Annotated in this window: 85 protein-coding genes and 7 pseudogenes; 75 read left to right on the top strand and 17 right to left on the bottom strand. The window is 60.5% G+C overall.

Translation table 11 applies throughout. The features are described 5' to 3' along the window. Window positions 1-1,073 precede the first annotated feature (1,073 nt). The 14 genes and pseudogenes from AC0L21_RS28860 to AC0L21_RS28795 all read left to right on the top strand — a co-directional run bounded on the left by AC0L21_RS28860 (window position 1,074) and on the right by AC0L21_RS28795 (window position 19,316). Window positions 1,074-2,237, top strand: a complete 1,164-nt coding sequence (locus AC0L21_RS28860) for a hypothetical protein (protein WP_473265045.1) — start codon at window positions 1,074-1,076, stop codon at window positions 2,235-2,237. Beyond that, the gene (gene istA, locus AC0L21_RS28855) at window positions 2,215-3,516 is read left to right on the top strand and encodes an IS21 family transposase (protein WP_247337632.1); all 1,302 of its coding nucleotides are present in this window, start codon (window positions 2,215-2,217) and stop codon (window positions 3,514-3,516) included. Before AC0L21_RS28860 ends, istA begins: the two co-directional genes overlap by 23 nt. Before the next feature lie 20 nt (window positions 3,517-3,536). Continuing rightward, the gene (gene istB / locus AC0L21_RS28850; RefSeq protein WP_247337631.1) at window positions 3,537-4,376 is read left to right on the top strand and encodes an IS21-like element helper ATPase IstB; all 840 of its coding nucleotides are present in this window, start codon (window positions 3,537-3,539) and stop codon (window positions 4,374-4,376) included. 273 nt (window positions 4,377-4,649) lie between these two features. Beyond that, window positions 4,650-4,832 (top strand): hypothetical protein, encoded by a 183-nt coding sequence (locus AC0L21_RS28845; protein WP_438746007.1) that lies wholly within the window; start codon window positions 4,650-4,652, stop codon window positions 4,830-4,832. Between the two features lie 496 nt (window positions 4,833-5,328). Beyond that, window positions 5,329-5,982: pseudogene (locus AC0L21_RS28840) on the top strand (ArdC family protein); the annotation flags it as partial. A 116-nt stretch (window positions 5,983-6,098) separates the two neighbouring features. After that, the gene (locus tag AC0L21_RS28835) at window positions 6,099-7,310 is read left to right on the top strand and encodes a tyrosine-type recombinase/integrase (RefSeq protein WP_473265044.1); all 1,212 of its coding nucleotides are present in this window, start codon (window positions 6,099-6,101) and stop codon (window positions 7,308-7,310) included. Then, on the top strand, window positions 7,307-8,248 hold the full coding sequence (locus AC0L21_RS28830) for a tyrosine-type recombinase/integrase (RefSeq protein ID WP_247297731.1): 942 nt from the start codon (window positions 7,307-7,309) through the stop codon (window positions 8,246-8,248). The genes AC0L21_RS28835 and AC0L21_RS28830 overlap by 4 nt, the downstream gene beginning before the upstream one ends. Next, on the top strand, window positions 8,245-9,237 hold the full coding sequence (locus AC0L21_RS28825) for a tyrosine-type recombinase/integrase (protein WP_247297730.1): 993 nt from the start codon (window positions 8,245-8,247) through the stop codon (window positions 9,235-9,237). Before AC0L21_RS28830 ends, AC0L21_RS28825 begins: the two co-directional genes overlap by 4 nt. Before the next feature lie 110 nt (window positions 9,238-9,347). Continuing rightward, window positions 9,348-9,656: pseudogene (locus tag AC0L21_RS28820) on the top strand (zincin-like metallopeptidase domain-containing protein); the annotation flags it as partial. A gap of 108 nt (window positions 9,657-9,764) precedes the next feature. Next, window positions 9,765-11,881: pseudogene (locus AC0L21_RS28815) on the top strand (ParB/RepB/Spo0J family partition protein). Window positions 11,882-12,066: 185 nt separating this feature from the next. Further along, the gene (locus AC0L21_RS28810) at window positions 12,067-16,386 is read left to right on the top strand and encodes a strawberry notch-like NTP hydrolase domain-containing protein (RefSeq protein ID WP_473265043.1); all 4,320 of its coding nucleotides are present in this window, start codon (window positions 12,067-12,069) and stop codon (window positions 16,384-16,386) included. Further along, window positions 16,386-17,447, top strand: a complete 1,062-nt coding sequence (locus AC0L21_RS28805) for a DUF7146 domain-containing protein (RefSeq protein WP_473265042.1) — start codon at window positions 16,386-16,388, stop codon at window positions 17,445-17,447. Before AC0L21_RS28810 ends, AC0L21_RS28805 begins: the two co-directional genes overlap by 1 nt. Window positions 17,448-17,775: 328 nt before the next feature. After that, complete coding sequence (locus AC0L21_RS28800) at window positions 17,776-18,699, top strand: DUF2493 domain-containing protein (RefSeq protein ID WP_473265041.1); 924 nt, start codon at window positions 17,776-17,778, stop codon at window positions 18,697-18,699. Between the two features lie 134 nt (window positions 18,700-18,833). Beyond that, a complete protein-coding gene (locus AC0L21_RS28795; protein WP_473265040.1) occupies window positions 18,834-19,316 on the top strand; it encodes a hypothetical protein in 483 nt (160 codons plus the stop codon). A gap of 664 nt (window positions 19,317-19,980) precedes the next feature. On the opposite strand, the gene ltrA is transcribed toward AC0L21_RS28795, so the two are convergent. Continuing rightward, window positions 19,981-21,507 (bottom strand): group II intron reverse transcriptase/maturase, encoded by a 1,527-nt coding sequence (gene ltrA, locus AC0L21_RS28790; RefSeq protein ID WP_354141944.1) that lies wholly within the window; start codon window positions 21,505-21,507, stop codon window positions 19,981-19,983. A 625-nt stretch (window positions 21,508-22,132) separates the two neighbouring features. Here ltrA and AC0L21_RS28785 point away from each other — a divergent pair. Further along, window positions 22,133-22,288 (top strand): annotated as a pseudogene (locus AC0L21_RS28785) (DUF736 family protein); the annotation flags it as partial. Window positions 22,289-22,425: 137 nt separating this feature from the next. On the opposite strand, the gene AC0L21_RS28780 reads toward AC0L21_RS28785, so the two are convergent. Continuing rightward, the gene (locus tag AC0L21_RS28780) at window positions 22,426-22,728 is read right to left on the bottom strand and encodes a DUF736 domain-containing protein (RefSeq protein ID WP_473265039.1); all 303 of its coding nucleotides are present in this window, start codon (window positions 22,726-22,728) and stop codon (window positions 22,426-22,428) included. Between the two features lie 447 nt (window positions 22,729-23,175). On the opposite strand from AC0L21_RS28780, the gene AC0L21_RS28775 reads away from it, so the two are divergent. The 5 genes and pseudogenes from AC0L21_RS28775 to AC0L21_RS28755 form a co-directional block, all read left to right on the top strand. After that, window positions 23,176-24,345: a tyrosine-type recombinase/integrase gene (locus AC0L21_RS28775; protein WP_473265038.1), complete on the top strand. Its 1,170-nt coding sequence runs from the start codon at window positions 23,176-23,178 to the stop codon at window positions 24,343-24,345. After that, window positions 24,339-25,253, top strand: coding sequence for a tyrosine-type recombinase/integrase (locus AC0L21_RS28770; RefSeq protein WP_473265037.1), 915 nt, complete (start codon window positions 24,339-24,341; stop codon window positions 25,251-25,253). The genes AC0L21_RS28775 and AC0L21_RS28770 overlap by 7 nt, the downstream gene beginning before the upstream one ends. Beyond that, window positions 25,250-26,257 (top strand): tyrosine-type recombinase/integrase, encoded by a 1,008-nt coding sequence (locus tag AC0L21_RS28765; protein ID WP_473265035.1) that lies wholly within the window; start codon window positions 25,250-25,252, stop codon window positions 26,255-26,257. Before AC0L21_RS28770 ends, AC0L21_RS28765 begins: the two co-directional genes overlap by 4 nt. Window positions 26,258-26,739: 482 nt before the next feature. Beyond that, window positions 26,740-27,036 (top strand): DUF736 domain-containing protein, encoded by a 297-nt coding sequence (locus AC0L21_RS28760; RefSeq protein ID WP_473265034.1) that lies wholly within the window; start codon window positions 26,740-26,742, stop codon window positions 27,034-27,036. A gap of 165 nt (window positions 27,037-27,201) precedes the next feature. Beyond that, window positions 27,202-27,375: pseudogene (locus AC0L21_RS28755) on the top strand (DUF736 domain-containing protein); the annotation flags it as partial. A gap of 165 nt (window positions 27,376-27,540) precedes the next feature. Here the strand turns inward: AC0L21_RS28755 and AC0L21_RS28750 are convergent. Next, window positions 27,541-27,822 (bottom strand): helix-turn-helix domain-containing protein, encoded by a 282-nt coding sequence (locus AC0L21_RS28750; protein ID WP_438746019.1) that lies wholly within the window; start codon window positions 27,820-27,822, stop codon window positions 27,541-27,543. Between the two features lie 107 nt (window positions 27,823-27,929). Between AC0L21_RS28750 and AC0L21_RS28745 the strand changes: the two genes are divergently transcribed. The 5 genes from AC0L21_RS28745 to AC0L21_RS28725 all read left to right on the top strand — a co-directional run bounded on the left by AC0L21_RS28745 (window position 27,930) and on the right by AC0L21_RS28725 (window position 30,438). Beyond that, on the top strand, window positions 27,930-28,208 hold the full coding sequence (locus AC0L21_RS28745; protein ID WP_148778166.1) for a DNA -binding domain-containing protein: 279 nt from the start codon (window positions 27,930-27,932) through the stop codon (window positions 28,206-28,208). Window positions 28,209-28,366: 158 nt separating this feature from the next. Further along, the gene (locus tag AC0L21_RS28740) at window positions 28,367-28,549 is read left to right on the top strand and encodes a transcriptional regulator domain-containing protein (protein WP_317245281.1); all 183 of its coding nucleotides are present in this window, start codon (window positions 28,367-28,369) and stop codon (window positions 28,547-28,549) included. 58 nt (window positions 28,550-28,607) lie between these two features. Further along, entirely contained in the window at window positions 28,608-29,129 is a 522-nt protein-coding gene (locus AC0L21_RS28735; protein ID WP_473265050.1) for a DUF2285 domain-containing protein, read from the top strand. A gap of 124 nt (window positions 29,130-29,253) precedes the next feature. Further along, window positions 29,254-29,532 carry a helix-turn-helix transcriptional regulator gene (locus AC0L21_RS28730; RefSeq protein ID WP_007605953.1) on the top strand — a complete coding sequence of 93 codons (279 nt, stop codon included), beginning with the start codon at window positions 29,254-29,256 and terminating at the stop codon, window positions 29,530-29,532. Window positions 29,533-29,535: 3 nt separating this feature from the next. Continuing rightward, window positions 29,536-30,438: a replication initiator protein A gene (locus AC0L21_RS28725; RefSeq protein WP_473265033.1), complete on the top strand. Its 903-nt coding sequence runs from the start codon at window positions 29,536-29,538 to the stop codon at window positions 30,436-30,438. Between the two features lie 587 nt (window positions 30,439-31,025). Here the strand turns inward: AC0L21_RS28725 and AC0L21_RS28720 are convergent. Further along, window positions 31,026-32,066 (bottom strand): IS110 family RNA-guided transposase, encoded by a 1,041-nt coding sequence (locus tag AC0L21_RS28720; protein ID WP_473265032.1) that lies wholly within the window; start codon window positions 32,064-32,066, stop codon window positions 31,026-31,028. A gap of 323 nt (window positions 32,067-32,389) precedes the next feature. On the opposite strand from AC0L21_RS28720, the gene AC0L21_RS28715 reads away from it, so the two are divergent. The 4 genes from AC0L21_RS28715 (at window position 32,390) to AC0L21_RS28700 (ending at window position 36,229) form a co-directional block, all read left to right on the top strand. Beyond that, window positions 32,390-32,854, top strand: coding sequence for a DUF2840 domain-containing protein (locus AC0L21_RS28715; RefSeq protein WP_317245277.1), 465 nt, complete (start codon window positions 32,390-32,392; stop codon window positions 32,852-32,854). Further along, window positions 32,854-33,360, top strand: a complete 507-nt coding sequence (locus AC0L21_RS28710) for a S26 family signal peptidase (RefSeq protein WP_473265031.1) — start codon at window positions 32,854-32,856, stop codon at window positions 33,358-33,360. Before AC0L21_RS28715 ends, AC0L21_RS28710 begins: the two co-directional genes overlap by 1 nt. A gap of 3 nt (window positions 33,361-33,363) precedes the next feature. Continuing rightward, window positions 33,364-34,260, top strand: a complete 897-nt coding sequence (locus AC0L21_RS28705) for a lytic transglycosylase domain-containing protein (RefSeq protein WP_473265030.1) — start codon at window positions 33,364-33,366, stop codon at window positions 34,258-34,260. A gap of 241 nt (window positions 34,261-34,501) precedes the next feature. Further along, on the top strand, window positions 34,502-36,229 hold the full coding sequence (locus tag AC0L21_RS28700; RefSeq protein WP_473265029.1) for a relaxase/mobilization nuclease domain-containing protein: 1,728 nt from the start codon (window positions 34,502-34,504) through the stop codon (window positions 36,227-36,229). Window positions 36,230-36,717: 488 nt separating this feature from the next. On the opposite strand, the gene AC0L21_RS28695 is transcribed toward AC0L21_RS28700, so the two are convergent. Beyond that, the gene (locus AC0L21_RS28695; protein WP_473265028.1) at window positions 36,718-37,473 is read right to left on the bottom strand and encodes a polysaccharide deacetylase family protein; all 756 of its coding nucleotides are present in this window, start codon (window positions 37,471-37,473) and stop codon (window positions 36,718-36,720) included. Window positions 37,474-38,090: 617 nt separating this feature from the next. Here AC0L21_RS28695 and AC0L21_RS28690 point away from each other — a divergent pair. The 15 genes from AC0L21_RS28690 (at window position 38,091) to AC0L21_RS28620 (ending at window position 52,647) form a co-directional block, all read left to right on the top strand. Next, the gene (locus AC0L21_RS28690; protein ID WP_473265027.1) at window positions 38,091-40,067 is read left to right on the top strand and encodes a conjugal transfer protein TraG; all 1,977 of its coding nucleotides are present in this window, start codon (window positions 38,091-38,093) and stop codon (window positions 40,065-40,067) included. Between the two features lie 9 nt (window positions 40,068-40,076). Further along, window positions 40,077-40,499 carry a CopG family transcriptional regulator gene (locus AC0L21_RS28685; RefSeq protein ID WP_473265026.1) on the top strand — a complete coding sequence of 141 codons (423 nt, stop codon included), beginning with the start codon at window positions 40,077-40,079 and terminating at the stop codon, window positions 40,497-40,499. Window positions 40,500-40,890: 391 nt separating this feature from the next. After that, window positions 40,891-41,553, top strand: coding sequence for a ribbon-helix-helix domain-containing protein (locus AC0L21_RS28680; RefSeq protein ID WP_473265024.1), 663 nt, complete (start codon window positions 40,891-40,893; stop codon window positions 41,551-41,553). Window positions 41,554-41,656: 103 nt separating this feature from the next. Then, window positions 41,657-42,952: an MFS transporter gene (locus AC0L21_RS28675; protein ID WP_473265023.1), complete on the top strand. Its 1,296-nt coding sequence runs from the start codon at window positions 41,657-41,659 to the stop codon at window positions 42,950-42,952. A gap of 247 nt (window positions 42,953-43,199) precedes the next feature. Then, window positions 43,200-44,120: a P-type conjugative transfer ATPase TrbB gene (gene trbB, locus AC0L21_RS28670; protein WP_473265022.1), complete on the top strand. Its 921-nt coding sequence runs from the start codon at window positions 43,200-43,202 to the stop codon at window positions 44,118-44,120. After that, entirely contained in the window at window positions 44,117-44,443 is a 327-nt protein-coding gene (locus AC0L21_RS28665) for a TrbC/VirB2 family type IV secretion system protein (RefSeq protein ID WP_473265021.1), read from the top strand. The genes trbB and AC0L21_RS28665 overlap by 4 nt, the downstream gene beginning before the upstream one ends. After that, the gene (locus tag AC0L21_RS28660; protein WP_007600323.1) at window positions 44,443-44,706 is read left to right on the top strand and encodes a VirB3 family type IV secretion system protein; all 264 of its coding nucleotides are present in this window, start codon (window positions 44,443-44,445) and stop codon (window positions 44,704-44,706) included. Before AC0L21_RS28665 ends, AC0L21_RS28660 begins: the two co-directional genes overlap by 1 nt. A 10-nt stretch (window positions 44,707-44,716) precedes the next feature. Next, a complete protein-coding gene (trbE, locus tag AC0L21_RS28655) occupies window positions 44,717-47,158 on the top strand; it encodes a conjugal transfer protein TrbE (protein ID WP_473265020.1) in 2,442 nt (813 codons plus the stop codon). Then, window positions 47,155-47,889, top strand: coding sequence for a P-type conjugative transfer protein TrbJ (trbJ, locus tag AC0L21_RS28650; RefSeq protein ID WP_473265019.1), 735 nt, complete (start codon window positions 47,155-47,157; stop codon window positions 47,887-47,889). Before trbE ends, trbJ begins: the two co-directional genes overlap by 4 nt. Next, window positions 47,889-48,260, top strand: coding sequence for a putative entry exclusion protein TrbK-alt (gene trbK-alt / locus AC0L21_RS28645; RefSeq protein ID WP_473265018.1), 372 nt, complete (start codon window positions 47,889-47,891; stop codon window positions 48,258-48,260). The genes trbJ and trbK-alt overlap by 1 nt, the downstream gene beginning before the upstream one ends. A 3-nt stretch (window positions 48,261-48,263) precedes the next feature. After that, window positions 48,264-49,499 (top strand): P-type conjugative transfer protein TrbL, encoded by a 1,236-nt coding sequence (gene trbL, locus AC0L21_RS28640; protein ID WP_473265017.1) that lies wholly within the window; start codon window positions 48,264-48,266, stop codon window positions 49,497-49,499. Window positions 49,500-49,549: 50 nt separating this feature from the next. Further along, entirely contained in the window at window positions 49,550-50,230 is a 681-nt protein-coding gene (gene trbF, locus AC0L21_RS28635) for a conjugal transfer protein TrbF (RefSeq protein WP_438746043.1), read from the top strand. A gap of 2 nt (window positions 50,231-50,232) precedes the next feature. Beyond that, window positions 50,233-51,207, top strand: coding sequence for a P-type conjugative transfer protein TrbG (gene trbG, locus AC0L21_RS28630; protein WP_473265016.1), 975 nt, complete (start codon window positions 50,233-50,235; stop codon window positions 51,205-51,207). After that, on the top strand, window positions 51,204-52,409 hold the full coding sequence (locus AC0L21_RS28625; RefSeq protein WP_473265015.1) for a TraB/TrbI/VirB10 family type IV secretion system protein: 1,206 nt from the start codon (window positions 51,204-51,206) through the stop codon (window positions 52,407-52,409). The genes trbG and AC0L21_RS28625 overlap by 4 nt, the downstream gene beginning before the upstream one ends. Window positions 52,410-52,413: 4 nt before the next feature. Then, entirely contained in the window at window positions 52,414-52,647 is a 234-nt protein-coding gene (locus AC0L21_RS28620) for a DUF2274 domain-containing protein (protein WP_473265014.1), read from the top strand. Here AC0L21_RS28620 and AC0L21_RS28615 read toward each other — a convergent pair. The 4 genes from AC0L21_RS28615 to AC0L21_RS28600 all read right to left on the bottom strand — a co-directional run bounded on the left by AC0L21_RS28615 (window position 52,629) and on the right by AC0L21_RS28600 (window position 55,430). Next, complete coding sequence (locus AC0L21_RS28615; RefSeq protein WP_473265013.1) at window positions 52,629-53,573, bottom strand: LysR family transcriptional regulator; 945 nt, start codon at window positions 53,571-53,573, stop codon at window positions 52,629-52,631. The genes AC0L21_RS28620 and AC0L21_RS28615 overlap by 19 nt on opposite strands. A 71-nt stretch (window positions 53,574-53,644) precedes the next feature. After that, the gene (locus AC0L21_RS28610; protein WP_473265012.1) at window positions 53,645-54,277 is read right to left on the bottom strand and encodes an acyl-homoserine-lactone synthase; all 633 of its coding nucleotides are present in this window, start codon (window positions 54,275-54,277) and stop codon (window positions 53,645-53,647) included. Window positions 54,278-54,371: 94 nt separating this feature from the next. Continuing rightward, on the bottom strand, window positions 54,372-55,094 hold the full coding sequence (locus tag AC0L21_RS28605; RefSeq protein WP_473265011.1) for a helix-turn-helix transcriptional regulator: 723 nt from the start codon (window positions 55,092-55,094) through the stop codon (window positions 54,372-54,374). A gap of 42 nt (window positions 55,095-55,136) precedes the next feature. Further along, on the bottom strand, window positions 55,137-55,430 hold the full coding sequence (locus tag AC0L21_RS28600) for a hypothetical protein (protein WP_473265010.1): 294 nt from the start codon (window positions 55,428-55,430) through the stop codon (window positions 55,137-55,139). A 173-nt stretch (window positions 55,431-55,603) separates the two neighbouring features. On the opposite strand from AC0L21_RS28600, the gene AC0L21_RS28595 reads away from it, so the two are divergent. The 3 genes from AC0L21_RS28595 to AC0L21_RS28585 all read left to right on the top strand — a co-directional run bounded on the left by AC0L21_RS28595 (window position 55,604) and on the right by AC0L21_RS28585 (window position 58,053). Continuing rightward, a complete protein-coding gene (locus AC0L21_RS28595; protein ID WP_473265009.1) occupies window positions 55,604-56,062 on the top strand; it encodes an IS66 family transposase in 459 nt (152 codons plus the stop codon). Between the two features lie 258 nt (window positions 56,063-56,320). Next, a complete protein-coding gene (gene ald / locus AC0L21_RS28590) occupies window positions 56,321-57,433 on the top strand; it encodes an alanine dehydrogenase (RefSeq protein ID WP_473265008.1) in 1,113 nt (370 codons plus the stop codon). Window positions 57,434-57,729: 296 nt separating this feature from the next. Further along, window positions 57,730-58,053 (top strand): hypothetical protein, encoded by a 324-nt coding sequence (locus AC0L21_RS28585; RefSeq protein WP_473265007.1) that lies wholly within the window; start codon window positions 57,730-57,732, stop codon window positions 58,051-58,053. A gap of 143 nt (window positions 58,054-58,196) precedes the next feature. Here the strand turns inward: AC0L21_RS28585 and AC0L21_RS28580 are convergent, their stop codons facing one another. Both AC0L21_RS28580 and AC0L21_RS28575 read right to left on the bottom strand, forming a co-directional pair. Beyond that, complete coding sequence (locus AC0L21_RS28580) at window positions 58,197-59,876, bottom strand: MFS transporter (RefSeq protein WP_473265006.1); 1,680 nt, start codon at window positions 59,874-59,876, stop codon at window positions 58,197-58,199. Between the two features lie 634 nt (window positions 59,877-60,510). Then, window positions 60,511-60,987, bottom strand: coding sequence for an Lrp/AsnC family transcriptional regulator (locus AC0L21_RS28575; RefSeq protein WP_231144083.1), 477 nt, complete (start codon window positions 60,985-60,987; stop codon window positions 60,511-60,513). A gap of 192 nt (window positions 60,988-61,179) precedes the next feature. On the opposite strand from AC0L21_RS28575, the gene AC0L21_RS28570 reads away from it, so the two are divergent. The 7 genes from AC0L21_RS28570 to AC0L21_RS28540 all read left to right on the top strand — a co-directional run bounded on the left by AC0L21_RS28570 (window position 61,180) and on the right by AC0L21_RS28540 (window position 67,465). Continuing rightward, on the top strand, window positions 61,180-62,655 hold the full coding sequence (locus AC0L21_RS28570; RefSeq protein ID WP_473265049.1) for an NAD-dependent succinate-semialdehyde dehydrogenase: 1,476 nt from the start codon (window positions 61,180-61,182) through the stop codon (window positions 62,653-62,655). Between the two features lie 10 nt (window positions 62,656-62,665). Then, on the top strand, window positions 62,666-64,066 hold the full coding sequence (locus AC0L21_RS28565; RefSeq protein WP_473265005.1) for an aminotransferase: 1,401 nt from the start codon (window positions 62,666-62,668) through the stop codon (window positions 64,064-64,066). 982 nt (window positions 64,067-65,048) lie between these two features. Continuing rightward, window positions 65,049-65,315 carry a transposase gene (locus AC0L21_RS28560; protein WP_473265004.1) on the top strand — a complete coding sequence of 89 codons (267 nt, stop codon included), beginning with the start codon at window positions 65,049-65,051 and terminating at the stop codon, window positions 65,313-65,315. A gap of 230 nt (window positions 65,316-65,545) precedes the next feature. After that, window positions 65,546-65,797: an IS66 family insertion sequence element accessory protein TnpB gene (tnpB, locus tag AC0L21_RS28555; protein ID WP_473265003.1), complete on the top strand. Its 252-nt coding sequence runs from the start codon at window positions 65,546-65,548 to the stop codon at window positions 65,795-65,797. A gap of 85 nt (window positions 65,798-65,882) precedes the next feature. Further along, window positions 65,883-67,004, top strand: a complete 1,122-nt coding sequence (tnpC, locus tag AC0L21_RS28550) for an IS66 family transposase (protein ID WP_473265002.1) — start codon at window positions 65,883-65,885, stop codon at window positions 67,002-67,004. Then, window positions 66,988-67,134, top strand: coding sequence for an IS66 family transposase (locus AC0L21_RS28545; protein ID WP_473265048.1), 147 nt, complete (start codon window positions 66,988-66,990; stop codon window positions 67,132-67,134). The genes tnpC (AC0L21_RS28550) and AC0L21_RS28545 overlap by 17 nt, the downstream gene beginning before the upstream one ends. A gap of 25 nt (window positions 67,135-67,159) precedes the next feature. Then, window positions 67,160-67,465, top strand: coding sequence for a transposase domain-containing protein (locus AC0L21_RS28540; protein WP_473265047.1), 306 nt, complete (start codon window positions 67,160-67,162; stop codon window positions 67,463-67,465). 286 nt (window positions 67,466-67,751) lie between these two features. Here AC0L21_RS28540 and AC0L21_RS28535 read toward each other — a convergent pair whose 3' ends face one another. Further along, window positions 67,752-68,147 carry an aspartate/glutamate racemase family protein gene (locus AC0L21_RS28535; RefSeq protein ID WP_473265001.1) on the bottom strand — a complete coding sequence of 132 codons (396 nt, stop codon included), beginning with the start codon at window positions 68,145-68,147 and terminating at the stop codon, window positions 67,752-67,754. Window positions 68,148-68,910: 763 nt separating this feature from the next. Between AC0L21_RS28535 and AC0L21_RS28530 the strand changes: the two genes are divergently transcribed. Then, window positions 68,911-69,972, top strand: a complete 1,062-nt coding sequence (locus tag AC0L21_RS28530) for an alpha/beta hydrolase family protein (RefSeq protein WP_473265000.1) — start codon at window positions 68,911-68,913, stop codon at window positions 69,970-69,972. A 412-nt stretch (window positions 69,973-70,384) separates the two neighbouring features. Here AC0L21_RS28530 and AC0L21_RS28525 read toward each other — a convergent pair whose 3' ends face one another. Continuing rightward, the gene (locus AC0L21_RS28525) at window positions 70,385-70,867 is read right to left on the bottom strand and encodes a MarR family winged helix-turn-helix transcriptional regulator (protein ID WP_473264999.1); all 483 of its coding nucleotides are present in this window, start codon (window positions 70,865-70,867) and stop codon (window positions 70,385-70,387) included. A 468-nt stretch (window positions 70,868-71,335) separates the two neighbouring features. Here AC0L21_RS28525 and AC0L21_RS28520 point away from each other — a divergent pair, with 468 nt between their 5' ends. From AC0L21_RS28520 to AC0L21_RS28500, 5 genes are all read left to right on the top strand, one after another. Continuing rightward, a complete protein-coding gene (locus tag AC0L21_RS28520; RefSeq protein WP_473264998.1) occupies window positions 71,336-72,871 on the top strand; it encodes a porin in 1,536 nt (511 codons plus the stop codon). Between the two features lie 655 nt (window positions 72,872-73,526). Continuing rightward, window positions 73,527-73,949, top strand: coding sequence for an IS66-like element accessory protein TnpA (tnpA, locus tag AC0L21_RS28515; RefSeq protein WP_473264997.1), 423 nt, complete (start codon window positions 73,527-73,529; stop codon window positions 73,947-73,949). Further along, window positions 73,943-74,296 carry an IS66 family insertion sequence element accessory protein TnpB gene (gene tnpB / locus AC0L21_RS28510; RefSeq protein WP_473264996.1) on the top strand — a complete coding sequence of 118 codons (354 nt, stop codon included), beginning with the start codon at window positions 73,943-73,945 and terminating at the stop codon, window positions 74,294-74,296. Before tnpA ends, tnpB (AC0L21_RS28510) begins: the two co-directional genes overlap by 7 nt. A gap of 51 nt (window positions 74,297-74,347) precedes the next feature. Continuing rightward, window positions 74,348-75,913: an IS66 family transposase gene (gene tnpC / locus AC0L21_RS28505; RefSeq protein ID WP_473264995.1), complete on the top strand. Its 1,566-nt coding sequence runs from the start codon at window positions 74,348-74,350 to the stop codon at window positions 75,911-75,913. Then, a complete protein-coding gene (locus AC0L21_RS28500) occupies window positions 75,910-76,512 on the top strand; it encodes a plasmid pRiA4b ORF-3 family protein (RefSeq protein ID WP_473264994.1) in 603 nt (200 codons plus the stop codon). The genes tnpC (AC0L21_RS28505) and AC0L21_RS28500 overlap by 4 nt, the downstream gene beginning before the upstream one ends. A 541-nt stretch (window positions 76,513-77,053) precedes the next feature. Here the strand turns inward: AC0L21_RS28500 and istB (AC0L21_RS28495) are convergent. The 4 genes and pseudogenes from istB (AC0L21_RS28495) to AC0L21_RS28480 all read right to left on the bottom strand — a co-directional run bounded on the left by istB (AC0L21_RS28495) (window position 77,054) and on the right by AC0L21_RS28480 (window position 81,144). After that, window positions 77,054-77,805 (bottom strand): annotated as a pseudogene (istB, locus tag AC0L21_RS28495) (IS21-like element helper ATPase IstB). Between the two features lie 14 nt (window positions 77,806-77,819). Next, window positions 77,820-78,011, bottom strand: coding sequence for a hypothetical protein (locus tag AC0L21_RS28490; protein ID WP_473264993.1), 192 nt, complete (start codon window positions 78,009-78,011; stop codon window positions 77,820-77,822). Window positions 78,012-78,504: 493 nt separating this feature from the next. After that, entirely contained in the window at window positions 78,505-79,674 is a 1,170-nt protein-coding gene (locus tag AC0L21_RS28485) for a M24 family metallopeptidase (protein WP_473264992.1), read from the bottom strand. Between the two features lie 177 nt (window positions 79,675-79,851). Further along, the gene (locus AC0L21_RS28480; protein ID WP_473264991.1) at window positions 79,852-81,144 is read right to left on the bottom strand and encodes a M20 family metallopeptidase; all 1,293 of its coding nucleotides are present in this window, start codon (window positions 81,142-81,144) and stop codon (window positions 79,852-79,854) included. Window positions 81,145-82,158: 1,014 nt separating this feature from the next. On the opposite strand from AC0L21_RS28480, the gene AC0L21_RS28475 reads away from it, so the two are divergent. The 15 genes and pseudogenes from AC0L21_RS28475 to AC0L21_RS28405 all read left to right on the top strand — a co-directional run bounded on the left by AC0L21_RS28475 (window position 82,159) and on the right by AC0L21_RS28405 (window position 100,029). Next, window positions 82,159-83,040 (top strand): ABC transporter permease, encoded by an 882-nt coding sequence (locus AC0L21_RS28475; RefSeq protein ID WP_473264990.1) that lies wholly within the window; start codon window positions 82,159-82,161, stop codon window positions 83,038-83,040. Further along, window positions 83,030-83,830, top strand: a complete 801-nt coding sequence (locus tag AC0L21_RS28470) for an ABC transporter permease (RefSeq protein ID WP_473264989.1) — start codon at window positions 83,030-83,032, stop codon at window positions 83,828-83,830. Before AC0L21_RS28475 ends, AC0L21_RS28470 begins: the two co-directional genes overlap by 11 nt. Before the next feature lie 8 nt (window positions 83,831-83,838). Continuing rightward, window positions 83,839-84,930, top strand: a complete 1,092-nt coding sequence (locus tag AC0L21_RS28465; protein WP_473264988.1) for an ABC transporter ATP-binding protein — start codon at window positions 83,839-83,841, stop codon at window positions 84,928-84,930. A gap of 63 nt (window positions 84,931-84,993) precedes the next feature. Further along, window positions 84,994-86,043 carry an extracellular solute-binding protein gene (locus AC0L21_RS28460; protein WP_473264987.1) on the top strand — a complete coding sequence of 350 codons (1,050 nt, stop codon included), beginning with the start codon at window positions 84,994-84,996 and terminating at the stop codon, window positions 86,041-86,043. A 440-nt stretch (window positions 86,044-86,483) separates the two neighbouring features. Beyond that, a pseudogene (locus AC0L21_RS28455) lies at window positions 86,484-87,676 on the top strand (amidase); the annotation flags it as partial. A gap of 399 nt (window positions 87,677-88,075) precedes the next feature. Then, entirely contained in the window at window positions 88,076-88,993 is a 918-nt protein-coding gene (locus AC0L21_RS28450) for a reverse transcriptase domain-containing protein (RefSeq protein WP_473264986.1), read from the top strand. A 1,807-nt stretch (window positions 88,994-90,800) separates the two neighbouring features. Next, on the top strand, window positions 90,801-90,974 hold the full coding sequence (locus AC0L21_RS28445) for an IS66 family transposase zinc-finger binding domain-containing protein (RefSeq protein WP_473264985.1): 174 nt from the start codon (window positions 90,801-90,803) through the stop codon (window positions 90,972-90,974). Beyond that, window positions 90,971-91,210, top strand: coding sequence for an IS66 family transposase (locus tag AC0L21_RS28440; RefSeq protein WP_473264984.1), 240 nt, complete (start codon window positions 90,971-90,973; stop codon window positions 91,208-91,210). The genes AC0L21_RS28445 and AC0L21_RS28440 overlap by 4 nt, the downstream gene beginning before the upstream one ends. Window positions 91,211-91,652: 442 nt before the next feature. Continuing rightward, on the top strand, window positions 91,653-91,811 hold the full coding sequence (locus AC0L21_RS28435; protein WP_473265046.1) for an IS66 family transposase: 159 nt from the start codon (window positions 91,653-91,655) through the stop codon (window positions 91,809-91,811). Between the two features lie 383 nt (window positions 91,812-92,194). Further along, window positions 92,195-93,853 (top strand): ABC transporter substrate-binding protein, encoded by a 1,659-nt coding sequence (locus tag AC0L21_RS28430; RefSeq protein WP_473264983.1) that lies wholly within the window; start codon window positions 92,195-92,197, stop codon window positions 93,851-93,853. Further along, window positions 93,853-94,854 carry an ABC transporter permease gene (locus tag AC0L21_RS28425; RefSeq protein ID WP_473264982.1) on the top strand — a complete coding sequence of 334 codons (1,002 nt, stop codon included), beginning with the start codon at window positions 93,853-93,855 and terminating at the stop codon, window positions 94,852-94,854. The genes AC0L21_RS28430 and AC0L21_RS28425 overlap by 1 nt, the downstream gene beginning before the upstream one ends. 47 nt (window positions 94,855-94,901) lie before the next feature. After that, window positions 94,902-95,786: an ABC transporter permease gene (locus tag AC0L21_RS28420; RefSeq protein ID WP_473264981.1), complete on the top strand. Its 885-nt coding sequence runs from the start codon at window positions 94,902-94,904 to the stop codon at window positions 95,784-95,786. After that, complete coding sequence (locus AC0L21_RS28415; protein ID WP_473264980.1) at window positions 95,783-96,796, top strand: ABC transporter ATP-binding protein; 1,014 nt, start codon at window positions 95,783-95,785, stop codon at window positions 96,794-96,796. The genes AC0L21_RS28420 and AC0L21_RS28415 overlap by 4 nt, the downstream gene beginning before the upstream one ends. Then, window positions 96,789-97,790 carry an ABC transporter ATP-binding protein gene (locus tag AC0L21_RS28410; protein WP_473264979.1) on the top strand — a complete coding sequence of 334 codons (1,002 nt, stop codon included), beginning with the start codon at window positions 96,789-96,791 and terminating at the stop codon, window positions 97,788-97,790. Before AC0L21_RS28415 ends, AC0L21_RS28410 begins: the two co-directional genes overlap by 8 nt. Window positions 97,791-97,872: 82 nt before the next feature. Beyond that, entirely contained in the window at window positions 97,873-100,029 is a 2,157-nt protein-coding gene (locus tag AC0L21_RS28405) for a prolyl oligopeptidase family serine peptidase (protein ID WP_473264978.1), read from the top strand. Window positions 100,030-100,556: the final 527 nt, after the last annotated feature.

Here is a 100,556-nt window from a genome sequence, read left to right as displayed (position 1 = left end):
CCCTGCAATCTCAAATGCCGCCGCAACCGGAAAACTGACTCCTGCTCAATCGCTTAGAGCCTTGTTCACGGACGACTGGGCAGGATTCCAAGTACCCGTCTCGCAAGTCCCATTCGTTGCAACCGATCACTCATGCCTCTCACCCCCGAAGAGCTTTCCCGTCAGAGCCAATTGAAATCTGCGCTTCAGGCCGAGAGGAACGCCCACAAGCTGGAAAATCTCGCGGCCGGACTTGTGGGCCGGCTGCTGGGCATTTCGATTGCGGTGGCCAAGTCAGGTTTTCAACACGGTGGCGACGCGGGTGCGGTCGGCCAGCAGGATCGCCGGTTCCGCCTGGAGTGCAAGAAATATGGCGACGACACCAGCCTGAGCGATCGCGAACTCCTCGGCGAAATCGACCATGCGCTGGCACGCGACGAGGCGCTGGAAGCATGGGTCCTGATTGCCACGCGCAGCGTTCCCGAGCAGCTCGCCCAGGACCTGGTGCAAAAGGGCGAACGGCTCGGCATTCCCGTTGTCGTCATCGGCTGGAAGGAACATGAGCCTGCGCCGCTCGCTGCCTTGTGCGCATTTGGCCCCGATCTCGTGCAAGCCGAGTTCTCGCAAGACGCTGGCAATCATGCACGCAGCTTACAACCTGCCATGGGCGAGGCAATCGCCAACCTGCGGCGCAATCTGCAGGTTTGGTGCCTTGGCTTCGAAAGCCTGCGATCCGAATCGCACCGCAAACTGCAGGGCATCTGGACCTCGCATCGCCTTTCGAATGCCGAACTGGGGCAGGATGCGGCGGGAGGGGCTCAGTCCAAGAGGGTGCGGCGCCAACGGGTTCATGCTGCGCTGGATGCCTGGTGGAGGGGTGCTGCCGTTAACGACGCGCCGGCGGCGATCGTCGGGTGGCACGGTGTCGGGAAGACCTGGGCCGCGCTCGATTGGCTGACTGACCGGATGCGCGAACAGCCGATTATCCTCACCGTTCCCTCTTCCGCGCTCGCCGGTCTGACCGGGATCCCATCAGGCGTTTTTTGGCCGAGCGGCTCTGTGAGCTTACCGGCACACGCGATCCCGAGCATTGGTTGCGTCGGCTTGCCGCCGAGATCTTCGGTCACGTGCTTGCTGCCAACAAAATCGCGGAACCGGACCCGGGCTCGACACTCACGGTCGACCGGACGGAGAAGAGATTCACACCGTTCTTCGTTTCCGTGCAGCTGAGACCAGATCCCCAAGACCGAAATAGCCCTGCAGCGATCCGCGCTGCGCTCGATGCCGATGCGCGCATCAAGGCTCACCAACGTGCGGTAGAGACCGCAACAGCCCGCATCGAGGAAGCAAGGCAATCAGGAGCGAGCCTCTATCTCACCAATGTTGATGCCGTCGATCTGGTTCCTGTGATCCAGCATGCATCCAACATGATCGATCGCTGGCTGGAAGGCTCGCACGACATCAGTACGGATTTCCGTAGACGCGTGCGCCTTGCGGAGACTGCGTTCCTTGCGCTGTGTGAGGCGCTGCTCATTCAAGAGCCCACGCGCGGTGCCGCGCTGTGGCGCGCACTGCACAGGACCGTGACAACACGCTACATTGGTCCGGCCGGTGTAGACGAGTTGCTGCATATCGTGTTTCGCGTTCCCGATTCGGCGCCCGTCGCCGCGCTTCGGGATGAACTTGTTAGCCTACCATTCTGCCACTCGGATCAAGATCTCTTCGATGTCGCCTTGGCGGCGGCGTACAATGGCAAGGCTGCCTGGATCGCCGATCTTGCGGCTGCGGATCGTGCCTCGTCGCTGACTTGGCGGCAGCGACGTGGTGCCCTCCTGGACGGGCTAGGCATCGGTTATGCGCTACCTGTCCCGAACGCCTGGCCCGAAGGCGAGATGCGCACGGATAGTGCCGGTCTGCGCGCTAAGGCCGCGCGGCTGCGCTGGCGTGAAGCCTGCGCCCATCATTGGTGGCAGACCTATATCGCAGCTCAGGATGCGGTAGAGGCTTATGCCTCTTGGGTCCTGTTTCTGCGCTCGGCGGACGCGCGCGCCTGGACCTGGATGCGCGATGATCTGCAAGGACAAGCCAATAGTGACGGCTTCTTTGCCCTTAAATTCGCACATGTGCAGCTCAACCGAGCGGAACTAAAGCGAGCGATGTGTCGCGCGCCGTGGAAAACTGCCCCCTCTGCGTCACGAGGAATTGCCCCTCCTCGAATAGCTGAGGAGAGAGTGAATGAAGCGGGAACGAATCACTGAAGGCTCGCCGTGGAATGATCCACGGGGGCAGGTGATGAAGACGCCGGATGACGTGGCGGAGATGATGCGCCTGAGGGCGTGCGGATGGGGTGTGAAGCGGATTGCGCGGCAGCTGGGCTGCAGCCATCACACTGTGAAAGACTACGTTGCGGCGGGCGGTGTGAAGCCGTTCAAGTCGCCTGAGCGGAAGAAGCAGCTCGACGGCCTTGAGGGCTGGCTGCGCGAGAGGCTCATTCGGCATCGCGGCAATGCCGATGTGGTGCGCCAAGACCTGTTGGCCGAGAAAGGCGTGGCAGTCAGCCGGCGGACGCTGCAACGCGCCGTGCAGCCCTATCGCCAGGCGCTGAAGGCGGAGGCGCTGGCGACGACGCGGTTTGAGACGCCACCGGGTCGGCAGCTGCAGATCGACTTCGGGGAGCGCCTGGTCGAGATCGGAGGGGCGAAAGTCAAGGCATTCGTGTTCGTGGCGACGCTCGGGCACTCGCGACGGCTCCATGTGCGTGCGTTCCGGGCCGAGAGGCAGGAGCATTGGTTCGCCGGGCTCGAGAGCACATTCACGACCTTCAGCGGTGTGCCGGAGGAAGTGCTGATGGACAATCCACGCGCGCTTGTCGTGCGCCACGACGCGGTGAGCCGGTCGGTTCAGTTCAACGACAAGCTTATAGCCTTCGCAAAGCATTGGGGCTTCCGTCCTCGCGCCTGCGCGCCATATCGGGCGCGCACGAAGGGCAAGACGGAGAACGGCGTCGGCTACGTGAAGAAGAATGCGATCGCCGGTCATTCCTTCTCAAGTTGGGAAGCATTCGAGGCGCATCTCGACAGATGGGAGCGTGAGGTTGCGAACGTTCGTATCCACGGCACGACCGGCGAGGCGCCGATCATCCGCTTCGCGCGTGAGGAGATACATCGGTTGAAGCCGCTCGGGGGGCAGCCGTCGTTCGGATCGTTGCGTGAACTGACCCGCGTCGTCGGCAATGATTGCGCCGTCGAAATCGACACGAACAGCTACTCGGTGCCCTGGCGCCTTATTGGCGAGCGCGTGGCGGTAACGATCGCGGCCGGCGAAGTCCGGATCCGCCATGGATTGCACCAGGTAGCAGTGCACAAGCAGTCCGAGGGACGCCGGCTGCGGATCGTCGACGCCGCCCATCTCGATGGTGTCGCTGGGCGCAATGGCGCGGTCCGCCAGGAGATCGCGGCAGTGCTGGATCCGTCTCCACCGCCGTCGTTGTTACGCTCTCTTGCCGAATACGAAGCGGTGGTCGGAGGAGGCTTCTGATGGCGTGGGGAAAGAAGATAATGGAAGAAACGATCGATCCGCTCGATGCCATGCTGGCGCGATTGCAGCTCTCCTGCATCCGCGATCAGCTCGACAGCCTGCTCGACGAGGCGGCGCGCGCGAACCTGTCGGCGCGTGAGACGCTGATCCTGCTGTGCGAGCGCGAGATCGCACGCAAGGATCATCGCCGCATCGAGATGGCGCTGAAGCTCGCACACTTCCCAGCCGTCAAGGAACTGGCGGGCTTCGACTTCGAGGCGCAGCCGTCGATCGATCCCAAACAGATCCGTGACCTTGCCGCGTCACGTTGGATCGCCAACGGAGAGAACGTGCTGTTGCTCGGGCCACCCGGAGTCGGCAAGACGCACTTGTCGATCTCGCTGGGGCGAGAGGCGATCCTGGCCGGGTACACGGTGCAGTTCACCACGGCGACGACGCTGGTCGCAGGCCTTGCCAAGGCCCATGGCGAACGGCGTCTGGACGAGAAACTGCTCGCGCTATCGAAGCCAAAGCTGCTGATCGTCGACGAGCTCGGCTACCTGCCGCTGGAACCTGACGCGGCACATCTGTTCTTCCAACTGGTCAGCCGGCGCTACGAAACTGGCGCCATGCTGATCACCTCGAACCGCAGTGTTGCCGAATGGGGCACCGTGTTCGCTGATCCCGTGGTCGCCACCGCGATCCTCGACCGGCTCTTGCACCACAGCCACGTGCTGACGATCCGCGGCGACAGCTACCGGCTCCGAGCCAAGCGCAAGAGCGGCCTCATCAAGACGCCGACCGCCGGTGACGGCCCTCCGGTCGGCTCCGCCTCCCTCCGGCCCGTCACCGGCGGAAACAACCTTCAACCGAAATCATAATCCCGATGGTGGGGGGCAGTTCTTCATGACGCAAAGGGGGCAGTTCCGGATGGCGTTTGACAGCGATGGACAAGACTCTGGAGAGACGTGACAAGACGTTTCTCAATCACGACATCGTGGAAGGCATCGGGCCTTGGGCGAAAGCGGCCAGCCCCATCCAATCAATCCACAAGTGTGATAGCCAATCACCGCCTTTGGCAATCGAGTCTCGCGCGGTTTGGGCGCCTCAGGCTACCCATCATTCCCAATCACACACTGCACAACGGGAATGAAATGATTGCAGCCACCCGCGAATTGCCGGCATCTGGTTACGCGCTTGAAGTCGACGGCCGGCTCAAGACCGAATTTACAACCAGAGACGGCGCCAGGGCAGGTGGCGAAGAACTGAAGAGGCGTTTTCCCATGCTTCGGATCAGGATCTATGACGCGCAGACGCATGCGCGCGAGGAAATCTAGGTTCTCCGACTCAAGCTTTGGGGGAGTTCTTCCGCTCGCGCGCGTGCGGCTCCGCCGCATCGGGCTTTCGTGAACCGAGCCGCGTTGCGTCTCAGCCATCCGGCTTTAATCCCTCGCGCAAAGGGATACGGAGCTCCTCGCCGGGGGCACTCGGAAAAGGGGCTCGCCTGCGGCGATCGCTATCACTGCCCCGTTCCCGGGTGCCCTCTTAACCGGTCTCGTCGCTGCACTCGGACCCGCGTGCCCCTTTGGGTCGCTATGCTCACGCTCTCCGGGTGCCATTTTCCTTGAGGCGATGCGCCCCTGGCGCACGCCTGGTCGGGCCTGCGGCCCTAGGTAGCTCAACGGAATTCCATGAACACCCGATGGAAGGCGGGCTGCGTCGCAGATTTCGCATTCTCTCAGGTAGAGGCGAGAGTCAGAGTGTCGCGCAGGTTTGCCGAGACGGGTTACAGGCTGCGAGAGAGGCTCGCGGCGCCCGTCGCGGAGATCCGCGATGTCCAGACATCATCCTCGGGCGCGCACCGGTGAGGACCGGGCAAACCTTTATGACGAAATCACCTACAAGATCATCGTCGAACTGGAGGCTGGCCGAGTGCCGTGGGTGCAGCCTTGGGGCACCGCGGCGGCGAAGGGGCCACTGGCCTTGCCGAAGAGCGCCGCGTCCGGCCGCCAATACAGCGGCATAAACATCTTAATTTTATGGGGTGCCGTGACCGAACACGGTTTTACTGGGCAGAGCTGGCTTACCTTCCGCCAAGCGCTGTCGCTCGGTGGCTATGTCCGCAAGGGCGAGCGCGGCACGACATTCGTCTATGCCGACCGCTTTGTGCCGGTCGACGAAAAGCGCCGCGCACACGAGACCGGCAAAGAGGCACAAGCTGTACCATTTTTGAAGCGCTTCACCGTTTTCAATCTCGATCAATGCGACGGGCTGGCTTCGGACATCGTAACCGCTGCGCCACCACCGCCGCCCAGCATGATCGAGCCGACGGTCGATGCTCTGATCAAGGCGACCGGCATCGACTTCCGGATCAGCGGCAACCGCGCCTTCTATGCGCCGGCGGAAGATTATGTGCAGGTGCCCCCACCGCAAGCCTATTTCGAACCGATCAATTGGCATCGAACGGCCCTGCACGAGCTGGCACATAATGCCGCGATCCAGATTATGCCGCATCTGCTCGGCTGGGCCCGGTTGGCGGCATGATCCCGCCAATCCCATTCGGCATAATCTTCGTCGCTCCAACAACAAGGAGCACGAAGATCATGTCTCAATATTTGCAGACCTGCATCGAGCCGCATCTTGGCTCGTTCGCAGCGAGTTTTGCGGCGGAGAATTACAGCGCCGGCACGGTCAAGACCTACCTATCGATCCTACGAAAGGTGGGTCACGCGATGGATGTCCAGGGCATCGGTCCTTCAGCGTTGACGCTCGATATGGCCGAGCATCTGGGACGCAAGGTGCCGCGTAAGAAAACCGGCACGATATGGCCGTATAGGTTGGCCCGCCGGTTCGCGCAGCATCTCCTCGATATCGGCGTGACGCATCCAGTGCCGTTGAGCGAGGCGCAGCAAGCGCGTGCGGCCCTACTGGCGGACTTCGAGACCTATTTGGTCAAGCATCGCGGCCTTAGCCCGCGGACGATCTATCACAGGCTGCGGTTCGCCAACCGGTTCCTCGATCATCGCTTTGGCGATGCGATGGTTGATCCGGGGCGGTTGCGGCCCGCCGACGTGATCAGCTTCCTTGAGCACGTAATGGCAAGTGCGCGGCGCGACAAGACGGTAGCGACGCATGTTCGTATCTTCCTGCAATATCTGTTCGGCAGTGGCGCGACAGCGACCAATCTAGCTCTGAGTCTGCCTAGAACGGCGAAACGCTGGGGAGCACGACTGCCGCGCCATCTGGTGCCCGAGGGCGTTGAGGCGGTGCTCGCCTGCGTGCGCCACAACCCGCGGCACGGGGCTCGGGACTATGCGATGCTGCTCATCATGGCCCGGCTTGGCTTGCGTGCTGCCGAGGTCATCGCGATCCGGTTGGACGACGTCGACTGGCGCGCGGGCGAACTCTTGGTTCGTGGCAAGGGCAAACTCCACGATCGCGTGCCGATCAGCTCGGAGGTTGGCGATGCGCTGAGCCGCTATCTGCGCGAGGAGCGCGGCCCCACGTCCTGCCGCATGATGTTCGTTACCCATCGCGCGCCACATCGTCCGTTCAATGACGGCCAAATCGTCAACGCCGTCCTAAAGGATGCCCTGAAGGCGACCGGCCAGAAACCGGTGACGCCCTATGTGGGATCGCACCTGCTGCGTCATAGCCTTGCGGTCCAGTTGGTGAACTCGGGTGCATCGCTCGACGAGGTGGGCGACGTGCTGCGGCATCGCTCACGCACATCGACCATGATATATGCCCGTCTCGACATAGATGGGCTGCGATCGATAGCAATGCCCTGGCCCGTAGTGGGAGGCGCGCAATGAGCCTCACCTCCCAACTCGATCGCTATCTGGCCGTGCGGCGCAGCCTCGGCTACGACCTGAGCACCAGCGAGCGCATCCTCCGCCGCTTCACGCGGTTTGCCGACCGCGAGCGTGCGACGCATATCGACACGGCGCTGTTCCTGCGCTGGCATGCTACGCTCGACGAGGCCAACGGCAGGACGCGAGCGGCGCGGCTTACCGTCGTGCGCCTCTTCGCGCAGTGGCTAAGTAGCTTCGATCTGGCGCATGAAGCCCCGCCCCGGGGATTGTTGCCGAATACCGTGATGCGCTCCCGACCGTATATCTACAGCGACGCGGAAGTCGCTTCGATCATCGCGGCCGCAATGGCACTTCCGTCGATTTGCGGATTGCGCGGGCTGACCTGCTCGACGCTGTTCGCACTCATCGCGATCACGGGCCTGCGCGTCAGCGAGGCGCTCGCGCTCGATGGAGACGACCTCGATGCCGATAATGGTGCGTTACGCGTCCGACAAGGTAAGAACGGTAAGGAGCGACTGCTGCCGCTCGACCCCAGCGCCGTCGAGCGACTGCTAGACTATCGCGTCAAACGCGACCGGTTGATCGGTCATCCGGCGAAGCCGATGTTCATAACTGACAAGGCGACTCGGCTCACCGACTGTGGGGCCCGCTACAACTTTGCGCAAGCATGCCAGCAGATCGGATTGCGATCCGAGCAGCAGTACCAGCGGCACGGCCGGGGACCGCGCATCCACGACCTGCGCCACACCTTCGCCGTGCGTACGATGATCAACTGGTACCGGACTGGCAAGGACCCGGCGCGCGAGATGATCCGGCTGACGACCTATCTGGGTCATAGCAACCCTTCTGGAACATATTGGTATCTGGAGGCGGTCCCGGAGCTGCTCGATCTAGCGATGGGCCGCGCCACCGCGAGCGGCGGGGAGATGGCACAATGAGCACCATCGCCTTACCTGCGCTGATCCAGCGCTTCTTCACCGAGCGGCTTTGCACGCAACTGGAGGCGAGCCGACATACGGTCGCTGGCTATCGCGATACGTTCCGGCTACTGCTCAGGTACGCGAGCACTCGCCGCAACAAGCCGCCAGTCAACCTGACGGTCGAAGATATCGACGCCGATCTGGTCGCGGACTTCCTCGCCCATACCGAGACCACGCGGGGCAATAGCGCCCGCAGCCGCAACACCCGGCTCGCGGCGATCCGATCGTTCTTCCGCTTCGTCGCGATGACCGATCCGACCTGGCTACTACACTGCCAGCGTATCCTGGCCATGCCCAACAAGCGCTATGTGAAGCGTGCAGTTACGTTCCTCGATGCCGAAGAGATGGCGGCGTTGCTGGCGGCTCCGGATCGCACCACATGGGCGGGCCGGCGCGATCATGCTCTGCTGTTGCTCGCAATCCAGACAGGCCTGCGAGCTTCCGAACTGGTCGGCCTTACCCGGGGCGATGTCGCGCTTGGAACCGGCGCTCACATCCGTTGCATGGGCAAGGGCCGCAAGGAGCGCGCCACCCCACTTCGCCGCGAGACAGCCAAGCTGCTGGCGACGTGGATCGGCAACGACAAAGACCAGAGCAAGCCGCTGTTCCCGTCGATCCGGGGCGAACGGCTGAGCCGTGACGCTCTTGAGCATCTGGTCCGCAAGCACTGCCTCACGGCGTCGCGCGCGTGCCCGAGCATCGGCACCAAGCGGGTCACACCGCATACGCTGCGCCACAGCACGGCGATGGACCTGCTCCATCATGGCGTCGATCCTGCGGTGATCGCGCTCTGGCTTGGTCACGAGAACGTCGAGACCACCCAGATCTACATCCACGCCGATATGCGGATGAAGGAAAAGGCGCTCGCTCTCGTCGCCGCACCATCCGCGCCGCCGGGTCGGTTCCGGCCGGACGACAAACTGCTCGCGTTCCTTGAAGGGCTCTGATTATGCCGAACAGCCGCATGGCCAACACCGGGATATCCAGCCTCCAACAGAGGCCATGCGGCATAATCTGGATCGCGGCATTATGCACGTTATGCCGATATCGGCATAAGGCGCATGCCAGCGGCCATCCGTCACGCCTCAACCGCGACTTGTCGGGCAGCTTTGGTACCAAGAAGTATGCCTTTGAGGAGTTGGTTGCTGAAATCTCCTCTGCGTTCGGTTGCGCGTCGCTTGGTATCGTGCCCACGGTGCGGCACGCCGATTATATTGGCTCCTGGTTGGAGGTCCTGCGAGAGGATAATCGTGCGATCGTGCGAGCTGCTTCGCAGGCCAGCAAGGTTGCGGACTATCTCCTTGGCTTCCTGCCGGAAGTGGTTGTCGACATCACCACGGAGAGAGCGAATCAGGAAGCGGCGTGAGGTTCTCCTCCGTCAACCGCGAGCACGAGAGTGAGAGGGCAGCGGCGGTTTTCGCGACGGGTTGGAGGCCGAGAGAGAGGCTCCCGGCCGCCGTCGTGGAGAATCGATATGACCAAGGCTGTCCAAAAGATCACGCTTTCGCCCTCACGCGATATTCCGTTCAACAAGCTGGTGCTGAGCCAGTCCAATGTCCGGCATGTGAAGGCGGGCATTTCCATCGAGCAGCTCGCTGAAAGCATCGCGCAGCGTACGCTGCTGCAAAGTCTCAACGTGCGGGCGGTTGTGGATGCCGAAGGCAATGAGACCGGCATGTTCGAGGTGCCGGCAGGCGGCAGGCGTTATCGGGCGCTGGACCTTCTCGTAAAGCAGAAGCGGATGGCAAAGACCCAGGCCGTTCCTTGTGTCGTGCGCAGGGGGGCATCGCTGAAGACGATTCGCTTGCCGAGAATGACGAGCGGGTAGGGCTTCATCCGCTCGATCAGTTCCGAGCCTTCAAGACCTTGAGTGGCGCCGGCCTATCCGAGGAGGATATCGCTGCCCGACATTTCGTGACACCGGCCGTCGTGAAGCAACGACTTCGGCTGGCGTCGGTGTCGCCAAAACTCCACGACGTCTATGCCGAAGACGGCATGACACTCGAGCAACTCACGGCTTTCTCTGTCACAGCCGACCACGCCAGGCAGGAGCAGCTCTGGGAGAACGTCAGCCGATCCGGCTATGATGAGCCCTATCAGATCCGGCGAATGCTCACGGAACATACCGTGCGCGCGTCCGATCGCCGCGTTCAGTTCATTGGGCTCGACGCTTACGCGCAGGCTGGTGGCGGCGTTTTGCGGGATCTGTTCGAGCACGATGATGGCGGCTGGCTCCAGGATATCGCCTTGCTCGACCGTCTCGTGACAGAAAAGCTCAAGGCCGAAGCCGAGACGATTGCGGCCGAAGGGTGGAAGTGGATTTCGGTCGCCGTCGAGTTCCCCTACGGCCACACGGAGGGCCTACGCGAAATCGAGGGCAAACTGGTGGACCTTTCCCAGGAGGAACAGGCCACCATCGACGCGCTCAACGCCGAGCAAGCCAGGCTTGAATCCGATTATCAGGATGCCGACGAGTTGCCCGATGAGGTCGATCAGCGTCTCGGCGAAATCGAGACGGCACTGATGGCGTTCGAAGACCGGCCGATGATTTACGATCCGGCCGAGATCGCCCGCGCCGGTGTCTTCATCAGCATCGATTCCGAAGGGCGCCTCTCGGTGGATCGGGGTTACGTCCGGCCGGGGGACGATTTGTCGGCAAACGATCCTGAGGTCGGACATGCCGACGACACCCAGTCGATCGAGGGGAAGGCGGCTGGTACTTCCGTCCAACGCACGGTCATCGCGGTCGCGGGTGGCGCTGCTGACGCGGAAGAAGATGATGAGGACACGACGAAACCTCTGCCGGATCGGCTCATCACCGAGCTGACGGCGCATCGCACGCTGGCGTTGCGGGATGCGCTGGCGGAAAATCCTGCGATTGCGTTCCAGGCGGTGCTGCACAACTTCGTGCTGACGGCCTTTTACCGGTTCGCGTCGTCTGGAAGCTGCCTTGAGATCGGCCTTCGGACGCCGGCCTTTCCGGCTCAAGCGCCTGGCTTGAGGGAAAGCGCGTCCGCGAATGCCGTTGAGGCGCGGCATGAGTCCTGGAAAGCAAGATTGCCGGACAGCGAGAACGATCTTTGGAATGCGCTCACGGCCCTCGATGGCGGTGCGCAGGCATCCCTGTTCGCGCACTGCGCCTCGTTTGCGGTCAACGCCGTCTATGAGCCGGCTAACCGCTACAATCAGGGTCGCGTCTCCGCCCACGGCGTCGGCTCCCGGCTCGGCCAGGCTGATGTGCTGGCACGCGCTGTCGACCTCGACATGGTTCGTGCGGGCTGGAAGCCCTCCGTCGACAACTATCTCGGTCGGGTCACCAAGCCTCGCATTTTGGAGGCAGTGCGGGAAGCCAAGGGTGAATCGTCCGCACAATTGATCGACCACCTGAAGAAGGCGGACATGGCCAAGGAGGCTGAGCGTCTGCTCGATGGTTCGGGCTGGTTGCCGGAGCCGCTGCGTCTCGTCGATCCCAATGCGGCGTCAGTGGAGCAGGAGAGTGAAGCGGGCCCGCTGCCCGAATTCCTCGGCGAGGACGAGGATCAGGACAACGCGAGCGACGATGATCCGCAACAGCTCGATGCGGCTGAGTGACATCTAGAACGGGATGGCTGTGGCCGTCCGACAATTGCTTGGGGACTGGTGTGCCGCGCCGGTCCCCATTTTTATGGGCGAGGACTGAAAGGGAGAGCCGGGCCGGCAAGGGTTTGAGCCGTCGGGTTTTAAGGAGAGCGCCGGATGGTTCGACCCGTTTCCTGCTCTCCGAAAGAAATCCTGTCATGACCCAATCTCTCGCCGGCGGCGCTGCCGCCGCGCCGCTCTCGATGCGCGCCGCTGCAACTCTCACCTCCGCCGCCGTCAAGGCCGCGCGACAGCTCGTGATTGATCTCGAGCGCGGCCGTCGCATTGATGCCGCTGTGCTGCGTAACGCCATGGAAGCTGCCTTCGGCGCTTCCGACGCCACTGGCGTCTGGAACTGGAAGACCGCCTATGATGTCTGCGAGGCGGCAACCGTTCTGTTCCTTCGCAAGTTCGGCCCGGCTATCCGGACCAAGGCTGGCTCAACGGCCGCGATGCTGCCGATGCTCGCGAAAATCGCGCGCTGTCTGCCGACCCAAACACGGCGCTCCGAGGACAGCCAGGCCTTTCAACAATTCTCGACGCCGATCCCACTTGGGCTTGCCGCATGCACCGCGGCCGGCATCACGCCGTCCGACTGGGTTCTGGAGCCGTCCGCGGGGACCGGCTTGCTCGCCATCTTTGCCGAACTCGCCGGCGGCGGCTTGGTATTGAACGAGCTGGCCGAGAGCCGCGCAGAATTGCTCGACCAATTGTTTTCCAACGTCAAGGTTACGCGGTTAGACGCCGCCCAGATCGATGATCATCTCGACGCCGCTGTCGTCCCGAGCGTCGTCTTGATGAACCCGCCGTTCTCGGCATTGGTGAGTGTCGATCGACGAATGGCGGACGCGGCTTTCCGGCACGCCACTTCGGCCTTGGCGCGTCTTTGCGACGGTGGGCGTCTGGTTGCCATTACCGGCGCGAGCCTTGCGCCGGATAATCCGGCGTGGCGAGATGCTTTCGTTCGCCTCCAGCAACGCGGGCGGGTCGTGTTTTCTGCCGCAATCCATGGCGTGGTCTACGCGAAACACGGAACGCAGACCGGCACACGGCTGCTGGTGATCGACAAGCAGCCCGCCGCAGAGCCGAAATTCTTTCCAGCCTCGCCCGGCATGCCGGGCGATGTCGCTACCTTGCTTGACTGGGTGACCCAGCATGTGCCTCCGAGGCTGCCTGTTGCCACCCCCGTCATGGTCGATGCGATCAGGCGCCCCGCGACGCCGCGGCCGGTCGGCGCCTTTGCGCCACCGCCTTCCACTTCGCAAGATGGTGGGGCAGAGGGCGTCGAACTCACCTACGAGACGGTCGAGTGGACGCCTCCGGAAGGCGCCCGGCTCACCGACGCGCTTTATGAGGAATACGCGCTGCAGGCGATCCGCATTCCGGACGCGCATGCGCACCCCACCAAACTCGTGCAGTCCGCCGCGATGGCCTCGGTCGCGCCGCCGAGGCCGTCTTACCGGCCCCATCTGCCGGCCAATCTCGTGGCGAATGGCACTCTGTCGGACGCCCAGCTTGAGAGCGTCATCTATGCCGGCGAGGCGCACTCCGAGTTTCTTGCGGGCTCCTGGACGGTGGATGCGACCTTTGATGTTGTGGCGGCCGCGCGCGACGATGCAGAAAATGCCGTCCGCTTTCGCCGCGGCTGGTTCTTGGGTGACGGCACCGGTGCGGGCAAGGGGCCGCAGGTCGCCGGCATCCTTGTCGACAATTGGCTCAAGGGCCACCGCCGCGCGGTCTGGATCAGCAAATCCGACAAGCTGATCGAAGATGCGCAGCGCGACTGGTCCGCGCTCGACATGGAGCGGCTGCTCGTGACGCCGCTATCGCGGTTTCGTCAGGGCATGCCGATCCGGCTTTCTGAAGGCGTCCTATTCACCACCTACGCTACGCTGCGCACCGACGAGCGCGGCGACAAGCTTTCGCGCGTGCGGCAGATCGCCGAATGGTTGGGCTCCGACTTCGAGGGAGTGATCGTCTTCGACGAGAGCCACGCGATGCAGAACGCGGCAGGCCAGAAGGGCGAGCGCGGAGACCAGGCGGCCTCCCAGCAGGGGCGTGCGGGCCTACGGCTCCAGCACGCCTTGCCGAATGCCCGCGTCGTCTATGTCTCCGCAACCGGCGCGACCACCGTGCACAACCTCGCCTACGCCCAGCGGTTGGGCTTGTGGGGCGGCGACGACTTCCCGTTTGCGACCCGCGCCGAGTTCGTCGAGGCGATCGAGGAGGGTGGCGTGGCGGCGATGGAGGTGCTGGCGCGCGACCTCAAGGCGCTCGGCCTCTATGCCGCCCGCTCGCTCTCTTACGAGGGCGTCGCGTACGAGCTCGTCGAGCACCAGCTCACGCCCGAGCAGATTCGGATCTACGACGCGTACGCCGGCGCGTTCAGCGTCATCCATAACAACCTCGACGCGGCAATGCGGGCCGTCAACATCACGGGCGAGACCGGTACGCTGAACGGCCAGGCCAAATCGGCCGCGCGATCGGCTTTCGAGAGCGCCAAACAGCGCTTCTTTGGTCACCTCCTGACCTCAATGAAGACGCCGTCGCTGATCCGCTCGATCGAGTGCGATCTCGACGCCGGCCATGCCGCCGTCATCCAGATTGTCTCGACCGGCGAAGCGCTGATGGAGCGTCGGCTCGCCGAGATGCCGACCGAGGAGTGGGGCGACGTTCGGGTTGATATTACCCCACGCGAGTATGTCCTCGACTATCTCGCCCATTCCTTCCCGGTCCAGCTCTACGAGCCGTTCACGGATTCGGAGGGCAATCTCTGCTCCCGGCCTGTCTATCGCGACGGCCAACCGATCGAGAGCCGGGACGCCGTCGCTCGCCGCGACCGCCTCATCGAGAAGCTCGCCTCGTTGCCGCCGGTACCGGGTGCGCTGGACCAGGTCGTCCAGCGCTTCGGCACCGATATGGTCGCGGAGGTGACCGGCCGCTCGCGCCGCATCATTCGCAGGGGCGACCGGCTGGTCGTCGAAAACCGGGCCGGTTCGGCCAACCTCACCGAGACCTCGGCCTTCATGGATGACATCAAGCGGATCCTCGTGTTCTCCGACGCCGGTGGCACGGGGAGGAGCTACCATGCCGAGCTGTCGGCGCGGAATCGTCGCCTCCGCGTCCATTACCTGCTCGAGCCCGGCTGGAAGGCCGACGCCGCGATCCAGGGCCTCGGCCGCACCAACCGGACCAACCAGGCGCAGCCGCCGCTGTTTCGTCCCATTGCCACAGATGTGAAGGCCGAAAAGCGTTTTCTCAGCACCATTGCGCGCCGGCTCGACACGTTGGGCGCGATCACGCGCGGCCAGCGCCAGACCGGGGGGCAGGGCCTGTTTCGGCCCGAGGACAATCTCGAAAGCCAGTACGGCCGCGACGCGTTGCGCCAGCTCTACACGCTGCTGGCGCGCGGCAAGGTCGAGGGCTGCTCGCTGGAGAGGTTTGAGGATGCAACCGGGCTGACGCTGACCGATGCCAATGGGCTCAGGGACGACCTGCCGCCGATCACGACCTTCTTGAACAGGTTGCTTGCGCTCGCGATCGAGCTTCAGAACATCCTGTTCACCGTCTTCGAGCAGCTCTTGACGGCTCGGATCGAAGGCGCAGTTGCCTCGGGCAGCTATGACCTCGGGCTGGAAACGCTCCGCGCCGAGAGCTTTGTTATCACCGACCGGCGCACGATTTACGTTCATCCCAGCACTGGCGCCGAAACCCGGCTTCTCACGGTCACCCAGCGCGGGCGCAATCGTCCTGTGAGCCTGGATGACGCTCTCGGTCGTCTTTCCGATCTTCGTGCTGTCCTGCTGATCAATGAGCGCTCGGGACGAGCCGCCGTGCAGCTGCCGGCTCCGAGCTTCATGCTTGACGACGGCGAGATCGAGCGGCGCGTCCGCCTGATCCGGCCGATGGAGCAGCACAGCGTCTGCTTGAACATGATGGCAGAGAGCCATTGGGTCGAAGCGGATCGTGAACGTTTTGCGGCAGCCTGGCTGGCGGAGCTTGCGGACGTCCCCGAGTTCACGGAAAGCACGATCCACGTCGTGGCCGGCTTGCTGCTCCCTATCTGGAAGCGGCTGCCGAACGAATCGACCCGGGTCTATCGGCTGCAGACAGACGCGGGCGAGCGGATCATCGGCCGCAAGGTCTCGGCGACTTGGGTCGCGAACGTCCTTGCGGCAGACGCGCCGGCGTTGACGCCGGACGCAGCCTTTGCCGCGCTCGTGGAAGGGCGGACCGTCCTTGAGCTTGCGGAGGGACTCCAGCTTCGCCGAGTCCGGGTGATGGGCGCACACCGTATCGAGCTGTCGGGCTTCAACGACACGATGCGTGATCGCTTGCGGGCCTACGGCCTCTTTGGGGAGATCATCTCTTGGAAGCTGCGCATGTTCGTACCGACGGACGCAAGCGGCGTCGAGATCCTGGCGAAGGTGCTCGACAGCTATCCGGTTGCGCGCGTCAGCGAGCGGGAGGCCGCGTGATGTCCCGCGATGCTTCCGAACTGGCAGGCCGCCTCGCGCGCGAGGCCGAGGCGGTGTGCCGACACTATCTCTCCAATGGCAAGCGGGCGGGACGTTACTGGGTTGTCGGCGACGTCCACAACACCCCGGGCCGCTCACTATTTGTGCGGCTCCAGGAATCGCCAAGGGGGCCGGCGGGCAAGTGGACCGATGCCGCAACCGGCGAACATGGTGATCTCCTCGACGTCATCCGCGAAAGTCGGGCCTTGCGAGACTTTCGAGAGGTCGTCGAGGAGGCGAGGCGCTTTCTCAAGCTTCCTCGTTCTGAGAAGCAACCGGCCTCGAAACCGGTTCGTTCGCCAGCGCCGACCGGATCACAAGAGGCGGCTCGTCGGCTCTTTGCGATGTCCAGCCCGGTTGAAGGGACGGTAGCGGAGAGGTACTTACAGCGTCGCGGAATAGCCCGCATCCACCATGGTGGCAGTCTGCGCTCCCACCCACGCTGCTACTATCGGCCCGACGACAATTTGCCGACTGAAACCTGGCCGGCAATGATCGCCGGCGTCACGAATCTCGATGGTCGGATCACCGGCGTGCACCGGACCTGGCTCGATCCGGACGGCTTTGATCGCGTGCGGCTCGGCAAGGCTCCGATCGATACTCCACGGCGCGCGATGGGCGATCTGCTCGGCAACGCCGTTCGGTTCGGCGTGGTGGATGACGTGCTCGCTGCCGGCGAGGGTATCGAGACCATGCTTTCGCTACGCTACCTGCTGCCGACTATGCCGATGGCGGCCGCGCTTTCGGCTAATCACCTCTCCGCCATGACGCTGGCGTCTAGCCTGCGCCGGCTCTACATTGCGCGGGATGCCGATGCCGCCGGTGGTGCGGTGGTGGCAACTCTCAGCCAGCGCGCAGCAGACGCCGGCGTTGAAGTGGTCGTGCTGTCGCCCCGGCTGGGCGACTTCAACGAAGATCTGCATGTCTTCGGTCTCGAAGCACTCCGAGCAGCGCTGCGGTTTCAGCTTGCGCCAGAGGATGTCGTTCGCTTCCTGCATTCGTCGATCGTGGCCGCGGAATAGCTCCCGGTCTTTGATCGACGTTGATGGGCCGGTCATAGGCGAGGCCAATACCGAAAGAGGACGCGATCTCGGCCTTCTAGAGGGCGATCGGACGGCAGCCGGCCCGGGCCGGCAAGGCTGCGCCCGGCTATTTTCCGCCGCGCGCCAGCGATGTGAAGACACATCATGCAGTTGGCCGCGCGCTTTGCATCGCGAAGCAAAATAGCCGGCCTCCGCCATCCTCCGCTGCCGCTTCGGCCCTGTCGGGTTCTGGCCCGGTCCGCCCGCCGTCAGAGGATCGCCACGAAGACCGCGATGGTCGCGGCCGATCCGGCAAAGGACCTCTTCCATGACCGACGATGACGACATCGAACCGCCGCATGCCTCTTCCCCGACCGACCACATCGTCACTGAATTACAGCTCTTCGGCTATCGCCCCTTCGACGACCAGCCCGATCCAAGACCGCTTCCCGACCGCAAGATGATCGTCGGCGCCGTAGTGGATATCTTTGACGCCTTTGTTGCGACCCTGAACGACACGCGGCTTGAGCCGGACCTTGACGATCTGCTCTGGTCGACCGTCAACCTGTTCCATCGTGCCGTCGACCGGGTCGAACGCCAGCTCGACGACAACGAGCAGGCGCAGCGCAAGAGTCAGCGCGAGCAGAACGGCTCGGAGGTGCGATCGGTGGAACTCGAGCGCCTGACGGCCGAAGGCATCACGCTGATCGAGCGGCGCAACTGCCTGGAGCTCTTCCGTGACCAGGCCATCGAGCGATTTGAGGTCCACACCGGTTCAGCTTGGCGTCCTCGGTCGGGATCATTGGTCAATCACCGAACCCTCACCGCGGCAATGATCGACTCCCGCGACTTCATCGCAGCAAAACGCCGTGCCGAAACCGAGATCATGTTGCCGCCAGGGCCGAAAATCGCACTCACCGGTGGGCTCGACTTCAATGACCACCACCTCATCTGGGATCGCCTCGACAAGGTTCATGCCAAGCACCCCGACATGGTTCTCCTCCATGGCGGCTCCCCGAAAGGCGCCGAACTGATCGCCTTCAAATGGGCCACCAATCGCAAGGTGCCACAGATCGCCTTCAAGCCCGATTGGACCAAGCACGCCAAGGCAGCGCCATTCAAGCGCAACGACGCGATGCTTGAACTCCTGCCGATCGGCGTTATGCATTTCCCGGGCACTGGAATCCAGGACAACCTCGCCGACAAGGCGAAGCGGCTCGGCATTCCCGTCCGGAAGTTCGGCGGCGCATGAGCGCCGTCGCCTCGAAGATTCCAAGGCGGAGTTGCACGCCGCAACTCCGCCTCGTTTCGTTTTTACATCCAAAACTGCGCCGTGGTGGTGGTGGAAGGCGCGATTGATAAATCCATGCACATGGAGCCACCACCATGCTCGCGCTTGGGCTTGTTCTCAACACATTTGGCATCGGATTGTTCTGCTGGCTGTTCTTTGCGCTGGCGATTTATGCCTTGCCGTTCTTTGTCGCACTCAGTGCCGGGATGTTTGCGTTTCGCGATGGCGCCGGCGTCTTCGGCGCACTGCTTATCGGAATTGCTTCTGGTGCGCTGACGCTTGCCGCTGGTCAGGTCGCCGTCGCTGTCAGTCGGTCCTTGACATTGCGCGTCGCGATCGCAGCCACATTCGCGATCCCAGCGGCAATCGCTGGCCATCATGTGGTGTTTGCCCTCTCGCAGGTCGGCGTGCCTTCGCTGGCTTGGCGCGAGGCCTTCGCTTGCGGAGGTGCGGTTTGCATCGGCTGCACGGCATGGGCGCGCTTGACCATTTTCGCGGAGACCCGCCCCTTGGAGTCGGGCGGGGTAGTGGAGAATATGCCTCAACCCGCTCTTACAGCCGCCACGCACGAACGATAAGGCTTCGTCGCCATCATCGAGCAAGACCGCACAGCGCGCCACGTTGAACGAGGGGTCGTCGAGCTTGAGCGAGAAGTAACAGCGCTTCTCCTCGGAGCACTTTAACAAGCCCTACCGATCTCTGTCTGGCCCACATAGCTGCGGTGGAGCGGCGCGCCACGCTCGATCATTCCTTCCGGGACGATACCGCCCTTTGCGGCAGATTGTTTCTCTTTCTGCGCCGAACCGTACCAACCCCTTGTTCAGCGCAACCGAGATTCGCCAGTCTTCTCGCTAAGATTGCGGTTCAGCACGCGGAGCACGTGGCCTCTTTGATGGCTTGATCTGGCCGAAGACCGGCTGCGCCTCGATCGTCTGAGCCGCAACGCCGTTGACGCGACTTTCTTCCCCTGGGCTTCGCCCATTCCGCGCGAGACAAGAAAGTCGCCACAACGACGTCCTCCGCTGCGCTGCGGCCCGCGAGCGGGTGCGTCGCCGATCGTCTTCGGCCTCTAGATCGCCATCGAGGCCGCGGTGGTCGCGGGCTCGAAACACAACAGGTAGAGTAGGGGCACAGCGCCTGTCCGTCTTGCGACGGATGGTTTCTGCGCCCCTCTCGCCGAACCGGGCGTGCAAGTTTCCAAGCAACCGGCTCTCCATGCGCGGCTTACGCCGCGTGTGGTCCTCACGCGTCCATGAGGGTGTTGAACGACGCCCAGAAGCGATCGGCTCCTTTGCGGAACTTCTCGCCAGGATCGTTCCATCCGTTCGGTATGCGTATGCCCCGGTGCGGGAAGTGGAGTGATCCGCCTTCCCGGAAGAACCGCAGCGATTTCGGTCCGTCGACCCATCGCCAGCGGCTGTCGGGCGCTGTTGCCTGGAAGCGGCGACGCAGTTCTTGCCACGTCGTCTTAGGATGCTTCCGGTGCAGCCATCGCCCGATGCGCTCCCACAGCCACCAATCCAGACTGGCGAAGTCCCGCGTGGCCCACGTGGCGTAGCGGTAGTAGTTTCGCCATCCGGTGATGACCGGGTTGAGATCGTCGATGAGATCGGCAAGGGCTTGGCCTGTCGGCGTCGCCCTCACCCTGACCTTGATCTTGTGGCGCAGGTCTTTCAGCTTGCTCTTCGGAATGAAGAGATTACCGACCATACGACCGGTGCGGCGTGCCTTGGTCTGCACCACTCGATAGCCGAGGAAGTCGAAGCCTTCCCCGACGCCAGTGATCCTGGTCTTTTCCATCGACAGTTCCATGCGCAATTCCGTTTTGAGGAACTGCGCCAACGCAAACTTTTCGGCTTCTGCTTCCTCGCGGGTCCCGTCCGTCAGCACGACGAAGTCGTCGGCGTAACGTACGGCGTAGAATGTAGGCCTGTTTCTCCGGCGATCGTAAAGCCGCCGGTCGGCTGCATTCTGCGGTCGTTCGCGAGGGCGCATCGACCACCGTCCGTATCTCTCGTCGATGGCCGCCAGATAGACGTTGGCCAGCAATGGCGAGATGATGCCGCCCTGCGGGGTGCCCGTAACAGGGTGGCGGACGGTGCCCTCGATCATGACACCGGCTTTTAGGAAGGCGAGCACGAGCCTGAGGACCTTGCGATCCCCGATGCGTCGGCGCACACGCTCCATCAGCACATGATGATCGACGGCATCGAAGCAGCCCTTGATGTCACCCTCGATCACGAAGCGGTACTCGGAAGTGCCGCTGGGTGTGGGGTGCAGTCGGCGCTGGATTTTCGCCAGCGCATCATGGGTGCTCCGGCCGGGCCGGAAGCCATAGGAGGTCGGATAGAAGTCCGCCTCGAAGATCGGCTCCAGCACGAGCTTCAAAGCCATTTGCACCAGTCGGTCTTTGAGCGTCGGAATGCCGAGCGGACGCACCTTGCCGGGCTTACCCGGTTTGGGGATCAGCCTTTGCCGAACAGGCTCGGGCCGATAGGTGCCGCTGCGTAGTTCACCGCGGATATCCTCGATGAACCGTACTGCGCCGCCCAGCTGCTCTTCGACCGTCTTGCGCGTGACGCCATCGGTACCCGGTGTGCGGCTGCCTTTGTTACGGGTCAACCGACGCCAGCTTTCCAAGAGCGTCCTGCGGTCGCATACGATGTTGAACAGATCCGCGAACACCTTTTCGGCATTCGCGACACTCCACCTGTGAAGCTTGCGCTGCATGTCGAGGACGAACGCGGTATTCACCGCGCCGGGCCTCATCGGCCCGCCTCCTGCCGGCTTGCTTCACCCACTGTCTCCCTTCGCCATGTGGACGGCTTTCCCGCCCTCCGACTACTACGAAGACTCCGTCCCCTGCCGCGCCGATCATCGGTCGCCTCGATCATCTCGCGCCATCCGGCTCGAGAGAACACGGCAAGGTTCCCAAGTTCACCTGATGTCCCTTCACCTGCCTTAGGGACCGACTCTACCCCGTGAGGATTCCGGCCAACGGTCACCGCAAGCTGGGCCGCTGGCTGACGTGCGCGATCACGCACGTCCCTGATCCCCGTCCACTCAGCGGGGATCGGCACTCCTCCGGTCTTTCGACCGATCCGCCCACTTCCGGTTCGGCGGATTCCATGTTGCAACGAGGCTTCAAACATCGGTTCGATAACTCTTTCCGTAGCAGGTACGCTCGCCGGACCAGCCTCGGACGGAAGTCCCGGGTCGTCCGACTTTGACGGGTTCTGCTCATTTATGGCTCGCCGGAGGCACTCGGCTTACCTCACCCGTCTGCTTCAACCCCCGTGCTTGCGGCACGTGGGCTGCGGGGTCTCCCACCCCGCAGGGGCAACAAGTGCGCGTGACGGACTCCACCCGTCACTCTTGGCGCACGAGAAGAGACATGGCTAACATCGGTTCTTTCAAGAAGGTCGGCAACGATTTCCAGGGCGAGATCATCACCCTGAGCTTGCAGGCCAAGGGCGTCCGCATCGTCGCCGAGACCAACCGCTCCAACGACAGCGCTCCCAGCCACCGCATCTATGTAGGCCGGGCGGATTATGCGTAGCGCGGGATTATGCGGAGTCGTTGGCTGGTAGCCGTGGTTTTCCCGGGCTTTTGTGGCTGCGCCGCTCCGCATAATGACGGGGCGCTGTCCGCGGCGTCCCGCGATGTTGCGAGACGCCGCGGTGTCGGTCAGCGCGACCAGATCAGCGCACACTCGCCATCGTCGCCTTCGAAGAGATTGGCGTAGATGGGCGCAGTGAAGGACGGATCGTCGAGCTTGACCGAGTGGTAGGAGCGGTTGTCCTTCGAGGCCCGGCGCCAGGCGGCACCGATCTCGACGCCTGAGACGATCACGCGCAGGTCTGGCGCCTTATCGCTGGTGGAGGAGGGATCGCTGGGGACGAGGCGCGCCTTGGCATCGATCGCGAGCGTCTTGATGGTGCCGGTGTAGGTGCCATCGTTGCTGCGGGTGAACGAACCGATCTGGGACATGGTGGATCTCCTGTGCTGTGTTCAAGCCCGCGACCATCGCGGCCTTGTGGCGATCGAAAGCCCCGGGACGGCCGACCCGCACCGTCAGGCCGCAGCGCATGCGAAGGACCGCGTGCGGCGATCTTGTTGCTGCGCGAGGAGCGGCGCAGCCGCGGGGAAGAAGATCGCCGGCACGCTGTTGCGGGGAACAGGCCGGGTCGCAGACCGCATCTCGGGGCAGATCCGCCCAGCAAGGCCCGTCGGTCGCAGGGCATCACGGCACGCCCGGAGAACCATCCGGCTCCAGTCGGACACGCATGGCACGAGTACGCCCGACACAACCGCTGACTGACGTTCCGAACGGCAACGACCTCGAGCATAGTCCTGCCTCCACATGCAGAAGGGGGCGACATGCCGACAGGTGTTTATGTCCGTAAGAACGCAGTCTGGGACCGATTGAAGGCGGGAATGGCCGCAGACCACGCGGTCGACTTTGCTCAATGGCTCCGTGGGCGCCGATATACGCCACTTACCATCGTCGAGAGGATGCGGCTGCTTGCGAGTTGGACGCACTGGGCGCGCGGGGAAGGCTACACGCTGGCTGCAATCCGTGAGGCGCACGCGGCCTCGTTCTCCTTGATCGAAGCGGGACATCGGCCGCGCTTCCGCGGCGACCTCAACAAGGACGCGGTCGAGTGCGCCAAGCTGTTCATCGCCTACCTTGAGGATCAGGGCGTGATGACGCGATTGCCGACGAAATCGGCGGCGCCAGTGGTGACGGAGTTTGCGGCTTGGGCCCGCGAGCAGCGCGGCCTGGCTGAAACGACGCTCGCCGCGTATCTTGGGACGATTACTCCCTTCGTCGATGCGCTGGGGGATATCCCGACGGCCTACGACGCCGTGACGATCCGGGCATACATGATCGAACGTGCGAAAGCCGTATCGATCGAGCGCATGAAGGGCATATCGGTCGGCATTCGCGCGTTCCTGCGCTTCCTGATCGCAAAAGGACGATGTCCGCCCGGCCTCGATCACGCCATGCCGAATGTTGCGGGATGGCGGTTGGCATCGATCCCGCGCTTCCTGCCTGATGCCGATATCGCGCGGATCATCCGTGCGTGCGACGGGGAGCGTCGCCTGCGCGACCGGGCCATCATCCTGCTGTTGGTCCGGCTCGGGCTTCGGGCGAGCGAGGTGGCGCGGCTCAGCTTCGACGATATCGACTGGCGGCAGGGGAGCATCCGCCTGTGCGGCAAAGGCCGGCGCGAGGAACTGCTGCCGCTCACCCAGGAGATCGGCGACGCGCTGCTCGCCTATATCGAGCGTGGCCGGCCGGCACTGGCGACACCATCCCTGTTCATCACCGAATATGCGCCGCTGCGGCCAATCGACCGCATCGCGGTCAAATGTATGGTCAAGCGCGCGCTCAAGCGCGCGGGCGTCGAGAGCCGTTACAAGGGTGCGCATATCCTGCGCCACTCGGCGGCCACGGCGATGCTCCGCCACGGCGTCAGCCTGCCGGGCGTAAGCATGGTGCTGCGCCACCGGTCGCAGGCGATGACGGCGCATTACGCCAAGGTCGATATCGCGCTGCTGTCGGCCATCGCGCAGCCTTGGCCGGGGAGGTCGCCATGCTGATCGATGATGTTGATCGCTACATCGAGCTGCGCCGCTCGCTCGGCTTCAAGCTTGCAAAGACGGCCCGACACCTCACCGCGTTCGCGCGTTATGCGGTCGACCGGGGCGATACTCATGTTCGCCGCGAGACCGCGACCGCCTGGACGGCGGCCGTCTCGTCGACGCCGCGCAGTCACCAGCGGCGGCTTCAGGAGATCGCGCTCTTCGCGCGCTTCCTCTACGCGGAGGATCGCGAGCATGAAGTGCCGCATCATCCTCGCAGCCCTGCAACACGTCCCGCGCCCTATATCTACACGCCAGATGAACTGGCGCGCATGCTCGACGCTGCGGGCAATCTGCGGCGCCAGAAGCCCAGTCCGCTCAGGCGCCACATCTATGTGATGCTGATCGGGCTGCTGGCGTCGACGGGGCTGCGGATCTCCGAGGCTCTGAACCTGAGGTTAGACGATCTGCTGCCCGACGGCGTGCTGCACATCCGCCTGACTAAGTTCAACAAGAGCCGGCTCGTGCCAATGCACCCCAGCGTGGTCGACGCGCTGCAGGCCTATCTTGCGATACGGCGGCGGTTCGCCGGGATGGACGACCATGTGTTCCTGTCCGTGGATGCTAAGCCGATGTCGCTTCGGACCGCCCAAAGCAACTTCAATGTGATCCTGCGCAAGGCTGAAGTCGGTCAGAATCGGTCGCGACGTCCGCGTATCCATGATCTGCGCCACACCTTCGCGACGCGCGTGCTGGAGCAATGCGCGACATGTCGTGATGACGTTGCGCGCGACTTCGTCGCTCTCGCCACTTATCTCGGTCATGCAGACATCCGGCATACCTACTGGTATCTGGAAGCCACCCCGGACCTCATGGCCGATATAGCGGGTGCTGCCGAGGCGCTGATCGCCGGGGAGGTCGTATGACGCCGATCGCCCCGCTCATCACCAGCTTCATGCGCGAGCACATGCCGCAGCAGCGCGGCTACAGTCCGCACTCCTGCGAGACCTATGCGTACAGCTTCCAGCTGTTGTTCGCCTTCGCCGCGCAGCGCCTGCACACGCGCCCTTCTCTGCTCCAGTTCGAGCAGATCGATGCAGACATGGTGGTCGCGTTCTTGCATCACATCGAACATGACCGCGGCAACGGTCCTGCGACCCGCAACCTGCGGCTCGCCGCGATCAAGTCGTTCATGCGCTACGTCGAACTGCGGCATCCCGGCGCCTTGGAGCAGATCGCCCAGATCGACGCGATCCCGAGCAAGCGTCATGACCAGAAGCTCATACGCCATCTGACCATGGACGAGATCCGCGCCGTGCTCAATGCGCCCGACGCGACGACACGCTTGGGGCTGCGGGATCGCGCGATGTTGCACTTGTGCTTCGCAGGCGGCCTGCGCGTCTCCGAGTTGATCGGCCTCACCCTGGAGAACGTCACGCTGCAACCGAGGCCGAGCATTCTGGTGTTCGGCAAGGGCCGGCGCGAACGTAGCCTTCCACTTTGGAAGGAAACCGCGCGCGACCTGCGCGCCTGGCTATCAGTGCGAGGAAAGCCGCCGGCAACAGAGCTGTTCGTCAACGCACAAGGGATGGCGATGACCCGCGCCGGCTTTGAGTATATCCTCGAAAAGCACGCAAAGGCCGCCGCGGCTCGATGCCCGACCCTGAGCGGCCGCACGCTATCGCCACACCTTCTGCGGCACAGTTGTGCCGTCCTGATGCTGCAGGCCACACGCGACATCCGCAAGGTCGCACTCTGGCTTGGCCACGCCGATATCCGCACCACGGAGATTTATCTGCGCATGGATCCCTCTGAAAAGCTGGAGGCGGTGGAAGCGGTCATTCCGCCGGCGCTGCGCCGTGGACGGTTCAAGGCACCAGATGCGCTGATTGCCTCGCTGTTGGAGAAAGCACCTCTGCCTTCAGGGTGAGAGACGTCGGGCAGCCGGTCGTTACGACGAAATACCTTTGATGCGTTGTGACGTCGCGGCATCACCGCGCCGTCCCGCACGAGCAATCGAGCGCTTCTCCATTGGATTGGGATCGGCGAAGCAAAGCGCTGTGGCTCGATCGCGCTTGCCGTGATGGTGTCGCCGTCGCGGCGGTGGTGAGGCCTTTGAGCCGTTATTCCCCTGTCGGGCTGTTTGGCCCACGTCCATACCGGCCTTTTGCTGGCGGATCACGCGCCACAATACGCTCGCTATGCTCGCCGTCCTTTACCCGCAAGGGCTTGCTCGCGATCTTCTTCCCCTGCCGCCAAGCGGCGGCATTCCTCGCGAGGCAACAAGATCGCTCAGCCGCCATCCTCCGCTGCGCTGCGGGCCAGAGGCTGCAGGTCGGTCGTTGCGGCGCTCAAAGATCGCCATCAAGGCCGCGATGGTCGCGGGCTTGGAAACAGCAACAGGAGATTACCATGGCTCAGATTGGCACCTTCACCCGCGCCGAAGACGGCTCATATAACGGCACCATCAAGACGCTCTCGCTCAACTTCAAGGCGCGCTTCCTTCCGGCCGAACCCTCTGAGAACGAGAAGGCTCCGAACTTGCGCGTGGTGGTCGGTAATGTCGAGATAGGTGCCGCGTGGCAGCGGACCTCCAAGGACAACACCGTCTATCACTCGGTCAAGCTCGACGACCCGTCCTTCCCGGCGCCCATCTACGCCAATCTCGTCGCGGTCGATGACGGCTATGCGCTGGTCTGGTCGCGCTGACCCACACCGCTGCGGCGTCTCGCCTCGTGCGAGGCGCCGTAGCTTCTCTCCTCGGGATTATGCGGAGCGACGCAGCGGCAAAAGCCCTGGAAAACCGCAGCTACCAGCCAACGACTTCGCATAATCCCGCGCTACGCATAATCCGCCTTATGCGGTGCACCGCATAAGGCGGAGATCGGGGCAGCCTGGTCGAAGCGCTCCGAAGAGGGACGCGACTACCTCTCGCTCAAGCTCGACGACCCCTCGTTCAACGCGCCGATCTACGCGAACCTGTTCGATGAGGAAGGCGGCGAAGGCTACACCTTGCTCTGGTCGCGGCCGCGCAAGAACGGAGAGTGAGGCTCATTACCGCCAAGCCCCTCCCGACGACCTCGGGCGGGGCTCCCTCTTGGAGAAAAGCCGACGAGCAAAGCTGCAGCTGGACCGGCTTGGTCGCGTCGATTTTCAAGTTTAAGACACGCACTTACGTGGCGCTTGTCCGCATGGCTTGCACTCGCCCAAATGCTATTGGTTCTTGGAACGCAGACGCGCTGACTTGCGACCTTTAGGCAATGTCTTGGGTGTGGCCGCTCCCCTGGGTGGCTGAACAAAGAATTCAGATAAATGAACGCCTAGCGTCTCGGCGAGCCGGTCGAGAAGATCAATTGTCGGATTCTCGGATTGCCGCTCAAGGCCGCTCATATATGAGCGGTCGATCCCGGCATCGTAGGCCAGTTGCTCTTGCGGAATACCGCGATCCACGCGGATCCGGCGCACATTCCAGGCAACGAGCGCACGAGCTTTCATGCGCTCAAACAGCCATTAGGCAGACCATCAAACCACTGGCTATAACCGAACTATTTTGGTAAGTTTCGCTTACAATGCAGATTAGCGAAGTGCGCGCATAAGCCTACATGACGAAGCCACCGTTAGATCCCGATGTCGCGGATGTCGCGCCGCATGAGCCGGTGCTGACGACCTATGACGAGCAGCATCTGGTAACGTATTGGCGACTTCTTGATGCCGAAGCCGATGGCGCGGATTGGAAAGAAGTGACCAGGATCGTGTTGCACATCGATCCCGATCGTGAACCGGATCGCGCTCGCAATGCGTTTGATAGTCATCTGGCCCGCGCAAAATGGATGGCAGACCACGGCTACCGTGACTTGCTTCGCGGCGGCGCGCCTAAATAGCAAAATCTGTCATGAAGAATTCGCACTTGAGAACAGATTTCCCCGCTGACGCGTGATCGCCTGCAGGCATCACACAATGCATAATTGGTGACTTCCCCGACAATCCCAAGCTTCATAGACATTGCGCCGCAATCGAGTTACGGCAGGAGATAACAGCAATGTCTGAGTTCGACTGGCGCTCACCGGAGGCGTATCAGCACGCTATCAAGTCGGGCGAGATGGCGGATTTCGCCTGGGAGTCACTGCGGCGCAGCCCGAACTATCGAGCTTCCTATCGTGAAAATCGATCCCAGATGACCTCCGAGTTCCGAAGGAGATGGGGCGTCTGCTTTCGCCCATGACCCGCAGGGGTCCTTTCACCAACAGACTATCTTCTGGGCACCTGAGGCGTTGCCGACGGTGGTGCCGGTCGTTCGCAGCGCGTCCGGCTCAAAAACGGTCGGCGCGGGGCTACAGCTTGCCGACCTTTCATCGGGCGCCATCAGACAGGCATCTGACGGCTGGCATGCCGTATTGCGCATTCAAGGGGCACAACATCATCTCTGGCTGAAAGAGGCGCCGCAGTTTGGTGTCTCTTATGCGGCCGAACTGCCGCTCGATGCGGACTTTGAGATCCGCGCCCACGCCTCACATCGGCTGTGGCGCACAATCAACGGCCGCCCGCCGGGACCTCCCTTTCATCAGATTTCGGCGCAGCGGCGCGAACGACTCGTCTTGGTGCTGCGTGCGCTCGATGGACACATGGAGGGTGCTTCCTATCGCGTCATCGCCGAGGTGCTGTTCGGCCGAAAACGCATCCCCGAGCGCGCCTGGAAAACCCACGAATTGCGCAGCCGGACCATCCGCCTGGTGCAGGCTGGTTTGGCTCTGATGCGCGGCGGCTATCGCGCATTGCTACGTCCTCCATCTCGCAAGGAGTAGAGCAGGGGTGCCGAAAATCATCGTTCGATCTTCGGCATCCCCCTTGGCACGCTGACTGCGCCATCGTGACCGTCGACGCGCGGGCCGAGCCGGCCGCGCTCCAGACGACCACGGAGCCTCGCAAATGCCCGATCCGAACGCCGGCCTGCCGCCGCGATACCTGCGCACGCCCGAGGCGGCGCGCTTTCTCGGACTCTCCGGCCGAACCCTGGAAAAGCACCGCACCTATGGGACAGGCCCGACCTACCGCAAGCTCGGCGGTCGCGTTGTGTATGCGATCGAGGACCTGAAGGCGTGGGTTGACCGTGGCGCCAAAACGTCCACCAGCGATCCCGGCACAGGCACGGTCCTGCCCGCGAAACGGCACACACCCATTCCGTATGCCGGCAAGGAGCGGCGCTGACCCATGCCGGACAGCAACTCCACTGCAAGCAGCAGGCGGCGATCAGAGCGCGACCAACTCGATCTGTTTCGCGCCCTCCCGGGCGATCTGGCGCCACGGGACGCACAAGACTTGATGGCGTATCCGTTCTTTTCGCTGGCAAAATCAAAGCGCAATGTTCCCATCGATTTCCGCGCAGGGACCATCGCCATTCGTGTCGAACCCGTGCCGGAACATGGCATGGCGACGATCTGGGACGCGGACGTTCTGATCTGGGCTGCCTCGCAGATTGTCGAAGCCCGTGATGCCGGCCTGAAAACGTCTCGCCTGATGGCAGCGACCCCTTACGAGATCCTGACCTTCGTCGGCCGCGGCAGCAGCGTGCGCGACTACGACCGCCTGAAGGCTGCGCTCGACCGGCTGCAATCGACCACTGTGATGACATCGATCCGGCAGCCGAGCGAACGGCGGCGGCATCGCTTCTCCTGGATCAACGAATGGAAAGAGACAGCCGATCTGCACGGGCATGCCCGTGGAATCGAGCTGATCCTGCCCGATTGGTTCTACACTGGCGTTCTCGATGAAGCGCTCGTGCTGACGATTGACCGCGCGTATTTCGATCTAACCGGGGGGCTGGAGCGTTGGCTCTATCGGCTGGTGCGCAAGCATGGCGGTCGTCAGGGCGGTGGCTGGAGCTTCGACGTCGTACATCTCCACGCCAAATCCGGCAGCTTATCGCCAATCAAGCACTTCGCTTACGACCTGCGCCAGATCGTCCGTCGGCAGACGCTGCCGGGTTACAAACTTATCATCACGCAGGACCCAAACGGCGCCGAGCGACTGAATTTCGCACCAGTCCCCATCGGCCCGTTGAGCAAGCGACTGCGCAAGCGCAGCGTCGTCCTTCCTGCTGGGGATAAGCTGTGAATTCACTCGTGCTATCAGGGACCAGAACCCTCGTGCCATCGGGGACGCGATGCTCGTGCTATCGGGGACCGGAAACAAAGCTAAGGTTCTGCGGCTCCAAGACTTCCTGCTCCCGTAACTTTCCTAACATACTGACACTAACTTCCAGTTGTGAATCAGTACGTTGTGAACAAGTCGGCGGCGCGTGCAGCGAGGATGCCTCAGGCCTCGACTCTCTCACGCGCAAAGCTTCGCTGCAATACGATTGTTATCTCCAGTCTGCGCGCGCGAACGCGATCGCGCGCAAATCTTCGCGATCGCTGGCGTCGACATCATTGCCAGGTGCGCGTCACGTCCTTTTGCAGCCACTCGCTCGTCGAGGAGAACTCGCTAACATCCGTGGTTGGCACGATGGCCACCACAAGCCGGAATCTGAGGAAAGGGCGGTCAGGCTAACCAGCGCCGTGCTTGATGGCTTCAAACCTCGTCATGAAGCCGCCGGCAAGAAAAGTTGCGATCTCACCCAGATCCCCGTCTCCTCGGGAGACGCCGCTCCGCCGTGGCGGAAGGAAAAGGCGCGCGTGGAAGCGGCCGGGTCGCGGAGGCCCTTACACCCGGCCGCGCTTGCCGCCGGCGCCAAACCGGAAGGTGGTGCCATCGATCCAGATCTTGTGCAGCAGCACGGCGAGCGCCCGCGCCACCGCGGTTGCCGCGCGCTTCAGACCCTTCTTCCTGGCCAGCCGCAGGCCCCAGAGCCGCAGCTTGAAGGTCTTCGGAATGCGCGTCAGGATTGCGATCGCAGCCTCGTACAGCATCGCCCGCGTCAGCTCGTCGCCGCATTTGGAGATGCTGCCGATCCGGTCGGTCTGGCCGGATTGATAGCGCCGCGGCGTCAGTCCGAAATGGGCGCCGACATTGGTCGACTTTTTGAATCGCGACGGATCGTCGACGGTGGCGCGGAATGTCAGCGCCACCAGCGCGCCGACGCCCGGCACCGTCATCATCCGCCGCACCACCTCGTCACCGCGTGCGGCCGCCAGCACCAGGCGGTGCAGTTTTGCCAACTGCAGCCGCATGGCGTTGCGGGCGTCCAGCAGCGGCACGACGATCGCTTCCAATTCCTTCTTCCCGGCCAGGAGATCGCGCACCCGCGCCTCAAAACGGCCGACCGAGATCTCGCCAACCTTGAGGCCGAACGGGCGCAACAGGCCGCGGATCATGTTCTCCATGTCCAGCACCTTGCCGAGCAAAGCCTTGCGCCCGACCAGCAGCGCCCGCAACGTCTGTGCGCTCTCCGACTTGACGTGAACCGCGCGGAACCAGCCGGTCCGCATCATCTGCGCAATGCCCCTGGCGTCGTTGCGGTCGGTCTTGTTCAGCATCGCGTTCAGCGCCGCCTTGGCGTGCCGGGTCTCGATGCAGATCACGGGCAGGCCCTTGTCGGACAGCGCCGTGAACAGCCAGGCACTGTACGAGAACGCTTCCAGCCCGACGCGCTTCAGCTGGATTCCCCATTCCGCCAGGAACAGCTCGATCGCGTCCGGATCGGTCGCGAGTTTCGCCTCCCGGACCACCTTGCCGTCGCCGTCCACCACGCAAATGTTCGTCGCCTCCAGCGACACATCAAGCCCTGCATAGACGTCCGTCATGCGCCTCCACCGTCGATCGCCGGCACGCACCGCGCGTTCCGTTCGCGAATCGCTGTGAAGCATTTTCGCAGCACCACGGCCGGCGAAGGGGCACCGGTCAGTACCCCGGCTAACGTACTCTCCTTCGGATTCCTTCTAACGAATTGGAGCCACTCGGCTGTGATTCTCGGCAGCAGCAGGAACGCTGCAGCGCTTCGACAACGCCGATCATCGGCGCATCATCACAACCGTTCTGCCGAAACCAAGGCTCTGACGTCGATGCGCTGGCGACAGCGCACCCGTTGGCATGTCCAAAATTTCACTCAGAACTATGGAGTAGCCGGGTGAGCGACCTCACGACTGTTGAGCTCTTGTGGCTCGAAAAGCGGATCGAGAACCGAATCAGGTTCGGCAAGCCTGTATCGGAGAAGATCATTGACCAGCACCGGCGCATTCTCTCGTTCGTTCCCGGCAGCATCTTTGCGTTCGTGCGCTGGACCTCCAATGACTTCGGGACCATCCTGTCTCGAATCGACATTCTGCGCGCGATTACACCGGGGCAGCGGTATTCGACCGTGCCTTGGGTCAGCCCTGGCGGCGAAAGCCTGCTGCGACTGGCGGGCTGGCGAAAGGTCGAGCGCGTTCTCCAGTTGATCGATGCCGTGGAGTCACTCGGCATCGATCCTGCCGATGCGGCCCCCGAATACTGGCATCACGTCCACAACCGCCTTTCCGTCAACGAAACGCCACGACCTTACACGCGTGCGCGCCACCAGGCGTGGCTCCGCCGGCGCAGGATGGTGCTCTGATGGGACGGCTAAGGATCATCCTTGCGATATGTGGGGCCACAACGCTCGCGCTTTGGCCGGTCACCGACACCTCACTGTCGTACATCTGGAACGCTTCCGAAAGTGTGCCGATCGGCCTCTATCGTTTGCAAGGGACCGCACGATTGCACATTACTGAGCTCGTGGCCGTTCGGCCACCAGAGCCGCTTGCGAGCTTCCTCGACTTCAACGGCTATTTGCCGAGCGGTCTTCCGATGCTCAAGCGCGTGCTGGCGTTGCCCGGACAAACCGTCTGCAGAACGGGACTCACAATCGTCGTCGACGGCATCGAATTGGGCCAGGCACGCGAGCGCGACCGCCGTGGCAGGCCATTGCCGGCTTGGCGGGGCTGCCGAGTCGTCGCTGAGGACCAAGTGTTTCTGATGAACTGGCAGTCGGACGGGTCCTTGGACGGCAGATATTTCGGACCACTCCCGAGATCGGCCGTCATAGGGCAAGCGGTACCGGTGTGGACCAGGGAGGACTGATAAGTGGCGGCATTGCTCCAATGGCTTGCGGTCTCTCTAGTCGGCCGATCCCACTGTCATTCCTCCATCCCGGCCGAATTGTCGGCAATCGGCGCGCGTCGCGGCCGTCTCGCGCCGTCTCAGTGCCGGCCGGGAAGAGCTCTGTCCTTGGCGGCTTTCCGCACATTGCTATCTCCAGCCGCTGCATGCTTTTTGGGAAGTCTGCTGACGTTCGGAGCGCCATCGGCCGGCAGAGCGGAGGTTGGACCGCGCGCACAAGCTGCGCGCCCCTCAAACCTGCTTCCAGGCGGTGCATACACCGCGTTCGTGACCGAAGCCTCGCATCGGTTCGCGGTCCCGGAGCGTTGGATCCGTACTGTCATGCAGGCCGAAACCGGCGGTAATGCGCACTCCATATCACCTCGCGGAGCGCTCGGGTTGATGCAAATCATGCCCGCGACCTGGGTTGAGCTGAGCGTTCGTTACGATCTCGGTATCGATCCGTTTGATCCTCACGACAATATTATGGCTGGGGCAGCATACCTTCGCGAGATGCTCGATCGTTTCGGATCGGAGGGGTTTCTTGCAGCCTACAATGCGGGACCGAGACGGTACGAGGAGCATCTGGCCACCGGTCGAGCGCTTCCGGATGAAACACAGATCTACATCGCTCGACTTGCACCATTGATCGGTATTGAGCAGCGCAACAGTAGTGGTTCGGGTGCCAGACGCTTCGCCACGTGGCAGCAAGCGCCAGTCCTTGTTGAGCGGTCCGAGAGCTTATTCCCTGACGGCAACTCGGCATCTGGCGTCCGCACAATGAATTCGTCGAAAGCAGCGGCTAAGGCGGGTACGACTGCACTCGTCCCTCGTGCGACGGGGCTGTTTGTGCGGCGATCAGACGAGGTGCGGTCCCGATGATCCCAATCGCATTTCCTCGCATGTTGTCGAAGCCAGTCGCAACGTTGAGAGTGGTCGGCAGAGAGCCGGGAGTGGGCGACCGGGGAGGGCAGGATAAAAGCCGCAAGGTGCGGCCGGTCGGTTGTGGGCGAAATTGCATCGATTTCAATGATCCGGAAAACATTGCGAATGGGCGACGCAACTTGGGATTTGCCGTAACACTACGTTCTTGCTCGGTTTTCGACAGGTTGCAGCCGGCACGATGACCGGTCACGACGATTTCCGCATCCGCCCAGGCCGCATCCGTTCGACGCGCGCGCCTCGGACAAAGCCGTTCTTGGCGCAGGCGCTCAAGGCTGCTCAGAAGGTCGGCGGTCTCTCGCGGGGCAGCCGCAGCCGTGGCAGCAAGTTTGGGCGCGGTCGCGCGGCGAGCCTTGCCGCGACGCGGCTCCTCAACAACCGTGCGCGATCCGCCATGGTCAAGGCGCGGGTCGTGCGCCGAATGCGTTCGCCGGGCGCGCTGCGCGCGCATATCGGTTATCTCCAGCGCGACGGGGTCACCCGCCAAGGGACACCGGGCAAGCTCTTTGACGCCGCGGGCGATGACGCCGACGGCCGCGCGTTCGCCGAGCGCTGCGAGGGCGACCGGCATCACTTCCGGTTCATCGTCTCGCCCGACGATGCTGGCGAGCTCCCGAACTTGCGGATCTTTACCCGGGAGTTGATGGATCAGGCCTCGCGCGACCTCGGCACCCGGCTCGATTGGGTTGCGGTCGATCATTGGAACACCGAGCACCCGCATGTCCACATCCTGGTGCGCGGCCGCGCGGATGACGGAAATGACCTCGTCATCAGCCGTGACTATATCTCGACAGGCTTGCGCGCCCGGGCCGGCGATCTCGTCACGCGCGAGCTTGGCCCGCGATCGGAGCTCGAGATCCGCCACGCCCTTGAAGCGGAGGTGACGGCAGAACGCTGGACCAGGCTCGACCGGGCGCTTGCCCGGGAAGCGGGTGCGGCGGACGGGGTGATCGATCTGAGGCCGGACGGGATTGCCGGGGACGACCCGTTACGGGAGATTCGCATCGGGCGGATGCGGACACTCGAGCGGCTCGGCGTGGCCGCGCCCGCCGGTCCTGCGCAGTGGATACTGGCCGCAGACGCCCAGCCGCGGCTGCGTGCGCTCGGTGAGCGCGGCGACATCATCAAGCGGCTGCACAATACAATCTCGAAAGAGGGCACGGCACGCGCGCCCTCGTCCTGGGCACTCGAAGGCGAACGCCATGGCGAACCGGTCATCGGGCGTCTTATGGCGCGCGGGCTCGACGACGAGCTCAAGGGCACGGCGTTTGCCATCATCGACGGGATCGACGGGCGCGTGCATCACCTGAAACTCCCCGATATCGAGTCGGCTGGCAACGGGGCGATCGGCGCCATTGTGGAGGTCCGGCGCTTTGACGATGCGCGCGGTCGAGCACGGATCGCGCTCGCTGTGCGCTCGGACGTGGCGCTGGAGCAGCAGGTCTCGGCGGAGGGAGCGACCTGGCTCGACCGACAGCTTGTGGCACGCGAGCCTACCGATCTCTCACGCGCTGGCTTTGGCGCCGAGGTGCGGACCGCGCTCGATCGGCGGATCGACGTCCTGGCACAGCAGGGACTTGCCCGCCGTAACGGCGAAAAGATCACACTCGGTCGTAACCTGGTCGAGACCCTTCGCCGCCGTGAGTTGGAAGCCCTCGGACGACGTCTGGCCGAGGAATCAGGGCTTGCGCATTTGCCCACTGAGGCAGGTGAGCAGATTTCGGGGGTCTATCGCCGGCGCCTATCGTTGGCCTCTGGGCGTTTCGCCATGATCGACAATGGGCTTGGTTTCCAGCTCGTGCCGTGGACGCCTTCACTTGAGCACCAACTGGGAAAACAAGTAAGCGGCATCGCGGGACCGGCCAATGTCGAGTGGAGCTTTGGACGCAAACGGGGGCTCGCGCTCTGACCCGTCGATTTCTGCTTTGGGGCCGCCGGCAGTTGCTGGGCACGACGGGCTATCATTGAGCCGCACATCGTTCCTATTCAACCCGAACCCTGTTCGCGTCAAAGGGGCAATCTTGAGGGTCCGGCGTGACGACTGGATCTCCATTTCTCAACGAGAGCTGGCAGAGTTCATGAGGTTTTGAGACCATCCTACCCGTTCAATGTTGAGGCGGTTGGCTTCATCAAGTCGTAACAGTGGAATGTAGGCCGACGACCTTAGGCCAACCCTTGTACACGCCGACATCAGCCCACCAGCTAGAATGCAACGGATATTGCCATTCGGACGCAGGATCTAGCTGTCAACTCAGCATGCATTGCACCAATTGAGATTCGAATCCCCCTTAGGATCGGAAATCGAGCAGCTTCCACTCTTGGCCATCACCAGCCTGCAGCGAACTCAAAAGGGACATCATCAGGAAGCTGCCACAGGTGATGTCGAAAAGGCGCATGCTAATGGCGCGTCTCAGCCTTCTTCTCGGCCTGGACAGCCGACACCAAATGCACGACTCGATAACCGTTCTTGTGCAGATATCGCAGCAACGCCGGCATCATCGCGGCAGTGCGGGCTTGGGCATCGTGCAGGAGGATGATGCCCTTTCTCGTGCTCTCTAGCTGCGCGATCACGTTCATGAGCTCTTGGTCTGAGCTTATGTCTTCCCAATCGCTCGCCCAAAGGTCGGTTCCGAACACGACGATCCCGCGCGACTGTAACGCGTCGAGCATTGCAGGCGACGAGCCGAAATAGGGAAAGCGGAAGAATGGCGTCGAAGGGACGTTGGTCGACACGCCCTTGAGCGCCAGTTCATCGGCCGCAATGCCGCGATCGATGTCATCCATTGCCTGCTCGAACGGCATCTTGGACATCATCTGGTGCGACCAGCTATGGTGCGCAATGCTGTGGCCCTGTGAGGCGATGCGGCGGACGAGCTCGGGAAATTCTGCCGAGGATCTGCCGACAAGGAAGAAGGTGGCCCGCACGCATTCCTGCGCGAGCGCTTCCAGCACCTTTTGTGTGTTCGGCGGCCTCGGACCGTCATCGAAGGTGAGGACGACCTCGTGATCTGCCAGAGGAAGGGTCTTCGGAAACTCATTCGATCCCACGCGCGGATAGGCCTTCGGATCGACAGCGAGTACGCGCGACTTTCCCAATGCGTCCTGCCGCGGGCAGTCGGTCGCGCTAGCGATGCCATTGCAGGCGAACACCACGGCCGCAGCGCGGGCAAGCCATGATGCCAATCTGTTCAAACGCCTGGGCGACTTTGCTTGCTGCGCAAACCCGTGCGCGCCGTACGATATTCGATGTCGCTAGCGGGATTTCTGCGCATCAATGGCATATCGGGCCAAAAAGCGTCGTTAGGCCCCGGCTGATGAGATGAACGCTGCGTTCTTAATGACTAAACTTATTTCCGTGCCCTCTCTGCGGGGAAGCATCCTGGCCCGACCTTGGGCATAGTCGACAGCTCGCCAAGTCGCTCGTGTCGAGCACGACAACTTCCGAAAGAGAACGCCACCAGCACCAATTGATCGGAGCAAGGGCGAATCCGCCATATCGAGCAAACGTTGGGTAACGTCTGACGCCGCAGCCGCGACGGTCACGCAACGATGGGATAATCGCCGGCTCTTTCAGTCGTTTTCGGAGCGCGACATGGATCATTGTATGTTGTGGCTAGTATCACCGGTATGTTCCGGACCGTTGGGGATCTTCATTCACGAATGCGACCGTTCGCCTGACCCGCTGATTTCTGCGCCATGACGCGCGCGAGTACGATTCACGGGCAGCACCGCTTGTGCGCACCCCATGAATGCCTCCACATCTCCAATCCATGTCCGCAACAAAGATCATATGGCATCAGGTCATCCTGGTTTGTCTCGTCGTACTCGCCTTTCTTTGGGGGGCTACCGAATGGACGGCATGGCGGCTCGCCTTCCAACCGCAGCTTGGACCAGCCTGGTTCAGGATTGGGCATTGGCCGATTTACCAGCCGGCAGCCTTCTTCGCTTGGTGGTTCAAATTCGACGCTTACGCACCATTGATCTTCCTGGAGGGCGGCGCCATTGCCGCGAGCGGTGGCATCGCAGCAATTGCGCTAGCGATGATGCTCTCCGTCTTGCGGGCGCAAGAGGCGAGGGACGTCACCACCTATGGCTCGGCACGCTGGGCGGATGCGCGCGAGGTCAGGCGGGCGGGTCTCTTGGGATCTGAGGGCATCGTGCTCGGCCGGCTTGAGGGCCATTATCTGCGGCATGACGGGCCTGAGCACGTGCTCTGCTTTGCTCCCACGCGCTCGGGCAAGGGCGTTGGCCTCGTCATACCGACTCTTTTGACCTGGCCGGCTTCCACGATCGTTCATGACATCAAGGGCGAGAACTTCCAGCTGACATCCGGCTGGCGCGCGCGATTTGGGCCAGTGCTCTTATTCGACCCGACCAATCCGGCCAGCGCCGCCTACAACCCGCTTCTCGAGATCCGTCGTGGTGATTGCGAGGTGCGAGATGCCCAAAACATCGCCGATATCCTTGTCGACCCGGAAGGGGCACTCGAACGCCGCAACCACTGGGAAAAGACCAGCCACTCTCTCCTTGTCGGCGCAATCCTCCATGTCCTGTACGCCGAAGCTGACAAGACCCTCGCAGGCGTCGCCAATTTCCTGTCCGATCCTTCCCGCCCGATCGACGCTACGCTCACCGCAATGCTCGCAACCCCGCATCTTGGAGGTAGCGTTCATCCCGTTGTCGCTTCGGCCGCGCGCGAGCTTCTCAACAAGAGCGAGAACGAGCGCTCCGGGGTGCTCTCAACCGCGATGAGCTTCCTGGGGCTCTATCGCGATCCGGTGGTTGCCAAGATCACCGCGCGAAGCAATTGGCGCATCCGCGACCTCGTCGACGGCGCCGAGCCCGTCTCACTCTATCTCGTGGTGCCTCCATCCGACATCGTTCGCACCAAACCCTTGATGCGGCTCATCCTCAACCAGATCGGGCGGCGGTTGACCGAGAGCCTGGATCCAGACCGGCGCCGGCACAAACTCCTTCTGATGCTCGATGAGTTTGCAGCGCTCGGCCGGCTCGACTTTTTCGAGAGCCAGCTCGCCTTCATGGCAGGCTACGGCATCCGCAGCTTCCTGATCACCCAGAGCCTCAATCAGCTCGAACGCGCCTATGGGCCGAACCATGCCATTCTCGACAATTGCCACGTCCGGATCGCCTTCTCGACCAATGATGAGCGTACCGCCAAGCGCGTCTCCGACGCGCTCGGAACTGCGACCGAGTTGCGTGCCATGAAGAACTATGCTGGGCACCGTTTGAGCCCCTGGCTTGGACACCTGATGGTGAGCCGTCAGGAGACCTCGCGGCCGCTGCTGACGCCAGGCGAGGTCATGCAACTCTCGCCTAAAGAGGCAATTGTGATGATTTCCGGGGTGCACCCGGTCCGCGCTACGAAAGCCCGCTACTATGAGGATCCGCAGTTCCAGCGACGTGTGCTGAAGCCAGCCCGCTTCGAGCAGCGTACCTTGTCCGCAGGACCGGATGACTGGTCGGCCGGCGCCCCAATTCCGCCATCAGTCGAGCTACTGACCAGACGCAAGCGCAGGAGTGATGAGGCGAATGGTGGTTTGCGTCGCGAGCCGGAATTGCCGCAACATGAGGAGATCGAGGTCAAGGCGCCGCTCGGCGAACACGAGTTCGACACCGACCTCGATGAGGGTGATGCCGATGCCGTCCAGGCACAAGCTCTGAGCCGCTCGATGCAGGGTGTTGCGCGGACCGTCAGCCTCGACGCGGACGATGGGATGGATCTGTGAGCGGGCAGCGTGAAAAAGATCCAGCTCAGCATCTATCTCGATCCGGAAACCTTCAAAACCCTCGAGGCCTTCGCACAACGCCGGGGGCAGCCCAAGTCCCTGGTCGCCGAGGCCGCGATCGCCGCGTTCCTTTCCCCTGATGATTCCGATCGGCGCGAGGCGGCGATCGCCAAGCGTCTCGACCGGATCGCGCGTGTGCTCGAACGCCTGGAGCGCAATGATGGCATCACGCTTGAGACCATCGCGCTCTTCATCCGTTTCTGGCTGACCTCGACGCCGGCGCTCCCCGAACATTCGACTCCCGCCGCGCGCGCCAAGGGCGCGGAACGTTACGATCGCTTTGTTGACGCGCTCGGACGGCGGCTTGCAAGCGGATCCACCGTCCTGAAAGAGGTGAGCATCGACATGCACGCCTCTGAGAAGCCCGAGTAATCAGTACGCGCGCTCCAAATGCGCCTGGCAGCTTTTGGCAATAGATGCGGCGCTGGGTCAGATAGGCCGACCAGCAGGTCGGCAGCATGCCACGAAGCACGTAAAGGATCGGCGCGTCACTCAAGGCGCCCGGGCCCGCTGCAACAGACCGTTAGCTGCCCGCGAATGACATAGGCTTACAAATCCCGCTCTTCTTGAGACCGCCTTGTCTTTCTTTGGCTACGCCAGACTACGACGCAGATGTCGGTGCGGTTGAAGTGACGTTCGGATTGGCCCTTGTGTCAAGTCCATCATCGCTGGGGGCGATTCAGCCGTTTCGATTCCGAAATCGACGCCGCGCGTGCCGCGGTGCGCGGGCAGGTCGCGGCCGCAAGTTGGGAGTGAACAAGCAATGCAAGTCGATGGAGAGCTTAGAGGCCAGCCCAGCTCGATTGTGAATCAAACCGAGAGCGATGCGCAGCCGAGCCCGAACGAAGGAGCGCGAACCAAGAAGGTCACTGTTCAGCTCTCTGAGAGCATGTTTCAGCGGCTTGAAGTTGCGACCGAGCGCCCGGGGCTCGGCAAGAGCATAGTCGTCGAGACGGCGCTTGAACGATTCCTGAATCCTGCACCGCCCATCGAAGGACTCGTTCATGAGGCTCTGGACCGGATCAGTGGCCGGATGGCCAGGCTCGAGCGCGAGATCGCGATCATCGCCGAGACGGTAGCCCTGCATGCGCGCTATCACCTCACCGTGACGCCGCCGATGCTGCCATCCGGGCAGCGGGAGGCGTGCCTGCTCGGGCAGCAGCGTTTCAAGGTATTGGCGGAGCAGGTCGAACGGCGGGTCCGGCTCGGTCAGCCATTGATCCAGGAGACGATCGACCGGCTGGGTAGGCGCAGTCGACCTGCCAGTGAAGCTCATGGCGGTGCGTCACAACGCGCGGCAGAAGAACAGCCGAGTCTGGAAGGTGTGTCCGCAGTCGCGGCGGATGGAAACTCCCAGCCGAGCGCTGCCGCCGAGGAGGGCGTCAGCAATTCGAACTTTCGAAACCTGCCGAACTCCTTTTGTTGAGGCGACCACGTGGGCCGGAAGAAACGCGCCGAAGCAAATGAGGGCGCAAACATCGCCCGCAAAACGCGTTGAGCCTTGTCCCTCGTGGCGGCTCATCGCCTGCGTGTTTCTTCCCTTCGCGGCCGGGTACTACCTTTCGTACCTGTTCCGGACCATCAATACGCTCATTGCTGGGCGCCTCGCCTCTGATCTCGGTCTTGGCGCTGCCGATGTCGGGCTGCTCACGTCAATCTATTTCCTGGTCGTTATGGCGGCCCAGATTCCGATCGGCATGTTACTTGATCGATTCGGGCCGCGCCGGGTCCAGAGCGTGCTCTTGGCTGTTGCTGCGGCGGGTGCCGCGCTCTTTGGACTATCGACGGGGTTCCTGTCGCTTCTTTTTGCGCGGGCGATGGTCGGCCTTGGGTGTGCAGCAGCCCTGATGTCGGGGCTGAAAATCATCGTCCTCTGGTTTCCAAGAGAACGAATGGCCCTCATCAATGGCTATATGATCATGCTGGGCTCATTGGGGGCCGTTACCGCAACGGCTCCTGCCGAGGCGCTGCTGGACTGGATCGGATGGCGGGGTCTATTCGGCGTGCTGGGCGCCGCAAGCGCGCTTGCTGCAATTTTGATCTATCTCGTGGTTCCCGAACGAACCACTGGGCCACAGAGAAGCAGGACGCCCGCCACTCTGAAAACAGTCTATTCCGATGCGCGGTTCTGGAGAATGGCGCCCTTATCAGCGACCTGCATCGGGTCCGCTTGGGCACTGCAATCCTTATGGGCGGCGCCGTGGCTTTCCGATGTGGAGCGGCTGGATCGAATGAGACTCGTCAACGAACTGTTCGTGATGGCGGTCGCTCTGAGTCTCGGCGCTCTGGTCTTGGGCGTCCTTGCCAACTGGGTGCGCCGCCGGGCCAAGAAGAGCGAGGCTCTGTTTGGCTCGGTCGCGGCGGTGTCGATTGTGGCGGAGCTTGTACTGATCCTGCATCCGCCCTGGCCATCACTCCTGCCGTGGTGCGTGCTGTCGATGGCCGGATCAGCCACTGCTCTGGCCTACGCCATGATAGCGGATTATTTCCCAGCCGAGCTAGTTGCGCGCGCCAATGGCGGCCTGAATGTCCTGCAGTTTGGCTGGGCTTTCGTCGTGCAGTACGGGACGGGACTGATTCTGGAGCAATGGCCTCTGGAGGCGGGGCATTATCCTTTAACGGCCTATCAGACCGCCTTCGGTGTGAACGTTTTGCTGCAGGTGGCAGCGCTGGTCTGGTTCGCCATCCCGTGGCTCGACGGCCGGAAATGGAAGGCTGGCGCTTCGGCCACACGTCAACCGGCGGGAGGCTGGAACTCGGTTGAGGCCGTTATTGCACCAGCCGAGCTCGCCATCCTGGAGGCGGACGATCACGCGGAATGGTGAAGCCAGCCTTGTCGCCGGGCTGATGTCCCGGTTCATGATATTCGGCGCGTCAGAAGCGATCGTCCCTAATCTTTCTTCTTCTACGCCAGACTACGATTGACATGGTCTCATTGTTGCTGTCGCGCAGGTTCTGCTTTTTCTAGTTGTCCTCATGTGAGGCGGCTAGACGCTAGCTGCCTCACTCAACTGGGGGGCTGTCGTGGTGATCCATTCATTTCATTCGGAAGCCGAGTTGCGCGGAGCGCGCATGCTCCGCACAGCGCTGGGGCCTGCCATCGCAGGCTTTCTGGAAGATCCGTCGATCGTTGAGGTGATGCTGAACCCCGATGGCCGGCTGTGGATCGATCGGCTGTCGAGCGGCCTTATCGATACCGGCGAGAGTCTATCAGCTGCCGACGGCGAGCGAATTGTCCGGCTGGTCGCGCACTATGTGGGCGCTGAGGTTCATGCCGGCTCGCCCCGAATCTCGGCTGAGCTGCCGGAAACGGGAGAACGTTTCGAAGGTTTGTTGCCGCCGGTCGTCGCCGCGCCGGCCTTCGCGATCCGCAAACCTGCGGTCGCCGTGTTTGGGCTGGACGACTATGTCGCTGCCGGCATCCTGAACTTGGAGCAGGCGAACGCGCTCCGCGATGCGGTCGCTACACGCAAGAACATCCTGGTCGCGGGCGGCACATCGACGGGCAAGACGACGCTGACGAACGCGCTTCTGGCGGAGGTGGCCAAAGGTTCGGACCGCGTCGTTCTCATCGAAGATACGCGGGAGCTTCAGTGCACGGCGCCGAACCTCGTGGCGCTGCGGACCAAGGATGGCGTCGTCTCGCTGTCCGAACTTGTGCGCTCGTCGCTTCGCCTGCGCCCTGATCGTATCCCGATTGGCGAGGTGCGCGGAGCCGAGGCGCTCGATCTGCTCAAAGCCTGGGGGACTGGACATCCGGGCGGAATCGGCACGATCCACGCCGGCACCGCGCTTGGCGCGCTCCGCCGGCTCGAGCAGCTGATCCAGGAGGCCGTCGTCACGGTCCCGCGCGCGCTGATCGCCGAGACCATCAACGTCATCGCCGTGCTCTCTGGCCGTGGTGCCGAACGGGGTTTGAGCGAACTCGCTTCTGTCACCGGGCTTGGGTCATCAGGCGACTACACCCTTTCGAAAATCGGAGATCAGTCATGAACGTACGATCATCTTCCGGGCGAGGTTTCGCATCAGTTGCGGCATTCGCTTGTCTGTACCTGGTGAGTAGCACGGCCTGGGCCGCCGGTTCGAACATGCCCTGGGAGCAGCCGCTCAACCAGATCCTGCAATCGGTCGAAGGACCCGTCGCCAAGATCATCGCGGTCATCATCATCATCGTGACCGGTCTTTCGCTCGCATTCGGCGACACCTCGGGCGGCTTCCGGCGGCTGATCCAGATCGTGTTTGGTCTGTCGATCGCATTTGCCGCCTCGAGCTTCTTCCTGTCGTTCTTCTCGTTCGGCGGCGGGGTGGTGATCTGATGGATGAGCCAGTCCCGGGCTTTGTCGCGCCTGTCCACCGTGCGCTGACCGAGCCGATCCTGATGGGCGGTGCACCGCGATCGGTTGCCATTCTCAACGGCACATTGGCTGCAGCGCTGGGCCTTGGTCTGCGCTTGTGGCTGGCAGGCCTTCTGCTGGCGTTCATCGGCCACATGGCCGCGGTCTGGGCCGCAAAACGCGATCCGGAATTCGTCGAAGTCGTACGCCGGCACGTTCGTGTTCCCGGTCATCTCAGCGCTTGAGAATAGTCCCATGATGAATCTTGCCGAATACCGCCGCTCGAATACGCGCCTTGCTGATTTCCTGCCCTGGGCTGCTCTGGTCGACGAGGGGATCGTATTGAACAAGGACGGCTCACTTCAGCGGACGGCGCAGTTCAGGGGACCGGACCTCGACAGTTCCGTGCCGGCTGAGGTTGTTGCGGTCGCAAGCCGGCTGAACAATGCGCTCCGGCGTCTCGGATCGGGCTGGGCGGTTTTCGTCGAGGCGCAACGGCATTCGGCAGGGCGCTATCCGCCCGACACATTCCCGGATGTCGCATCCGCCCTGGTGGATGCGGAGCGCAAAGCGCAATTCGAGGAGGCCGGCAGCCATTATGAATCGAGCTACTACCTGACCTTCCTTTATCTGCCGCCTGCAGAGAGTGCCGCTGTGGCAGAGCGTCTCCTGTACGAGGGCGGCCATCGCAGCGCGGGGGCGGATGCGCGCGAGGTGCTGAGTGGCTTCGTCGACCGGACCAACCGCGTGCTGCAGCTCGTTGAGGGCTTTATGCCGGAATGCGGCTGGCTCGATGACGAGGCAACGCTCACCTACCTGCACTCGACGGTCTCGACCAAGCGGCATCGCGTTCGCGTGCCGGAAGTCCCGATGTATCTCGATGCGCTGCTTGCCGATCAGCCGCTGACAGGCGGGCTTGAGCCGATGCTGGGTGAGGCGCATGTGCGTGTCCTGACGGTTGTGGGGTTTCCCACGACGACGACGCCCGGGATCCTCGATGATCTCAACCGCCTCGCATTCCCGTACCGCTGGTCCACGCGGGCGATCATGCTCGACAAGACGGATGCTCTAAAGCTCCTGACCAGGATCAGGCGGCAATGGTTTGCCAAGCGCAAGTCGATTGCCGGGATCCTGAAGGAGGTGATGACGAACGAGGCGTCCACGCTTCTGGATACCGATGCCCACAACAAGGCGATTGATGCAGACAGCGCGCTCCAGGAGCTCGGCTCGGATCGGATTGGAGAGGCCTTTGTGACGGCAACCGTCACGGTCTGGGACAGGGATCCGCACGCGGCGGACGAAAAGCTACGCCTCGTTGAAAAGGTGATCCAGGGCCGGGACTTTACCTCCATGACCGAGACAGTAAATGCCGTTGAGGCCTGGCTCGGCAGCCTGCCGGGACAGGTCTATGCAAACGTGCGCCAGCCACCGGTGTCGACGCTAAATCTCGCCCACATGATCCCGCTCTCTGCGGTCTGGGCGGGAGAGGTGAGGGACCATCATTTCAAGGCGCCTCCGCTGTTCTTCGGCAAGACGGAAGGATCGACCCCTTTCCGCTTCTCGCTCCATGTCGGGGATGTCGGACATACCTTGGTGATTGGGCCGACGGGCGCCGGCAAATCGGTGCTGCTCGCGCTGATGGCGCTGCAGTTCCGGCGATATCCGGCCGCTCAGATCTTTGCCTTCGATTTCGGTGGGTCGATCCGTGCGGCGGCGATCGCCATGGGTGGCGACTGGCATGATCTCGGCGGCGCGGTTGGCGGAGCCTCGGCAGAATTCGTGGCGCTCCAGCCGCTTGGGCGCATCGACGATGTCGCGGAGCGCGGTTGGGCAGCCGATTGGATCGCATCGATTCTTGCGCGCGAGCGCATCGAGGTCACGCCCGAGACCAAGGATCATGTCTGGTCGGCCTTGACCTCGCTCGCCTCGGCGCCAGTTCGGGAGCGGACGCTGACGGGCTTGTCCGTTCTTCTGCAATCCAATGCCTTGAAGCGCGCGCTGCAACCCTATTGCCTCGGCGGTCCATTTGAGCGGCTGCTGGATGCCGAAGGTGAACGGCTGGGAGAGACCTCCGTCCAGGTGTTTGAGACTGACGGGTTGATCGGGACCGGTGTCGCGCCGGCGGTTCTCTCTTATTTGTTCCACCGGATTGAGGATCGCTTCGACGGCCGTCCGGCCCTTCTCATCATCGATGAGGGCTGGGTTGCGCTGGACGATGCCGATTTTGCCGGCAAGCTCCGCGAATGGTTGAAGACGCTGCGCAAGAAGAACGCCTCCGTCGTGTTTGCGACCCAGTCGCTGGCCGATATCGATGGCTCCGCAATTGCGCCCGCAATTATCGAGAGCTGTCCGACCCGGATCCTGCTTCCCAATGACCGCGCGATCGAGCCGCAGATCTTAGGCGTCTACCGGCGCTTTGGACTAAATGATCGGCAGATCGAGATCCTCGCCCGCGCGACGCCAAAGCGCGACTACTACTGCCAGTCGCGCCGGGGCAACCGGCTGTTCGAGCTCGGCCTTGGTGAGATCGCGCTGGCTTTTGCGGCCGCGTCGTCCAAGACCGATCAGGCCCTCATCGAGCGCGTTCTTGAGGAGCACGGACGAGACGATTTCGTCACCGGCTGGCTCAAGGCGCGCGACCTCGGCTGGGCCTGCAATCTCATTCCGCAGCTTGCCAAGGAAGGAGGCTTGTCATGAAACGTCTCCGTCCGCTTCTGGCAGCAAGTATCATCGCAATTAGCCTGACCGAAGCGCCCCGGGAAGGGAAGGCACAGTGGATCGTGTTCGATCCCAACAACTACGTGCAAAATGTGCTGACGGCTGCGCGCGAGCTGCAGCAGATCAACAACCAGATCACGTCGCTGCAAAACGAAGCGCAGATGTTGATCAATCAGGCGAAGAACCTAGCGAGCCTGCCGTACTCGTCCTTGCAGCAGCTCGAGCAATCGATTCAGCAGACGCAGCAGCTGCTCAGTCAAGCGCAGCGCATTGCCTACGATGTCCAGCAGATCGATCGCGCGTTCTCGACAACTTATGCGACGGCATCCGCGAGCATGTCCAACGGGCTCCTCGTCGCCAACGCCCAGACACGCTGGCAGAATGCGGTTGCCGGACTGCAGGACGCCATGCGGGTGCAGGCGACCGTCGTCGGCAATCTCGATACCAACCGCACCCAGATGTCGGCCCTGGTCACGGCGAGCCAGGGCGCGTCAGGTGCTCTGCAGGCAAGTCAGGCCGGCAACCAGCTCCTTGCGCTTCAAGCCCAGCAGCTTGCTGATCTCACCGCGACGATGGCCGCGCAGGGGCGCGCACAAACGCTCGAAGCCGCGCAAAGAGCAAGTGCGCAGGATCAGGGGAGGGAGCAAATGCGGCGCTTTCTGACCCAGGGGCAGGGCTATCAACCGACAACCGTGCAGATGTTCCACTGATGATGAAGAACAAATTTGAACGGCTGCCAATCGCGGTGGCAGTTGGCCTCACAGTCCTGGTCGTCGCCGCCTGCGCCATTCGCCTGCGCGGCGACGACAGCGCGAACCAATCTTCCGCCTCGCTCGCTGCGAAGCCCGATCCGGCGGCGGCAAAGCTTGAGCAATGCCGCACCGTCACCTACGAGCAGAGAGAGGCTCTGTTCGAATGCCAGAGGATCTGGGCCGAACGGCGCAGCCAGTTCTTGGGGAAAAGTGGATCGGTAGACGGTGATAGCGGGGTAGGCGCCGCGCCATTTTCCTCGCCTGTGCCGCGCAAGGACGAAAGCCGCCTCCCGTCCGGCTCTCCCTCCATTCCAAGCCAGAGCGAGTGAGCAATGGGTGCCACCTCCGTCATCGACCAGTTCCTGGAAACCTTCACCCGCTACATCGATTCCGGATTCGGCCTGGTCGGGGGCGAAGTCGGATATCTCGCCACGACGTTGGCCGCAATCGACCTCACGCTTGCGGGCCTGTTCTGGTCCCTCGGAAGTGATGAGGAGATTCTTGCCCGGCTCGTCAAGAAAACCTTGTTTGTCGGTGTCTTTGCATACCTGATCGGCAATTGGAACAGCCTCGCCCGCATCGTCTTCGAGAGCTTTGCAGGTCTTGGACTCAAAGCCTCGGGCACGAGCCTGTCATCGGCGGATTTCTTGCGGCCAGGTCGGATCGCGCAGGTGGGGCTCGATGCCGGCCGTCCGATCCTGGACTCCATCTCGGGCCTGATGGGGTATGTCAGCTTTTTCGAAAATTTCGTCCAGATCACGGTCCTGCTGTTCGCTTGGATCGTGGTGCTGCTGGCCTTCTTTATTCTCGCCATCCAGCTCTTCGTCACCCTGATCGAGTTCAAGCTGACGACGCTTGCAGGTTTCGTCCTGATCCCCTTCGGTCTGTTCGGCAAGACCGCCTTTGCGGCCGAACGGGTGCTGGGCAACGTCATCTCCTCCGGCATCAAGGTTTTGGTCCTCGCCGTCATCGTCGGCATTGGATCGACCTTATTCTCGCAGTTCACGGCAGGTTTCGGCGACAATCAGCCGACCATCGAGAACGCGATGGCGCTGGTGCTCGGCGCACTTTCCTTGTTGGGGCTTGGCATTTTCGGACCTGGGATTGCCAACGGCATCGTCTCCGGAGGTCCGCAGCTCGGCGCAGGTAGCGCAGTCGGGACGGGACTTGCCGCCGGTGGAGTCGTTGCGGCTGGCGCTGGCCTTGCGGCCGGCGCTGCCGGTCTCGCCGGCGGCGCGATTGCAGGCTCGCTACGCGGTGGAAGCGCGATTGCAAGCGGCACCATGAGCGTGTTTCGGGCGGGGAGTCAGTCCGGCTCCGAGGCGAGCGCGTCCGGTGCTGCAAGCCCCTTGCGTTCGGTCGCAGCTGGTCTTGGTGGACCGGCGAGCGATGCCGGTAAGGGGGAAGAGGGTTCCTCGAGAGCTTCCGACAGCGCGCCCGCTTGGGTTCGGCGCATGAAGAGAGCGCAGACGATCAGTCATGGCGCATCGGCGGCAACCCACGCGATCCGTTCAGGTGATCACGGAGGCGGCGGCGGATCTGTCGACCTCTCGCAAGAGGATCACTGACGCCTCCTTTCCTTCCAATTCGGTTCCCCGCCATCTCTTGAGGTCAAACAATGTTTAAACGATCGGCCGTTCACTATGGCCGCACGCCGGAAGCCGTCACCCCCTATCAACGCGCAGCTCAGGTCTGGGATGACCGCATTGGGTCTGCGCGCGTGCAGGCCAAGAACTGGCGCCTGATGGCCTTTGGCTGCCTCTTCTTATCAGCCGGCTTTGCCGGCGCCCTGGTCTGGCAGTCCGCTCACGGGACGATCACGCCCTGGGTGGTCGAGGTCGATCAGTTGGGGGAAGCGAAAGCCGTTGCTCCGGCAAATGCCAGCTATCAACCGACCGATCCGCAAGTAGCCTTTCACCTGGCGCGCTTCATCGAGCATGTGCGTGGCCTGCCGATGGACGCCATTGTGCTGCGCGAAAACTGGCTCCGCGCCTACGACTTTACAACCGATCGCGGTGCGGCCGCACTGAATGACTACGCCCGCAACAACGATCCATTCGCCAAGATTGGCAAGACGCAAATTGCGATCGAGGTCTCGAGCGTCATTCGGGCTTCGCCTGAGAGCTTTCGCCTCGCCTGGGTCGAGCGCCGCTACGACAACGGTCAGCTTGCCGCAACCGAGCGGTGGAGCGCGATCCTCACGATCATCGTGGAGATGCCGCGCGATCTCGATCGCCTCCGCAAGAATCCGCTTGGTATTTACGTGAACGCCATCAACTGGTCGAAGGAGCTGGGCTAGTCATGCCGTCAGGTTTCGTTATTGCGTCACAGAGGGTCCGCCCGAGCCTGGCTCTGGCTCTTGTTATTGGTGTGTCCACCCTTGGCGGTTGCACCACGTTCAAGCCGCCGCAAATCAGTTACGATAGCGATGTCCCGCCGGCTCCAGATCTGCCGGCGCTTGCCGACGATCGGCCGCGGCCGCTGCATGTTCCACCGGCCTGGAAGGCGGCGCGCGGCGGCAAGAACGCGGAAGCCAAAGAGCCCGTCGAGCGGATTGAAACCGCGAATGACGCCGCACGTGTGCAGCCGCGAAAGGCCGGCTACTTCAATGCGGTGCAGGTGTTTTCGTACAGTCCGGGCGCTCTCTATCAGATCTATGCCGCGCCGGGGCAGATCACCGACATCGCCTTGGAGCCCGGCGAGCAGCTAATCGGGTCGGGACCAGTTGCCGCGGGTGATACCGTGCGCTGGGTGGTCGGTGACACCGAAAGCGGCAGTGGCGACACGCGACGCGTGCACATCATGGTGAAGCCGACACGACCGGCGATCGAGACCAATCTCGTCGTCAACACGGATCGGCGTACTTACCTGGTCGAGCTCCGCTCCCGCGAAAGGCCCTACATGCCACAGGTCGCGTGGTTCTATCCGGAGGACCGGACCGCGCGTGGTCCAGCTCTGCCGCCCACACCCGTTATCCCGGATCAGGCGCAGCGCCGTTACCGCTACGTCATCGAGGGAGACAGCCCGCCCTGGCGTCCTGTCAATGCCTATGACGACGGCCGCAAGGTCTACGTCGAGTTTTCGCCCGGCATCGGCCAGGGCGAGATGCCGCCGCTCTTCTTGATCGGGCCTGATGGCAAGACCGAGCTCGTCAACTATCGCGCTTACGGCAATGTGCTGATCGTCGACCGGCTGTTCGCGGCGGCGGAACTGAGGCTGGGCGAGGAGCACCAGCAGAAGGTCAGGATCGTCCGAACCGACGGGAGGTCGCTGTGACAGAGACTGGCCAGCCGAATGACACACCCAAGGACGCTCCTCGGGTTAAGCCGCCGGAAAATATCGCCGAAACCCTTCGGCTCCGGCCGGATCGGCCGCAAGTTACGCGTCTATCGCGCAAGGTGCTTGCGGGTGGCAGCGCCCTTTTGTTGGTGCTCATCTCTGGTGCGGTCTTCTGGGCTCTCCAGGAGAAGCGATCACGCACACCGGCCACCGAGGAGCTTTACGCGACCGACCACCACAATGTTGCCGATCAGCTTGCAACCTTGCCGAAGGATTATGCTGAGATCCCGAAGGAGGTGCCGCGTCTTGGACCACCTTTACCCGGCGATCTTGGCCGGCCGATCGTTGCAGCACAGGGCTCTTCAACGTCCAGCCCGCTTGGTGTTGACGCTGAACAGCAGCGCGCCAATCAGGAGAGCGAGGCGGCACGCACCAGCAAGGTGTTTGCCAGCACGAACGTCCGCGCACAGGCCCCTGTCTCATCGCCAAGTGAAGCCCCATCAAATGCAGCGCCATCATCCGACGAAGCATTCGCCCAGAATGGGCAGGATCGAAAACTTGCGTTCGTCAGTGCTTCCGTTGACCGTCGAACCACCAGTCCCGATCGCCTGGCAAGACCGGTCTCTCCCTTTGTGGTCCAGGCGGGAACGGTCATTCCGGCTGCTCTCATCACGGGGATTCGGTCCGACCTGCCTGGGCAAATCACGGCCCAAGTCACAGAACCGGTATTCGATTCCCCTACCGGGCGAGCTCGCCTTATCCCGCAAGGAGCCCGGTTGATCGGGACGTATGATAGCCAAGTCGCATTTGGCCAATCGCGCGTACTCCTGGTATGGACGCGCCTCATCATGCCAAATGGGCGGTCGATCATCCTGGAGCGGCAGCCGGGCGCAGATGTCGCGGGCTACTCTGGGCTTGAGGATGAGGTCGACAACCATTGGAAGGAGCTGTTGGGGGCCGCGGCCCTTTCGACGCTGCTCGCCGTCGGCACGGAGGTGAATTCCGGATCGGATACGAATAGCACCAACAGCGACCTCATCGCTGCGCTCCGCCGCGGGGCGGGGAACTCGATGAACCAGACGGGCCAGCAGGTGGTCCGCCGCAATCTCAACATCCAGCCGACCTTGACGATTCGTCCGGGATTTCCGGTGCGGGTGATCGTCAACCGTGACCTGGTGCTCGAACCGTACAGAGGGTGAGGACATGACAAAGCTTAAACTTGGAGCGATCGAAGACGATAAGCCGATCAAAATTGCGCATGAACTCCCGGCGAGCGTCCACAGGGATCTCGTGGCATATTCAGAAATCCTTGCACAAGAGAGTGGACAGCCGATCGGGGAGCCGGCCAAGCTTATCGCTCCCATGTTGGCACGGTTCATGGCAGCGGACAGAAGTTTTCGGAAGGCTCGGCGGGCCCGTCAACATCCGAAAGGATAGCGCTCAGAAAGCAAGTTCAAGAAAGCAGCCAACGCAGGATTTTCGTTGTCGTCTCTCCAGTATGCCGAAAAGTCGAATCGGCTCGGACCGGCTCCATCGCGCAATTCGCGGTAGACGAGGCCCGCATAGTTGATGCCCATGTCGGATTCCAGCACCAGGCTGATTCCTGTGTTCATCCTGATCAGGCTCTTGATGATACCGCGGCTGACGTCGTGGCGCTCGAGTTTAGGACGGTCCTCAGGCGACACGAGCTTGGAAAACAGAAGATCTTCAAACTCTTTTCCCGGATCGTAGTGGCTCATCAGGACCGTCTCGCCGCGCAGGTCAGTCCAATAGACCGTGTCGCGCGCGGCGAGGGGATGATCATGGGGTAAGGCGACCAGAACACGTTCGCTCCACAGCGGCATCACTCGGTTATTGACTAACGGCAGGTTCCCTGTGACGATCAGGATATCGAGAACGCCGTTGCGAAGTGCCGTCGCTAGTCGTGTTCGTGATTTCTCGATCGTCACAAGCTCGATTTGCGGGAATCGCTGCTTGAAATCCAGCAAGGACGTCTGCAGGTTGCCAATGGAAAGTGAGGTGCAGAGCCCGACACTCAGCCGGCCAGCCTCGCTGTTGCGTACAGCCCTCGCGGTCGCGATGAGAGCATCGAACTCCTCCAGAATTGTCCTTGCCAGGCGAAGAACACTGCGGCCTGCTTGCGTCGGGCGCACACCACCGCTGAAGCGCTCAAAAATCGCAATTCCCAGGTGATATTCGATCTCGCTGATTCTTCGGCTGAGACTCGATTGTTGGGTTCTCAGCAATTCCGCCGCTTGACGGAGGCTGCCACAATCAGCCGCAGCAACGGCCGATTGCAGGTGTTTCAGTTCGATTGCCTTGCTGGCTTGAAGGGAAGGTGTTGATCGACGTGGTTTGTGCATCGTAAGTCTTAAGCAGATGGCTTTCCGGTCCAATGCGCAGCGATGCCCCGGATTGTACTTGCTTCCAGATCCTAGGCGGCCGCTTGGATGACTGGAGCCCAGAGCACCGGACCTGAGATGTGTCCCGCTTTGCGGATGCGATGCAACGCTTCGGGCGAGACCTCCAGGTATCCAGCAATGGCCGTGGTGTTTCCGAGAGGACGAGCTTCTCCGATTTTGCGGAGCGGCCAGCCCGCGCGCCGAAGAATGCGTTCCATCCGGGCGTCAGTGACGGTAACGATTTCGGTCAGTTGAAGCGAAAGGCCGAATTCAATCATGCCCGCAAACAGCTCGTAAGTCGCGGCAGCAAGTCCACCACTTGCCTTCGGCGCATCAGGAGGAACATCGAGGGCGAAGCGACTGCTCTCCCAAATCCCGTCGCTTCGTGGCGCCGGCTGCCCTTTCAGAAGGATCGGGAAGGTGTCTCTCAGCATGGTTGGGCCGGTCGACGGCAGAAGTCGTACGCAACCCTGAAGACGTCCAGCGTTCGAGCGGTTCAGGAGGTGCACGGGTCGAAGGACATCAAACTCGTCGACTTCCATCTCGCCACTGACCTCGACGTTCCAGTCCAGGCGCTGTTTGAAAACGCGATAACGCAGCCGGTGCATCTCGGTGAGATCGTCGACGAATTCGCCGTAGTACTCCGGCGTGATGAGCTGCATCATTCTTGCCTCCTTGCCTTGCTTCAGGCAAGCAAGCAGAGAAGGCAGGAGAGCACATCCTGTGGAGTTGCACAGGTGCTTGCAGCCTGTGGTTGATCTATGTTCGAGATTTTGATTCGGTCAACAGCACGATCGCTTGACGAAGCGAGCTGACGCCGAGCTTCGCGCGCGCGTTATCCAGGTGATATCCCGCGGTTCGCTCTTTGATGCCAAGAATGATCCCGATCTCCCCAGCTGATTTGCCGCGCGCGGACCATTCGAGACACTGGTACTCGCGAGGAGACAGCATCACCCCACCGACCATGCGGTCAATCGTCCAGAAGCGTTTTGCATGTGCATGGAAAAACGCTGCGATGAGCCGCAGGCTCTGGGCGTGCTCGACCAGCGAGCGTTCGAAACCAGATCGACGCTCGTCGCTTGCAAAGCTCAGCGCGGCGATTGCGCCCTTGTCATCGTGGATAGGGAATGTAAATCCGCAGCGAATCCCAAATTTGGCGGCTTCTTCGAACAGAGCGCGTTCTGACTCCGACCGATTTTGCGTTTCAAATCCAAGCCCCCATCGGAAGGGCTTAAGCTGACGCCTTGCCCGACGTACCACTGGATCGACGGATTCGTAGCCGCGCTGCAGATAAATGGCGGTCCAGGAGGGTGGATATGTCGAGATCAGGTTGGGAGCACTGCCCGGCCTACGGGGAAGAGCGAGATATGCGAAGCACGACAGTCTGAGCGCAGCGGCGACCTCGGCCATGCTCTGCTGAGCTGCGTCTGGATGCGTGCTTTCGGTCAATTGCTCTGCAAATCTTTGAAAAACCCGATCCATCGTTGATGAACCCGCGGGCCTCCCTCGCAAGCGCTACTCGCATTACAGATCGAGCATCACTGCGAATGGGGCAAAACAAGGAAGAAGCCCATCTATTCCGGCTTTGATCGATCTCGATCGCGAGCCACTGCATCGAGTGGTTGAGGCGTATCGGGTCAGCCGAGTCCTCGCGCTCAGTTGTGATATCATCGCGACCAAGTCCGCGAACTCCGTCGTCTGTTTGAAATCCTGCAAGAGGGCGCCGAAGATCGCCGGATTGCTGCGTTCTTTGCGTTCCAAGTTGGAGGTTTGTACGGCACTTGCGATCTGATCGTCACGCCGCAACTCAGTAGCCATGCGTCCTCCTAGATAACGCGAAATTGGATCCGGGAATCACCGCCCCGGGGCCCTCTCGGCGGCAAGAGCGTGCAAGATTTCATACGGCCGCGAATCCGGGAAGGCGGCGCTCGGACCAAGCCTTCAGCCCTTCCTGAGCATCGGCGCAAGAGAGACTTTCAAAGAACCTCGCATTGATCTCTGCCGGATCGGCGGTGCCTCGGCACATCGCACAGCTGTACGCCATCGAAGCCATGGTACGCGGTTCATCGCAGGACATCCTGCTGGCCGCACGCAATGAGCATTCGTTGGCTCTCGTCGCCGCCTTGAAAATGTGGTTCGAGAAGCAGCTGTCGATGATCTTCAACGTCTCGACACTTGCCGAAGACATTCGCTATGCGCTGAACCACTGGCAGGGGCTGACCCGATTCCTCGAAGACGGGCGCCTCGAACTCGACGCCAACCCGGTCGAGAACGCCATCCGGCCAGTTTGCTTGACCAGGAAAAATGCGCTCTTCGCCGGCCATGAAATCGGGGCAGAAATCCGGAGTTTGCTCGCGTCGATCGTTGCCACCTGCGAGCTCAAACGACGTCAACCCGGCTGCCTACATCGCCGCAACACCCGAGGCCATCATCGACGGCCATCCGCATAGCAGGATCGAAGACCTACTGCCCTCGCGATGCCGTAAATCGTCAAGCCAGCCCCAATAAGGGTCCCGCGAAGCGCTTACTCTCCATGGGCGGCACAGGCCGATTTTTTTGAGAGGCGTGAGGCTCACCTAGCCGGGTGCTCTGGATTTCTGCGCTAACGAGCAAAAAATCGATGAATTTTTGCGCCACTTCCTGATGTCCGCTGCAGGTTAATACGGCTGTTCCGACTACAAAGAGTTATCCAAACGAGGAGATTGCAAATGAAGGTCGGTGTTCCCAAGGAAATCAAGACTCACGAATATCGCGTGGGTCTGACGCCTGGAGCCGTCCGCGAGTATGTTGCTGCCGGTCATAGCGTAGCGATTGAGACGAATGCAGGGGCTGGCATTGGTGCGACAGACGAAACCTATCGCAAGGCTGGTGCAACAATCCTTGGCTCCGCTCGCGAGGTATTTGGGTCGAGCGAATTGATCGTGAAGGTCAAGGAGCCCCAGCCTACCGAATGGACCCAGCTGCGAGAGAGTCAGATTCTGTTCACCTATCTCCACTTGGCGCCGGACCCTGAGCAAGCGAAGGGCCTCTTGAAATCTGGATGTACCGCAATCGCCTACGAAACGGTCACTGATGCATATGGCGGACTTCCATTGCTTGCTCCCATGAGTGAGGTTGCCGGTAGGCTTTCGATTGAGGCAGCCGGTGCGGCGCTGAAGCGGTATGCAGGCGGTCGCGGGCTGTTGATCGGCGGTGTGCCTGGTGTTCAGGCGGCGCGCATCGTGGTGATCGGAGGCGGTGTTGTCGGTACCCACGCAGCTCGAATGGCGGTTGGCTTGGGAGCCGAGGTTACAATCCTTGATAGGTCGATTCCCCGGCTTCGTGAACTTGATGAACTTTTCGAAGGGCGGGCGCGTACCAGGTTCTCGACCATAGATGCCGTCGAGGAAGAGGTCTTTGCCGCTGACGTGGTAATCGGGGCCGTGCTCGTTCCTGGAGCGAGCGCGCCGAAGCTGGTTAGCCGCAGCATGTTGAGCTCGATGCGAAAGGGCTCGGTGATTGTTGACGTCGCGATCGATCAAGGCGGGTGCTTCGAAACATCTCGTCCGACCACACACGCCGATCCAACCTTTGAGGTAGATGGGGTCATTCACTACTGCGTCGCCAATATGCCCGGGGCTGTCCCGCTCACATCGAGCCAGGCTCTGAATAACGCCACGCTGCCCTTTGGACTGGCTCTCGCCAACAAGGGATTTGCAGCCGTGCTCGAGAACCAGCATCTGCGAGCGGGCCTCAATGTCTATCGTGGCCGTCTAACTTACAAGGCCGTGGCCGAGAGTCTCGGCCTGCCATACTCACCGATCGATCAGGCTGCGGCCTGATCCCCGAGGCCTCCCATGGGGGCATTTCCTCCCTGACTTGGCGGGCCACTCCTTCGGGGGTGGCCCGTTTTTCGTCGAGGCCGTCAACCGTGAGCTCCGGAATCATCCGTTGTCGCCTTGCCACGTTTAGTCATCAACTCGTTGACCTCACGCGTGTGCTCGCGGGCGTTCGTCGACGCAAACGCTCGGCGACGGCGGCACGAAGGTGATCAGGGGCTGCAGGCACCGGACGACCAGCGAGCCTTCGGCCTCTTTACCCGACCGATGCCGGGGCACGGCAGACAAACTAGATTGGCATGCGCAACAGACGCGCCCGTCAAGAACGCCTGGCCGGCAGGGAAGAGATCATCCGCCAGATTGCCGAGCAAACCGACCCGTTCATCCAGAGCCACAACTTCCGCGATCTCAGGCGACATAATGGCCAGCAGCGCCCGGCTCTACGGACAACGAATGGATGTTGCTGGTCAGTGATCATATGGTTCGAGCGCAATTTTCCCTGCTCGAGCTCCGAGCCCGCCAGACCGAAATTCATCAAGCGCAACGACCGAGTTGCCAACGGTAAGGAGATCCTTTTGACGCACGCGGATCAAGCGAAGTTGCGCGGCCACTCCAATGAATAGTCGTAACTATCTGGACCGGTGGCGCCAACTGAACCCACACTGGACATCGGACTCGGATGCAGGCGTCTAGCTACGGGCGCCTTTGCGCAAACGCGGCGCTGTCGTGCGGCCTGTCTGCGTTGGGCTCAGGCATCCCTTGCTTCTCAGCTCCAAGCAGTTCCTGAGCGCGGCATGACGTCCTTCGCGGCCCGTTCACGTTCATCTTCCCTCCGGCGGTCCGATCCGAACGGACGCTCGAGCATGCGGCGAACCCGCATGGGGTGAGGACCAATGTGAAAAGCCGCCGCCGTTTCATCCAGGGCGCGCTCTGACTTGGTCGAGCGATTGCGCTGCCGCAGATAATCAAGCCAGGTCGGGCAGTGATAACGCTCGGTCCAAAGCTCGGGATCGGAGACGTCGCGCGCGATGGACCACCCATAAGCACCGCTGCGCTGGCGAAACAGCTGTACATCCTGCATCACATTGTGAAACGCGCGCGCATCCTCCGAGGCGATACGATATTCGATTTCGACCACAAGCGGCCCACTGCGTGCAGAAAGTGCAACACGCACCTCGGGATCGGCCAACATCTCGGCATCTTCCTCACGAGTACTTACGCGTGGCATTCGTAGCCAGAACCCCAAGAGCGGGGAGGCGAACATTAGACCGGCCGACATCAGGAGGGTGGTCTGTACACCAGTGGCATCAGCAAGAGAGCCCCACACCCAACTGCCAACAGCAATCCCACCCGATCCCGCCGCCTGATAGGCTGCAAGCGCGCGCCCCGCGACCCAGCGCGGCGCCGATAGCTGGACCCCAATGTTGAACAATGCCCATGCGATCATCCACACAGCTCCCGCGAGGAACAGCGCAATGGCCGTTAATATCGGCTCGCGGCTCAGCGCGACCGCGGTGATCGCGCCGCCCAACGAAAGCGCACAGGCACGGATTGCCGCTTCGCCGCTCAGGCGTTTACGCACCTGGGTAATATTGAGCGCGCCGATCACAGCGCCTAGACCGAAGGCACTGAGCATCGTCCCATAAGTCTGTGCGCCACCTTGCAGCAGATCGCGAGCGACGAGAGGCATAAGCGCGACGATCCCTCCGCCGATCACGCCCGTCACCATGGTGCGACCGAGCACGACCTTGATAGAGGGCGAGTTAACGATGTAGCGGATCCCGGTAACTATAGCGCGATTCAGCGTCTCAGGCGGCAGATGCGAGGGTTCAGGGATGCGCTTCCACAGAAATAGCGCCAACATCAGCGGCAGATAGAGCAGCGCATTGACGGCGAACGAAGCGGCCGCGCCAGCGATGGCAACGAGGATACCGCCGATCGCAGGGCCCACGCTGCGAGCAATATTGTAACTGATACTGTTCAGCGCGATGGCCGCGGGGAGCGTTTTTAGAGGAACTTGCTCACTGACCGAGGACTGCCAAGCTGGATCCATCAGCGCCATTCCGCTGCCGACGACGAAACACAGAGCCAGCAACATGTTTGGCGTGACTAGGCCGACCCACGCCAGCGTCGTCAGCGCGGTCGCGCCAGCGAACGAAATTGCAACGGAGATGAGGGCTACCACGCGACGGTCGTACATATCGGCGATTGCGCCGGCAGGCATCGATATCAGCATGACTGGTAGCAATAGAGCGGTCTGCACCAGCGCCACTTTATCTGCCGACGAGGTCATCTGCGTCATCGCCCAAGCCGCTCCAACACTCCGAATTAGAGCGCCGAGATTGGCGAGTACGCTCGCCATCCAGATGCGCCGAAATGTGACATGCTGGAGCGGTGCGGTGATCCCGTCGGCGTGGAAGATGCGCGAGTTCCGCGAATCAGTCATCTCGTGCCTGCTGCGCGTCCGGGACCGGTCGGATGAGGGCCATTCTAAGCTCAGATAAATTCGGCGCTGGAAACGACTTACCTAATATGGGCAGGTCAAATGCAACAAGCTTCGACGCAACAAGACGGTCCTGAGATCGCTTCGAAAGCGGGTCCTTGGGACATTGCGCGCAAGACGCACCGAATCGTTGCAAATGGGACAGGCACCAGGCCAGTTGCCATGTCAATTTATTTGAGGTCGTGGAAAGCAAGCAGATTTCAGTCAGACTCCCCGCCCAGCTCTTAGCGTCAGCTCGGAGATGTTCTGATCTCAGCGATCTCGATGTCGCATGCTGTGATGATCGAACATGCGGACAGTAGAGCGGGACGTTCGAGCGAAGCCACACTAGCTCGCCTACCGTACCGCAGTTAAATCTCCACCGCGTTCTTTCAGTTTGCATCGTCTCGCCAGAGCGGAAGTATCAAGCCCAGCGCTTGAAACGTCCTATCGGTATAGCTGTAATTTCGGTCTGAAATCATACTTCAGCCAAGACCTTGACAGCGCCGAAACTAGCGGCTCACCGCTGGGGTTTTTGGGCATTGTATGCGAATGCGTGAGGAAAAAATGCGGGCATGGCACGGCTGCGAGGGGCAGCTCAGTCTTCATCCGGCATCTCGATCGGAACGGCGAAACCGGTTTTTACCCGGTCCATTATAACCATTGTCTTAAAACCCTTGATGTCGGGGTTCTCATAGAAGAACCGTCGAGTGAACTGCTCATATTCCTCCATGCTCCGGGCGGTAAGGTAGAGAACAAAGTCAGCATCGCCGGTCACATAGAAGCCGTTGACCACTTCAGCTGACGACTTGATAGCTTTCTTGAACCTGTCGATGATGTCTGAACGCTCGCGCTCCAGGCTCACTAGGACGAGCATCTGGATCGGTCGTCCGACCGCCCTCGCCGAGACGATCGAAACATCGGCCTCGATGATTCCTTCAGAGCGAAGTCGCTTTAACCTCCGTTGACACGCGGTAGCAGAAAGCCCAGCCATCTCGCCGATCACCTCGGACGTCAAACGGTTGTTCTTCTGCACAATCTCGAGGATGCGCGCGTCTATCCGGTCGTATCGCATGCTTAAGCTCCAGCCCTCAGGTGCATTCCGTCTCCGAACGCGTGTCCATTGCAGGAAATCGTTAGCGCATCGGAGAAATGCGCTGCAAATCTGTTGAGATTACCAGTATCCTGAATGCACAACAAATTTCAACAATTGACGGTGTCGGACCCGCAAATGGCCCTTCAAACTCTTCGGCAGGAAAATCGCGAGTTGATCGGTCTTGCTAAGGAGCGCCTGCAGACTTTGCGCAAAGATTTTGTGGCAGGGGCTGCGCTGCTAGACGGCCGGTGGATTTCGGGTCACCTAAGAGATGGCGTCGTCGATCCGGCGACCGGCGAACAGATCGCAGACGTTGCGCGTTGCAGCGCGGCTGACATGAATACCGCGATCGCGGCGGCTGACGGCTCTTTCTCGGCTTGGCGGGGATTGTTGCCTACGCAACGAGGGGCGATCCTTCGGTCCTGGGCGTGCTTAATCCTCGAGCATGCGGAAGATCTCGCTGTCGTCGTCACGAGCGAGCAGGGTAAGCCCCTCGCGGAAGCGCATCATGAAATCCGGTACGGTGCAGGGTTTCTTGAGTGGTTCGCAGCGGAGGGAGAACGTGCGTACGGAGAGACCATCCCAAGTCACAAGCCCGGCAGTCTCCTTCACGTCCGAATGCAGCCAATTGGTGTTGCGGCTGCGATTACGCCCTGGAACTTCCCTGTCGCGATGATTACGCGAAAGGCCGGGGCCGCGCTCGCCGCTGGCTGCCCCATCATTGTAAAGCCTGCTCCGGAGACACCGCTCTCTGCGCTCGCTATTGCCCGGTTGGCCGAACAGGCCGGACTCCCTGCCGGCGTGTTTCAAGTCCTGGTAGGCGATCCAATCGAACTGTCGACGCCTCTATTGCACGACGCGAGAGTGCGGGCCCTGTCGTTCACAGGTTCTACAGAGGTTGGCCGCCATCTCCTTCAAGGGGCGGCGGACACGGTGAAGAAGGTCTCCATGGAATTAGGCGGGCATGCCCCGTTTATCATCTTTGATGACGTGGAGCTCGAGAAGGCGGTCAAGGGGGCGATGGCAGCTAAATTCGCGACGTCAGGGCAGGACTGCCTGGCAGCGAACCGCATCTACGTTCAAAAGGGAATCTATAGGGCCTTTGTCGAAGCGTTTGCTGCAGAAATGGCTCGACTGCGAGTCGGTCATGGACTGGACCCGACAACAGATATCGGGCCTATGACCAAGCTATCTGTTGCTAACAAGTGCAGGGCCCAAGTCGATGATGCCGTGAAAAAGGGAGCCACCGTTGTGTTGGCCCATCAGGGCGCCACTGCCGGCCCCAACTTCGTTCCTCCGACACTGCTCACTGAAGTTTCCGAGAATATGCTCATTGCTTCTGAGGAAACATTTGGCCCAATCGCAGCAGTCCTTCCGTTTGACACCGAAGAAGAGGTCATCGCTAGAGCCAACGCTAGCGAAATGGGCTTAGCCGGGTACGTCTACACCGACAGCTTGCGTCGGGCGCTTCGGGCTTCTGAGCGGCTCGAGTGCGGTATGGTCGGCATCAACACAGCCTCATTCACAGGGCCACCTATTCCGTTCGGCGGATGGAAGCAATCTGGCCTTGGTCGAGAAGGCTCGCGACACGGCTTAGCCGAATTTATGGAACTCAAGTACGTCTGTTTCGGCGATCTGGCAGGTTAGGAGAAGTGACATGATTGATATCAAGGCCATCGCTGAACGAGATCGCTCGAGTGTTCTGCATCCTTTCACTCAGCTCAAGGACTTCGCGAGCGGCAAGATGGGTGATCCCACGATCGTTACGGGCGGCAAAGGTATTCGCATAAGCGACGCCGAGGGTCGAAACTACATCGACGGCTTTGCGGGGCTGTACTGCGTCAACATCGGTTACGGTCGGACCGAAGTCGCAGAAGCTATTGCGCGGCAGGCATATCAATTGGCTTACTACCACACGTATGCGGCGCACACGACGGAAGAGTTGGCAAGTCTTTCGGATCGTCTCGTGCGGATGGCACCGGGCAAGCCAAGCAAGGTGTTCTATGGGCTGTCCGGATCGGACGCTAACGAAACGCAAGCAAAGCTCGTCTGGTACTACAACAATCTACGCGGTCAGCCCAGGAAGAAGAAGATTATCTCGCGCGAGCGAGGTTACCATGGTTGCTCGGTTATTTCTGGTTCGATGACCGGTATGTCATTTTACCACGCTCACATGGATCTTCCTTTCCCTGGTATTCTGCACACGGGAACGCCGCATCATTATTGGGGTGCTGAGCCGGGCGAGACGGAAGAGGCCTTTTCTCGCCGGCGTGCAGCGGAGCTTGAACAGCTAATCTTGCGAGAGGGTCCAGAGACAGTCGGCGGCTTCATCGCAGAGCCGGTGCTCGGCACGGGCGGTATTACGCCGCCTCCTGCTGGGTACTGGCAAGAAATCCAAACGGTGCTCAGTCGCTACGACATTCTTCTGATCGCTGACGAGGTCATCTGTGGATTCGGTCGAACCGGTGCCGACTTCGGCAGCACACTCTACGGGATCGAGCCAGATCTGGTGACTGTGGCCAAGGGGCTGACCTCCGGATACGTACCACTCTCTGCCGCCATCGTCGGTGAGAAAGTGTACAAGGTCATGGAAGAAGGAGCCGATCGCGTTGGAGCTTTCTCGCATGGATATACGTATTCCGGCCATCCAATTGCGGCCGCAGCTGCAAATGCAGTGCTCGACATTGTGGAGAAAGAGGCGCTAAGCGACCGAGCCAAGACCGTCGGCGCGCACTTGCAGAGACGGCTTAAGGAGCGTTTTGCGCAGCTCGAGATCGTTGGTGAAGTCAGAGGCGTGGGCTTGCTCGGCGCTGTGGAATTCGTCGCGGATCGTCAGACCAAACGGAGATTTGATCCGGAGCTAAAAGTAGGTGCTCGCATTTCAAAGGCTGCCCGTGATCTAGGACTTATCGCGCGAGCGATGCCGCACGGAGACATACTCGGTTTTGCCCCACCGCTCGTTGTGTCCGAGGCAGAGATCGATGAAATAGTTGATCTTGCATATCAGGCGACCAAGCAGGTAATGGACGAACTTACAAAGGAATCGGGTCTGTCTTGAGAGGTGGGCAGCATGTGCTGCATGAGCGTCGTCGGGAACTTACTAGTAGCGCCAGGCGTCAGACATGAGAACGGAAGCGCAGCCGAGACGTAAAACTGGTTAATGACTGCAGCAAGAAGCATAAACGCCTGCGCGGCGTTGCGCGTTAAGCGTCGCGCCAACATATCGACGCACTGGCCCCATTGGATCCGCTGACCACCGTCACTTCGCGATCGCATCTGCTGCACTTCGAAAAGTCGATGTGATCGTCATTTTTGCAGCGAATTCCTGGTTACTTAGCGAGTGGGGGACATGATAGGCTCGTCACCCACGCGGATGGCTCGCTTTTATTCGTTCGATCCGACGCAGCTGCTAATGAGGGTCGATTCCGGCGAGTGATCTTCACCTCGGCTGCAATCGTCTCCAGGCCACATTCGATTGACCGAAGGTCGTTTCCGGCAAGGTTCACAAACCATCTGGATTTGACGGTGTGTGCGCTTCACCGACCTGATATGGTTCGCCGCGCTTTCGAATGGCTTCAGACCAGCCGGGGGTGCAGCGCGGCGTCACAGCTTGGGTTCGAGCAGCCTGTGACAAACTGCGGCGCTCAATGTCACGAACTGAATGTGCGCGCCCGGGGCGACAGCCCTCTCTTAATCGTCTTGACGCGGGATGCGACGGTCGAGGGCCGCCTGTGCTTCGCGCGTATAAATGGTCTATTTCCGCGTCGAGTGAGCGCGTGCGATTGGAATGGCGCTGCCGTCTATCGGCATGCATCTGGGCAGCCGCAAGGCGAAGTCCGCCGGGTGCGGGAAAGCCGGATGCACGGTTCTGTGAGGACAAAGCAGTCACTTAGCTAATTGACGAAGATCGCGAACTAAATGCCCCATCTTGCAGGCGGAACGACATCATCATTAGATCCGTGAGGTATTCCTCCGTTGAGCCGCCTTGTTTGACGGACGCGAACGCTGCAGGTCCTAGGGGTAATCCTAGGAGAAGCGCTATGACGATTTCGAGGGCGGAGGTGATCACATCGGTCGAGCGGCGGCGCCGGTGGTCGCAGGATGAGAAGGAACGGCTTGTTGCAGCATCGCTCGAGCCCGGAGCCTGCGTTTCCGAGGTGGCTCGCATGGCTGGCCTTCATGTAAGCCAGCTGTTCAGGTGGCTCAAAGAGCTTTGCAAGCGCGCTGAAGCGAGTATAGCGCGCCGTTGGTGCCGGTCGAGATTGGGTCGTCTGTGCCGCCGCGGGCGGTGGCCGAAGCGCCATTGACGACGACGGCGGCCCGTCGACGGAAGAGCCATGGCATCATCGAGATCGACCTTGGTAGCGGGCACCGCATCCGGGTCGATGGCGACGTTGATGGAGACGCCCTGCGTCGGGTTCTCGAGGCTCTGGTGCGCCGATGATTCCGGTTCCGACGGGCGCGCGCGTGTGGCTTGCGCCAGGCTACACGGACATGCGCCGAGGCTTTTCCGACGCTGGCACTCCAGGCGCAGGAGGTGCTGCGCAAGGACCCGCTCAGCGGTCATCTGTTTGTCTTCCGCGGTCGCCGAAGCGATGTTGTGAAGGTGATCTGGCACGATGGCCAGGGAGCATGCCTGTTTACCAAAAGACTGGAGAGAGGGCGGTTCATCTGGCCTTCGCTTGCCGGCGAAGCAGTGACGATCTCTCCGGCGCAGATGAGCTACCTGTTGTCCGGAATCGATTGGCGCAACCCGCAAGAAGCCCAGCGTCCGACGCGGATCGGATAGCCGTTTTGGGTTTGAATCTGCTGCTTGATCTGATTCAATGGCTTCATGATATCGAAGCCGGACGGACTTCCATCGGACCTTGTGAGTGCCCTGGCGGCGCTGCAGGCCGAGCGTAAGGCGCGGCTGCTCGCCGAGGCGGTGGCTGCCAGTGCGCGGGCGGTCGGACAACGCGGCGCTGATTGCGTATCTCGAGCTGCGGATCGAGAAGCTCAAGCGCGAACTGTACGGGCAGCGCTCCGAGCGCACGGCGCGTCTGATCGAACAATTGGAATTGGAACTCGAAGAACTCGCCACCACGGCGAGCGAGGATGAGCTTGCCGCGCGGGCCGCCGCGGCGAAAACCCAGAGCGTGCGCGCCTTCACGCGCAAGCGGCCGGTGCGCAAGCCCTGGCCGGACGACATCGAACGCGAGCGAGTCGTCATTGAGGCGCCAACGACCTGCGCCTGTTGCGGTGGGGCGCGCCTTGCGAAGCTGGGCGAGGATGTAACCGAGACGCTGGAGGAGATCCCGCGCCGGTTCAAGGTCATCGAGACAGTGCGCGAGAAGTTCACCTGCCGCGATTGCGAGAAGATCAGCCAGCCGCCGGCGCCGTTCCACGCGACGCCGCGCGGCTTCATCGGCCCACAATTGCTGGCGACGATTCTGTTCGACAAGTTCGGCATGCACATCCCGCTCAATCGGCAGAGTGCGCGCTTTAAGGCCGAGGGGATCGACCTGCCATTGTCGACGCTGGCCGACCAGGTCGGCCATGGGACCTTCGCCGTGATGCCGCTCTTCCACTTGATCGAACGCCATGTGCTTGCTGCCGAGCGCCTGCATGGCGACGACACCACCATCCGCGTCCTGGCGAAGGGCAAGTGCAAGACCGGTCGGATCTGGACATATGTGCGGGATGACCGGCCCTTCGCCGGGCCAGCGCCACCGGCGGCGGTCTGTTACGCCTCGAGCGACCGTCGAGGCGAGCATCCCCAGAAGCATCTGGCCGCCTTCGCCGCTATCCTGCAAGCCGATTGCTACAATGGCTTCGAGCCGCTGTTCGATCCGCAGAAGAAGATGCTGCGATTACGCCGGCGTTTTGCTTCGCCCATGCGCGGCGGGGCTTCTTCGAACTGGCCGACATCGAGAAGAATGCCCGGGAAGGCCACAGGGGCAAACCGGTCTCCCCGATCGCGCTGGTGGCGGTCGGCGTCTGGACGCCCTGTTTGAGATCAAGCGCGCCATCAACGGCCGCAGTGCCGACGAGCGGCGTGCCGTGCGCCAGGAGAGAAGCAAGCCGCTGCTCGACGACATGCACACCTGGCTGCTGCGCGAGCGAGAAACCCCTCCGAGGTTCTGAAGCCCATGAATTACATGCTCAGGCGCTGGGCCGACTTTGCCCGCTTCTCGACGACGGCAGGATCTGCCTCAGCAACAACGCCGCCGAAAGAGCGTTGCGCGGCATCGCCTTGGGAAGGCGCAATTGGACCTTCGCCGGCAGCCTGCGCGGCGCTCACCGCGCCGCCATCATGCTGACGATGATCACCACCTGTCGTCTTAACGATGTCGATCCCAAAGCCTGGCTCTCCGACGTCCTCGCCCGGATCGCCGATCTTCCCGCTTCGCGTCTGCACGAACTTCTGCCCTGGGAATGGAAGCTCCCGCGCCAAGCCGACGACCCCAACGATTAGCAAGCTGCCTAACCTTCACGCAGCGCCATCATAGCCGACCCGGCCCGCGCGCGCATGCGTCAATCTGGCGGCCTTCGTCGTATGCGTACTCCGTGAGGAGCTTGCTTTCGGGTACATCCGAAGAGCGATTGAGGAAACCTGAAGTGAGTATCCGATCCGCTTTGGAACGGCAGGGAGGTTCTAAACTGGCCTCAAGAAAAGGCGGGCTGAAACCTTCACTAAAGATAAACAGCGGTGCTCTTGTTCGCAAAGATTCAGTGAACGGTCGTCCCGTATAATAAAGGGTTCAAGAAACCGATGCGATCATCAGACGGCAGAGATCGGTGATATCGTAGACGGGTAACTTGACCCTACGGCGGATCGCTGCCGCTACCATCGGGAATGCAGCGCACTCGAACAAGATGGTCGCGATTTCAGGATAGGCGTCGCGAAGACTTTCGATCCGTGCACCAACATCAGTCTCGATTGACGTGACATCGATCGGCGGCGGTGGACGCTTCAACTCATCGTGCCAGAACTTACCGCCTTCAATCCCGCCGATGACAATCCTCGCCCGCTCGCCTGGATCATCGACGCCGAGCAACTCTTCGCCACAATGCGTCGAATCGTACGTTAATATACCGATCTTGGCGCCCGGGGGGACTTGACGGAGCAACGTCGGCAAAAGAAGCAAACTCGACATTGCTACCGGTACATCCACAGACGCGGCTACTGCTTGCTGGTGTCTGATCGAGAACCCGCAGGTGGAACTTATCGCTACGGCCCCGCGCTCGACCAACCGTCGAGCCGCGGCGACGTAAGCCGGCTCAAGCCCCGGATCGCCGCGGACGACGTTCTCAACCCAAGCTCCTGCGACAGTTTCTGCAATAACTGGAAAGTTAAAGGTAGACGGATTCAATAAAGAGCCCGGGCGCCGCGGTGGCAGCGAGGCGCCGGCTGGCACTCCTCTCTCCAGGTTGAGAATTCCAATCAACCGTCCGCTCTGCGATGCCATGGCGAAAGGATACCCAGAATCGAGGTTTGGTATTCTGCAAATTCGCCGATCTAAATCGAGAAATTCTGCGCTAGCATTGAAGAGTGTTTCGGTGCGCGGGACCGGATACCAATTTTCGCTTTTCGTGCTGCGCCTCAAGGTTCGTCAACTCGCATCCAAAGCGATCATCCTGCCACTTGAACCGAAGCCCATAGTAGATTGCCCGCTGAGGTCTGAGTGGCCGACTTACAAATAAAAGCCACGCATTTCGGCGGTAACTTGCAGGATTTCGTACGCACGAATGATCACATTGGGGAATTTCACCTCCGGGGAACCCATATCGTATGTTTGGAAGTCAGAGTCTAAGAGCAGCTTTCTTTCGGCAGACTCTCCTTTTGGATCACTACTCGAACGGCTGCGACTTGCTCAGTAACCGCGAGCGATAGGTGGGGGTATAGCCAGGGGGCACCGGATGGATTGCGCTACGTGGCCTGTTGTCCTAGGCGATTTGGCGTCCACAAGGTGCGATGCCGCAGCTTTCCTGGACAGTCTGCAATTTGTTGACGTGCAGAATGCCAGTCATTGGCAGCACTGGGGCACAAGATGGTCAAAACTCGGAGATGCTCAGTCGCTTCACGGCGAGCTAAATGCCGAAAAAGGAGAGACAGATCAGGCTCGGGAAGCCTGGCTCTGTGCTCTAACCGCGTTTGAAGTTGCTAGACGACTAATTGGTGAAGACGATCCAGACGCTAAGCAGATTTCAGCGAAGATCGACGGTGGAGTTCAACGGCTCGGATCAGCGCTAGAGCAGAATATTGAGCGGGTGCAAATCGCACGGTGGGATCAATCCGAAATCTCAGCATACTACGTGCCTCCCAGCAATCGCGAATTCTGCGCCCCCGCAGTTATTTGCGTCAGCAGAGAGGAAGAGAGGGCGCAGACGTTGCTTGGAAGGCTCTTGCCTCTCGTGGTCGGACGAGGCATTTCGATCCTCGTTGTTTCTCATGATGACGTCTCAGATCATGCCCGCGATTTGTCGAACCTGTTCTTATCTAGCTGCATGGATTTCTTGTCGGTTCAGCCCAAGGTCGATGCTGCCCGTGTTGGCGTCTACGGTGAGGGGCTGTCCGCTGTTTTAGCTACTGATTTTGCGCGGTCAGATTCCCGTGTTGCTGCAGCGGTTTGTGACGGTGGGCTTTGGAATCGGACTCGGCTACTCGCATCAATCGGCTGGATGACGAGAACTGCTGGATCCGACAACCACTTGGTTTGTACGCGTCGCAGGGAAATGGTGTGGCATTTGAAATGCCCGGTTCTCGTGATCGCTGGTGGGCGCAGCGTTGTCAGCGTGTCGGAGGCGATCAGACTTCAAAATGATTGCGAGGGCGCGCAGGTCGACCTCGAAGTGACGATGCCGCGGATGAGCGCCTTCCCACTACGCGAGATCGAAAACTTCCCAAGTTCTGACGACTGCATCTTTCGATGGCTGGATCGCAAGCTCGCGAACAGTTCGCAGCGGTCTCTACAAGCTTAGGTCCATTGAACAGTCGATGCCGATCGTCATCTAGTGGAATTGTGGGAAGCGACACATGACTTGCTCGCGAGCGCAAACCTTGCGATGAACGAGATCGCCATCATTGCCGTAGTGCAGTCCACGCTTTGTAACATCAGTTCACCGATTGGATCGGGAATTCAGCAGCTCGCGGCCACTTTGGTAACGCAGGACAGATGCTGATAGAGGCGGGAATATCAAGATTGCATCGCTGTCGAGGATGTGCCGAGGTTGATCGCTGCATTGGTCCGGCTCTGCAACGCCAGCCTTCCGAATGTCATAGGCGAGAGCGCGGCGGCGAGATCCGCATCACGTCAATGACCAAATCCGGCGATTTTACCAACAAGTCTCACGTCGCGGGAGGCTTTAATTGTTAAGGCGATCGAATCGCGGCCTACAAGACGCCGATACTCAGCTTCTGAGATGCCAAGCGGCTATTCTTAGCGAGCAAGGACAGCCGCTTGTTGAGATAGTCAATGGTCGTTTGGTCCACCCCTTCAAGTATCGTAGCGTTGAGGGCTTTTCTCTTAACCGACAGCTTTGCGATCTCCGCTCGCGCCGTGTCCGTGAGAGACATCTGTATGAATCGTGCGTCGTCGGGCGATGTCGGGCGGGCTAGAAACTCCATGGTCTCCAATCTTTTCGTCTGACTGGTAACAAACGGCGGATGAAAGCCCAGTTTGTTTGCAACTGCAGTTCCAGAAACACCGCTCCCCTCATCGAGCTCGCTAATAGCCATCAGGATCAACCACTGCGCTTCAGTGATTCCGAGCATTTTAGCCCAGCTCTTATGGATCTCTTCGAGTTGTGAGTGGATCTCCACGATGTTCCAGATGAAGTCCCTTACGGCCTTATCGGATTGTTCGGCTTCAGCCATTTTTGTTGTTCAACCTTTTCGCTGGTGCTGGCGGCCGCGCCGCAAGGCGTCGTGAACGGTACCTACCCTTCTTAAGTAGCCTGAAGAGCCCCGCGATAGTACATAGGCGTCAGTCAAAATATAATTATAGTGTGTAATTATTTTAATGCAGTAAGATCTCTGGATCATCGGCCTCCTGCGACGATCACGGTCGAGATCTCCAAGAGAGGCTCCCGTAGCTGCCCATCCGGGGGCGCAACTGCATGTTGGCTGACCCATTGTTGTCAGGTGTTGCCTGCTAGCAACACAATGCCGCCAAACAGAAATTCTAGAAATTAATGCATGGAAATAATTAACTTGGATGTTAGACAGGGATCGACAGCGAGGGGGCACCTCGAAGTCGTTCCGTCAAGCGGCCGCCCCAAGGGCGAGGTTAGCGAGCGGTTCTTTGAAGGACGGAAACGAGTTTTCCAATTTGGAGGTTCACCCATGAAAGTGATGAAGAGCCTTATTCTAGGTTCTGCCGCGATGTTCGCGGGCGCGGGGGCTCAGGCAGCCGATCTTCCCGTCAAGGCCAAGGCAGTCGAGTACGTGAAGATCTGCTCATTGTACGGTGCCGGATTCTATTACGTCCCCGGAAGTGACACCTGCATCAAGATGGGTGGTTACCTACGCGCCAATGTAGGGCTAGGTGCGCAGGGCCTGTGGGTCGCGCCCACCGCCGGTCTCGGTGGCGCGCACGATCGCCTCAGCAACTACTATACTTCGCAATCTCGTTTTGACCTCAACGTCGACACGCGCACCGCGACCGAATACGGTCTCGTTCGCACATACGCTGAATTAGCCTTTACCTGGACCGCGGGCGGCTACAATGGGACGGGCTCTACTGCGATCAACGGTGCGACCAGCTATTCCGGAAACGCGACTGGCGCCTCGGGCAGTGGCGCGATCTCGGGTGGCTCGATGGCTGTTTACTACGCGTTCATCCAATTCGCCGGTTTCACCTTCGGTAGAGCGCAGTCACAGTTCTCCTCTCCGTGGACGAACTACCCGGCGAATAGCTACGATGGTTTGCCGGGCGGTGGCGGGTGGGAGGCTGTCAATCAGGTTGCCTACACTGCGGATTTTGGGCAGGGCATCACGGCTAGCTTCTCGGCCGAGGATCAGGTCGTCCGCAACACGACGAATATCTGGAACGTGAGTGGCGCAACCGCCGCAGGTCTAGCAGCTGGCTCGTACGGTGCTGGCGACATCGGCGGATCGCGGGCTCCAGACCTCGTTGCGATGCTTCGGGTTGACCAGGCTTGGGGCCTTTTCCAAGCGTCGGTCGCCGCGCATGATAATCACGCTGGTTACTATGGTGTTGACGAAACGACGGGTCATCCTGGCGACAAGTGGGGCTGGGCTGGACAGTTGGCCTTGTCGATCAAGAACATCCCGACCGGACCGGGCGATACCATCAACGTCCAAGGTGTCTATACCAACGGCGCGTCGGGCTACAACTTCCAGCCCTATGCGCCCTACACTTTCGCTCTGTACAGGGGTGCCGGGGGCGCCGGAGCCTACCAGAGCGTCGGCCTCGCGGGGGTCTCTGACTCTGTCTTCGTTGCTGGCGCTGGTCAGCAATTGACTACGACTTACGGCTTCAACGGCGGTTATACCCACAATTGGAACGCAAATTGGAACACCTCAATTTTCGGTGGGTGGGCCGCTGTAAGGTATAACAACACGGCCAAAGGTTACGTCTGCGGCGCGTTTGTGACCGCGCTCGCTCTGTCAAGCGGCGTTGGCGGTTGCAACCCTGACTTCAACTATTCGGTCGTAGGTACCGCCACCCGTTGGAACCCCGTGAAAAACCTGACGTTCTCGGCAGAGCTCGCGTACGTCATGCTCGACCAGAAGTATGCAAGCGGAAGCACTGTGACGCTGCCGGTCCAAGCAGGTATTGCAAAGCCCGGGGCTGCGTATGAGCTGAAGAATCAGAACAGTCTGGCGCTGCTGCTCCGCGCAACGCGAAACTGGTAAGTTTTCAGTCTAACTAGCAGAAGGAGAAACGTAGCGGCTTTTAGACCTAAGTTACCTCCAAGAAGGCCTCCGGCATGCCCGCCGGGGGCCTTTTATCTATGCAATGCCGTGCTAGCCCCTGTCCTTAGTTGAGCAAGATGAAAGCCGAGCCAACGCGAACATTTCTGCCGAGCTTGGCGTCGGGCCTTGTGCTGGCGCCAAAGTCCCTGAGTTCTTGGAGAAGAGCTCGGCAAGGTTGCGCTAGAGGGGCAATCGCACGGCAGTAGGATCGCGCGGCACGGATGAAAAGGCACGACCGGGGCGATTTGCCTGTCGGAGAATTGGCGGCATAGGCCTAACCGCCTATCAAGGCCGCTCGATCGGATCGGATTTCTTGAGCAGCGCCTCTCAAAACGTAGCGCGCGCATCGGCGGGCCGTCGCAAAGTCGGTCACCCGTGAATCACTCATTTCCGTGGTTGGAAACTCTTGAGAGTTCTGTGAAGTCGCAGGGTAAGCCCAGTCTCGCGCTGTGGCGCAAGTGGTGACCTCTAGAAGCCGGATTGAACGAGCCGCTGGCAAGTCCGAGCGTAAGCGGGGCTGCGAGGCCCATCAGATTGTTTGTGCGTAGACCTATGAGCGCCGTTAGAAGAGTCATCTTCTGCAAGGGTGCTCACAATGGACGACCATTCGGACGACATAAGACGACCGTTGTCACCGCGCATAGAAGTGTACGCCGGCGGCGGCCGGAAACAGTGGCCAGATGATTTGAAGGCGCAGATCGTCGCGGACAGTCTCGAGCCGGGCGCGATCGTAACAGATGTCGCACGTCGCCATGGCTGCCGGGCCCAGCAGGTGCATGACTGGCGGCGCCGGGCGCGTTCAGGTCAACTTGTGCTGCCAGCTGCGGGGGGAGCACTGTCGTTTGTGCCGTTGGTGTCGGAATCGGCGCTACCGGCGGCCGCAGAGCCCACCGGGTCGCCGGAAGCAGCCGTTGTGACGGTTGAGCTCCAGGGGGCACGAGTTGAGGTGCGAGGGACGCCTGGCCTTGCTGTGTTGAGTGATGTGTTCTTGGCGCTTCGACGGACACGTTCATGCTGACGCCGCCCGCGAGCCTCATGATTTACGTGGCGACGCAACCTGTGGACTTCAGAAAAGGTGCGGAGGGCTTGGCGCTCTTGGCGAAGGAGACGCTGGGCCATGATCCGATGAAGGGCGTGGCGGTGGTCTTCCGTGCGAAGCGCGCCGACCGTGTGAAGATTGTCGTCTGGGATGGCACCGGCCTAGTGATGTACTGGAAGCGGCTCGATGGCGGCGGCTTCAAATGGCCTCCCATCGTGGCCGGCGTGATGCGGATGAACGCCGCGCAGTTATCCGCGCTTCTGGCCGGCATGGATTGGACGCGCATGCACGCGCCTCGGATATCGCAACCGAAAGCACTTGCGTAGGGAATAAGATCTTCGCTGCATCGAGGCGCGAAGCATGGCAGACTCGGGCCAATGAGTGATTTGCCTGATGAGCTGCCGAGCGATCCAGCCGAGTTGCGTGTCTTTGCCGCGGCTCTGCTGGATCGCTGCGCCAGGCTCGAGCGGTTGCTCAAGCTTGCGAAAGATGCGCAGTTCGGTCGATCGTCGGAAAAGCTGGACGCTGATCAGTTACAGCTTGTTCTGGAGGACATCGAAGAGGCGGTCGCAGCTCTCGAAGCAGCCGAGGATCGCGTCAATCCCAGAACCTCCGAGAAGAGAGCGGCCGAGCGTAGAACCAACCGTGGTCAGCTTCCGGAGCATTTGCCGCGCATCGTCGAGACCCTGATGCCCGCTGCAACCTGCTGTCCGTCCTGCAAAGGCGATCTCTTTGAGATCGGCCACGATGAGAGCCAGAGGCTGGACGTCGTGCCGGCGCAGTATCGCGTCATCGTCACCCGCCGGCCCAAGCTGGCCTGCCGCGCCTGTCATGGCGTCGTCCTCCAGCACGCCGCGCCCGAGCGACTGATCAGGGGCGGATTGCCTACCGAGCGACTGGTCGCGCATGTCATCGATGCCAAGTATCATTGGCATTTGCCGCTTTACCGCCAGGCGCAGATGCTGGCGACGCACGGGATAGCGCTGGACCGTTCCACGCTCGCCTTCTGGGTCGGCTATGCCGCCCAGGAATTGAAGCCCCTGTGGCATCGTCTGGGCCAGCTTTTGCTGGCCTCCTCGAAGCTCTGTGTCGATGAGACCCCGGCGCCGGTGCTGGATCCGGGGCGCGGCAGGACCAAGACCGGCTACTTCTGGGCGCTGTCACGCGATGACAGGCCCTGGGCCGGACCTGACCCACCTGGCGTGGTTTACGCCTATGCACCGGGCCGTGGGGCCGTTCATGGCTTGCGGCTGCTCGAGGGCTATCGCGGCATCATCCACTGCGACGGCTATCAGGCTTACAAGACGATGACCCGAGAGACGCGTGCGGACGCCTTGTCCGGGACGCTCGCCTTCTGCTGGTCGCATCTGCGGCGCCAGTTTGTGAAGATCGAGCGGGAGGCTGCGCCGGCGCCAGCTCCGGTTGCCCGCGAGGCCCTCGAGCGCATCGCCCAGCTTTACGCGGTCGAGAAGGCACTCCGCGGCCGATCTGCGGACGAGCGCCGCGCGGGGCGACAAGCGCATGCCCGGCCTCTGGCTACAGCCTTGAAGCAATGGTTTGAGGCCAGGCTTAATCACCTTGCGCAGAAGAGCGACACGGCTAAGGCCTTGCGTTACGCGCTGCGTCATTGGGATGGTCTGACACTCTACCTTGATGACGGGCGCATCGAGATGGACACGAATGCTGTCGAGCGTGCGATGCGGCCAATCAAGCTCAATGCCAAGAACTCCCTTTTTGCCGGTTGCGACGAAGGTGCCGAGAATTGGGCATTGCTGGCTTCGCTCATTGAGACCTGTAAGCTCAATGGAGTCAGTGCCGAGCACTGGCTCGCTGGCGTTCTCGCCAAGCTCGTCAATGGTTGGCCTGCGGCGCGACTAGACGAACTGCTTCCCTGGGCGTCGACCTATACGATGCATACACACGATCCGAGGCTGGCGGCATGAGCCTGAACACGACCGCGGTCCGGATCAAGGTGGCCCTCAAGGATGTGAAGCCGGAGGTGATGCGTCGCCTTGTCGTACCCGTCACCCTGCGCCTTGATCGGTTGCATCTGACGCTTCAGGAGGCATTCGGCTGGACGAACAGTCACCTCTTCGAGTTCTTCGCTGGTGAGGCACATTGGGGGATTCCCGACCCCGACAATGATTACGGCCACCAGCCCATGGATGCCCGTAAAGCACGGCTTTGCGATATCGTTCGAGAGACCGGCGCCAAGACGATCCACTATCTCTATGACTTCGGCGACAGCTGGGATCACGTGATCAAGCTCGAAAAATGGTTCGACAACACCACGACGGAGGGCATGCCCTTCCTGCTCGAGGCCGCCGGTCGTTGTCCTCCGGAAGACGTCGGTGGTGCGCCAGGCTATGCCGAATACCTCGACGCCATCAGCGACCCTGCTCATCCGGAGCACGAAAATATGCGCCGCTGGGGCCCGGAGCGGTTCGATCCCAACGTGATCGACCGGAAGGCCCTCGAGGCCGCCGTCAACGCGTTGTCCGACACATGGAAACCGCGGCGACGCGCCACGCGGACAAAATAAGCGTCAAGCGCCAATCAAAAGGGCCGCAGCGCTACGCTTACGTCCGAGCCGACACGGGCAAAATTCAAGGCCGATGCTCGTCGACGATGGGTCGGGTGGGCGGAAAAGTCAATGACGGTTGTGGGCGCGAGATGAAGGGCAACGGCCTTCAACAAGTGCGACGGAATTGCAGAAGTCTCCCGGCATGGCCCCTCGGTTGTGTCCAGATGCTGTTCATGCTTGATCCAAAGCATTGCCTGCCCAGCGTATCAAGCTTGCTGGTACTCCAACGGCGTCATCACCGGGTGCTATGTGATCCCCGATTCAAGCTCGTAGCCTCAGGGCGGCCAAGCAAGGCTGGCGCGACGCTCTCCTCTTGGAGCGTTCCGCGATAGGGAAATGGGGGCAGATTCCCGCGATCGACGCGATGATGACTGTGGATTCCGACGAAGCCGGCCATGCATTCCAATTCGAAGCCGGCCGGGTATTCCGATCTGAAGCCGGCCACCCGTGGCGTCGTTCGCATGGGTCAATTTCATGATGTCGTTGAGGGCTGGGAAGGTCAAGAGGCCGGTTGATCTTGAGCGGTTTGCTTCTGCTTTCTGAGGCTCTCTCCTTTGAGTTCGATGCGGTAGGCATTGTGGACGAGGCGATCGAGGATCGCGTCGGCGATGGTGGGGTTTCCGATGATTTAGTACCAGCGATCGACGGGCAGCTGGCTGGTGACGATAATCGAGCGGGATTCGTATCGATCCCCGACGATTTCGAGCAAATCACGGCGTTGGTCGGCGTCGAGAGGTTCTGGTCCCCAGTCGTCCAGGATCAGCAGATCGAGTCGTGCGATAGCGCGCAGCATCTTGGTGTAACGGCCATCGGCGCGGCCGAGTGCGAGCGCGGCGAAGAGACGCGGTACACGATGGTAGGCAACGGAGAAGTCGTCTCGGCAAACCTTGTTGCCAAGGCGCAAGCGAGCCAGCTCTTGCCGACGCCGCACGGCCCGGTAACAAGGAGATTATGTCGTGCCCGGATCCAGTCGCCGGCGGCGAGTTTTAGAAAGAGCGCGCGGTCGAGGCCGCGGATAGCGCGGTAATCGACATCCTCGACGCAGGCGGCATGGCGCAGCTTGGCGGCTCGAGCTCTGGTTTCGAACCGCTTTTGCTGGCGCAGCGTTTTCTCGTGTTCGAGGAGCAACGCCAACCATTCAGCGTGTTCGAGGCTGCGCGCTTCGGACTGGGCATCGAGGTCCTTGAAGCCTTTGGCCATACCGTGGAGACCGAGGCTATGCAGCAGGTCGAGGGTGGGATGGGTGAGCATGCTGGGTAATCCTTTCAATGGAAGTAACCGGGGCCGCGCAGATTGGGATGTTCGATGATCGCGTCCTCGGTGTCGTGAGATCCGCGTTCGAGCTTGTTGGCGATGATGGAGGCGATGCTCTTGTAGGTCAGCGCGCGGACCGCAACCGCGCGGGCCGCGATCAGCTCGGCCCGTTCGGGATCAATATCCTTGAACAGCCGAAGCACGCCCAGGCAGGTCCGGAATCCCTGTTCGGGATGAGGCCGATTGGCCAGGATGGCGAGGACGAGCCCCTCGGTGTTGGGCCCGATTGACCGCCCCCAACGCCGGAATCGATCGGGAGTCCACTCGGCATAACGCCGATGCGCACTGGGCATGTGATCGGGGTCAGTGCCGTGCCGGCGGCCACCATAACGGCGCTGGTGAGCCGCAACACGCAAACCCCGATGGACTGCCGGTACGAACCGTCCTGGTTTTCCGGATTTGGCTTAAGCCTAGGGGGAACAATCGAGCGAGAGGTCGCCCGGTCAAGGGCTTCAGCTCCAGACAGGAGACATCATTCCCGCGGATCATGATTAAAGCTGCTCTATAGCGCGTGTCACCGACAGCACGCAGCTCATCGGCAACATGTTTAAGCGCTTTTGCGACGCCCGCGCTTAGTTAACGGACAACCAGACTGCCTGCATGACGGATAGCATTGCTGTGAAGGCTAGTTTAGAATTAAATCTCGAACAGCTCGCGCGGCAACTTCGTAAATGGTTCCCCGCCAGCGTCAGTGACGCGAAACGTTTCGCTGATTACGTAACCGACATCTTCATTGATCCAGTTTCCGAGCATGAGGTGAAACGTCATGTTTGGCTGGAGGACCGTCATATCACCTTCCTTCAGGCTCGCCGTCGGTTCCGTCCAGTCGATACCGACGGCATAGCCACACCGCGATTCCTTCTCAAAACCATGCTTCTTCAGCGTGGCATTGAAGGCCACGGCGATGTCGCTGCACGTGCTACCCGTCTTGGCGGCAGCAAGGGCAGCCTCCAATCCTGCTATCTCTCCGTCATGCAGACGCCGTAGATGGTCCGCTGGCCTGCCGATGGACATCGTGCGCATCAATGGAGACGTATAGCCGTGGCGTACGCCGCTGAATTCGAGGTTGATCTGCGATCCCTGTCGGAAGATGTCCTCAGTCCAGCGAATATGGCACGTGGACGTACGAGGCGTCGAGCACATGAAAAAGCTCGCGATATCCGTCCCTGGCTTTCCATTAGCGCCACGCACTAGCGTTGCAATAATCTCTGCGGCTGCGTCAGCTTCACGCAGCCCGGGTCGAATGACTTCCTTCGCTTTGAGCATCCCAGCGTCACTAATGGCGGCGGCTTCACGCATCATTGCGATTTCGAGATCCGACTTCAGACCCCGAATCCAGGTAACCGCGTTCGTGCAATCGACAATTCTCGCTTCGGCCGCTCGGTGCCTGAACTTCTCAATAGTCAAGGAGGGCACGAATTTCGCTTCGAGCCCGATCCTTCTATTGCCCAAACCCTTGTCCAAAAGGAAGTCGATGATTGCATCGTATCCATCCCGATCGGGGTTAGCGATGAGCGCTTCCGGGTAGCCGATTACTCGGCTACGATCGATGAACATCTGATGAATTGCCGCTGGTCCGTCCATGCGACGTGTAATGAAGGTCGGCTCTTCATCTTCTAAAAGCACGAGTAGGCCTTGAGGCACATATCCCGACTTTGATGTGTAACCCGAAAGATAGGTAATGTTGGCAGGTGTCGTAACCACCAGCGCGTCGATCTCTCGCCGCTTCATTTCCAATTTCACTTCAGTTAATCTTCGCAGATATTCGGATCGGGGGAACGCCTGCGAGCTCTTGGGGATTGCCATAGGTTCAACTCCTTCCGTGAGGGCTTGGCCGTGCTAGCTTTGTTTTGACCAGCCAATAAGGTTAGTGCAGCAGATCAGGAACGCTCGGCGGAATTCCCATTCGCCGCGGGCGTGTCGAGCCGAGCGCCATCCCTTCCGAAGCGCTTCCCTTGTGGTGGAAATGAACACCCGATGCCATCACGAATTCAGCATTGCCAAGCAGTAGCGGATCGTGAGTTCCGTAGTTGGAACGAGCAAGTTATCGGACGCCCCGAAAGTCGGCGTGTGCGCGCCAGACTCATTGCCGCGTTCCTCGCTGCCAAACCAGAAATAAATCGAAGGCACGCAGGCGGAATAGAAACCGAAGTCATCGCTGCCGCCGCCGGCGATCGGAGACTTCTTGTCAGAAAACTTATCTTCGCCCACCGTTTCAACGACGAGCCGCCGAAACCGTTCAACCATTTCAGCATCATTGATGACAGGCGGCTCGCCAAGCTTATAGGAAAATTCTGCTTTGCCTCGATGCATGGCCGCCACGCCTTCGGCAATCTCTCGAACGCGCTGAACCAAAAGCGTTCGACGCTCTGCACCGCTCGTTCTGATTGTCCCTGTCATGCAGACGGAGGGGCAGATGATGTTTGTCGCCTCCCCTCCAGCGATCGTACCAATCGTGATGATCGCTCCATCGTCGAAGGGCATCTCCCGTGATACGATCTTTTGCACTTCGTTGATAAATGCCCCTGCCATCGCAATTGCGTCCACGCCGGCGTGCGGCTTAGCCCCATGAGCCATGGTCCCGATCAATTTCAGCTCGAATTGGTCGGCCGACTTGGTCACTGCGCCAGTGCGTGCGCCATACATTCCCGCAGGCAAATCAGTTTTCACGTGAAAGCCGACGGCAGCGTCAAACCCTCGGAGTAGCCCGTCCTCAGCAACTGAACGGCCACCCAGCGGCTCTGCCTCCTCAGAAGGCTGAAAAAACACGCGAAGCTTGCCAGAAAACCTCGCGCGAATCCTATGGAATGCGAGGGCGGTGCCCAATGCGATCGACGCGTGCATATCGTGTCCACAGGCATGCATAACGCCCGGAACTTGCGAACGATATGGCAAATCGTCTCGAGCTTCCTGGATTGGCAATGCATCGATGTCGCCGCGGATAGCGATGGAACGCTGCGGTCCAGGGGCCAATCCCTGAATGTCAACGTAAAGACCGGTCTTGTGAAATGTCTTGGGGCTGTTAAGTCCGAAACTTTCCAGAGTTTCACGGATCCGTTGCTGAGTCTTCCATTCGTCGTTTGAAAGCTCGGGCTCGCAATGCATGGCACGACGCGTCTCGATTATGGCGTCCTGTTCGGAGGCGGAAAGCAAGCTGTTCGCGATTGTTTCCATGGTGATCTGCCGCTGTATCGAGCTAAAGGCCACTTTTTCAATAGCAGACCGAGATCGAGAGATCGCATCGACGGGCAGGCGGATGGCGCAGAAAAGCTGCAATATTACCCGTGACCATGCGCTTTTTCGGAAACATTCGAGGCCGTTGCGCCAGCCGACAGATCAGTGCATCGGAAAATCCTCACCGCTTTTACCCCATTAACTGAAGTGCGGATCGAATACGACGGTGCGCCGATGTTGCCGCGGAGGCGATGCTATCCCGCAAGCTCGGGGTTCCTGACTTCTCAGGTCTTGGTAATGCCAGGTCTTTGTCATTCTCTCTCCCATGGGCGGTCCCATGCACGAATGGCTTCTCGGTCGATCGGCCTATCAGAGCGCTCCTGTCCTGCGTCCCGTCGATCATTTTGGTTCGACAGCCGTGCTCCCGGAAACGACGCGTTAGTCCATATGTAGATACGCGGAGCCTATGACGATGTTGTCATTCCCATGACGGAGTTCACCGTCAGATACACATTCTCGATTTACCGAACTCGAAGAGTTCGGGAGGTGGTACCAAAGAACGTTGATGCAGATCGCTTTCGCTCAGATGCACTGCGCATAGCCAATGCCGAACCCATTCCAATGATTATCTCGGCGGAGCGGTGCTGGTTTGTGCGTCTCCGGCTAACCTGCACCGACATATGGCGGACTTGACGCCCTAGGCGTCTAAACAGTCAGATCCGCGCCACGACTCGCATGATGTGCAACTGGCCGCGTCGGGCTTCAAAACGTACAAACACCTCGCCGAAAGCTTTTCCGCCCTGGCGGGCTCGCGCGTGCCGATCTCCCCGGAGAACCGAGAGGACGAGTGATTGGCCGTGAAGGCTTGGTCACCGCCAGCCAACGGGCGCTCAAAGTGTAATTTATGCCGAAATTCGGCTAGCTCCTCGGAGCAGGCGCAGTAATTCTGTGTCAAATAGGGCAAGTTTACATGTTTCCATCGCCTCGTCGAGCTACCTTTCGACGATCGGAGATCGGGTGACATTATTCCAAAGAAGCGCGTTAGAGTTTCCCGCCGATTTTCCGTCGGGCGGATGACGAATCGAGTCTGGGTCAACAATTTCTTCGGTGAAAGCGATGAGCTCGTCTACAGCTGAATCGGAAGCTGAGAAAAGAACCTGGATGCTATTCTTGGCGCCGGCATTGCTCACCCTGATCGTTTTTCTGGTCATTCCGGCTGGCATCGTCCTGCGAATTAGCTTTTTTCCCGGCAGCACAACAATAGGCGCGGAAGGCTACTCGCTCGCTCAGTACGGGAAAGTCTTCGGAAACTCGCTCTACCTATCGGTGCTTGGGGAAACAGTGAGCTACGCAGTCATTGTTTGTCTTGGATGCTTAGTCCTTGGCTTTCCTGTCGGTTATTCTCTCGCGCGCCACCCTCCATATCAGCGTCGCCTGCGAATGCTAATGGTGATCGTACCCCTCACCTTGAGTCTGGTGATTGTTGTGTTTGGCTGGTTGGTGCTCCTGGGCCGACAAGGGCTCGTGAACAATATCCTCATATGGTTGGGAATTATCTCCAGTCCGCAGCAGCTATTGTTCAATCGCACAGCTGTCGTAGTCGTTCTAATTCAGCAATTCCTTCCATTCATGATCCTTTCGGTGATGAATGTTGTTATGCAAATAGATCCCGTTCTCGAGCAGGCGTCGACGAGTCTGCGTGCAAGTCGCGCGCGTACGTTCATAAAAGTGATTATCCCTCTCTCAACCCCAGGAATAATGGCAGGATTGTCTCTGATCTTCGTCATGGCCGTTTCTGCTTTTGTCACTCCCCGGCTAGTTGGTGGACCTCGTGCGCAAATGATTGGCGGCTTTGTTTATGATCAAATCCTCAGCACATCGAACTGGCCATTTGGAGCCGCGATGGCCTTCATTCTGTTCGCTATAGGGTTCGGACTCATGGCAGCCCTGAATGCCACCATCATCCGCCCTCTCACGAGAGGCCTTCATGTTCGATGATATTATGGATCGACTTCTAGCGGGGGCCGGCGGGTTTCTTCGCGCGTTTGTATACCTTACACTGATACTTCCTGCGGTTATCGTCGTCGCGACTTCTTTTACATCGGGCGACGCGATGCGATTTCCGCCGACTGGCTTCTCCCTCCGTTGGTACTACGCGTTCTGGGAGAGTTCACTTTTCATCGACTCGCTGAGTCTAAGTCTGAAAGTGGCCGCGCTCGCGACAGTGCTATCCCTTCTGTTTGGTTTCGCGGCAGCATTCGGGATCGAGCGACACAACTTTCGGGGGCGAGGGCTCATACGAGGTTTCATGCTTTCTCCGCTGCTGATCCCAGCCGTGGTCCTCGGCTTGGGATTGATGCAAATGCAAGTCTGGATTGGCATAAGTCAAACGTTCCTTGGCTTGCTCGTTGGACACGTGGTCGTGACGCTGCCTTACGTAGTCCGCACGCTGTCTGCGAGTATGGTTTTATTCGATAAAGATCTGGAGCAGGCCGCAATGAGTCTGCGTGCAACGCCCGTGACCGTTCTAAGGACAGTGACGATCCCGCTTCTTGTGCCTGGTATCATTTCCGCCGGTGTGTTCGCGTTTGTTACGTCATTCGGAAATGTGAACCTCTCAGTATTTTTAGGCGCCGGAGGTAATGTCACGCTTCCCGTACAGGTACTGGCTTATGTTGAGCAAACAGTCGACCCGCTCGTTGCCGCCGTATCCTCGGTCGTGATCGTCTTCACATTGCTAGCCATCTTGATTGCCGATCGTATCTCGGGCCCAAGGTCTGTCGTCTAGGAAGTAACATGCAAATACTTGCTCAAGATGCACTTGCGCCCGAATTGCAACGCGAACCGGTCGTTTCCTTTCGAAATATTAGGAAGGACTACGGCGCAATCACGATTGTACCCGACTTTTCGCTTGAAATCCGCCGTGGCGAGTTGGTGTGTCTTCTCGGCCCGTCCGGGTGCGGCAAGACGACGAGCCTACGGATGTTGGCTGGGTTTGTCTCGCCAACGAGCGGAGATATCCTGATCGACGGCCGAAGTGTGACGCACGTTCCAGCCTATAGACGCGACGTTGGCATTGTCTTCCAAAACTATGCGCTTTTTCCACATATGACTGTGGCCAAAAACGTGGAGTATGGGCTGGTGAATATCGGCATGAAGAAGCAGGAACGGCTGAGCCGCGTTCAGGACATGCTCCACCGGGTGGAGCTGCAGCATGTCGCCGGCCGCTACCCGCGTGAGCTTTCCGGAGGCCAGCAGCAACGCGTCGCGCTTGCCCGGGCACTCGCCCTTCAGCCGAAGGTTCTCCTACTAGACGAACCCTTCTCCAATCTAGATGCGCAGCTTCGCGTACGTCTTCGGGAGGATCTCCACAACCTCATCCGTAGCCTTGAAACGACTACTCTTTTTGTAACCCACGATCAGGATGAGGCGCTCACACTAGCCGACCGCATCGTCGTCATGAACAAGGGCGCGGTCGAGCAGATCGGAAGCCCAGAGGAGATTTACGACGCTCCAGCTACGCGATTCGTGGCTGAGTTCATCGGACAATGCTCTCTGTTGGACGGACAGATCCTCGAAGGAGGCGAATTCAAAGCTGATGACGGATTGTGTTTGCTAAACTCGGGCCACGCAGCAGGAAAGGCCACCGCGGTCATTCGGCCGGAGAATGTCAAGAAGGCGCATGAGTTGCCTCGGCAAACGGCTCATCGCGCGACGATCGAGGCGAGTAACTATCATGGCTCCCTTACCCGGCTCCAGCTTCGCCTAGATGGCTGCAAACTGATCATGGATACCCAATTTCCCGTCGGCCAAAAGCCAAAGCCTGGCGAGCAGATCGATGTATCCATTGATCCAGCAGGCGTCCGATTTGTGCCTCGAGTCCAATGATCAAGAGCGCCAACTTGCGAAGTGCAGCCAAGTTTTGAATGAAGAACTGCTTAGGAGGGGATTATGAAAAGACGTGACTTTCTTGTACTCGGTACTGCTTCTGCTTTGGCCACCGTTGCATCGCCAGCCGTCTACGCTCAGCAGAAGAAATTTGCCGGTGTTACGCTTCGAATCAATGGCTACGGAGGCACGTACGACAAAGCCCTGATCGAGGGCGTCGCGAAACCTCTCGAAGACAGTACCGGGCTCAAGATCGAATATATCCCTTCGGCCCCTAACGTTGACTTGGCGAAGCTTATTTCCAACAAAGCCAACCCCCACATTGATCTCTTTATGGCGGATAGCCCGCTCATGCCTCAAGCAATTGCGGGAGATGTTTTGGAGAGCTTTGGCCCGTCCGATGCCCCCAATCTTTCGCGTGTCCTGCCCGGTTTTCGTGAGTTCGGCGACTATGGTGCGCCATTTAGCGTTGCTTCGATCGTGCCCGTTTACAACGTTAATACCATTAAGCCTCCGCTCACGGGTTTCTCCGATATCGCTCGGCCCGACTTGAAGGGGAAGGTTTCAACGATGCCGGCCAACGGCTACACCGGCTGGATGGTCTTGCTTGCTCTGGCCGAAGGCAATGGCGGATCATTGGCAAACATGGATCCAGCCTTCAAAATCATCGCCGCAGCAAAGGATAACATCATCGCCACACCGCCGAGCTCCGTCGCGCAACTGCAGGCCTTTACACAGGGTGAGGCGCAGGCCGGTACATTGTGGGATGGTCGGGCGTACGAGGCGCGGAAATCGGGAACGCCGTTGGAAACGGTTGTCGCGCGAGAGGGCATCTACGCCGTCACCTCGTATACGAACATCGTGCGGGGTGGGCGCAATAAAGAGGCTGCGCTGGCCTACATCAATCAGCTTCTTTCCGATAAAGGCATGCTCTCCGTGCCGAAAGCGCTCCGCTACGGACCAACCACTGATGTGGCTCTAGGCGATCTCGCAGCTGACATTCTTATTAATTCTCCCGGACGGGCGGCATTGAAGCGGTCCATTAACTGGAAAGCCTTGATGCAGCAGGGCACGGCTCTCGGCGAGAGGATGACGAAGGAGCTACGAGGATAGTATTTGCGAAACTGCGCCATCGCCCCCGCATCTGCGCAGGTCTTCAACAGGTCGCCTTGTAGCGAGCGGAACGAACAGCGAGAATTTTATCGGCGCATACACAAGGGTTGGGAAGGACGCGATGCTAGCCGAACGCCATCGCAAAATGACGCTGCTTTGTGCCGGGAAGGGTTGTGCCAACAGGTACAAGTCAGCAGCGGGCGCTGCTTAGCTTGTTTTTGTACGCAGTCCTTCTCGACGAAACCGTGGTCTCGCGGCGACTGCGCTCGATTGCACAACGCGGCTGCGAGGATTTATGAATGGCACATCCAGATTTGCTTTAAGCACAGCAGTCGCGCTGAACGCAAAGGTGTTCTTGCGCCTTGGGAGGTCTTCATCGCAATTTCATCGCGCGTAAGCAGACGAATAGAGAGCTAAGGGGGTTCTGAAGTGCAGCAGGTATCCAAGATACAGCTTGCGGCGTCGTTCACAAATTGACCAACGGTGACGTATCGCCGCTCGAGCTCCTGGGCGTGCTAGCAGAACGGATTGCGGAGGTTGACGGTAAGCTAAACGCACTCCCAAGGTTGTGTTTTGATCGTGCGCAAGCACGCTGAGGCGATCATGAATAAACCTGTGAGCGAGCGCGGTCTCCTCGGCGGTCTGCCTATACCGATCAAAGACCTCACCGACGTCGCTGGTGTGCGCAACACGCAGGGCTCACTGATGTTCAGGGATTATGTCCCCGCTCGGTCAGATATCCTTGTCGAGCGACTCGAAGAGAGCGGCGCGCTCGTCTATGCTAGGTCGAACACCTCCGAGGGGCCGGCGCCAACACTTTCAACGAATCTTCGGGCCAACACTCAATCCATGGAATACGTCGCGCTCGGCGGCTGGCTGCTCCGGCGGAGCTGCGGTTGCGCTTGCCACCGGGACGGCATGGCTCGCGCACGGATGCGATATGGGGGGCTCGCTCCGGAATCCAGCAAGCTTCTGCAGCGTGGTTGGCCTGCGGCCCAGCATCGGCCGTGTTGCGCACACGCCGAAGTTCAAGGTCGACCGTAACCTTGATGTGCCGGGACCTATGGCCGCAACGTGGAGGGGTTGCGCTGATGCTGGACGCGGTGAGCGGTGAACATCTTGGAGATCCGCTGTCGCTTCCAAAGCTGCCGCACTCGTTTCTTTCGGCCGCCCGATTGCGCAAAAAGCCACGGCGGGTCGCCTATTCACCCGAGTTCGGCATGACTCCGGTGGATCGCGAAATTGCAGCAATTACACACCGGGCCGCTGCGCGGCTGGTCGAAGCGGGCGTAATCGTCGAGGAGGCGCTCCGGAGTTCCGTGAAGCCCGGGAATGCTTTCACGTGCTGCGCGCCTTTGATTTCGCAGTTAGCAAAGCTGGCCTGTTGCGCAGCCACCGTGATCGATTCAAGCCACAAGTCATCTGGAACATCGAGGAAGGGTTGAAGCTTTCAGTTGAACAGATTGAGCGCGCCGAGGCACAACGGCTGGCGACGATGTCGCGCGCCGTGGACTTCTGCAGGGAATACGATCTGCTGTTGTCACCTGCGATCATTGTCAAACCATTCCCGGTCCAAGATCGGTATGTCCCCGAATGCGACGGTAAGAAACTCGACCACTATGTAGATTGGGTGTGCGCCGGGAGACCGGCAAGGAGTAGGTGGTGAAAGTCCACTGCGATGAAGGAGTAGCGAACCGCATCGGCCCCGAGCCGTGCGCCGTCGCCCGCGAGGGCGGGGTGAAGCGTCGGCAGGGGAGCGCGCAGGCCAGCCATTGAGCCTCGAAAACTACGTACTTCTGGGACGCCGACGCGTTACCCATCGTGGAAGGCAACACGTCCGGCGCGCAACCGCGAGCGCCTGGACGGCCTAGCGTGGTCAGAGAAACTGGCATGTGCGGAAGCTCTTTGCACGGGAACTGGGAGATCCCACGTCCGACCACCGGCACGTTGCTGCAATGGTCCGCATCGGGAAGGCGAGGAGCCGTAGCCGATGACGCACGGGGGTGGGAAGTCAGACTCCGCCATAGTAGCCGTGAAGCCGACGAACGAGGCGGAGCGATCCGCTGCGGACCCGGTGGAGCCAAGGGCGGAGGCCAAGGGAAATGCGAGCCAGCAAAGCACGCACCGGGCGCAGAGCCGGGCAAGCGTGTCACAGGCGCTGGAGCGCATACGGCAATTAGCAAGGCAGAAGAAAGAGGAGAAGTTCACTACGCTCCTGCACCATGTCACCGTCGATCTGCTCGAGAAGGCGTTCTACGATCTCAAGGCGGACGCCGCGCCGGGAGCGGATGGATTGGCATGGAAGGACTACGGGGCAGGCCTCGAACACCAACTTGAGGATTTGCACGCACGGGTCCACCGGGGAGCATATCGGGCACTGCCGTCACGGCGCGTTTACATACCCAAGCCGGACGGCCGGCAACGCCCGCTCGCGGTTGCTGCGCTGGAGGACAAGATTGTCCAGCGGGCGACGGTTGAGGTGCTGAATGCGATCTACGAGGAAGAGTTCCTCGGGTTCTCATATGGATTCCGGCCCGGACGCGGGACACACGAAGCACTCGATGCGCTCGTGGTCGGAATCAGCAGCAAGAAAGTGAACTGGATACTGGACGCCGACATCCGCTCGTTCTTCGACACGGTGAGCCAGGAATGGCTCGTCCGCTTTGTCGAGCACCGGGTCGGCGACCGGCGCATCGTCCGCCTGATCCAGAAATGGCTGAAGGTGGGCATCCTGGAAGTTGGGGTCGTGAACGTCAGCGACAGGGGAACGGGACAGGGCTCGGTGATCTCGCCGCTGCTCGCCAACATCTACCTGCACTACGTCCTCGATCTCTGGGCCGAGCGCTGGCGACGGCGCGAGGCTGCGGGCGACATGATCATCGTGCGCTATGCCGACGATATTGTCGTGGGCTTTGAGCACGAGACGGATGCCCGACGCTTCCTCGATTAGATGCGCGAGCGGTTTGAGAAGTTCTCGCTGTCGCTTCATCCGGACAAGTCCCGACTGATTGAGTTTGGTCGCTTCGCAGCGGCCAACCGCAAGCGGCGCGGGCTCGGCAAACCGGAAACCTTCAACTTCCTGGGCTTCATCTTCATCTGCGGCAAGTCTCGCCGGGGCAAGTTTCTCGTCAGGCGCAAGACCCGGCGCGACCGTATGCGGGCGAAGTTGCAAGCCATCAAACAGGAATTGCGACGGCGGATGCATCAGCCGATCCCGAACAGGGAAAGTGGCTCGGGCAGGTCGTCAAAGGCTACTTCAACTACCACGCGGTGCCGACCGACAGTCGAGCACTCGGCGTGTGTCACGTTGCACTGGCTTCGCGTGCTCCAGCACCGAAGCCACAAGGCGACAATGACATGGGAACGGATGAGGAAGCTTGTGAATGACTGGCTCCCCAAACCGCGTGTCGTCCATCCCTGGCCAAGCAAACGCTTCGCCGTCAGACACCCGAGGTGGGAGCCGTATGCCCGAATCGGGCTCGTACGGTTCTGTGCGGGGGGCGCTCAGTAATGGGCGTCCCTACCGCGATTGCCATTGCCTCTGCAATCACGCTGACCTGTTGTCCGGCGCTGTCTCTGCCCTGCGGCTTCACTAGTTCCAGCCTACCGGTCGGATTACAAATAGTGGCCGCCCCGCGTGCCGAGGGGGGCTGTTGGCCGGCGCAAAAACTACTTGGGGATATTCTGCGCTTGCGAAACTGCACGCCTATCAACCCGCGGCCGCAATCGTGAGGACCACCCTCACGATTGCTGTCCTCTTCATCGACTGTCTTGCTCTTTCCGATTGGTTCTCGAACGAAGCGGACCGCTGATAGGACGGCGCCGCAACAACAAAATGGCGTGTTGGGCTGCGGGCTCATCGGCCAGAGTTGCTCGGCCCATTTTACAACGTATGGCTATGATGTTGTCGGTTGGAATCCTATGTTATGATCGCAGTCGACCATCCGAGACGTGATTGCGCCCTTTTGTAGGTAGATTTTCGTTGCTGTTTGGCTTCGCTCGAACGTTGGCTCCTTCAGCTTTGCAGAGGCGACCGTTTCGGGGCGTTCAGAAGTGGTTTCGGTGAAAACAGCGCTCTGTTCGCGCATAAAAGATGCTTCACGCTCAGATGCAAATTATTGCAAGCAGTACCTCGTCCTGACTAGATACAGCTCTCGCCCGCCTTGAGTCGCAGCGCTTGGGTCATTACCGCACCCAATCCAATCTGCCGCACCTCATGCCGAACCGCAAAGAAGAGACAGCACATTCGCGTACTCCAACGTCAGCTGCATAAATCTCCACAAGGCAGATCAACTCGGGAGCCATTTTGAACGTGGCCGTCGCAGTGGCGATGTGCTCGAAATAGCGCATGAGCATTCCGGCGCTGCGCGACGAAAACGAACGCCTGAAGGCGCTTTTGGCGTAAACGCAGGAACGCAGGCGTCTTGAGCGAGCATCAGGAGGCGCTGGCAGGATCGGAGGAAGCGCGGCGTCGGCTCGAGGTCATTCTCGGGGAATTGCGACGCGAGAAGTCGAGAAGTTCGGCGGCAAGTCCGAGAAGCTGCGACCAGACCAGTGTCACTTGCCGCTGGAAGACGTGGAGATCGCGCAAGGCATCCTGGACGTGGCGCAGGAGAGAGCCGAGGCTGTGATCCAGGGTCGATCGCGAGCGTGCCGGAAGGTTCTCATCGCAATCGCTGCTGCTTGCCTGCCCATTTCCCTCGGATGGAACGGATCATCGAGCCCCGAGCACGCTGTGTGTGTGCGGTTGCGGCGCCATGACGAAGATCGGCGAGGACGTCAGCAAACGCCTCGACGTGATCCCGGCGCAATGGCGCGTGCTAGTCACGCGCCGCCCGAAATACATCTGTCGCCGCTGCTCGGGCCCTGTCGTGCAGGCCCACGCACCGGAGCACGTCGTGCCCAGTGGGCTGCGGCCATTGCGCATGTGATCGTCTCCAAGTTTGGCGACCAAACGCCGTTTTACCGTCAGGCCAAGATCTATGCGCGCCAGGGGATCCGGCCTGATCGGGCGACGCTGGGCAACTGGTCCGGCCGCGCCTGCTTCCATCTTCAGCCGATCGCGGACCACATGCGCCGCCGCCTGGCCACGGCGGATCGTCTGTTCATGGACGAAACCACGGCGCCGGTGCTCGACCCCGGGCGAGGCCAAACGAAGAAGGGCTAATTCGGACGATCGTCTGCGACGACCGCGGCCACAGCGGCCCAAGTCCTCCGATTGTGCTGTTCCGACATGCCCCCGGTCGCAGGGCTTCCGGAGGGGTTCCTGGATGGCTTTGGCGGACGCTTCCTGCAATGCGATACCTATGAGGGTTATGACCGGCTGACCGAAGTCGTTCGACCGCAAGAACCATGGTCGCTCGTGCATTGCCGGAGCGGTTTTGCGCCGGCGCTTCGTCAAATTTGCCCGTAACAGCAAATCGCCGATTGCCGAGGCCGCCGTTCGGCACGTCGCACAGCTGTACGCTATCGAAGCCATGGTACGCGGTCCATCGCCGGACATCCAAGCTGGCCGCGCGCAGGGAGCACTCGCTGCCCATGGTCGCCGCGTTAAAGCCTTTTCGAGAAGCAGCTGTCGATGATCTCCAGCGGTTCGACTCGCCGAGGACATCCGCTACGCGCCCAATCACTGGCAAGGGCTGACCCGCTTCCTCGAAGACGGGCGCCTCGAGCTCGACACGACCCCGGTCGAGAACGCCATTCGACCAGTCTGCCTGACCAGAAAAAATACTCTCTTCGCCGCTCGTGAGGTCGGGGCCGAAAACTAGGCCTTGCTCGCATCCATCGTGGCGAGCTGTAAGCTCAACGACGCCAACACGGCCGCCTACATCGCCGAAACACTCGAGACAATCATCGACGGCCGTCCCCACAAACCGCATCGAAGACTTCATGCCGTGGCGATTCCGCAAAACGTCAAGCCAGCCTCAATAGGGTTGCGGTTAAGCGCTTACGATCAATAGACTAATACAACCGATCTCATGGCCATCGGCGCAGAAATTGTGCGGCTATGGCCGCGAAATCGCAAAAAATCGGCGCTAAGACGCAATAGCATTGCGAATGCAATCGAGAGATTGTCATCAGTGTGGCTCGCACGACCAACTGAATCGAACAATCTACAAACCAAACTACAAATATCGGGTGGGGACTTGAGATGGCGCCATTACATCGACGTGCGGTAGTTAAAGCGGCACTTCTTGGATCGGTGGCGCCATGGATCTCCAATGTCGACGCGCTTGCCTCATCCTGTGGCGATAAAATTGTGCGTATTGGCTCGATTTCCGCTCCTACCAGTTTGAACCCCTTTGCGACATGGTCCTCCTTTTGGCCAACAGTCTTTACGTACGACTTCCTTGTCGGTGTTGATGCGCAGCGTCACGAGGATCGGAAGGGTTTTGCCAGAGAGTGGTCGATTGCGGACGATGATCGCACGTGGACTTTTAAGATTTGGTCGAACATGAAATGGTCGGATGGCCAGTCTGCTACAGCTAACGACGTTGCATTTACCTATAATTTTCTTCGCGATTCTAGGGGCTCTCCCAACGAGTTGAACGTCGGCTGGAACAACACCTCAGGCCTAGAGAACGTGGAATCCATCACGGCTGTCGATGATGAAACCTTGCAGATCGTCACCACCAAACCCAGCCGCTGGCCGATCGACAACTCCATACTGATCGTTCCGGAACACATCTGGAAGGACATTAGCCCCGCAGACGCGCGTCGCACATTTCGGAATCATCCGCCTTTGGTCGGAACCGGGCCCATGATTGTAACTGAGTTCCGGCCCGGACAATTCGCTCGCATGACGGCGAATAAGTATTTCCGCACTGGTCAACCGGCGATCGAAGGCGCGATCTTAAACTTGTTTACTACGAACGATCCAATCGCGCAGGGTTTGAAGAGTGGTAACCTTGACTTCGGTCAAGGCATTACCATCGCTCAGATGGAAAGCCTTTCAACCGATCCCAGAATTGCCGTTCGTCACGCGCCCGTCGAGCAGCGCAATTTCCTCGCTTTCAATACTGCGTCTGGACCCGGAGCGGGCAGCACAAAAGCCCTTCAAGATTCAGACTTCCGTGATGCTATCGGCTATGCGATTGACCAGCAGATGATCGTTGATCGGGCCTTTCGCGGCTACGCCGACCCCGGCGTGGGCTTAGTAATGCCTGTAGCGGGCGACTACTACTCAGACCTGAGCGATATCAGGCGCCGCTTCGACCTAAAGGAGGCCGCCCGTCGCCTGGACGCTGCTGGGTACCGAGATGCGACCGGAGACGGAGTCCGTAGGGATAAGGAAGGAAAACGCTTCCAGCTGGAGTTAATTACTGGGCACGCTTCCGGAACGCGAGACTTGCCAACGGCGGTGGTGCAGCTGATCGCAGGCTGGTTGGGGCAGATCGGCATCCCTGTATCGATAACCCAGCTCGAATCCGGTGCGCTCGGCGCTCGCGCGGCACCCTTGGCGAACGGTGGAGGAAAGTGGGATCTACTCGTTAGCGCGAGTTGGCTGTCCCCTAGTCCCAGCGATCTCCTAGTTTTGGGGAAGAGTGGAGACCGACACAACCAGTCTTACTGGAAAAATGAGAACTTTGATCGGCTTGCGTCTGAGGTCCTGGTTACCGTCGACCGCAAGAAGAGTCGAGAGTTGGTCGACCAGGCAGCGCGTCTCATCTATGCAGAGGCGCCATACATTATGCTGTGCTATCCCTTCGTAATGAATGCCTTTCGGAAGGACTGCATCCAGGGCTGGGGATCATACGATGCGATCTCGATGTGGAGCTACTTTCCATTCGATCGCCTGAAGGGTATTTGATGTCTGGCAATCAACACCGAGGCACGAAAGACAGGCGGATTAGAAGTGTGACCTTCAGAGCGATTGTCACGCTTCTTATGGTCGCAGTCCTTAATTTCCTGCTGTTCCGGGTCATCCCCGGTGATCCCGCCGATCTGCTTTTGGCGGACGCGCGGAACTCAGTTTCCTCCGAACTGATCGAGGCGCAGCGTCAGAGCTGGGGTCTCGACAAACCACTGATCCCCGATCAGCTCCTAGCGTATATTTCAACTACGCTCCGAGGCGATCTCGGCTACAGTTTCAAGTATAGGGGCCAGAGTGTTGCCAGTCTGATCGTCGAACGGCTGCCTATCACCATCGCTCTCGTAGGCATCGCGCAATTTATTGCCATACTCGGCGGCGTTCTGCTCGGTCTCTATGCCGGCTGGCGGCAAAATGGAGCTTTTGACAATATCGCGACTGGCATATCGCTTGCTCTCTACTCGACGCCTGCGTTCTGGCTGGGCATGCTTCTAGTGATACTCTTCAGCACGTCACTAGGCTGGCTTCCCGGGTACGGTTCTTATTCGCCCAAGGGCGGCAATTCAGATTTTATCGATTGGTTGAGCGATAGCGCTCGCCACATAGTTCTTCCGGCGCTAGCGCTGGCACTTGGGCTGGCGGGTCAGTATGTGCTCGTGGCGAGGGCGGCGATGAGCGACGTTGTGGGCGAGGATTACATGGTGACTGCTCGAGCCAAGGGGCTAACCAATGGTCAGATGCTGATGCGCCACGCCTTCCGCAACGCGCTGCTGCCTGTAATTACGCTTGTCACCCTTAACTTAGGCTACGTAGTCGCTGGCGCTGTAACGGTTGAATCCGTATTTGCATGGCCTGGCATTGGGAGCTTGATCGTCGACGCGCTGAACGCGCGGGACTATCCGGTCCTTCAAGGAGTATTCCTGCTGCTGGGCGGGGCCATTGTCGTCGCAAACCTCGTCGCCGATTTAGCCTACGGCGCGCTTGATCCACGAGTCCGATAATGGCGACAACTGTTACTCGGTCTCGTGAAAATATACGAGCAAACCGGATGTTTTCGTTCCTACATCAACTCCTTAACCACAATGGAGCGAGGCTCGGTTTCTTTGTGCTCGCAGTTTTTTTGGTGTTGGCAGCTGTTCCGGATTTTCTGGTGGGCCCGCTGCAAACTGCAATCACAGCGTCCGGCGATTTCCTTGTGCCGCCTTCCAGTCAGCACCTGTTCGGCACAGATGAGCTCGGCAGGGATGTGTTCAATCTGGTCGCTCACGGGGCACGCACGTCCCTAACGATAGCGCTGGTATCGACAGCTATCAGTCTTGTCGTTGGAACTGCGATCGGCACGACCTCGGGCTACTACGGGGGCGCTATCGAAATGTGGTTGATGCGCGCCACGGACTTCTTTTTTGTAGTTCCATCGTTCGTGCTAGCATTGGTGATTACTCCAGTGGTTTTGGAAGTGATTGGACGTGGCGGAGATCTCTTCGGCTTTCGTCCTTCTGTCTTTATTGTCATTCTGGTCATTGGCTCAACCAGCTGGGCGTCTGTAGCACGCATCGTTCGCAGTCAAACGCTCTCTCTCCGAGAGCGCCCGTTCGTCGAGCGCGCACGGGTCGTGGGCACAGGCGATTTGAGCATCATCGCACGCCATCTTTTACCGAATCTAGTCCCCCAGGTGGCGGCTAGCGGGGTCCTTGTAGTCGCTCACGCGATCCATACAGAGACTGCGCTATCGTTTCTTGGCCTTGGTGATCCCCTGCAACCTTCGTGGGGCGCGTTGCTTTCGCTCGCTCAACGGGCCGGTGCTGCTAGCGCCGGAGCTTGGTGGTACCTAGGAGCGCCGGGCCTGTGTGTACTCCTGGTCTCTCTGAGTTTCGTTTTGATCGGCAATGCGCTCGACTCCACCTTCAATCCTCGTAGACGAGCGATCCCATGAACGATGCTTCCCATAGCCCAGCAACGTCGCTCCTAGATGTCGAGGGATTAAGTGTCGACTATAAGCTAAAGCATGCCTCATTACCTGCGATCCGGGACGTAACGTTCGCGCTCGGCGCAGGAGATGCTGTTGCCCTTGTCGGTGAATCGGGTAGTGGAAAGACTACGACAGCGATGGCTATTGCAGGTCTGTTACCTCCCAACGCAGCCGTCAGTGGCGGAGAGGTTCGTTACCGGGGCAGGCGACTGCCGATCGATGATGACGCCGCCATGCGCTCCCATCGCTGGATCGAGACTTCCGTCGTCTTTCAAGGTGCGATGAATGCACTAAATCCTGTCCATCGCGTCATCAAACAAATCGCCGAACCCTGCATCTTAAAGCTAGGCATGTCACGAGAGAAGGCGACTGCACGGGCAAAAGAACTACTCGAGCTTGTTGGCATTTCGGCAGAACGTGGCGCCGCTTATCCCCACGAATTGTCGGGTGGGATGCGTCAAAGAGTAATGATCGCCATGGCGCTCGCGTGTCGTCCGTCCATCATCATAGGCGACGAGCCGACAACTGCTCTCGACGTTATCACCCAGGCACAGATCCTCAAATTAATATCTGAGTTGCGATCACAACTCGGTCTGGCACTCATGTTAATCACTCACGATCTATCGATGGTAGCTGAGTGCTGCGATCGCGTGATGATTATGTATGCTGGCCGTCTCATTGAGGATGGTACAGTCGCCGATATCTTTACAAACCCTAAGCATCCCTACACTAGGCTGTTGATCGAATCGATCCCGAATCCACAACGGGATAGACGCATTGTGCGAGCCATCCCCGGTGAAGCACCAACTCTTCACGACCGACCATCGGGCTGCGCTTTCCGTTCGCGCTGTCCATCTGCGATGCCGATATGTGCCAGTGAGGTGCCCCATCTGGACAGGCGTGGGGCGGGGCGCGTCGCCTGCCATCTGTATTCGTGGACGGAACAGAAAGAAGAGGTGGCAGCGAATGCCTGATGCCGCGAACATACTCAGTCTTGAGAAACTGCAGGTTCATTTCCAGAGCCGACGCGACATATTTGACCGTGTTCTACAACGCCCGCGCCTTGCTGTTCCCGCTGTGGACGGCATCGATCTCACCATCCGGCGTGGTGAGATCGTTGCGGTCGTTGGTGAGTCCGGCAGCGGCAAATCGACAGTCGGCCGTGTCATTACTAAATTGCTTCAGCCAACCGGCGGCAGGTTACTGTTTGATGGTAACGACATGACGCCGGTTACGCGATCCGCGGAATTGCGTCCTTACCGGCGCCGGGTGCAACTGATTTTCCAGGATGCCTATCAGGCGCTCAATCCGCGACACACCGTCTTTGATATTGTAGCCGAACCTGTGAGGTCGCTGGGGCTCGTCACGAACCGTACCCAACTTAACGAACGTGTTAAGCAATCTCTTGCGGCGGCGGGGCTCAGTCCTCCTGAGGAATTCTTCGCGCGTTTTCCAAATGAGCTCTCGGGCGGGCAGCGCCAACGCGTCCTGATCGCAGGAGCGCTCGCGGTAGAGCCAGAACTTATCGTTGCAGACGAACCAGTTTCGATGCTCGACGTGTCGATACGCGCACAAATTCTTGACGTTTTGATGGACCTCCGCAAGCAACGAAACATGGCCATGCTGTTCATCACTCATGACCTCCCTGTCGCTTGGTTGATCGCCGATCGCATCGCAGTTATGTACCTAGGGCGAATAGTTGAAATTGGATCGGCGGACGACATAACGTTCAATCCGCGCCATCCCTATACCATCGCTCTAAACAATGCCTCGCCGAGAGTGGGTCTCGAGAACAGGCGCAGTGACCTGCCCGCGTTGCAGGGCGAGATCCCCAGTGCCGCCCGACTCCCGAAAGGATGTCGATTCCACCCGCGTTGCCCGCTCGCCTTAGATCGCTGCCGCGAAGACGAGCCGCCCGCCACCGAAGTGGGACTTCAGCACGTCGCTACTTGCTGGCGCGTCAACTAGAGCCGCTTCCGCGGGTCACAGATTAGCTCGGTCTTTGCGTTAGGCACCGTTGCTGTCGGCAATAATCTTGGGTGGAGCAAGCATGACAATATACAGCCACGTCTTGTTTTCAGATGAGGGGGATGTCGAGGAAGGCAATCTGGTGCCACCACTTCCTGACGCTGAGCCGCGGATCAAGGTTTTTCATGACGAAGTCACGATGGATGCTTATGGATGGCTTCGTGATCGTGAGAACCCGCGCGCGCGTGCTTATTTTGACGCAGAGAACAGCTATGCTGAGCGGGCGACGGCCCATCTTAAGGAGCTTAAGGTGAAGCTCGTGGCAGAGATCAAGTCGCGCCAGATGCCGAGGCCCGCCCGGCCTGCGCTCGTGGTCGGAGGTTTCGAGTACTTCCAAGTGCATGAGGACGGCAGGTCTCATCCGGCTTGGTGGCGTCGGCCTGTAACAGGAGGATCCGCCCAGCTCGTTCTCGACCCTAACGCAATTCCTGGCGCCGACGTTTTCTATTCGCTTGGCGTATTCGAACCGAGCGATGACGGCCGGTACGTTGCATTCAGCTTTGATCTCATTGGTGACGAACGCTACGAGTTAAGAGTGCGGGACATGGCGAGCGACCGTGAAGTCTGGCAGAAGGAAGGGCGCGCCGGCCGGGTTATCTGGGCGGCGGACAGCCGCACGCTTTTTTTTACGCGGGAGCGCTCTGACCGGCGCCGTCACGATCAGATTGTTCGGTTAGACGTTGAGGATGGGCGCGCCGATGTGATTTTCGAGGAGGTCAACGAGCAATTGGAAGTGCGTGTTCGGCGTTCTGATAGCGGAGCTTGGATATTCCTCGACGTACTTACCACCCGGGACATGTCCTCCCGCGTTCAGCGAGTGGCCACAGAGGTGTGGTGTCTTTCTGCCGACCAGCCGAGAAGCCAGTGGCGCAGAATCGTGACGCGTGAGCTCGGATACGAGGTCTTCGTCGAACACTGGGAGAACACGTTCGTGTTGCGCGTGAACGACGCTGGACCGAACTGGCGTCTGGTGCGTGCGCCGATAGCGAATCTGGTGCCGTCGCAGTGGGAGGAGCTTGTTCCGCATCGTACTGGGGTGGTGCTCGAAGAGGTGCATGTCCTCGAGCACCATCTGGTTGTTCTGGAGCGCGAAGGTCTTCGGCCTCGCCTGGTCTCACAACACCGAAGCGGGTACAAAGTTATGATCATTCCCGATGAGCCGAGTTGCACGCTCACAGTCGGCCTGTCGGCAGGGGGGCACTATTCAGCGGCACGACATGCCTACCGATGCTCGAAGCTCACTTATTCGGTGAGCTCATTCGTCACTCCGGACACGATAGCCGACCATGATCTCACAGCGGACCGATCCGCAATCCTATATCGTGCCGGCACACCCGATTATGACCCGGATCAATACGTACTCACAGTCGTTGAGGCGGAGGCGGAGGACGGCGTGAAAATTCCGATCTCGCTGGTCACGCGCCGAGATCGGACGAGCCCTGGACCGGTACTGTTAAACGTGTACGGCTGTTATGGAATACCACGATGGCCTTCGTTTTTCGGCTTTCCCTCGTTCATGACTTCGCGATTAAGCCTGCTCAATCGCGGCGTTGCTTTCGGCATTGTGCATGTACGGGGGGGGGGCGAGCTCGGCCGCTCTTGGCACCTGGCGGCTACGGGTGATCGGAAACGTATTACTTGCACCGATTTGATCGCCGCTGCCGAGGGGCTGGTTCAATATGGGGTCGCTTCGAGAGAGGGCATCGTGATCGAGGGCACTAGCGGTGGTGGCGGAGTTGTGCTCGCGACAGCCGCGTTGCGGCCGGACCTGTTCCGCGCGGTGGTCGCCAATGTTCCACTCGCCGACATCATTGACACCGAGATGGACTTCACTATGCCATTTTCCCTACAAGAAACGGCAGAGTATGGAGATCCCCACATAGCCCATGAGTATCGGTATTTGCGAAGTTACGACCCGTACTACAATCTCGGGGCCGATTGCCCACTTCCGCCGACATACATAGACGCAGCCCTCAACGATGGCCAAGTGCTCTACTACCAGCCAGCGCGCTATGTTGCGCAGCGACGCTCCTGCGCGGCGAATCGTGATCGTGACCTTATCTTCCGCATCCGAACGATTGGGGGCCATGCCGGGGCTTCACATGGTCCCAAAATAGCTGAGGAAGCAGCATTTCGTATGGCCTGGATCCTCGATCAACTTGGGCGTTCGAGCAGCTGATTGTTCTTGCGGCCGCGAATGAGGTCAAAAAGGAGATTAACCATTCCGTCTAGTGCAGGTGCAGTGCGCCCTACCTTGACACATCCTCGTGCTCGACCCTTTTTTCAACCATGCCTGGACCTCGCCTTGATACCTTCGTGCCTCACATGAGCGGCTGTACGTTGAGAGAGTTCGGCATCCCGTTGAGCGTGGCTATCTAACTCGCTCGGATTGCAGGTTTGGACTATCGCTTTGGCCGCAACGGTCCCTCGACGTCAGCTAATAGTGATCGTGCCACTGACTTTGAGTTTGGTGATCGTTGTTCTATGGTTGGCTGGTGCTCTTGGGCCTACAAGGTCTCGTACATAACGTCGTTGTTGAATTATGTGCGGCCGCAGCAACTACTGTTCAACAGGACCGCAGTTGTAATCGTTCTCAGCAATTTCTGCCATTCGTGATCCTTTTGGTAATGAGTCGTCCGTTAAGAAGCCGAATTGAGCGGGAGCGGACAGGCAAGCGTATGCGATAGCTGGATCAGGAAGAGGCAC

The organism is Bradyrhizobium sp. WSM4873, assembly GCF_055811355.1.
Note: the sequence above shows the minus strand (reverse complement) of the source record. Positions and strands in the feature narration are given on the sequence as shown.

Excerpts from the sequence above, each read along its gene's own strand:
- AC0L21_RS28475 (WP_473264990.1), top strand. The coding sequence starts at position 82,159 with ATGAGCTCGTCTACAGCTGAATCGGAAGCTGAGAAAAGAACCTGGATG.
- AC0L21_RS28425 (WP_473264982.1), top strand. The coding sequence starts at position 93,853 with ATGTCTGGCAATCAACACCGAGGCACGAAAGACAGGCGGATTAGAAGT.
- AC0L21_RS28535 (WP_473265001.1), bottom strand. The coding sequence starts at position 68,147 with ATGTCGAGTTTGCTTCTTTTGCCGACGTTGCTCCGTCAAGTCCCCCCG.
- AC0L21_RS28460 (WP_473264987.1), top strand. The coding sequence starts at position 84,994 with ATGAAAAGACGTGACTTTCTTGTACTCGGTACTGCTTCTGCTTTGGCC.
- AC0L21_RS28660 (WP_007600323.1), top strand. The coding sequence starts at position 44,443 with ATGGATGAGCCAGTCCCGGGCTTTGTCGCGCCTGTCCACCGTGCGCTG.
- AC0L21_RS28740 (WP_317245281.1), top strand. The coding sequence starts at position 28,367 with ATGTCTGAGTTCGACTGGCGCTCACCGGAGGCGTATCAGCACGCTATC.
- istB (WP_247337631.1), top strand. The coding sequence starts at position 3,537 with ATGGAAGAAACGATCGATCCGCTCGATGCCATGCTGGCGCGATTGCAG.
- AC0L21_RS28500 (WP_473264994.1), top strand. The coding sequence starts at position 75,910 with ATGAGCCTGAACACGACCGCGGTCCGGATCAAGGTGGCCCTCAAGGAT.
- AC0L21_RS28575 (WP_231144083.1), bottom strand. The coding sequence starts at position 60,987 with ATGCGATACGACCGGATAGACGCGCGCATCCTCGAGATTGTGCAGAAG.
- AC0L21_RS28610 (WP_473265012.1), bottom strand. The coding sequence starts at position 54,277 with ATGATGCAGCTCATCACGCCGGAGTACTACGGCGAATTCGTCGACGAT.
- AC0L21_RS28760 (WP_473265034.1), top strand. The coding sequence starts at position 26,740 with ATGGCTCAGATTGGCACCTTCACCCGCGCCGAAGACGGCTCATATAAC.
- AC0L21_RS28485 (WP_473264992.1), bottom strand. The coding sequence starts at position 79,674 with ATGGCAATCCCCAAGAGCTCGCAGGCGTTCCCCCGATCCGAATATCTG.
- AC0L21_RS28615 (WP_473265013.1), bottom strand. The coding sequence starts at position 53,573 with ATGCACAAACCACGTCGATCAACACCTTCCCTTCAAGCCAGCAAGGCA.
- AC0L21_RS28745 (WP_148778166.1), top strand. The coding sequence starts at position 27,930 with ATGACGAAGCCACCGTTAGATCCCGATGTCGCGGATGTCGCGCCGCAT.
- istA (WP_247337632.1), top strand. The coding sequence starts at position 2,215 with ATGAAGCGGGAACGAATCACTGAAGGCTCGCCGTGGAATGATCCACGG.
- trbJ (WP_473265019.1), top strand. The coding sequence starts at position 47,155 with ATGAAACGTCTCCGTCCGCTTCTGGCAGCAAGTATCATCGCAATTAGC.
- trbB (WP_473265022.1), top strand. The coding sequence starts at position 43,200 with ATGCTCCGCACAGCGCTGGGGCCTGCCATCGCAGGCTTTCTGGAAGAT.
- AC0L21_RS28580 (WP_473265006.1), bottom strand. The coding sequence starts at position 59,876 with ATGACTGATTCGCGGAACTCGCGCATCTTCCACGCCGACGGGATCACC.
- tnpC (WP_473264995.1), top strand. The coding sequence starts at position 74,348 with ATGAGTGATTTGCCTGATGAGCTGCCGAGCGATCCAGCCGAGTTGCGT.
- AC0L21_RS28405 (WP_473264978.1), top strand. The coding sequence starts at position 97,873 with ATGACAATATACAGCCACGTCTTGTTTTCAGATGAGGGGGATGTCGAG.
- AC0L21_RS28445 (WP_473264985.1), top strand. The coding sequence starts at position 90,801 with ATGACGAAGATCGGCGAGGACGTCAGCAAACGCCTCGACGTGATCCCG.
- AC0L21_RS28780 (WP_473265039.1), bottom strand. The coding sequence starts at position 22,728 with ATGTCCCAGATCGGTTCGTTCACCCGCAGCAACGATGGCACCTACACC.
- AC0L21_RS28810 (WP_473265043.1), top strand. The coding sequence starts at position 12,067 with ATGACCCAATCTCTCGCCGGCGGCGCTGCCGCCGCGCCGCTCTCGATG.
- ltrA (WP_354141944.1), bottom strand. The coding sequence starts at position 21,507 with ATGAGGCCCGGCGCGGTGAATACCGCGTTCGTCCTCGACATGCAGCGC.
- AC0L21_RS28770 (WP_473265037.1), top strand. The coding sequence starts at position 24,339 with ATGCTGATCGATGATGTTGATCGCTACATCGAGCTGCGCCGCTCGCTC.
- AC0L21_RS28465 (WP_473264988.1), top strand. The coding sequence starts at position 83,839 with ATGCAAATACTTGCTCAAGATGCACTTGCGCCCGAATTGCAACGCGAA.
- AC0L21_RS28565 (WP_473265005.1), top strand. The coding sequence starts at position 62,666 with ATGATTGATATCAAGGCCATCGCTGAACGAGATCGCTCGAGTGTTCTG.
- AC0L21_RS28830 (WP_247297731.1), top strand. The coding sequence starts at position 7,307 with ATGAGCCTCACCTCCCAACTCGATCGCTATCTGGCCGTGCGGCGCAGC.
- AC0L21_RS28665 (WP_473265021.1), top strand. The coding sequence starts at position 44,117 with ATGAACGTACGATCATCTTCCGGGCGAGGTTTCGCATCAGTTGCGGCA.
- AC0L21_RS28775 (WP_473265038.1), top strand. The coding sequence starts at position 23,176 with ATGGCCGCAGACCACGCGGTCGACTTTGCTCAATGGCTCCGTGGGCGC.
- AC0L21_RS28805 (WP_473265042.1), top strand. The coding sequence starts at position 16,386 with ATGTCCCGCGATGCTTCCGAACTGGCAGGCCGCCTCGCGCGCGAGGCC.
- trbG (WP_473265016.1), top strand. The coding sequence starts at position 50,233 with ATGCCGTCAGGTTTCGTTATTGCGTCACAGAGGGTCCGCCCGAGCCTG.
- AC0L21_RS28710 (WP_473265031.1), top strand. The coding sequence starts at position 32,854 with ATGGGACGGCTAAGGATCATCCTTGCGATATGTGGGGCCACAACGCTC.
- tnpB (WP_473264996.1), top strand. The coding sequence starts at position 73,943 with ATGCTGACGCCGCCCGCGAGCCTCATGATTTACGTGGCGACGCAACCT.
- AC0L21_RS28410 (WP_473264979.1), top strand. The coding sequence starts at position 96,789 with ATGCCTGATGCCGCGAACATACTCAGTCTTGAGAAACTGCAGGTTCAT.
- AC0L21_RS28585 (WP_473265007.1), top strand. The coding sequence starts at position 57,730 with ATGCGCAACAGACGCGCCCGTCAAGAACGCCTGGCCGGCAGGGAAGAG.
- AC0L21_RS28420 (WP_473264981.1), top strand. The coding sequence starts at position 94,902 with ATGTTTTCGTTCCTACATCAACTCCTTAACCACAATGGAGCGAGGCTC.
- AC0L21_RS28725 (WP_473265033.1), top strand. The coding sequence starts at position 29,536 with ATGCCGGACAGCAACTCCACTGCAAGCAGCAGGCGGCGATCAGAGCGC.
- AC0L21_RS28730 (WP_007605953.1), top strand. The coding sequence starts at position 29,254 with ATGCCCGATCCGAACGCCGGCCTGCCGCCGCGATACCTGCGCACGCCC.
- AC0L21_RS28620 (WP_473265014.1), top strand. The coding sequence starts at position 52,414 with ATGACAAAGCTTAAACTTGGAGCGATCGAAGACGATAAGCCGATCAAA.
- AC0L21_RS28605 (WP_473265011.1), bottom strand. The coding sequence starts at position 55,094 with ATGGATCGGGTTTTTCAAAGATTTGCAGAGCAATTGACCGAAAGCACG.
- AC0L21_RS28800 (WP_473265041.1), top strand. The coding sequence starts at position 17,776 with ATGACCGACGATGACGACATCGAACCGCCGCATGCCTCTTCCCCGACC.
- AC0L21_RS28560 (WP_473265004.1), top strand. The coding sequence starts at position 65,049 with ATGACGATTTCGAGGGCGGAGGTGATCACATCGGTCGAGCGGCGGCGC.
- AC0L21_RS28720 (WP_473265032.1), bottom strand. The coding sequence starts at position 32,066 with ATGACGGACGTCTATGCAGGGCTTGATGTGTCGCTGGAGGCGACGAAC.
- AC0L21_RS28415 (WP_473264980.1), top strand. The coding sequence starts at position 95,783 with ATGAACGATGCTTCCCATAGCCCAGCAACGTCGCTCCTAGATGTCGAG.
- ald (WP_473265008.1), top strand. The coding sequence starts at position 56,321 with ATGAAGGTCGGTGTTCCCAAGGAAATCAAGACTCACGAATATCGCGTG.
- AC0L21_RS28750 (WP_438746019.1), bottom strand. The coding sequence starts at position 27,822 with ATGAAAGCTCGTGCGCTCGTTGCCTGGAATGTGCGCCGGATCCGCGTG.
- AC0L21_RS28430 (WP_473264983.1), top strand. The coding sequence starts at position 92,195 with ATGGCGCCATTACATCGACGTGCGGTAGTTAAAGCGGCACTTCTTGGA.
- AC0L21_RS28690 (WP_473265027.1), top strand. The coding sequence starts at position 38,091 with ATGTCCGCAACAAAGATCATATGGCATCAGGTCATCCTGGTTTGTCTC.
- AC0L21_RS28795 (WP_473265040.1), top strand. The coding sequence starts at position 18,834 with ATGCTCGCGCTTGGGCTTGTTCTCAACACATTTGGCATCGGATTGTTC.
- AC0L21_RS28520 (WP_473264998.1), top strand. The coding sequence starts at position 71,336 with ATGAAAGTGATGAAGAGCCTTATTCTAGGTTCTGCCGCGATGTTCGCG.
- AC0L21_RS28525 (WP_473264999.1), bottom strand. The coding sequence starts at position 70,867 with ATGGCTGAAGCCGAACAATCCGATAAGGCCGTAAGGGACTTCATCTGG.
- AC0L21_RS28825 (WP_247297730.1), top strand. The coding sequence starts at position 8,245 with ATGAGCACCATCGCCTTACCTGCGCTGATCCAGCGCTTCTTCACCGAG.
- tnpA (WP_473264997.1), top strand. The coding sequence starts at position 73,527 with ATGGACGACCATTCGGACGACATAAGACGACCGTTGTCACCGCGCATA.
- trbK-alt (WP_473265018.1), top strand. The coding sequence starts at position 47,889 with ATGATGAAGAACAAATTTGAACGGCTGCCAATCGCGGTGGCAGTTGGC.
- AC0L21_RS28845 (WP_438746007.1), top strand. The coding sequence starts at position 4,650 with ATGATTGCAGCCACCCGCGAATTGCCGGCATCTGGTTACGCGCTTGAA.
- AC0L21_RS28600 (WP_473265010.1), bottom strand. The coding sequence starts at position 55,430 with ATGGCTACTGAGTTGCGGCGTGACGATCAGATCGCAAGTGCCGTACAA.
- AC0L21_RS28680 (WP_473265024.1), top strand. The coding sequence starts at position 40,891 with ATGCAAGTCGATGGAGAGCTTAGAGGCCAGCCCAGCTCGATTGTGAAT.
- trbL (WP_473265017.1), top strand. The coding sequence starts at position 48,264 with ATGGGTGCCACCTCCGTCATCGACCAGTTCCTGGAAACCTTCACCCGC.
- AC0L21_RS28530 (WP_473265000.1), top strand. The coding sequence starts at position 68,911 with ATGGATTGCGCTACGTGGCCTGTTGTCCTAGGCGATTTGGCGTCCACA.
- trbE (WP_473265020.1), top strand. The coding sequence starts at position 44,717 with ATGATGAATCTTGCCGAATACCGCCGCTCGAATACGCGCCTTGCTGAT.
- AC0L21_RS28765 (WP_473265035.1), top strand. The coding sequence starts at position 25,250 with ATGACGCCGATCGCCCCGCTCATCACCAGCTTCATGCGCGAGCACATG.
- AC0L21_RS28835 (WP_473265044.1), top strand. The coding sequence starts at position 6,099 with ATGTCTCAATATTTGCAGACCTGCATCGAGCCGCATCTTGGCTCGTTC.
- AC0L21_RS28470 (WP_473264989.1), top strand. The coding sequence starts at position 83,030 with ATGTTCGATGATATTATGGATCGACTTCTAGCGGGGGCCGGCGGGTTT.
- AC0L21_RS28700 (WP_473265029.1), top strand. The coding sequence starts at position 34,502 with ATGACCGGTCACGACGATTTCCGCATCCGCCCAGGCCGCATCCGTTCG.
- trbF (WP_438746043.1), top strand. The coding sequence starts at position 49,550 with ATGTTTAAACGATCGGCCGTTCACTATGGCCGCACGCCGGAAGCCGTC.